General features: G+C 73.6%; 124 protein-coding genes, 2 tRNA genes and 1 riboswitch (1 of these 127 running past the window's edge). Of the genes, 50 read left to right on the top strand and 76 right to left on the bottom strand.

The window, feature by feature from the left end:
* The 11 genes from BJP25_RS36500 to BJP25_RS01290 all read right to left on the bottom strand — a co-directional run.
* Positions 1-287: the 5' portion of a hypothetical protein gene (locus BJP25_RS36500; protein WP_408607079.1), read on the bottom strand. Its footprint begins 109 nt before the window's first position; 287 of the gene's 396 nt are visible here — the first part of the coding sequence; the start codon lies at positions 285-287; its stop codon lies off the left edge, out of view.
* A 39-nt stretch (positions 288-326) separates the two neighbouring features.
* Positions 327-755: a hypothetical protein gene (locus tag BJP25_RS01335; RefSeq protein ID WP_075972885.1), complete on the bottom strand. Its 429-nt coding sequence runs from the start codon at positions 753-755 to the stop codon at positions 327-329.
* A gap of 123 nt (positions 756-878) precedes the next feature.
* Positions 879-1949: an MSMEG_0565 family glycosyltransferase gene (locus tag BJP25_RS01330; protein ID WP_075972884.1), complete on the bottom strand. Its 1071-nt coding sequence runs from the start codon at positions 1947-1949 to the stop codon at positions 879-881.
* On the bottom strand, positions 1946-2779 hold the full coding sequence (locus BJP25_RS01325) for a carbon-nitrogen hydrolase family protein (protein WP_075972883.1): 834 nt from the start codon (positions 2777-2779) through the stop codon (positions 1946-1948). Before BJP25_RS01325 ends, BJP25_RS01330 begins: the two co-directional genes overlap by 4 nt.
* A gap of 8 nt (positions 2780-2787) precedes the next feature.
* Entirely contained in the window at positions 2788-3633 is an 846-nt protein-coding gene (locus BJP25_RS01320) for a carbon-nitrogen hydrolase family protein (RefSeq protein ID WP_075972882.1), read from the bottom strand.
* On the bottom strand, positions 3630-5033 hold the full coding sequence (locus BJP25_RS01315; protein ID WP_233157858.1) for an MSMEG_0567/sll0787 family protein: 1404 nt from the start codon (positions 5031-5033) through the stop codon (positions 3630-3632). Before BJP25_RS01315 ends, BJP25_RS01320 begins: the two co-directional genes overlap by 4 nt.
* Positions 5034-5037: 4 nt before the next feature.
* Positions 5038-6123, bottom strand: a complete 1086-nt coding sequence (locus tag BJP25_RS01310) for an MSMEG_0568 family radical SAM protein (RefSeq protein WP_233157857.1) — start codon at positions 6121-6123, stop codon at positions 5038-5040.
* Positions 6124-6199: 76 nt separating this feature from the next.
* Complete coding sequence (locus BJP25_RS01305; RefSeq protein WP_075972881.1) at positions 6200-6712, bottom strand: MSMEG_0572/Sll0783 family nitrogen starvation response protein; 513 nt, start codon at positions 6710-6712, stop codon at positions 6200-6202.
* 94 nt (positions 6713-6806) lie between these two features.
* Positions 6807-7640, bottom strand: a complete 834-nt coding sequence (locus BJP25_RS01300) for an amidohydrolase family protein (RefSeq protein WP_084793580.1) — start codon at positions 7638-7640, stop codon at positions 6807-6809.
* Between the two features lie 130 nt (positions 7641-7770).
* A complete protein-coding gene (locus BJP25_RS01295; protein ID WP_075972880.1) occupies positions 7771-9132 on the bottom strand; it encodes an MSMEG_0569 family flavin-dependent oxidoreductase in 1362 nt (453 codons plus the stop codon).
* Positions 9129-9419, bottom strand: a complete 291-nt coding sequence (locus tag BJP25_RS01290; protein ID WP_075972879.1) for an MSMEG_0570 family nitrogen starvation response protein — start codon at positions 9417-9419, stop codon at positions 9129-9131. Before BJP25_RS01290 ends, BJP25_RS01295 begins: the two co-directional genes overlap by 4 nt.
* A 459-nt stretch (positions 9420-9878) precedes the next feature.
* On the opposite strand from BJP25_RS01290, the gene BJP25_RS01285 reads away from it, so the two are divergent.
* The 12 genes from BJP25_RS01285 (at position 9879) to BJP25_RS01230 (ending at position 21017) form a co-directional block, all read left to right on the top strand.
* Positions 9879-11027, top strand: a complete 1149-nt coding sequence (locus BJP25_RS01285; protein ID WP_158075580.1) for a CDP-glycerol glycerophosphotransferase family protein — start codon at positions 9879-9881, stop codon at positions 11025-11027.
* A complete protein-coding gene (locus BJP25_RS01280; protein WP_198943300.1) occupies positions 11024-11749 on the top strand; it encodes a phosphocholine cytidylyltransferase family protein in 726 nt (241 codons plus the stop codon). The genes BJP25_RS01285 and BJP25_RS01280 overlap by 4 nt, the downstream gene beginning before the upstream one ends.
* Positions 11750-11786: 37 nt before the next feature.
* The gene (locus BJP25_RS01275) at positions 11787-12563 is read left to right on the top strand and encodes a glycerophosphodiester phosphodiesterase (protein ID WP_075972876.1); all 777 of its coding nucleotides are present in this window, start codon (positions 11787-11789) and stop codon (positions 12561-12563) included.
* Between the two features lie 57 nt (positions 12564-12620).
* Positions 12621-13235, top strand: a complete 615-nt coding sequence (locus BJP25_RS01270; protein ID WP_075972875.1) for a Crp/Fnr family transcriptional regulator — start codon at positions 12621-12623, stop codon at positions 13233-13235.
* Positions 13236-13340: 105 nt separating this feature from the next.
* On the top strand, positions 13341-14021 hold the full coding sequence (locus BJP25_RS01265; protein ID WP_075972874.1) for a hypothetical protein: 681 nt from the start codon (positions 13341-13343) through the stop codon (positions 14019-14021).
* Complete coding sequence (locus tag BJP25_RS01260; RefSeq protein ID WP_075972873.1) at positions 14018-15970, top strand: hypothetical protein; 1953 nt, start codon at positions 14018-14020, stop codon at positions 15968-15970. Before BJP25_RS01265 ends, BJP25_RS01260 begins: the two co-directional genes overlap by 4 nt.
* A gap of 58 nt (positions 15971-16028) precedes the next feature.
* Complete coding sequence (locus BJP25_RS33935; protein ID WP_158075579.1) at positions 16029-16931, top strand: hypothetical protein; 903 nt, start codon at positions 16029-16031, stop codon at positions 16929-16931.
* A gap of 33 nt (positions 16932-16964) precedes the next feature.
* Positions 16965-17531 (top strand): TetR/AcrR family transcriptional regulator, encoded by a 567-nt coding sequence (locus BJP25_RS01250; RefSeq protein WP_075972871.1) that lies wholly within the window; start codon positions 16965-16967, stop codon positions 17529-17531.
* 53 nt (positions 17532-17584) lie between these two features.
* On the top strand, positions 17585-18349 hold the full coding sequence (locus BJP25_RS01245) for an SDR family oxidoreductase (RefSeq protein WP_075972870.1): 765 nt from the start codon (positions 17585-17587) through the stop codon (positions 18347-18349).
* Positions 18350-18389: 40 nt separating this feature from the next.
* Entirely contained in the window at positions 18390-18947 is a 558-nt protein-coding gene (locus BJP25_RS01240; RefSeq protein WP_075972869.1) for a GrpB family protein, read from the top strand.
* Between the two features lie 84 nt (positions 18948-19031).
* Entirely contained in the window at positions 19032-20498 is a 1467-nt protein-coding gene (locus BJP25_RS01235) for a DNA-3-methyladenine glycosylase 2 family protein (protein ID WP_075972868.1), read from the top strand.
* Positions 20499-20507: 9 nt separating this feature from the next.
* Positions 20508-21017 (top strand): methylated-DNA--[protein]-cysteine S-methyltransferase, encoded by a 510-nt coding sequence (locus tag BJP25_RS01230; protein ID WP_075972867.1) that lies wholly within the window; start codon positions 20508-20510, stop codon positions 21015-21017.
* 105 nt (positions 21018-21122) lie between these two features.
* On the opposite strand, the gene BJP25_RS01225 is transcribed toward BJP25_RS01230, so the two are convergent.
* From BJP25_RS01225 to BJP25_RS01215, 3 genes are all read right to left on the bottom strand, one after another.
* Positions 21123-21199: transfer RNA gene (locus BJP25_RS01225), tRNA-Ile, on the bottom strand.
* Positions 21200-21276: 77 nt separating this feature from the next.
* Positions 21277-22281: a glycoside hydrolase family 25 protein gene (locus BJP25_RS01220; RefSeq protein WP_075972866.1), complete on the bottom strand. Its 1005-nt coding sequence runs from the start codon at positions 22279-22281 to the stop codon at positions 21277-21279.
* A gap of 118 nt (positions 22282-22399) precedes the next feature.
* Positions 22400-23962: a TROVE domain-containing protein gene (locus tag BJP25_RS01215; RefSeq protein ID WP_075972865.1), complete on the bottom strand. Its 1563-nt coding sequence runs from the start codon at positions 23960-23962 to the stop codon at positions 22400-22402.
* Positions 23963-24266: 304 nt separating this feature from the next.
* Here BJP25_RS01215 and BJP25_RS01210 point away from each other — a divergent pair, with 304 nt between their 5' ends.
* Positions 24267-24641: a hypothetical protein gene (locus BJP25_RS01210; RefSeq protein ID WP_075972864.1), complete on the top strand. Its 375-nt coding sequence runs from the start codon at positions 24267-24269 to the stop codon at positions 24639-24641.
* Positions 24642-24728: 87 nt separating this feature from the next.
* Here the strand turns inward: BJP25_RS01210 and BJP25_RS01205 are convergent.
* Positions 24729-24804: transfer RNA gene (locus BJP25_RS01205), tRNA-Asn, on the bottom strand.
* A 146-nt stretch (positions 24805-24950) separates the two neighbouring features.
* On the opposite strand from BJP25_RS01205, the gene BJP25_RS01200 reads away from it, so the two are divergent.
* Positions 24951-25136, top strand: coding sequence for a hypothetical protein (locus BJP25_RS01200; RefSeq protein WP_075972863.1), 186 nt, complete (start codon positions 24951-24953; stop codon positions 25134-25136).
* 98 nt (positions 25137-25234) lie between these two features.
* Here BJP25_RS01200 and BJP25_RS01195 read toward each other — a convergent pair whose 3' ends face one another.
* From BJP25_RS01195 to BJP25_RS01165, 7 genes are read right to left on the bottom strand one after another with little or no spacing between them, the layout of a single operon-like run.
* A complete protein-coding gene (locus BJP25_RS01195; protein ID WP_075972862.1) occupies positions 25235-25999 on the bottom strand; it encodes a trans-aconitate 2-methyltransferase in 765 nt (254 codons plus the stop codon).
* Positions 26000-26038: 39 nt separating this feature from the next.
* On the bottom strand, positions 26039-26566 hold the full coding sequence (locus BJP25_RS01190; RefSeq protein WP_143218814.1) for a hypothetical protein: 528 nt from the start codon (positions 26564-26566) through the stop codon (positions 26039-26041).
* Positions 26563-28479, bottom strand: a complete 1917-nt coding sequence (gene dnaG / locus BJP25_RS01185) for a DNA primase (RefSeq protein WP_075972861.1) — start codon at positions 28477-28479, stop codon at positions 26563-26565. Before dnaG ends, BJP25_RS01190 begins: the two co-directional genes overlap by 4 nt.
* 43 nt (positions 28480-28522) lie before the next feature.
* Positions 28523-29632 (bottom strand): serpin family protein, encoded by a 1110-nt coding sequence (locus BJP25_RS01180; protein WP_075972860.1) that lies wholly within the window; start codon positions 29630-29632, stop codon positions 28523-28525.
* A gap of 57 nt (positions 29633-29689) precedes the next feature.
* Complete coding sequence (locus BJP25_RS01175; protein WP_075972859.1) at positions 29690-30763, bottom strand: serpin family protein; 1074 nt, start codon at positions 30761-30763, stop codon at positions 29690-29692.
* Positions 30764-30776: 13 nt separating this feature from the next.
* Entirely contained in the window at positions 30777-32057 is a 1281-nt protein-coding gene (locus tag BJP25_RS01170; protein ID WP_075972858.1) for a deoxyguanosinetriphosphate triphosphohydrolase, read from the bottom strand.
* 34 nt (positions 32058-32091) lie between these two features.
* Positions 32092-32676 (bottom strand): YdcF family protein, encoded by a 585-nt coding sequence (locus tag BJP25_RS01165; protein ID WP_075972946.1) that lies wholly within the window; start codon positions 32674-32676, stop codon positions 32092-32094.
* A gap of 236 nt (positions 32677-32912) precedes the next feature.
* Between BJP25_RS01165 and BJP25_RS01160 the strand changes: the two genes are divergently transcribed.
* Positions 32913-33704, top strand: coding sequence for a hypothetical protein (locus tag BJP25_RS01160; protein ID WP_143218813.1), 792 nt, complete (start codon positions 32913-32915; stop codon positions 33702-33704).
* A 677-nt stretch (positions 33705-34381) separates the two neighbouring features.
* On the opposite strand, the gene BJP25_RS01155 is transcribed toward BJP25_RS01160, so the two are convergent.
* Positions 34382-35767: a glycine--tRNA ligase gene (locus BJP25_RS01155; protein WP_075972856.1), complete on the bottom strand. Its 1386-nt coding sequence runs from the start codon at positions 35765-35767 to the stop codon at positions 34382-34384.
* Positions 35768-35873: 106 nt separating this feature from the next.
* Positions 35874-36146: a DUF6703 family protein gene (locus BJP25_RS01150; RefSeq protein ID WP_084793578.1), complete on the bottom strand. Its 273-nt coding sequence runs from the start codon at positions 36144-36146 to the stop codon at positions 35874-35876.
* A 208-nt stretch (positions 36147-36354) separates the two neighbouring features.
* Between BJP25_RS01150 and BJP25_RS01145 the strand changes: the two genes are divergently transcribed.
* The 3 genes from BJP25_RS01145 to BJP25_RS01135 all read left to right on the top strand — a co-directional run bounded on the left by BJP25_RS01145 (position 36355) and on the right by BJP25_RS01135 (position 37667).
* Entirely contained in the window at positions 36355-36729 is a 375-nt protein-coding gene (locus BJP25_RS01145; RefSeq protein ID WP_075972855.1) for an antibiotic biosynthesis monooxygenase, read from the top strand.
* 222 nt (positions 36730-36951) lie between these two features.
* Complete coding sequence (locus tag BJP25_RS01140; RefSeq protein WP_233157865.1) at positions 36952-37254, top strand: ArsR/SmtB family transcription factor; 303 nt, start codon at positions 36952-36954, stop codon at positions 37252-37254.
* A complete protein-coding gene (locus BJP25_RS01135) occupies positions 37251-37667 on the top strand; it encodes a Fur family transcriptional regulator (RefSeq protein ID WP_075972854.1) in 417 nt (138 codons plus the stop codon). Before BJP25_RS01140 ends, BJP25_RS01135 begins: the two co-directional genes overlap by 4 nt.
* Positions 37668-37705: 38 nt before the next feature.
* Here BJP25_RS01135 and BJP25_RS01130 read toward each other — a convergent pair whose 3' ends face one another.
* The 19 genes from BJP25_RS01130 to BJP25_RS01040 all read right to left on the bottom strand — a co-directional run bounded on the left by BJP25_RS01130 (position 37706) and on the right by BJP25_RS01040 (position 52662).
* On the bottom strand, positions 37706-38458 hold the full coding sequence (locus tag BJP25_RS01130) for a TIGR03943 family putative permease subunit (RefSeq protein WP_075972853.1): 753 nt from the start codon (positions 38456-38458) through the stop codon (positions 37706-37708).
* Positions 38455-39471: a permease gene (locus tag BJP25_RS01125; protein ID WP_075972852.1), complete on the bottom strand. Its 1017-nt coding sequence runs from the start codon at positions 39469-39471 to the stop codon at positions 38455-38457. The genes BJP25_RS01130 and BJP25_RS01125 overlap by 4 nt, the downstream gene beginning before the upstream one ends.
* Before the next feature lie 102 nt (positions 39472-39573).
* Positions 39574-39984, bottom strand: a complete 411-nt coding sequence (locus tag BJP25_RS01120; RefSeq protein WP_075972851.1) for a hypothetical protein — start codon at positions 39982-39984, stop codon at positions 39574-39576.
* Between the two features lie 64 nt (positions 39985-40048).
* Positions 40049-40894, bottom strand: a complete 846-nt coding sequence (locus BJP25_RS01115; RefSeq protein ID WP_075972943.1) for an isoprenyl transferase — start codon at positions 40892-40894, stop codon at positions 40049-40051.
* 134 nt (positions 40895-41028) lie between these two features.
* The gene (recO, locus tag BJP25_RS01110) at positions 41029-41766 is read right to left on the bottom strand and encodes a DNA repair protein RecO (RefSeq protein ID WP_075972850.1); all 738 of its coding nucleotides are present in this window, start codon (positions 41764-41766) and stop codon (positions 41029-41031) included.
* A 67-nt stretch (positions 41767-41833) separates the two neighbouring features.
* Entirely contained in the window at positions 41834-42331 is a 498-nt protein-coding gene (locus BJP25_RS01105; protein ID WP_075972849.1) for a CD225/dispanin family protein, read from the bottom strand.
* A gap of 101 nt (positions 42332-42432) precedes the next feature.
* On the bottom strand, positions 42433-42867 hold the full coding sequence (locus BJP25_RS01100; protein ID WP_075972848.1) for a DUF2752 domain-containing protein: 435 nt from the start codon (positions 42865-42867) through the stop codon (positions 42433-42435).
* The gene (gene era / locus BJP25_RS01095) at positions 42867-43772 is read right to left on the bottom strand and encodes a GTPase Era (protein ID WP_075972847.1); all 906 of its coding nucleotides are present in this window, start codon (positions 43770-43772) and stop codon (positions 42867-42869) included. Before era ends, BJP25_RS01100 begins: the two co-directional genes overlap by 1 nt.
* A 4-nt stretch (positions 43773-43776) precedes the next feature.
* Positions 43777-44121: a (2Fe-2S) ferredoxin domain-containing protein gene (locus BJP25_RS01090; protein WP_233157856.1), complete on the bottom strand. Its 345-nt coding sequence runs from the start codon at positions 44119-44121 to the stop codon at positions 43777-43779.
* A gap of 2 nt (positions 44122-44123) precedes the next feature.
* Positions 44124-44462, bottom strand: a complete 339-nt coding sequence (locus BJP25_RS01085; protein ID WP_233157855.1) for a cytidine deaminase — start codon at positions 44460-44462, stop codon at positions 44124-44126.
* Entirely contained in the window at positions 44455-45816 is a 1362-nt protein-coding gene (locus tag BJP25_RS01080) for a hemolysin family protein (protein WP_075972845.1), read from the bottom strand. The genes BJP25_RS01085 and BJP25_RS01080 overlap by 8 nt, the downstream gene beginning before the upstream one ends.
* 11 nt (positions 45817-45827) lie before the next feature.
* Positions 45828-46379, bottom strand: coding sequence for an rRNA maturation RNase YbeY (gene ybeY / locus BJP25_RS01075; protein WP_075972844.1), 552 nt, complete (start codon positions 46377-46379; stop codon positions 45828-45830).
* A 16-nt stretch (positions 46380-46395) separates the two neighbouring features.
* Positions 46396-47469, bottom strand: coding sequence for a PhoH family protein (locus BJP25_RS01070; protein WP_075972843.1), 1074 nt, complete (start codon positions 47467-47469; stop codon positions 46396-46398).
* Positions 47470-47593: 124 nt separating this feature from the next.
* Positions 47594-47938 (bottom strand): histidine triad nucleotide-binding protein, encoded by a 345-nt coding sequence (locus BJP25_RS01065; protein ID WP_075972842.1) that lies wholly within the window; start codon positions 47936-47938, stop codon positions 47594-47596.
* A gap of 109 nt (positions 47939-48047) precedes the next feature.
* Positions 48048-48782: a 16S rRNA (uracil(1498)-N(3))-methyltransferase gene (locus BJP25_RS01060; RefSeq protein WP_075972841.1), complete on the bottom strand. Its 735-nt coding sequence runs from the start codon at positions 48780-48782 to the stop codon at positions 48048-48050.
* On the bottom strand, positions 48779-49933 hold the full coding sequence (gene dnaJ, locus BJP25_RS01055) for a molecular chaperone DnaJ (RefSeq protein ID WP_075972840.1): 1155 nt from the start codon (positions 49931-49933) through the stop codon (positions 48779-48781). The genes BJP25_RS01060 and dnaJ overlap by 4 nt, the downstream gene beginning before the upstream one ends.
* Positions 49934-49999: 66 nt before the next feature.
* Positions 50000-51022: a heat-inducible transcriptional repressor HrcA gene (gene hrcA, locus BJP25_RS01050; RefSeq protein WP_075972839.1), complete on the bottom strand. Its 1023-nt coding sequence runs from the start codon at positions 51020-51022 to the stop codon at positions 50000-50002.
* Positions 51023-51101: 79 nt separating this feature from the next.
* Positions 51102-51332 (bottom strand): hypothetical protein, encoded by a 231-nt coding sequence (locus BJP25_RS01045; RefSeq protein ID WP_075972838.1) that lies wholly within the window; start codon positions 51330-51332, stop codon positions 51102-51104.
* 124 nt (positions 51333-51456) lie between these two features.
* Positions 51457-52662 (bottom strand): cytochrome P450, encoded by a 1206-nt coding sequence (locus tag BJP25_RS01040; protein WP_233157854.1) that lies wholly within the window; start codon positions 52660-52662, stop codon positions 51457-51459.
* A gap of 127 nt (positions 52663-52789) precedes the next feature.
* On the opposite strand from BJP25_RS01040, the gene BJP25_RS01035 reads away from it, so the two are divergent.
* The 3 genes from BJP25_RS01035 (at position 52790) to BJP25_RS01025 (ending at position 54575) form a co-directional block, all read left to right on the top strand.
* Positions 52790-53188, top strand: a complete 399-nt coding sequence (locus tag BJP25_RS01035) for a DUF3052 domain-containing protein (protein WP_075972837.1) — start codon at positions 52790-52792, stop codon at positions 53186-53188.
* Positions 53189-53290: 102 nt separating this feature from the next.
* Complete coding sequence (locus tag BJP25_RS01030) at positions 53291-53887, top strand: TetR/AcrR family transcriptional regulator (protein ID WP_075972836.1); 597 nt, start codon at positions 53291-53293, stop codon at positions 53885-53887.
* Positions 53888-54029: 142 nt separating this feature from the next.
* Entirely contained in the window at positions 54030-54575 is a 546-nt protein-coding gene (locus tag BJP25_RS01025) for a hypothetical protein (protein ID WP_075972835.1), read from the top strand.
* A 10-nt stretch (positions 54576-54585) separates the two neighbouring features.
* Here the strand turns inward: BJP25_RS01025 and hemW are convergent, their stop codons facing one another.
* Positions 54586-55800, bottom strand: a complete 1215-nt coding sequence (gene hemW, locus BJP25_RS01020) for a radical SAM family heme chaperone HemW (protein ID WP_075972834.1) — start codon at positions 55798-55800, stop codon at positions 54586-54588.
* An 86-nt stretch (positions 55801-55886) separates the two neighbouring features.
* Here hemW and BJP25_RS36415 point away from each other — a divergent pair, with 86 nt between their 5' ends.
* The 11 genes from BJP25_RS36415 to BJP25_RS00965 all read left to right on the top strand — a co-directional run bounded on the left by BJP25_RS36415 (position 55887) and on the right by BJP25_RS00965 (position 65386).
* Positions 55887-56006, top strand: a complete 120-nt coding sequence (locus BJP25_RS36415; protein WP_332888622.1) for a putative leader peptide — start codon at positions 55887-55889, stop codon at positions 56004-56006.
* Between the two features lie 130 nt (positions 56007-56136).
* Positions 56137-57831, top strand: coding sequence for a nitrite/sulfite reductase (locus tag BJP25_RS01010; protein ID WP_075972832.1), 1695 nt, complete (start codon positions 56137-56139; stop codon positions 57829-57831).
* Positions 57828-58001 (top strand): Insertion element protein, encoded by a 174-nt coding sequence (locus BJP25_RS01005; protein ID WP_075972831.1) that lies wholly within the window; start codon positions 57828-57830, stop codon positions 57999-58001. Before BJP25_RS01010 ends, BJP25_RS01005 begins: the two co-directional genes overlap by 4 nt.
* Positions 57998-58696 (top strand): phosphoadenylyl-sulfate reductase, encoded by a 699-nt coding sequence (locus tag BJP25_RS01000; RefSeq protein WP_075972830.1) that lies wholly within the window; start codon positions 57998-58000, stop codon positions 58694-58696. Before BJP25_RS01005 ends, BJP25_RS01000 begins: the two co-directional genes overlap by 4 nt.
* 8 nt (positions 58697-58704) lie before the next feature.
* The gene (gene cysD, locus BJP25_RS00995; protein WP_075972829.1) at positions 58705-59655 is read left to right on the top strand and encodes a sulfate adenylyltransferase subunit CysD; all 951 of its coding nucleotides are present in this window, start codon (positions 58705-58707) and stop codon (positions 59653-59655) included.
* Positions 59655-60971 (top strand): sulfate adenylyltransferase subunit 1, encoded by a 1317-nt coding sequence (locus tag BJP25_RS00990; RefSeq protein WP_075972828.1) that lies wholly within the window; start codon positions 59655-59657, stop codon positions 60969-60971. Before cysD ends, BJP25_RS00990 begins: the two co-directional genes overlap by 1 nt.
* A gap of 34 nt (positions 60972-61005) precedes the next feature.
* Positions 61006-62064, top strand: coding sequence for an ABC transporter substrate-binding protein (locus BJP25_RS00985; protein ID WP_198943299.1), 1059 nt, complete (start codon positions 61006-61008; stop codon positions 62062-62064).
* Positions 62065-62095: 31 nt separating this feature from the next.
* Entirely contained in the window at positions 62096-62878 is a 783-nt protein-coding gene (locus tag BJP25_RS00980) for an ABC transporter ATP-binding protein (RefSeq protein WP_075972827.1), read from the top strand.
* Positions 62868-63767 (top strand): ABC transporter permease, encoded by a 900-nt coding sequence (locus tag BJP25_RS00975; RefSeq protein ID WP_075972826.1) that lies wholly within the window; start codon positions 62868-62870, stop codon positions 63765-63767. Before BJP25_RS00980 ends, BJP25_RS00975 begins: the two co-directional genes overlap by 11 nt.
* Positions 63767-64489, top strand: coding sequence for a sirohydrochlorin chelatase (locus BJP25_RS00970; RefSeq protein ID WP_143218812.1), 723 nt, complete (start codon positions 63767-63769; stop codon positions 64487-64489). Before BJP25_RS00975 ends, BJP25_RS00970 begins: the two co-directional genes overlap by 1 nt.
* A gap of 261 nt (positions 64490-64750) precedes the next feature.
* Positions 64751-65386, top strand: coding sequence for a cyclase (locus BJP25_RS00965; RefSeq protein ID WP_143218811.1), 636 nt, complete (start codon positions 64751-64753; stop codon positions 65384-65386).
* A gap of 54 nt (positions 65387-65440) precedes the next feature.
* Here the strand turns inward: BJP25_RS00965 and BJP25_RS00960 are convergent, their stop codons facing one another.
* On the bottom strand, positions 65441-65923 hold the full coding sequence (locus BJP25_RS00960; RefSeq protein ID WP_075972825.1) for a hypothetical protein: 483 nt from the start codon (positions 65921-65923) through the stop codon (positions 65441-65443).
* 52 nt (positions 65924-65975) lie between these two features.
* Between BJP25_RS00960 and BJP25_RS00955 the strand changes: the two genes are divergently transcribed.
* Together BJP25_RS00955 and BJP25_RS00950 are read left to right on the top strand one after the other, a co-directional pair.
* Positions 65976-66434, top strand: a complete 459-nt coding sequence (locus BJP25_RS00955; RefSeq protein WP_075972824.1) for a DUF4396 domain-containing protein — start codon at positions 65976-65978, stop codon at positions 66432-66434.
* 27 nt (positions 66435-66461) lie between these two features.
* Positions 66462-67229, top strand: a complete 768-nt coding sequence (locus BJP25_RS00950; RefSeq protein ID WP_075972823.1) for an enoyl-CoA hydratase family protein — start codon at positions 66462-66464, stop codon at positions 67227-67229.
* 7 nt (positions 67230-67236) lie between these two features.
* On the opposite strand, the gene BJP25_RS00945 is transcribed toward BJP25_RS00950, so the two are convergent.
* Positions 67237-68292 carry an NAD(P)H-dependent flavin oxidoreductase gene (locus BJP25_RS00945; RefSeq protein ID WP_075972822.1) on the bottom strand — a complete coding sequence of 352 codons (1056 nt, stop codon included), beginning with the start codon at positions 68290-68292 and terminating at the stop codon, positions 67237-67239.
* A 47-nt stretch (positions 68293-68339) separates the two neighbouring features.
* The gene (locus BJP25_RS00940) at positions 68340-69305 is read right to left on the bottom strand and encodes a zinc-binding dehydrogenase (RefSeq protein ID WP_075972821.1); all 966 of its coding nucleotides are present in this window, start codon (positions 69303-69305) and stop codon (positions 68340-68342) included.
* Between the two features lie 67 nt (positions 69306-69372).
* Between BJP25_RS00940 and BJP25_RS00935 the strand changes: the two genes are divergently transcribed.
* Genes BJP25_RS00935 through BJP25_RS00925 form a run of 3 tightly spaced genes read left to right on the top strand, consistent with a single transcriptional unit; the run spans position 69373 to position 70411 of the window.
* Positions 69373-69603 carry a hypothetical protein gene (locus BJP25_RS00935; protein WP_075972820.1) on the top strand — a complete coding sequence of 77 codons (231 nt, stop codon included), beginning with the start codon at positions 69373-69375 and terminating at the stop codon, positions 69601-69603.
* Between the two features lie 23 nt (positions 69604-69626).
* Positions 69627-70109 (top strand): ribonuclease domain-containing protein, encoded by a 483-nt coding sequence (locus BJP25_RS00930; protein ID WP_075972819.1) that lies wholly within the window; start codon positions 69627-69629, stop codon positions 70107-70109.
* Positions 70106-70411, top strand: coding sequence for a barstar family protein (locus tag BJP25_RS00925; protein ID WP_075972818.1), 306 nt, complete (start codon positions 70106-70108; stop codon positions 70409-70411). Before BJP25_RS00930 ends, BJP25_RS00925 begins: the two co-directional genes overlap by 4 nt.
* A 61-nt stretch (positions 70412-70472) precedes the next feature.
* On the opposite strand, the gene BJP25_RS00920 is transcribed toward BJP25_RS00925, so the two are convergent.
* Both BJP25_RS00920 and BJP25_RS33930 read right to left on the bottom strand, forming a co-directional pair.
* Complete coding sequence (locus BJP25_RS00920) at positions 70473-71399, bottom strand: TIGR04222 domain-containing membrane protein (protein WP_075972817.1); 927 nt, start codon at positions 71397-71399, stop codon at positions 70473-70475.
* Positions 71400-71491: 92 nt separating this feature from the next.
* Entirely contained in the window at positions 71492-71641 is a 150-nt protein-coding gene (locus tag BJP25_RS33930; RefSeq protein ID WP_158075578.1) for a hypothetical protein, read from the bottom strand.
* A gap of 47 nt (positions 71642-71688) precedes the next feature.
* On the opposite strand from BJP25_RS33930, the gene BJP25_RS00915 reads away from it, so the two are divergent.
* Positions 71689-72123, top strand: coding sequence for an HD domain-containing protein (locus BJP25_RS00915; RefSeq protein ID WP_075972816.1), 435 nt, complete (start codon positions 71689-71691; stop codon positions 72121-72123).
* A 126-nt stretch (positions 72124-72249) separates the two neighbouring features.
* Positions 72250-72888, top strand: coding sequence for a hypothetical protein (locus BJP25_RS00910; RefSeq protein WP_075972815.1), 639 nt, complete (start codon positions 72250-72252; stop codon positions 72886-72888).
* A gap of 73 nt (positions 72889-72961) precedes the next feature.
* Here the strand turns inward: BJP25_RS00910 and lepA are convergent, their stop codons facing one another.
* The 4 genes from lepA to BJP25_RS00890 form a co-directional block, all read right to left on the bottom strand.
* On the bottom strand, positions 72962-74803 hold the full coding sequence (gene lepA, locus BJP25_RS00905; RefSeq protein ID WP_075972814.1) for a translation elongation factor 4: 1842 nt from the start codon (positions 74801-74803) through the stop codon (positions 72962-72964).
* A gap of 58 nt (positions 74804-74861) precedes the next feature.
* Complete coding sequence (locus BJP25_RS00900) at positions 74862-75773, bottom strand: transglutaminase-like domain-containing protein (RefSeq protein ID WP_233157853.1); 912 nt, start codon at positions 75771-75773, stop codon at positions 74862-74864.
* Positions 75770-76717 (bottom strand): alpha-E domain-containing protein, encoded by a 948-nt coding sequence (locus BJP25_RS00895; RefSeq protein WP_075972813.1) that lies wholly within the window; start codon positions 76715-76717, stop codon positions 75770-75772. The genes BJP25_RS00900 and BJP25_RS00895 overlap by 4 nt, the downstream gene beginning before the upstream one ends.
* Before the next feature lie 79 nt (positions 76718-76796).
* Positions 76797-78419, bottom strand: coding sequence for a circularly permuted type 2 ATP-grasp protein (locus tag BJP25_RS00890; RefSeq protein ID WP_075972812.1), 1623 nt, complete (start codon positions 78417-78419; stop codon positions 76797-76799).
* Between the two features lie 101 nt (positions 78420-78520).
* On the opposite strand from BJP25_RS00890, the gene BJP25_RS00885 reads away from it, so the two are divergent.
* Complete coding sequence (locus BJP25_RS00885) at positions 78521-79012, top strand: SigE family RNA polymerase sigma factor (protein ID WP_084793575.1); 492 nt, start codon at positions 78521-78523, stop codon at positions 79010-79012.
* 29 nt (positions 79013-79041) lie between these two features.
* Complete coding sequence (locus BJP25_RS36050; RefSeq protein ID WP_075972810.1) at positions 79042-79950, top strand: hypothetical protein; 909 nt, start codon at positions 79042-79044, stop codon at positions 79948-79950.
* Between the two features lie 8 nt (positions 79951-79958).
* Here BJP25_RS36050 and BJP25_RS00875 read toward each other — a convergent pair whose 3' ends face one another.
* Positions 79959-80330, bottom strand: coding sequence for a VOC family protein (locus BJP25_RS00875; RefSeq protein ID WP_075972809.1), 372 nt, complete (start codon positions 80328-80330; stop codon positions 79959-79961).
* Positions 80331-80446: 116 nt separating this feature from the next.
* Between BJP25_RS00875 and BJP25_RS00870 the strand changes: the two genes are divergently transcribed.
* On the top strand, positions 80447-80881 hold the full coding sequence (locus tag BJP25_RS00870; RefSeq protein ID WP_075972808.1) for a type II toxin-antitoxin system PemK/MazF family toxin: 435 nt from the start codon (positions 80447-80449) through the stop codon (positions 80879-80881).
* Here the strand turns inward: BJP25_RS00870 and BJP25_RS00865 are convergent.
* Positions 80866-81552: a class I SAM-dependent methyltransferase gene (locus tag BJP25_RS00865; RefSeq protein WP_075972807.1), complete on the bottom strand. Its 687-nt coding sequence runs from the start codon at positions 81550-81552 to the stop codon at positions 80866-80868. The two genes, BJP25_RS00870 and BJP25_RS00865, sit on opposite strands and share 16 nt — an antisense overlap.
* A 41-nt stretch (positions 81553-81593) precedes the next feature.
* Positions 81594-82781 (bottom strand): hypothetical protein, encoded by a 1188-nt coding sequence (locus BJP25_RS00860; RefSeq protein ID WP_143218810.1) that lies wholly within the window; start codon positions 82779-82781, stop codon positions 81594-81596.
* 149 nt (positions 82782-82930) lie between these two features.
* Between BJP25_RS00860 and BJP25_RS00855 the strand changes: the two genes are divergently transcribed.
* From BJP25_RS00855 to BJP25_RS00840, 4 genes are all read left to right on the top strand, one after another.
* Positions 82931-83851: an SPFH domain-containing protein gene (locus BJP25_RS00855; RefSeq protein ID WP_075972805.1), complete on the top strand. Its 921-nt coding sequence runs from the start codon at positions 82931-82933 to the stop codon at positions 83849-83851.
* Positions 83852-83983: 132 nt separating this feature from the next.
* A complete protein-coding gene (locus BJP25_RS00850) occupies positions 83984-84199 on the top strand; it encodes a hypothetical protein (RefSeq protein WP_075972804.1) in 216 nt (71 codons plus the stop codon).
* A 123-nt stretch (positions 84200-84322) separates the two neighbouring features.
* On the top strand, positions 84323-84589 hold the full coding sequence (gene rpsT, locus BJP25_RS00845; protein ID WP_075972803.1) for a 30S ribosomal protein S20: 267 nt from the start codon (positions 84323-84325) through the stop codon (positions 84587-84589).
* Between the two features lie 137 nt (positions 84590-84726).
* Positions 84727-85221 (top strand): acyl-CoA thioesterase, encoded by a 495-nt coding sequence (locus BJP25_RS00840; RefSeq protein WP_075972802.1) that lies wholly within the window; start codon positions 84727-84729, stop codon positions 85219-85221.
* Positions 85222-85261: 40 nt separating this feature from the next.
* Here BJP25_RS00840 and holA read toward each other — a convergent pair whose 3' ends face one another.
* The gene (gene holA / locus BJP25_RS00835; RefSeq protein ID WP_075972801.1) at positions 85262-86242 is read right to left on the bottom strand and encodes a DNA polymerase III subunit delta; all 981 of its coding nucleotides are present in this window, start codon (positions 86240-86242) and stop codon (positions 85262-85264) included.
* 165 nt (positions 86243-86407) lie between these two features.
* A riboswitch (SAM riboswitch) is annotated at positions 86408-86535 on the top strand.
* Between the two features lie 9 nt (positions 86536-86544).
* On the opposite strand from holA, the gene thrC reads away from it, so the two are divergent.
* The gene (thrC, locus tag BJP25_RS00830; RefSeq protein WP_075972800.1) at positions 86545-87813 is read left to right on the top strand and encodes a threonine synthase; all 1269 of its coding nucleotides are present in this window, start codon (positions 86545-86547) and stop codon (positions 87811-87813) included.
* An 84-nt stretch (positions 87814-87897) separates the two neighbouring features.
* Here the strand turns inward: thrC and BJP25_RS00825 are convergent, their stop codons facing one another.
* The 7 genes from BJP25_RS00825 to nadD form a co-directional block, all read right to left on the bottom strand.
* Positions 87898-90231: a ComEC/Rec2 family competence protein gene (locus tag BJP25_RS00825; RefSeq protein ID WP_075972799.1), complete on the bottom strand. Its 2334-nt coding sequence runs from the start codon at positions 90229-90231 to the stop codon at positions 87898-87900.
* Positions 90228-91001, bottom strand: a complete 774-nt coding sequence (locus tag BJP25_RS00820; protein WP_084793574.1) for a ComEA family DNA-binding protein — start codon at positions 90999-91001, stop codon at positions 90228-90230. Before BJP25_RS00820 ends, BJP25_RS00825 begins: the two co-directional genes overlap by 4 nt.
* A gap of 146 nt (positions 91002-91147) precedes the next feature.
* Complete coding sequence (locus BJP25_RS00815; RefSeq protein ID WP_075972798.1) at positions 91148-91996, bottom strand: DegV family protein; 849 nt, start codon at positions 91994-91996, stop codon at positions 91148-91150.
* Positions 91997-92029: 33 nt separating this feature from the next.
* The gene (octT, locus tag BJP25_RS00810) at positions 92030-92764 is read right to left on the bottom strand and encodes a diglucosylglycerate octanoyltransferase (protein WP_075972797.1); all 735 of its coding nucleotides are present in this window, start codon (positions 92762-92764) and stop codon (positions 92030-92032) included.
* A gap of 5 nt (positions 92765-92769) precedes the next feature.
* Positions 92770-93384: a histidine phosphatase family protein gene (locus BJP25_RS00805; protein WP_075972796.1), complete on the bottom strand. Its 615-nt coding sequence runs from the start codon at positions 93382-93384 to the stop codon at positions 92770-92772.
* Positions 93381-93767, bottom strand: a complete 387-nt coding sequence (gene rsfS, locus BJP25_RS00800) for a ribosome silencing factor (protein ID WP_075972795.1) — start codon at positions 93765-93767, stop codon at positions 93381-93383. The genes BJP25_RS00805 and rsfS overlap by 4 nt, the downstream gene beginning before the upstream one ends.
* A 90-nt stretch (positions 93768-93857) precedes the next feature.
* Positions 93858-94448, bottom strand: coding sequence for a nicotinate-nucleotide adenylyltransferase (gene nadD, locus BJP25_RS00795; protein WP_075972794.1), 591 nt, complete (start codon positions 94446-94448; stop codon positions 93858-93860).
* A 128-nt stretch (positions 94449-94576) separates the two neighbouring features.
* On the opposite strand from nadD, the gene BJP25_RS00790 reads away from it, so the two are divergent.
* Positions 94577-96676, top strand: a complete 2100-nt coding sequence (locus BJP25_RS00790; protein ID WP_075972793.1) for a RecQ family ATP-dependent DNA helicase — start codon at positions 94577-94579, stop codon at positions 96674-96676.
* A gap of 93 nt (positions 96677-96769) precedes the next feature.
* Here the strand turns inward: BJP25_RS00790 and proB are convergent, their stop codons facing one another.
* From proB to BJP25_RS00760, 6 genes are all read right to left on the bottom strand, one after another.
* Positions 96770-97885, bottom strand: coding sequence for a glutamate 5-kinase (gene proB / locus BJP25_RS00785; RefSeq protein ID WP_075972935.1), 1116 nt, complete (start codon positions 97883-97885; stop codon positions 96770-96772).
* 110 nt (positions 97886-97995) lie between these two features.
* The gene (gene obgE, locus BJP25_RS00780) at positions 97996-99462 is read right to left on the bottom strand and encodes a GTPase ObgE (protein ID WP_075972792.1); all 1467 of its coding nucleotides are present in this window, start codon (positions 99460-99462) and stop codon (positions 97996-97998) included.
* A gap of 102 nt (positions 99463-99564) precedes the next feature.
* Positions 99565-99822, bottom strand: coding sequence for a 50S ribosomal protein L27 (gene rpmA, locus BJP25_RS00775; protein WP_075972791.1), 258 nt, complete (start codon positions 99820-99822; stop codon positions 99565-99567).
* 12 nt (positions 99823-99834) lie between these two features.
* Positions 99835-100143 (bottom strand): 50S ribosomal protein L21, encoded by a 309-nt coding sequence (rplU, locus tag BJP25_RS00770; protein WP_075972790.1) that lies wholly within the window; start codon positions 100141-100143, stop codon positions 99835-99837.
* A gap of 191 nt (positions 100144-100334) precedes the next feature.
* Positions 100335-103331 carry a translation initiation factor IF-2 N-terminal domain-containing protein gene (locus BJP25_RS00765; RefSeq protein WP_075972789.1) on the bottom strand — a complete coding sequence of 999 codons (2997 nt, stop codon included), beginning with the start codon at positions 103329-103331 and terminating at the stop codon, positions 100335-100337.
* Positions 103332-103506: 175 nt separating this feature from the next.
* Positions 103507-104277 (bottom strand): TIGR03936 family radical SAM-associated protein, encoded by a 771-nt coding sequence (locus BJP25_RS00760; protein WP_075972788.1) that lies wholly within the window; start codon positions 104275-104277, stop codon positions 103507-103509.
* A 221-nt stretch (positions 104278-104498) separates the two neighbouring features.
* Here BJP25_RS00760 and BJP25_RS00755 point away from each other — a divergent pair, with 221 nt between their 5' ends.
* Positions 104499-105917 (top strand): S8 family peptidase, encoded by a 1419-nt coding sequence (locus BJP25_RS00755; protein WP_075972787.1) that lies wholly within the window; start codon positions 104499-104501, stop codon positions 105915-105917.
* Positions 105918-105921: 4 nt separating this feature from the next.
* On the opposite strand, the gene BJP25_RS00750 is transcribed toward BJP25_RS00755, so the two are convergent.
* Together BJP25_RS00750 and BJP25_RS00745 are read right to left on the bottom strand one after the other, a co-directional pair.
* On the bottom strand, positions 105922-106371 hold the full coding sequence (locus BJP25_RS00750; RefSeq protein ID WP_075972786.1) for a GNAT family N-acetyltransferase: 450 nt from the start codon (positions 106369-106371) through the stop codon (positions 105922-105924).
* Positions 106368-108338: a TIGR03960 family B12-binding radical SAM protein gene (locus BJP25_RS00745; RefSeq protein ID WP_075972785.1), complete on the bottom strand. Its 1971-nt coding sequence runs from the start codon at positions 108336-108338 to the stop codon at positions 106368-106370. Before BJP25_RS00745 ends, BJP25_RS00750 begins: the two co-directional genes overlap by 4 nt.
* 107 nt (positions 108339-108445) lie before the next feature.
* Here BJP25_RS00745 and BJP25_RS00740 point away from each other — a divergent pair, with 107 nt between their 5' ends.
* On the top strand, positions 108446-109108 hold the full coding sequence (locus BJP25_RS00740) for a tyrosine-protein phosphatase (protein WP_075972784.1): 663 nt from the start codon (positions 108446-108448) through the stop codon (positions 109106-109108).
* 7 nt (positions 109109-109115) lie between these two features.
* Here BJP25_RS00740 and BJP25_RS00735 read toward each other — a convergent pair whose 3' ends face one another.
* The 4 genes from BJP25_RS00735 to ndk all read right to left on the bottom strand — a co-directional run bounded on the left by BJP25_RS00735 (position 109116) and on the right by ndk (position 112209).
* A complete protein-coding gene (locus tag BJP25_RS00735) occupies positions 109116-109949 on the bottom strand; it encodes an ABC transporter permease (protein WP_075972934.1) in 834 nt (277 codons plus the stop codon).
* Complete coding sequence (locus tag BJP25_RS00730; protein ID WP_075972783.1) at positions 109946-110761, bottom strand: ABC transporter permease; 816 nt, start codon at positions 110759-110761, stop codon at positions 109946-109948. Before BJP25_RS00730 ends, BJP25_RS00735 begins: the two co-directional genes overlap by 4 nt.
* A gap of 1 nt (position 110762) precedes the next feature.
* Positions 110763-111701, bottom strand: coding sequence for an ABC transporter ATP-binding protein (locus tag BJP25_RS00725; RefSeq protein ID WP_198943304.1), 939 nt, complete (start codon positions 111699-111701; stop codon positions 110763-110765).
* Positions 111702-111798: 97 nt separating this feature from the next.
* Positions 111799-112209: a nucleoside-diphosphate kinase gene (gene ndk, locus BJP25_RS00720; RefSeq protein WP_075972781.1), complete on the bottom strand. Its 411-nt coding sequence runs from the start codon at positions 112207-112209 to the stop codon at positions 111799-111801.
* Between the last annotated feature and the right edge of the window lie 25 nt (positions 112210-112234).

The raw sequence follows: 112234 nt of genomic DNA, 5'->3' as shown, positions 1-112234 counted from the left end.
GTGTTGCCGTCCACGAACGCCGCCAAGTCGCCAGGCAGAGGCGTGTCCAAGCGGTACCCGCTGTCGAAGTGCAAGGTGTAGACGTGGCCGATGTCGCCTACGTCGACCAGGTCGCCCACCGTGCCCAGCGCGCCCGGCTCCAGCGTGCACCGGTCCGCGGGGCCGGGGGGTCGTGTCCCGCCGTGAGCGATCTCGTCGACATAAGCCGCGGTCAGGCCCTCCACCCGGTCCCCGCACCAGCGGACGCGGCGGCCCGTGTACTCGGTCGCGTGCGGCAGTTCGTTCACCCGCTCATGGTGACCCACCGCCCGGCCGCGCGCTACGCCTCACCCTCCGGCGCACTCGACCAGGGTGAAAGCCCGCTCGGGGCCGAACTCGTCGAACCCGAACTCGCTCACCCCGTCCGGCCCCAGCCCGGCCGCACGCACCTTCGCCCGGTAGGTGCCCTCCCGACACGGCGCGGCGAGCCGGACATCGAACCCGGCCGCGTCCGGAACCCGGGCCACCACGGTCTCGTTCCCCTGCCCCACCCATTCCCCACCCACCGCGAGCTGGAGACCGGCGTAGAGGGTGTGCGAGGCGGGCTTGGGGTCACAGGCAGGGTGCACGACAACGACCACCTGACCCGACGACACCGATGGTCCCTGATAGCTGACACCGCAAGCCTGACCCACCACCGCCCCGCCAGGGCACTTCGCAGCAAGCAGCAGCGGCAGGATCAGCACGACCACGAGCCGCAACCACTTCGTGGCCATAGCGCGCACATGCGGCGGCGAGACGCAAGGCACGGGGACAACCTCTGACATCCCCCGATCATGTCGAACACCCGGGGTCCAGGACGCGCATCCTGCGGAGACCACCCATGAGGCCGTTCCCGGTCACGCCAGGGACGCGTAGAACTCCAGGTGCTTGGCCGCGGCCGCGTCCCAGGTGTAGCGGGCGGCCAGTGCGCGGCCCACGTCGCGGCGTCGGGGGTTCGGGTTCTCCAGGGCCTCCCGCAAGCCCGTCGCCAAGTCGGACGGGGTGGCGCCGAAGAACGCGGCGCCGGTGAACACCTCCCGCAGCACCGGCAGGTCGCTCACCACCAGCGGCACCGACGCCGCCAGGGCCTCCATCGCGGCGAGCCCGAAGCCCTCCTTCGTGGACGGGAAGGCGAAAGCGCTTGCCCCCGCCACCAGCCCCGGCAGGTCCGCGTCGTCCACCGGCCCCAGGACCTCCGGCACCACGCCCAGTTCCTCCGCCCGCTGCTCCCACCGCGTCCGGTACTCGCGGTAGTCGAACAGCGTCTCACCCCCAGCGATCACCAGCCGCACGTCCGCCAACCCCACCCGCGCGAACGCCTCCAGCAGCTCCAGTGACCCCTTGCGCGGCTCGATCCCCCCGACCGAGAGCACGTACCGCCCCAGCTTCTCCCGCCACGCCGACGCCGAAGCCGATCCGACGGCCGCCGCGAACCGCTCAGCGGCGACGCCGTTCGGGATCACCGCGGGCGATAGCCCCCACCCCGCGCGCAACTCCGCCGCCACGGCCTCGGAGACGCACACGTGCGCGTAGGGCCGCACGATCGCGCGCTCGTGGCACTCGGCCAACTCCGGGGTGGTGAAGTGGTCGATGTGGTGCACGGTGCGCACGCACCGGCCCACGGCGTTGGCGCTGATGCAGTCCTGGGCGTGCACGATGTCGTAGGCGTTCGGGTCGAAGGCCTCGCGCAGCACGGCGATGGACCGCAGGATCCGGGCGCCGACCCCTTCCCCCGGCACGTCCGGGAAGGGCACCACGCGCAGCGACACCGCGGGGTCGACCGGCCGGAAGAAGCCGGAGTCGCCGCCGCGGCCCAGGGTCCAGACGGTCACGTCGGCGCCCGCGGCGGCCAGGGCCTCGGCCAGGCAGAGGGTGTGGACGACCCCGCCGCGGGGTTTGGAGGAGTAGGTCAGCAGGGCGATCCTCACGCGGGCTCCTCCGTCCGGTAGGCCTCGGGCTTGCGCTCGGTGAGGTGGTCGAGGACGCGGCGGGCGGTGGCGATCTCGGCGGCGACGTCGAGTTCGGCGATGGCGATGCCGGCCTTGGACCAGGTGCGGGCGAGCACGTCGCCGCCGGGGCCGACGACCTTGGCCTGGCCGAGGAAGCGCATCCCGCCCAGCGACCCGGTCTGGTTCGACGAGGCCAGCACGACCTGGTTCTCCGCGGCGCGGGCCTGGTCGTAGAGGTCGAACAGGCGGGACTGGCGGTCCTGGGCCATCCGCGGCGCCCGGTTGGTGATGCTGGTGGGCCACGCCGACAGGGCCGCGATGACCTCGGCGCCGTCGAGGGCCAGGGCGCGGGCGGACTCGGGGAAGGTCTTGTCGTAGTCGATGAGCATGCCGACCCGGCCGACCGGGGTGTCGAAGGCGGCGAACCGGTCACCCGCGGCGTAGGCCAGCGACTCCCCGGCCGGTTGGTGGACCTTGCGGTGGCTGCCGAGCACGCCGTCGCCGGTGACGCACAGCGCGGAGTTGTAGCGGCGGTCGCCGTCGGCCTCGCAGAAGCCGAAGCAGACGACCATCTCCGCGGCCAGCGCGCACACCCGGCGCACGTGGTCGTCGTCGGGGGCCAGCGCGGGCGGCAGCGACTCCGGGTCCGGGTCGCGCAGGTCGGCGAGGTAGCCGCCGAGCGCGGCGTCGGGCAGGACCAGCAGGGCGACCCCGTCCCGGCGGGCGTGCTCGATGAGCGTCGCCACCCGCCGCAGGTCGGAGTCCAGGTCGCGGCCGAACGCCGCGGCCACCGCGCCGATCTTGAGCATCCGAGCTCCTACGCCTCCACCAGGTGTCCGCCGAGGGCAGGGTAGGCCTCCGGCCGCCGGTCGCGCAGGTGGCCCATGGCCCGGCGCGCCACGACCAGCGCCTCCCGCACGTCGATCTCGGCGACGGCCATGCCCGGGCCGACGCCGGTGTCGGCGACGACCTCGCCGCCGGGGTCGACGACCTTGGCGCTGGCCACGAAGCGCATGCTGCCGAAGGTGCCGCTCTGGTTGGCCGAGAGCCACACCACCTGGTTCTCCAGGGCGCGGGCGCGGTCGAACAGGTCGAACCGGCGCTTCCACCGGTCCTTGGCCAGGTCGGGGTCGGGGTTGGTGGCCGCCCCCGGCCAGGCCGAGACGCACACGATGACCTCGGCGCCGTCGAGGGCCAGCGCCCTGGCCGACTCGGGGAAGGCTTTGTCGTAGCAGATCATCATGCCGAGCCTGCCCACCGGCGTGTCGAAGGCGGCGAAGCCGGTGCCCGCCCGGTAGTTGGCGTCCTCGTTGAGCGGCTGGTGCACCTTGCGGTGGTTGCCCAGCACGCCGTCGCCGGTGACGCACACGACGCTGTTGTAGGTGACCTCGCCCGCGTCCTCGCAGTACCCGGCGGTGACCACCATGTCGCCCGCGAGCGCGGCGAGCCGCTTGACCTCGGGCCCGTCGACGGCGAGCGCGGGCGGGTTGCCCGCGGTGCCGTCGAGGGAGAGCAGGTAGCCGCCCAGGGTCGCCTCGGGCAGGGCGAGCAGCCGCACCCCCCGCGCCCGCGCCGCGGCGATGTGCGCCGCCACCTTGGCGAAGTCCGCTTCCAGGTCGCGGTCGAAGTTGTCCGCGACGGCCGCCATCCGCAAGCCGCTCATGCCGTCCCCATCCCTGTCGCGGGTCCCATTCCGGTGACCGTCGCGGTGATCGCCTCGGTGGTCTCGCCGTCGGGCCAGCGCAGCCCGACCCCCGCGCCCGCCACGAGCTCGCCGCACACCGCGCCGGTGGCCGGGCCCGCGGGCAGCGGGTCGGCGCCGGGCCGGTCGGCGGTGAGCACGGCGAAGCCGGGGAAGCAGGTCAACCAGTCCCCCGCGGTGGCGCCCGCCGGGCGCGGCGCGGCCGCCACGTCGAGCACCGCGCCGCACCCGCTGGCCTCGGCGAGCATGCCGAGGGTGCCCACGACGCCCGCCATCGAGACGTCCTTGGCCGCCGCGGGCCGGGCCCGGCCGACCGAGGCCAGCATGGTCGCCAGCTCGGCCGGGGTCCGGGAGGTGCTGGAGTCCCACTGCCTGCCCGCGTAGCCGGGGCGCCAGGAGCCGCCCAGGTCCGCGGTGAGGGTGACGTGGTGGCCCGGTCGCCCGCCGCCGCCGGGCACCGGGTGGTCGGTGCGGCCCAGCGCGGTGACCGACAGCGCGGCCGGGACGCCGAACTGGGTGTGCCCGCCGAGCACCGGCACGCCGTAGGCGGCGGCCGCCTTGCGCAGGCCCGTGAGCACGCGCCGCACGCAGGCGGCGTCGCGGGCGCCCACGGCGTCGAGGATGCCGACGGGGGTGGCGCCCATGGCGGCCAGGTCGTTGAGGTTGACCAGGACCGCGCACCAGCCCGCCCACTCCGGGTCGCGCTCGACCATGGCGGGCACCACCGCGTCGCAGGCGGCGACCAGGTCGCTGCCGGGGACGGGGGCGCCGTCGTCGCCGACGAACCCGGGCCCACCGGGCGCCAGCCCGTCCAGCAGCGCGCCGAGCTGGCGCTTGGTGGCCTCGGCCAGCGCGGCGACCCGCCCGATGGGCCAGCGCATGAGCACGTGGTCGGCGCCCGCGACCTGGACCGGGCGCACGGTGCGCCAGCCGATGCGGTGGAAGAGCCGCTCGTTGGCAGGTTGGACGGTGGCGTCGAAGCGCAGCGCGCCCGCGCCCTCGGCGTGCGCGCAGGCGGCGCGCACCAGGGCGCTGCCGGTGCCGACCGGCCCGGCGCCGCGGCGCACCACGAGCCTGCCGCCGACCCACCAGCCCACGTCCGGGCCGGGCCGGGCGGGTCCGAGCCGGACGCCGCCGATGACCTGCCCGGCGGCGTCGCGGGCGACGAGCACGACCGTGCGCGGGTCCTCGTCGCGCCAGTCCAGGTCGTCGTCGAACAGGCCCTGCTGCTCGACGAAGACCTCCCGGCGCAGCGCCCGGTAGGCCGCCACCGCGGCGTCGTCGGCCCGCTCGACCAGCTGGTGCGCCCGCGCCGGTGCGCCGATCAGCACCTCGCCGAGCACGCTGCCCTCTCCCAGCACCGGCTCAGCCCCCCGCCGCCGAGAGCACGCTGCACGCCCCGCAGGCCGCGCACCCGGCGCCCTGGTCGGCGCCGGTCATCGCGGCGGCGCGCAGCAGCGCGGCCACCCGCAGGGTCACCTCGCGCACCAGCTCGGGGCTGGGCGCGGTGGCGCCGTCGCGGCGGGCGAGGGTGCCCAGCATCGGCCGGAACGGCACGACGAACGGGTAGACGCCGCGGTCGATGAGCCGCCCGGCGCCCGCGACCAGCTCGTCCGGGTCGTCGCCGAGGCCGATGAGCAGGTAGGTGGAGACCTTGTTGCGGCCGAACGCGCGCACGGCCTCGTCCCAGGCCGCCTCGTACTCGGCCATCGGGATCAGGCCCTTGGAGGGCATCCACTCGGCGCGGACGCGGTCGTCCAGCGACTCGACGTGGATGCCGATGGAGGTGGCGCCCGCGTCCTTGAGCTCCTGGATGACCGACAGGTCGCGCGGGGGCTCGATCTGCACCTGCACCGGCAGTCCCGGCACGGCGTCGAGCACGGCCTTCACGCAGCGCACCAGCGGCCGGGCGCCGCGGTCGGCCCCGGCGGTGGTGCCGGTGGTCATCACCATCTGCTTGACGCCGTCGAGCCGCACGGCGGCCTCCGCGACCTCGGCCAGCTGCGCGGGGGTCTTGGCGGCGATGGTGTCGCCGTTGCGCAGCGATTCCTCGATGGCGCAGAACTTGCAGCGCAGGTCCTCGGCGTAGCGGATGCAGGTCTGCACGACGGTCGTGGCGAGCACGTCGCGGCCGTGCAGCAGGGCGATCTTGTCGTAGCGGGTGCCGTCGGCGGTGCTCAGGTCGTAGAACTTCGGCCTGCGCACGGGTTCCACGCTGAGCCCGAGGTCGAGGGTGCCGCGGAAGACCCGGCCGCCGCGCACCGAGTAGGGCGAGTCCGGGTTGGTCGGGAGGGTGGCGTTCGCGCCGTCCAGCACGACGTGGCCGTCGTCGCTGGGGCCCGCGCCCTTGCTGCGCGACACCGGCGCGTCGACGCGGGCGCCGAGCAGGGCGAGGTCGACGCGGGTGGCGAACGGGGTGGTGGCGGCGTCCTGGGTGGTCTCGATGCTCACGTGCGGCTCCTTGTTCCCCGGGGGTCGACCCCGGTCCCGGCGGTGGGCGCGGTCGCCCGCGCCCACCGCCACCCGGTCACCACATGTAGGTGGAGTTGATGATCGCGCCCTTGCGGGCGTAGTGGATGAGCGCGTCCTGCACGTCCAGCGGGTGCGTGGGGATGACGCCCTCGATGAGGTCCTCCTCGCGCAGGCCGTGCAGCGACAGGCCGAAGCGGCAGGCGTAGACCTTGCCGCCCTCCTTGATGAAGGTCTTCAGCGAGTCGTTGATGTTGTGCTCGCCCGGGAAGGCGGAGTTGCCGGTGGTGGGGAAGCCGCGGGTGGCCATGGCGTTCATCGCGCCGGGGCCGTAGAAGTAGATGGCGGACTCGAAGCCCTTGCGCAGCGCCCTGGTCGCCTGCAGGATCGCCACGAAGCTCACCGAGGACTCGTGCGCGATGCCGTGCACCAGGGTGAAGTAGGACTGGCCCGGCTCGGCCTGGTAATCGGGGAAGACCTTCGTGCCGCCGTAGATGTTCGAGCCGTCGGGCAGCGAGGGGTGCGGGATCTCGTCGAGGCTCTGCTGCTCGAGCTCGGTCAGGTCAGCCATGGCAGCGTTCTCCTTGCCGTTGCGGTGTGCGTTGCGGTGGTGAGGGTGAGCTGGGTGGTGAGGGGTGTGGCGGGTGGTGCGGGGTGGTGCCGCTTCACGCGTAGAGGCGCGCGAAGGTGTCGCGGAAGACCAGGTCGGCCAGTTCGCCGTCCCCGGTCGCGGCGGCGAGCTTGTGGTACTCCCCGGCGAAGTCGCCCCAGGGCTGGTCGCTGGCGAAGAGCACCCGGTCGTGGCCGATGCCGCGCCGGGAGATCTCCTCGGCCAGCCAGCGCGGGGCGAAGCCGATGGCCCAGGACAGGTCGGTGTACACGCGCTTGCCCGCGGCGATCCAGTCGAAGAAGCGACCGCCGACGAGCTTCATGTGCCCGGACATCCCGCCGCCGAAGTGCACCAGGTGGATGTCGACCTCGTCGCCGTAGGTCTGCACCAGGGTGCCCACCTCGTCGATGTCGGAGGCCGACCCCGGCGAGGTGTGCACGTGCACGACTAAGCCGTGCTCCTTGGCGGTGTGGAAGATCCGGTCGATCTCGGGCTTGCACTCGGGGTCGGTGGGCCGACCACCGAGCAGGAAGCTGGTCTTGAGCGCCCGCACCCCGGTCTCGCCCGCCAGGGCGAGCGCGGCGGTGTTGCGGTCGTGGTCGCCCGGCTTGGGCGAGGTCCACAGCGCGGCGCGGACGCGCTCGTCGCGGCCCGCGGCCTCGACGACCAGCTCGTTGAACCCGAAGGCGACATCCGGGTCCGGCACCCCGTAGTTGGGGATCACCAGCGCCCGCTCGACGCCCTCGGCGTCGAGGTCCGCGATCAGCTCGTCGACCGTGGCCCGCGCCCCGAGGTCGGCGTTGATGGGCGGTCCGCCGTAGAACGGGTAGGCGGGCAGCACCCCGAGGTGGCGGTGCGCGTCGGCTACCCAGCGGCTGGTCATGGCCATGAGTCCACCTCCCGGCGGTGTCCGAACGATTCCCGGCGGAACAACACGACGTGTCTTTTGTTGCCGGTGGATGACATGGGTGGGGCGTGGCGAGAACCGCCAAAAGCATTGCGGCACAACGTGAACAGCTTTACGCGACCGTGCGCGGGGCGATCCACTCGTCCGCGCCGGGGTAGGTGGTCACCGGCGTGCCGGACAGCCACGGCACCTCGAAGTCGTTGCCGCGCAGGCGCTTGCGGGTGATCTGCTCAGCGAGGTGTTCGGCGTCCTGGGCGACCCCGCAGAAGCGCCCGGACCCCCACGTCCACTGCCAGGGCAGGCCCAGGAAGTACAGGCCGGGGAAGCTGGTCTCGCCGCGGTGGTGGGCCGGGTAGCCGCGGCCGTCGAACACCGGCAGGTCGATCCACCGGTTGTCGCGGCCAAAACCGGTGCACCACACCACGGACGTGATTCCCTCCGCCGCCAGGTCCACAGTGGTCGGACCGTCGTGCTCGGGCTCCCACACCGGGACGTAGCGGGCCTCCTCCGGCGCGTCGATGCCGTTCTTCGCGATCCAGGAGTCGCAGCTGTCCTTGATGGACTCCGACACCGCGTCCGCCGCGTCGAGGTTGCGGCGCAGGTCGGCGCCGAACTCGACGACGCCGTCGCGCACCCCGGCCAGCCTGCCGTGCAGCACCATGCCCTGCGCGGCGAACGCGCGCAGGTCGATGTCGCGCCCGCCGTCGCGGCCGGTGACGTAGTGGTTGGCGCGCATCCGCACCGCGTCGGCGTCGTCGAACTCGTCGATCGAGCGCCGGTAGTAGCCCATGTCCTCCAGCCAGTCGACGACGTCGCGGCCGCGGTAGCGGCGGGCCACGCGCGGCGCCGACCCGGTGGCCAGGTGCACCCGCCGCCCGGCCAGGTGGAGGTCTTCGGCGATCTGGCAGCCGGACTGGCCGGTGCCGACCACGAGCACGGCACCCCCGGGCAGCTGGTCGGGGTTCTTGTAGGCCGACGAGTGCACCTGCGCCACGCCGTCGGGGAAGCGCTCCGCGACGCGCGGGGTGAGCGGCACCTGGTAGGGACCGGTCGCCACCACCACCTGATCGGCGGTGAGGGTGCCCGCGGGCGTCCGCACGGTGAACCGGCCCTCGCCGTCCACGCGCAGCCGGGTCACCTCGACGCCCTCCACCAGCGGCGGCCGGAACGACTCGGCGTAGCGGCGCAGGTAGTCGACGATCTCGTCGCGCAGCATGAACCCGCCCGGGTCGACCCCGTCGTAGGGGAAGCCGGGCAGGGCGCACTGCCAGTTCGGGGTCACCAGGCAGAACGAGTCCCAGCGCCGGTCGCGCCACTCGTTCGCCAGCTCCCCCTTCTCCAGCACGAGGTGGTCCACCCCCCGCTGGGTGAGGCAGTGGCTCATCGAGAGCCCCGCCTGCCCGCCGCCCACCACCACGACCGAGCGGTGCAGACCGTCGAGGTCCCCACCCGGCACCGGCACCAGCCTGCTCATCGCTCGAACCCCTCGATCGTCACGTGTCCCGCACGGTGGGTGTCCGCGAGCGCCGCTGCCCGCGCCAGGATGTCCTCGACCTGGGCCAGGGCGTTGGCGCACCCGAACCCGTACTTGGCGCGGACCCGCTCGGAGCCCGCGCGCAGCGCCGCGCAGCTACGCTCGACGAAGTCGGCGACGGGGTAGCTGCTGCCCGGCGCGAGGTAGTCCTCGACCACCAGCGAGGGCGAGTAGCACCGCTGCGCCGAGCCGTCCGGCCACCGCACGGTGAAGAACATCTCCGGCATGGCACCAAGTACAGGCGCCGCCGATGACCAGCGCGTTTCCCCCGGAACAGCGGGCGGTTTCCGAACCCGGGCCCTTGTTGCCGGGTCGTATCGATGCGCTCACCGGGCTTCCCGCGACCGCCCCGGGTCCGGTAGTGCGCGCGAACCGGTCCCCGGAACGGGTGGGGAACGGTAAATAGTTGGTTTCTCTCGCCCGTACCCCACTTGGCCAACAGGTGTGCCGGGGGTGACAATGTCCGGGCACGGCCCCGCGCCTGACAGCCGGACGACCGTTCACCCCACCCTTTCGCGACCAGCCGGTCCCTGCTGCGCTGGCGCGTACCCGCACGACCCCGGAGGAGGGGCTGCCGCATGCGCTTGTTCGGTCGTCGCAGGACAACCAGGACCAGTGCGGACCCGCACCGGCTCCTGGACTCCCCCGGGGGGCCGGTGCCGTCCGGCTACACCCCAGGCGAACCGGTGCCCGGCGAGGTCGCCGTGTACTTCGCCGACGACCCGCGCAAGCTCTACCAGCTCAAACAGTGGCTGCCGGTGTTCGAGCTGCTCGACGCCCACCACCCCACCGTGGTCATCACCCGCAACGAGCGCACCGCCGCGGAGCTGGCCGGGCTCACCGCGCTGCGGGTGGTGCTGGCGCCGTCGTTCCCCGACCTGGTGGAGCTGTACGAGACCAGCGACTTCAAGGTCGCCGTTTACGTCAACAACTCGGTGCACAACTTCCACTCGCTGATGCAGCGGCGGGTGCTGCACGTGCACGTCAACCACGGCGAGTCCGACAAGGTGTGCATGGTCTCCAACCAGGTGAAGGCCTACGACCGGGTGTTCGTCGCCGGTCCCAACGCCGTCGCCCGCCACCGCGCCGCGCTGATCGGCTTCGACGAGGCCAAGCTCGTGCCCGTCGGCCGCCCGCAGCTGGACCTGCGCCCGCAGCCGCTGCTGGCGCCGAGCGGGCGGCGCACGATCCTCTACGCCCCCACCTGGGAGGGCGAGAACGCCTCGAACAACTACACCTCCGTCGACGTGCTCGGCCCCCGCGTCGTGGCCGCGGCGCTGGCGGTGCCGGGCACCCGGGTGGTCTACAAGCCGCACCCGCGCGTGCCGGTGAGCCCGCTGCCCTCGGTGGCCGAGGCGCACCGCGAGGTGGTGCGCCTGGTGGAGGCCGCCGCCCGCCTCGACCCGGACGCGGGCCACCAGGTGCACGCCACCGGCGACATCCTCGCGGTGTTCCCCGGCTGCGACCTCATCGTCACCGACGTGTCCTCGGTCGGCCTGGACTTCCTCTACCTGCGCGTCGACCAGCCGATGTTCATCGCGGACCGGTACGACGACCGCGACCGGCTGCTGCGCGAGGCCCCCGTGGCCGCCGCCGCGGACGTCGTCGACAGCTCCACCATCGCCGACCTGACGGCGACCCTGACCGCCCGGCTGGCCGACGACACCCGTCGCGGCGACCGGCACGCCGCCAGGCGCGGCTACTTCGGCGACCTGGGCCCGGGTGAGTCCACCACCCGGTTCCTGGCCGCCATCACCGAGACAGCGGCCCTGCGCGACGCCTGCCTGGCGGCGCTGGCGGACGGCCGCGCGAGCGCACCGGGGAGGTCGGCGTGAACCACCGACAGCGAGTCGTGATCCTGGCCGCGGGCATGGGCACCCGCCTGGGCATGCCCAAGCCCAAGCCGCTGACCCCCCTGGTCGACGGGCGCTCGATCCTGCAGCAGCAGCTGGACAACCTCACCGCCGCCTTCGGCCCCGACGGGTTCGACCCGACCATCGTCGTCGGCTTCGAGGCCGCGCAGGTGATGGCCGCCGCCCCGGACGCCCGGTTCGCCTACAACGAGCGCTACCAGCACACCAACACCGCGAAGAGCCTGCTCAAGGCCGTCCGCAAGCCCGGCGACGGCGGCGTGCTGTGGCTCAACGGCGACGTCGTGTTCGACCCCGCGCTGCTCGACCCGGTGCGCGCCGCCATCGCCCGCGGCCGCTCGTTCGTCTGCGTCAACACCGCCGCCGTGGGCGAGGAGGAGGTGAAGTACACCGCTTCACCGGACGGGTTCATCGCCGAGCTGTCAAAATCGGTGGTCGGCGGTCTCGGTGAGGCCGTCGGCATCAACTACATCGCTCCCCCGGACCTGGGGGTGCTCGTCGAGCACCTGGAGGCGTGCACCGACACCGACTACTTCGAGCGCGGCATCGAGTCCGCGATCGGGGCTGGTGGGCTGCTGGTGGAGGCGCTGGACATCTCCGCGCACTTCGTGGTGGAGGTGGACTTCGCAGGCGACCTCGAACGTGCGAACGTGGAGGTGGGCAAGACCGTCACGTCCGCCGCGTAGCGCCGCAGCGCGCCGCGCCGGTGGGTGGCGGCGCGCTATGGACGGCAACGGATCGGTGTTCGGGCCCAGGCCGGTTCTCCTGGGGCACCGCGGCTGCGGCCGCGGCGTGGTCGCGGGCCACGAGGAGAACTCCCTGGCCTCCTTCCTCGCCGCCGCGGCCGCGGGCGTCGACTGGGTCGAGGTCGACGTCCGCCGCACGGCCGACGACACCCTGGTGGTCGCCCACAACCCGGCGGCCCCCGACGGCGCCTTCTACGCCGACCTCACCGGCGCCGAGGCCGAGGCCCGCGGCACCCTGCGCCTCGACCACCTCCTGGAGGCCCTCCCCACCGCGGTCGGCGTCGACTTCGACGTCAAGACCTCCATGGAGGACGCCACCCGCACCCGCCCCCTCTCCACCATGGGCCGCCTCGCCGCCACCGCCCGCCGCACCGCCAAGACCCGCCCCACCCTCATCAGCTCCTTCGACGCGGGCGCCCTCGACATCGCCAAGGAGCTGGCCCCCGACGTCCCCCGCGGCCTGCTCACCTGGCTGGAGTTCCCCATCGACCAGGCCGTCGCCGCCGCCGCCCACCTCGACGTGCAGGTCCTGGCCCCCCACTGGGGCTCCCTGCACGCCAAGGAGGAGGACGAGGCAGCCCTCCTGCGCCCCCTCGACTACGTCGTCGACACCGTCCACGCCAGCGGCCGCGAGTTCCTGGCCTGGTGCCCCACCCTCAAGTTCGCCCGAACCCTCCTCGCCGCGGGCGTCGACGCCCTCTGCGTCAACAACGTCCCCAAGGCCGTCGCCACCCTCACCCCCACCCCCGCCTGACCAGTCCAGTTCCGGGGGTGCAGGACGAGGCAGCCCCGGACTGGGCACGATCAACACATGCCCACCGCCGACGCGGGCCGCGCCCGCCTGCGCGCCGCCGGACAGCCGGTCCCCTTCAACCGGGGTGCATACCTGCTGCACACCGGTGACCCCAGCACCCACGTCCTGCTGCTGGCCGTGGGCCTGGCCAAGGTCTTCCTGCTCACCCCCGACGGCGACACCGCCTTCCTCGGCCTTGTCGGCCCCGGTGAGCTGATCGGCGAGGCAGGCGTGCTCAACAACGCCCCCCGCAGCGCCACAATCCAAGTCCTCGACCGGGTCGTGGCCCACCTCGTCCCGGCCCCTGCTTTCCGCCACCTGCGCGCCACCGACCCCGATGTCCACGCCCTCGTCGACGCCACCTGGGGCGCCCAGCGCCGCCGCGCCGACCACGCCCGCCTCACCGCGACCCGCGACGTCACCACCCGCCTGCACAGCTACCTGCGCGAGTGGGCCACCTCCTTCGGCACTCCCTCGGAGCAGGGCCTGCTCGTCCGCGGCATCAGCCAGCGCGACATGTCCACCGCCGTGGCCGCCTCCGAGAAGCACGTCGAAACCGCCCTGGCCCGCCTCCGCGACCGCGGCGTCGTCGAGACCGGCAGGCTCTGGTACCGACTTCGCCCGAACCCCTGATTTCCGGGGGAGGGCCGTCTCGCGCCTGCCGACGATGTCCCCCTCGGATGAGCGGGGAAGGGGAAGCGGATGGGGCTGGTTCCGGATCTACGGGCGGTACTAGGGGTGGACCTGGTCGGCTCGGGCTCGCTGCCCGGTCACCACGTGGCCGCAGCGCGGTCGGTGGCCCTGGCCGCAGTGAGCGGAGCGCTGCGCGACGGCGAGCTTGAGACGGACGTGCTCGATTGGGCCGATACCGGTGACGGGGCGCTGATCACCCTGCCCACCACCAGGGTCGCAGACGTGGTGGACGCGGCGGTCGCCGTGGACAGCGTGCTGGTCGAGCACAACACCTGGCACAAGCCGGACGTGCGGCTGCGGATGGCGGTCGAGATCGGCCCGGTCGGGGAGGGGGCGGGCCTGCACCGCGGGCGGGTCGACACCAATCGGCTGCTCGACGCCCAAGCGGTCAAGGACCTGTTCGCCCGCTGCGTCGAGCAGACCAGCGGGGCCACCGCCAGCGCGCTGGTCATCTCCGACAAGGTCATCAACGCGGTGTTCTCCGGTGACCACACCACCCGGGTCCGGCGCTCGGAGTTCACACCCCTGCGGGTGGTCCACAAGGAGTTCGCCGACAAGGCGTGGGTCAGGGTGCCCGGGGTCGACGCGAGCACGCTGGCGCGCCTGGTCGAACCGCCTCAGGAGGCCGCGAGCGCACCACCGGTGGCGAACACGGTCTACGGCGCGATGCACGGTGTGCAGGCCCACACCATCAACGGTGGCGTCAACCTCGGTGGCAGGCGATGAGCACCGAGACCAAGAGCGAGCTGACGCAGGGCAACAAGACCAACGACAACTCGGGCGTGCAAGCACACGTCGTCAACGGCGACATCAACATCGTGGGCAGCGGTATCGGCCGTGAGGACCTGGTGGTGCGCTATTCGACACCCGCCGAACTCGACCACGTCCGCCACTGCTTCGCCGCGCCGGAGGGGTTCGACGTCGCGGCACGGGCGCTGGTAGCAGGCGCGGTGGTGGTCTGCGGTCGGGGCAGTGGGCGCACGCACGCCGCACGCAGGCTGCTGGTCGATCGCGGCGTCAGGCGGGTCGCAGACCTGAACCCCGAGCGGACCCCGGGCAGCGTGCGCACCGAAGAACTGGACCCCGGCGTCGGCTACGTCTGGGACCTGCGGGATCTGGGCGGCACCCCGCTCACCGACAGCGCCTTCGCCCAGTGCGAGGCGGTCTTCGCCACGGTGAGGTGCCACCTGGTCGTCATCGTCGACCACCCGAGCCAGTCCTGCGGGGCCGCCCACACCGTGCGGCTGAGCGCCCCGGCCCCGCTCGACGTGGCGGTTGCCGCGTTGGAGGCATCGGGCAGTTCCAGCGTCGAGGGAGCGTTGGAGCTGCTGAAGACCACCCTCGCGGCACCCTTGGCCGAGGCGCCTTCGCCGTCACGTGCGGCGCTGGCGGCGATGCTCGCCCTGCAGGTGCAGGCGGGGGTGCTGACCAAGGCTGAGGCGCTGGCCGACCTGCGGGACCTGCCGGACGTGGCAGTGGCGCGCTGGTTCTGCGACCGGACCCCGATCGAGCACGCCGCCGCCCTCGCCGTCGCCGTGCTGGAGAACGAGTCCGTCGACGAGGTGCTGGACCTCGCCCGTCTGTTCGCCCTCTCGGTCAAGGAGGCGGAAGCGCCTCTCGACGGCACCGCGGCCCCGGAGAAGGTCTTCGGCAGGACGACCGAGGAGCTGTTGACCGGCATCCGGGCGGTCACCGTGCTGCGCGACCACCCGCAGCACGAGGGCCTGACCGAGCGCACCATCCGCTTCGAGCGCCAGGACTGGGCACAGGCGGTGCTGCGCCACGTGTGGCGGGAGTACCCCACCGCGCACGAACTGGTTGAGAAGTGGTTGCACCAGAGCGGGATGGACCCGTTCACCGACCCCGTGCGGCGTTGTCTGGCTGTGATGATCGCCCAAGTCCCCGCCCACGACCCGCTCCGACCGCTGCGCAGCCTCACCAGGCGCGGCGGGGTCCGCGCGCTCGACTTGGCGGCGTCCACGCTCGCGCACCTGGCGGACGACCACAAGCTCGGGCCCTTGGTGGACGCGACCGTGCAGGAGTGGTCGGACGGCAACGCACCCGAACGCTCTGCCGCAGCCCTGTTCTGGTCGACCCCGGTCGGGAAGCGTGACCCGGAGACCGCCTTGAACGCGCTGGCGGACCTGGCCGACGAGACGACCAGGATCAGTGTCCACTCGGCGGTGCTGATCAGCGTGCTGCGGCTGCTGCGCGGAGCCGACACCAGGGAGAGGGCTCTCCGCACGATGTTGCGATGGTCGATCACCGGGGGATCACGCAGCGGCACGAGGCGGGTCTCCTACACCGTGGGTCTCTACCTGTCTGGTTTTGCCGAGGCGCGCTGGGCGAAGACGGGAGAGGTCATGGACGAGCACCCTGCGGAGGTGCGCACCCTCCTTCGCCGGGCGCTGCTCGACCGGGACCTCAACCTCGACATCCTGACCGTCTTGTTCGAGATCGCGGGGGAGGTGCGCAAGCACAAGAAGGGCGCGGGCGTGGAACTCGTGGAGGCAGTGAAGCAGCTCACCGACGACCTGCGCTGGCGCAACCGGCGGGCCCTCGCCCTGCGACTGACTCGGCCCAACCCGCACCTGAGGCGACCGCTCCAGGACGTGCTGCGGCTGGCTTACAAGCACCAGCGACGGCTGGACGCCGAAACAGCCACTCGCAGTTGAACGCCACCGGCGGGTGCTCCTGTCAGCGTTCTCAGGGGTGGGGGAGGACCCTGGGCGGGTGGGGACGTTGCGGGCGATGGAGCGGGACCTGGCCTCGGCCTGGTCGGGTGGGCGGCGGGTGGAGCGGGTCGCCTACCTGGTCGGTGCCGTGCTGTTCGCCGCCGGGGTGGTGCACTTCGGGGTCTTCCTGGTGGACGGCGGCCCGTGGGAGGGGCCGGTGTCGTGGCGCAAGCCGGTGACGTTCGGGGTGTCGTTCGGGGTCACGGTGGCGACGGTGGCGTGGGTGGTGTCGCGGGTTCGGATGGGTGAGCGGGTGCGGGTGGTGGCGCTGGGGTTGTTGGTGGTGGCGAGCGTGGTGGAGGTGGGGTTGATCTCCGTGCAGGCGTGGCGGGGGGTGCCGTCGCACTTCAACTTCGAGAGCGGGGTGGACTCGACCATCTCGATGGCGTTGGCGGCGGGTGGGGCGATGATCGTGGTCTCGGCGGTGGTGCTGCTCGTGGCGGCTTTCCGGCGGGGGGCCGTGGAGGCGGCGGGCATGCGGGTGGCGGTGCGGGCGGGGTTGGTGCTGTTCTTCTGCGCGCTGGCCGTGGGGGCGGCGATGATCGCGCGGGGGTCGATCGCCGTGCGGGGTGGTGACCCGCAGTTGGCGTACACGACCGCCGGGGGGTTGAAGCCCGCGCACGCGATGGCGATGCACGCGGTCCTGGTGCTGCCGGTGCTGGCGTGGGTGTTGGGGTTCGCGCGGTGGCCGGAGATCGCCCGGCTGCGGGTCGTGCAGTTGGCGCTGGTCGGGTACGCGGTGCCCACCGTCGTCGTGGGGGTGGAGTCGGCGGTGGGGATCCCGCCGTCGGCCGCCCCGGTGCTCGCGGACGTCGTCGCCGTCCTGGGGTTCGCCCTGCTGGCCCTGGCGGGGGTGCTCGCCGTCTGGGGTGTGGCGCGGTTCCCCCGGCGCGATATTTGACCCGGGGTTCCAGAACGTCGTAGGGTCGCCGTCGTGCCCCGCCAGAAGGAGTTCGACCCGGACGCGGCGGTCGCGGCGGCCATGGACCTGTTCTGGGCCAACGGCTACGCCGCCACCACCCCGCAGCAACTCGTCGACGCCCTGGGGATCGGGCGTGGCAGCCTCTACAACGCCTTCGGCAGCAAGCACGAACTGTTCGAGCGCGCCCTCCAGCACTACTACGACACCCACACCACCACCCTGATCGAGACGCTGGAAGGCACGGGCACCGTCCGCTCACGACTGCGGGCAGCCCTCGAACTCGTCGCAGGTCAGGCCCACGATCGCGGCTGCCTGATCACCAACACCGCCGTCGAGTTCACCGACCCCGGCGACCCCGTGGTCGCCACCATCCGGCGCGTCCTCGACCGCCAGGAGCAGGCCTTCCGGGCCACCGTCGAAGAGGGCCAGCGCTCGGGCGAGATCCCCCGCGAGCACGACGCGGGCGCCCTGGCCGCGTTCTTCCTCGCCACGACCAACGGCATCCAGGTGCTCGCGAAGGCCAACCACGGCCCCGAGCGGCTGTCCGCCCTGGTCGAGACGGCCCTGCGTGCACTCTGACACCCCTCCCCACCCGGCAAGCGCTGCCCTCAAATTGGAATTGGAGTTACAGAATGGATCTCGGCCTCGCGGGCAAGACCGCCGTCGTCACCGGCGCCAGCCAGGGCATCGGCCTGGCCACCACGCACGCCCTCGTCGCGGAGGGCGCCCACGTCCTCGCCGTCGCCCGCACCCCACCCACCGGCGACGGCATCACCCCCGTCGCCGCCGACCTGACCAGCCAGGACGGCACGAAGGCCGTCGCCGAGGCAGCGGGCGAGGTCGACATCCTGGTCAACAACCTCGGCGGCGTCATCCCCGCCAGCATGCGGGCAGCGGGCTTCCTCGACCTCGACGACGACACCTGGCAGCAGACCTACGAGCTGAACCTGTTCGCCACCGTCCGCCTCACCCGCGCGCTGCTCCCCACCCTGCTCGACCGCCGCGGCACCATCATCAACGTCTCCTCCATCGGCGCCCTCGCCGCCTACCCGCCGGTCGACTACGGCACCGCCAAGGCCGCCCTGAACAACCTCACCAAGGCCCTCTCCGAGGAGTTCGCCCCGCGCGGCCTGCGCGCGCTCACCGTCAGCCCCGGTCCGACGCGCACCCAGAACTGGTCGGACCCCTCCGGCTACGCCGCCTACCTGGCGCAGAAGGCGGGCATCCCCCTCGCGGACTTCCTCGCCGACGTCCCCGCGAACATGCGCATCACCACCGGCCGCCTCACCGAGCCCGAGGAGACCGCCGCCCTGATCACCTTCCTCGCCTCCCCCAGGGCGGCCAACCTCACCGGCACCAACCACCTCGCCGACGGCGGGGCGATCAAGACCGTGTGACTGCTAGCGTGCTCGGTCGCCGGACACAGGGGAGCGCACCATGCCGGAGCCGATCTCGGACGAGGACCTGCAGAAGGTCACCGTCACCGAACTCGTGCCGCACAACAGCACCATCCGCCTCGACGAGTACACCGACGAGTGGCCGCGCCTCTACGAGCGCGAGGCCGCCCGCATCACCGGTGTCCTCGGCGGCGTGGTGCGCCGGATCGAGCACGCGGGCTCCACGTCGGTGCCCGGACTGCCCGCCAAGCCGATCATCGACATCGTCCTGGAGGTCCCCGACTCCGCCGACGAGGACGCCTACGTCGCCCCGCTGGAGGCCCACGGCTACACCCTGCGCATCCGCGAGGCGGACTGGTTCGAGCACCGGCTGTTCAAGGGCCCCGACACCAACATCAACCTGCACGTGTTCACCGCGGGCTGCGAGGAGGTCGAGCGGATGCTGCGCTTCCGCGACCACCTGCGCGCCCACCCCGCCGACCGCGACCGCTACGCCGCGGCCAAGCGGGAGCTGAGCGCGCGGGTGTGGCGGCACGTGCAGCACTACGCCGACGCCAAGTCCGAGGTCGTGCGGGAGATCCTGGCGCGGGCCCGGTAGCAGGATTGCGACGCCACGATCACCCACCAGGGTGGCGTCGCGATCCTGCCAGCCGGGACCGCCCGCAGGGGTGAGACTGGAGGCGTGTTCACCGAGACAGAGCGCTGCGTGCGGGCCGTGCAGTCCAAGGACGCCCGGTTCGACGGGTGGTTCTACACCGCCGTCCTCAGCACGGGCATCTACTGCCGGCCCAGCTGTCCGGTGGTGCCGCCGAAGGTCGAGAACATGCGGTTCTACCCCAGCGCCGCCGCCGCGCAGCAGGCCGGTTTCCGGGCGTGCAAGCGGTGCAGGCCCGACGCCAGCCCGGGGTCGCCGCAGTGGAACGAGCGCGCCGACCTGGTGGCCAGGGCCATGCGGCTGATCGCGGACGGCGTGGTCGACACCGAGGGCGTCCCCGGCCTCGCCGCCCGCCTCGGCTACAGCGTCCGCCAGGTCGAGCGGCAACTGCTCGCGGAGCTGGGCGCGGGTCCGCTGGCCATCGCCCGGGCGCAGCGGGCGCAGACGGCGCGGCTGCTCATCGAGACGAGCACCCTGCCGATGACCGACGTGGCGCAGGCGTCGGGGTTCGCCAGCATCCGCTCGTTCAACGACACCGTGCGGTCGGTCTTCGCCCTCACCCCCACCGAGCTGCGCGCGAAGGCCAAGCCCAGCTCCGCCACCCCGACGACCGCGCTGTCGGTGCGGCTGCCCTTCCGCGCCCCGCTGCTGCCGGACAACCTGTTCGGCCACCTCGTCGCCACCGGCATCCCCGGCGTCGAGGAGTGGCGCGACGGCGCCTACCGGCGGACGCTGCGCCTGCCGCACGGGCCCGCGGTGGTGGCGCTGCGCCCGACCCCGGACTACGTCGCCGCGCAGCTCACCCTCACCGACCTGCGCGACCTGTCCACCGCCATCAGCCGCTGCCGCAGGCTGCTCGACCTCGACGCCGACCCCGAGGCCGTCGACGAGGCGCTGGCGGAGGACCCGGTGCTCGCCCCCCTGATCGCCAAGGGCCCGGGCAGGCGAGTGCCGCGCACGGTCGACCCGGAGGAGTTCGCCGTGCGGGCCGTGCTCGGCCAGCAGGTCTCCACCGCCGCCGCCCGCACCCACGCCGCCCGCCTGGTGGCCGCGCACGGCGACCCGGTGTCGGACCCCGCGGGCGGACTGACCCACCTGTTCCCCACACCGGAGTCGCTGACCGGCCTCGACCAGGAGAAGCTGGCCATGCCCGCGACCCGCAAGCGCACCCTGACCACCCTGGTCCGGGCCCTGGCCGACGGCGAGGTCGACCTGGGCCCCGGCGCGGACTGGGCGCGCACCCGCGAGCGGCTGCTGGCCCTGCCCGGCATCGGCCCGTGGACGGTGGAGACCGTGGCGATGCGCGCCCTGGGCGACCCGGACGCGTTCCTGCCCACCGACCTCGGCATCAAGGTCGCCGCCGAGAACCTGGGTCTGCCCACCGCCCCCGCCGCCCTGACCGCCCGCTCCGAACCGTGGCGGCCCTGGCGCTCCTACGTCGTGCAGCACCTGTGGGCCACCGGCGACCACGCCGTCAACACCATGCCATCCTGAGGAAGGACCATGCGCACACACACCTTCATGGACAGTCCGGTGGGAACGATCCTGCTGGTCGCCACCGACGGCACCCTGTCCGGCCTCTACATGACCGAGCACCGCCACCAGCCCCCGCTGTCGACCTTCGGCGAACGCACCCCCCACGGCTTCGACGCGGCCACCGCCCAGCTCACCGAGTACTTCGACGGCGAGCGCACCGAGTTCGACCTCCCGGTCCACCTCGACGGCACCGACTTCCAGCGCGAGGTCTGGCAGGGCCTGACCACCATCCCGTACGGGGTCACCATCAGCTACGGCGAACTCGCCCGCCGCATCGGCCGCACCCCCGCCGCCTCCCGGGCCGTGGGCCTGGCCAACGGCCGCAACCCGGTCAGCATCGTCGTCCCCTGCCACCGCGTCATCGGCGCGGGCGGCGCCCTCACCGGCTACGGCGGCGGCCTGGAGCGCAAGGAGCACCTGCTCGCCCTGGAACGCGCCCGGGTCGGCGCCGCGGGACAGCTCCCCTTCCCCGTGTGACGACGTGCGGGCCCGGCCCGGTCCACAACCATCCACACAGGACTCGATCACCCGCGCACGACAGCGCCGGCGACGCAGGGCTCACCCGCGGGGAGCAGGTGAGGGTGGTGGGGCGGGTCGGGCTCGAACCGACGGCCAACGGATTATGAGTCCGCTGCTCTGACCAACTGAGCTACCGCCCCGGGAGCGCCGATCTTATCCAGTACGGCGCACGAGCCGGGGCGGTAGGTCAGGCTTGGTCGCCTTCCTGCGCGGGCGGCTACGCCGGGGGCTGCGCGGGCGGCTGCACCGGCGGTTGGGCCGGGGGCTGGGCGAGGCGGCCGCGCAGGCCCGCTGCCAGGGCTTCCGGGTCGGTGCTCGCGGGCAGGGCCGGGGCGAGGGCGGCGGCGAGCTGGTCGACGGTGCCCTGGCCGGTGTTGAGCTCGCGCAGCGCGCGCAGGATATCGGCCTCGACGATGCCGAGCAGGCCGACCAGGTAGTTGCCGTCGAGGGTGTCGAGGGCGTGGGCGGGGGTCGCGCCCGCGGTGCCCTCGGGGACCTCCACCAGGGCGCCGTCCGCGGGGCGGGTGACGTACCAGCGCTGGCGCATGAAGCCCATGACGCGGTTGAAGAGGATTCGCTGCTCGTCGGGGGACAGTGCGGACAAGAAGCCCTCCTCGGTCGGGTTGGTCAAGGCGTTGTTGAGGTCGACGGAGCCCGCGATGCCCGGGATCTGGCCGACGGAGGTGTACTGGTGGACGTCGACCCGGCCCGCGTAGCCGCCGAGGCCCTGGTTGGTGCCGTTGTTGGTGCCGTAGCGGGCCGCCCAGACCACCAAGCCGGGAACGCCCCAGCTGTCCGGGCCCCACAGGGCGAGCTGGCTGGTGCTGGAGTAGAGCGCGACCCGCGAGTAGCCGTGGGCGCGCAGCCGCTGCAGGAACCGGGTGCCGAAGTCGCGGGCCTCGGCGGGCGCCCAGCGCAGGCCGGTCGAGGAGTTGTCCTCCAGGTCCAGCGCGGGCGGGATGCCCGCGGCGCCGAGCCGCCGCACCTCGCCGACGAGCACGTCGGCCTGGGCTTCGGGAGTGGGTGACTTCTGCGCGAAGTGGTACAGCCCGACCGCGATCCCCACCGACTTCGCCCCGCCGACGAACGCGTCCGCCCGCACCACCGCGGGCCCGCCGCCGTCCGAGGCCTTGATCCAGGCGAACCGCACACCCGCGCCGCGCACCGCGGACCAGTCCGACACCGACTGGTAGCGACCGTAGATGTCGATCCCGAACATCATCACCTCGCGGGGACGGGGCGGTGACCAGGCGGTCACCCTCGGGCATCACCAGTATTCACCACATCGGGGCGATTCGGTCAACGCCGGCCACCCGAGCAGGTGAAACGGGTGGCCGGCGTCAGAACGGCCAGTCGGCGCGGCGGCCGGCTTCCAGCAGCGGCACCAACCCGAAAGCGGCATCGCTGAGACCACCGAACACGTGCCGGTCGCGCGTCCCGCTGCCGCCGTGCCCGAACCGGTAGCCGACCAGGTTCCAGGTGTAGACGGGGACGCGCGCCGGGACGACCGCGAGCGGGCTCTCGCCCCCGTGGTGCTGCTCGTCGGTGATCAGCACGACCCGCTCGTGGTGGGCCCGCAGGTGCCGCACCAGCGCGCCCCGGGTGTCGGTGCCCCCGAGGTCGTGGAACCGCTCGGTGGCCATCCGCAGCACGGAGTCGCGCCGCCGCACCCGCACGGCGGCGGACGTCCAGCCGAACTCGACCAGGTCAGCCCGCTCCGCCCGCACGGCCAGCGCCGTGCCGAACACCGCGGCGGCGTCGGCGGCGGTGACGGTGGACCGCCGCGCCAACGGGCGGAACATCGATCCGGACCGGTCCACCAGCACCAGCGTGCGCCCGCTCAACGCAGGCACGTTCGCCAGCGAGAGGTCGAGCGCCCGCTCCAGCGCCGCCGCCCACCGCAGCGACCTCGTCGCCCGGTGCGCGGACAGGAACCGCAACGGCAACTGGCGTGAGCGCGCGACTTCCTCGGGATCGGTGAGCCTGCCGATGACCTGGCGGACAACGGCGTCGGACACACCGGCCTCGTCGAAGTTGCGCAGGTTCCGCAGCAGCGCCATGTACCCCAGGCGCGGCACGACGGCCTCCCACACGGCGGCGTCCATGCGCCCCGGGAGCACCCCGGACAACGCCTCCCAGGTGAGCCCAGCACTGCGGATGACCGCCGAAGCGCGCTCGCGATCGGTGTCGATGAGCTGCCGCAACCGCCCCGCGTCGACCTCGGCCCGCGCCCTGAGCACCGGCAGAGCACGGCTGTGCCCGCCGACCCGGTTCCCGTGCCGGTCGTCGAGGATGCGCGCGAACAGCGCACCCTGCCGTTCATCGACAGCCTTCGGGTGCGTCAACTCCAGCACGTCCGCGAACCGCACAGCCCGCAGCGCGCTGTCCCACTTGAGGTAGGACCGCTCGGAGTAGAGCCTGCGCACGGCGTCCGCGATGCCCCGCTTGATCGGCTTGGGCACAGCCCGCCCCGCCGCGAGGCAGTACGCCAACATCTCCCCCGGCTCATCCGCCCGCTGGAGCACCGACCCGACGACCTGCCGCGACATCCCCGGCAACCCGGCCCGCACCCGAGCCCGCGCGAACTCGACCGCACCGACCAGGCTGGCCGTGCGGATGTTGGCGGTGCCGCGCAACCACCCGAGCAACCGCGCGGTCCACTCGGCGTCGCTGACAGCCGCCTCACGCACCAACGCCCCGAACCGCTCATCCCGCTGCGCCGCGCTCTCGTAGAAGGACGACTCCCCCACGAAGTTGCTGACAGCGAACAGGAACAGCTCCGAGCGCAGGTCCCGGGCGAACCCGGCCCCACCCTCGTGGTTGCGCCCCGAAGCCCGCAACTCCCCCACGACGGGCGATCGCCGCCGCACAGCGCCCTTCACCCAGCTGTTGAACTTGCTCACGCCCGCCTCCCCTCCACAACGCCGACCGAGGCGGTGACGACGGAGCTGCGAGCCCGAGATCAGGAGTGGGCGGAGGTACAGGTGCTCTGCCAACTGAGCTACCGCAGCCGAAGCCGCGGACGGGACTCGAACCCGCGACCGCCTCATTAACAGTGAAGTAACCCCCACCCGCGCACCGGGCCCACAGCCCCGACGTCACCGCCCCGGCTCCCCGAACCAGGACACCACCAGGGTAAGCAACACGATCAACTGAATTGCCGCCCCGACCAGTAACACAACCCGAGGCCCACGCGACTCGTGGATCATGCGATTCGGGACCCACTACATCGACCTGCGCAGCGTCCTGATCTGGGCCGGAGCCGCCATCCTCATCATCGGCCTCTGGCTCGGCCTCCGAGGCACCTCCGTCCCCGGCGCCATGTGCGGCTCAGCCTGGATCCCCCACATCACCATCACCGACCTGTGGACGACCTCCCAGCAAGAGGCCCGCGAAGCCTGCACCACCGAACACGGCTCCAACGCCCTCCTGGCCGCCATCACCGCAGCCCTGGGCGCCTTCGCCCTCATCGGCCTAGCCCTCATCGCCGTCGCCCAGTCCCACCACAACGAGCTGGACAACGATCCCGACGCCGATGACCGCGCCACCGACCTAGGACGCGAAGAGGCCCCGGGCGCTTAACTTCACGCCAGTGCCGACTCACGAAAGTGCACCATTCCCGCACCCCGGCGGGACACGAAGAAGCCCCAGGCCGTTGACCTGGGGCTTTGGCTCCTCCAGCTGGACTCGAACCAGCAACCCTTCGATTAACAGTCGAATGCTCTGCCAATTGAGCTATGGAGGATCGCTCTGCCGGACCGCGGCCCGACGAGAGACAACTCTAGCGCATGCCTGCGAGTGGGTTCTCCGGGGTACCCCCTCCCCGAGTCGCGTCGGGGGCGCGGGGCTCGCGAGGATGGGATCAGTCGAGGACGGGAGGCTAGTGCCGTGATGGGTTTCCTGGTGGGCGCCGGGGTGGGGTACGTGCTCGGGGCGAAGGCGGGGCGGCAGCGGTACGACCAGATCATGCGGGTCTACCGGAAGGTGGCCGACCACCCGGCGGTACAGGGGGCGGCGGGGGTCGCCCGGGCGAAGGTCGGGGAGGCGCTGGGCAGCAAGGCCGACACCAAGGGGTGAGCCGGGGTCGGGCCGTCCGCCGGTGGTGGGCGGCCCGACCGCGGGTTGCTCCGGCGCGGGTGCGGCCCCGTGGCCAGCGGTGTGGCGGGACCGCGTGATCAGGGGGTTCGGGCGACGAAGAAGAGGCGACGGAACGGGTACCAGGTCGTGCCGTCCGGGCGCCGGGGGTAGGCCTGGGTGAGGCGGGGGGCGAGGTCGGCGCGGAAGGCGTTCCAGTCGGTGTCGTCGAGGGCGGCTCGGATGGGGCGCAGGGCGGTGCCGGTGATCCACTCCAGGACGGGGTCCTGGCCGGTCAGGCGTTGGGTGTAGGTGGTTTCCCAGGCGTCGACCTCGCAGCCTTCGGCGGCCAGGAGGGTGGCGTAGGACTCGGGGTCGAGGACGGCGTCCTCCTCGCGGAGGCGGACGGGGTCGAGGCGGGTGCGCCAGCGGGGGTCGGCGGCGACCTCGCGGGTGAGGGCGTGGGAGGCGGCGGCGAAGTTGCCGGGGACCTGGACGGCGATCCAGGCCTTCGGCGGCAGCTCGCGGGCCCAGCGGACCAGCAGGTCGGGGTGGCCGGGGACCCATTGCAGGACGGCGTTGGAGACCACGACGTCGGTCTCCGGGGTGGGGGTCCAGTCCTGGACGGCGCCGACGTGGACGTCGATGCCGCGGGCGCGGGCCTCGGCCACCATCTCCGGGGAGGAGTCGAGGGCGGTGAGGGTGGCTCCGGGCCAGCGCTGCGCCAGGGTCTCGGTGAGGTTGCCCGGGCCGCAGCCCAGGTCGACGACGGACCGGGGGGACTCGGCGGGGACGCGGGCGAGGAGTTCGTGGAAGGGCCTGCCGCGGTGGTCACCGAAGGTCAGGTACTTCGCCGGGTCCCACACGGTGCCCTCCCGAGTAACAGTACGTCCGTACTGTTGACTCTACTGGGCTTGTCCCCCGGCCGCCATGCGCTCGGCGACGTGGGCGGCGATGTCGCGGACCAGCGCCAGGTCGGTGCCGGGGTCGGGGCGGACCTGGAGCACCGTGCCGTCGCGGCCGGGCAGCTTGCGCTGGACGAACCAGGCGCCGCCGCCGGGCAATTCCTCGCGGTGGCGGGAGCGGATGGACGTGGTGACGCGGCGGTGCACGGCCTGGGGGAGCTTGCGGGGCTCGTCGACGTCGAAGCGGACCGGGGCGCGGTCGACGAGCACGACCGCCTCGCCCGCGGTGTCGACCTCGTCGGCCTCGACGACCTGGAGGTGGTCGCCCGCCCAGGTCGCCTTGGACACCAGGTGCCAGCCGATGCGCCGGGCCTGGCCCTCGTGCGGGACCCACAGGCCCAGCGAGGTCGCGACCAGGTGCCCGCCGCCGCGCACGGGCGCCCACGCGGCCACGTTCTCCGCGCGCTCCAACTGCCCGGCGAACCCCTTCGGGACCCCGCCGAACAGCCTGTCCAGGAAGCCGCTCACAGCATCCCCCCGGCCGCCTGCTCACCCAGGCTCTTGTACCACTCCTCCATCGCCACCAGGTCGCCCCACATCCCGCGCACCTCGTCGGCGTGCTCGATCGGGGACAGCCGCTGCAACCGGGACTTCAGGTCCGCGATCTCCCTGGCCACGCCCTCGCGGCGGAGCGCGGCGATGATCGCCCGGGCGTACCGGTCGGCGGCGGCCTCCCGGCTCGGCAGCGGCATCGGCTCCACGCTGAGCTCGGTGACGAGCCTGCGCACGACGTCGCCGCGGCACTGCTGCACCACCGCGTCGACGAACTCCACCCCGCCGAGGCCGCTGGAGGCCCCGCCCGCCTCCTGCACCGCCTGGTGCAGGGCGGCGTAGGCGGGGTGGGTGAACTGCTCGACCGCCAGCGAGTCGTAGTCCGGCCCGGCCAGGGCGGGTTCCTGGAGGGCCAGCTTCAGCACCTCGCGCTGGGTGTGCAGCTTCGGGTGGCGCGGGTCGGGCCTGCTCGGACCGGAGGTGTCGACCGCGAGCGCGCCCTGGTTGGCGTCGGGCTGCGGCGCGCCGGGGCGCTGCTGCTTGCGGCCCTGGCCCTGGCTGCCCGCGCTCTCGCGGACCCGGCGCACGACCATGGCCGTGTCGTCCCAGCCGACCCACCCGGCCAGCTGCCGGGCGTACTCGTCGCGCAGCGAGTGGTCCTTGATCTGCGCGGCCATCGGCACCGTGCGGTTGAGCGCGTCCACCCGGCCCTCGGCGGTGTCCAGGTCGACCTTGGCCAGCTCGGAGCGGATGGCGAAGGCGAACAGCGGCGTGCGCCTGGCCACCAGGTCGCGCACCGCCACCCCGCCCTTGGCCTGGCGCAGCTCGCACGGGTCCATGCCGTCGGGGGCCACGGCGATGAACGTCTGGGCGGCGAACTCCTGCTCGTCGTCGAAGGCCTTGCGGGCGGCCTTCTGCCCCGCCTCGTCGCCGTCGAAGGTGAAGATCACCTCGCCGCGGAAGGCGTCGTCGTCCATCAGCAGCCTGCGCAGCACCTTGATGTGGTCGCTGCCGAAGGCGGTGCCGCAGGAGGCGACCGCGGTGGGCACCTCCGACTCGTGCATGGCCATCACGTCGGTGTAGCCCTCGACCACGACGACCTGGTGGCGGCGGGCGATCTCCCGCTTGGCCAGGTCCAGGCCGAACAGCACCTGCGACTTCTTGTAGATCGGGCTCTCGCGGGTGTTGAGGTACTTGGCCGCGATGCCGTCGTCGTCGAAGATCCGCCGCGCGCCGAAGCCCACCACGTCGCCGCCGATGTCCCGGATCGGCCACAGCAGCCTGCGGTGGAAGGAGTCGATCGGGCCCTGCCTGCCCTCCTTGGCCAGCCCGCCCTTGATCAGCTCCTCGACCTCGAAGCCGCGGCCGAGCAGGTGCTTGGTGAGCCGGTCCCACCCCGCGGGGGCGAAGCCGCAGCCGAACCGGTTCGCCGCGGCCTCGTCGAAGCCGCGCTCGGCCAGGAACTCCCTGGCCTTGACCGCCTCCGGCGAGCGCAGCTGCTCGGCGTAGAACTCCTGGGCGGCGCGGTGGGCGTCCACCAGCCGCGTCCGGGTGCCCCGGTCGCGCTGCACGCTGGTGCCGCCGCCCTCGAAGGTCAGCTGCAGGCCCACCCGCTCGGCCAGCCGCTCGACGGCCTCGACGAACGACAGGTGGTCGATCTTCATCACGAACGCGATGACGTCGCCGCCCTCGCCGCAGCCGAAGCAGTGGAAGGTGCCGTGGGTGACCCGGACGTTGAACGAGGGGGTCTTCTCGTCGTGGAACGGGCACAGGCCCTTGAGCGCCCCGCCGCCCGCGCGCCGCAGCTGGACGTACTCACCGACGATCTCGTCGATCCGGCTCCGCTCGCGGACAACGGCGATGTCGCTTTCCCGGATGCGTCCTGCCACAACCGACGAGTTTAGGCGCGCCCGCCGGCACCCGGCGTTCAGGTCACCCGCTCACCCCCCGCCCGTCGTCGGACTCGCCCAGGGACGGGTCGGTCACCCTCGCCAGGAAGTACACCGCGCCCGTCTCCCGGTGCCGGACGAGGAACAGGAACGGCCGGTCGACCACGACCCGCACCTTCTTCGCGTCGAGGATGCTGGTGAGCCGCATCAGCACCGCGGTGGCGGCGGCGCCCTCGAAGCCGTCCTCGTCGACCCGGAGCACGGCCTCGTGCAGGATGTCCTCCACCGCGAGCGGGTCCGGGCTGATCCCCGACAGGTCCGCCTCGTCGCCGAACACCGTCTCCACCCCCAGCGAGTGCACCGCCGTGGACAGCTCGGCCTGCGTCCGCAGGGACAGCTTGGGCAGGGACAGGTCGACCTGGGCCTGCCTGGGCTCGGTGAGCAACTGGTCGAGCAGGTCCGGGGTGAGGCGGGCCTCGGCGTCGGCCAGGTCGTCGTCCGGCAGCAGCACCACCGCCTCGACACCGCCCTCGGCGGGGAGGTGCACCACCCGCCAGCCGCGGAGCGCCTTGTACTCCAGGTGCTCCGAGAGGTGCATCGTCGGGACGGTGACGTCACCGCCGGGGGCGTGGAAGGGCTGGTCGTCGGTGCCCCCGGTGAACGAGTGCTCCCAGGCGCACTTGAGGTAGAGGGCGTTGACCAGCGCCGACATGGTCTTGGCCGTGATGGCCCCCGGTGCGAGCAGCTCCGGGATGAGGCCGCGGGTGGTCTCCGCGACGTCGGCGTTGATGTCCTGCCTGGCCTTGTCCGGCTCGGCCTTGAACGGGGCACCGCGGACCCCGCCGCTGAGCCGGGCGGCGAAGTCCTCGTGGACCCCCACCGCAGCGTCGACCCAGAGCGTGTTGGCCACGGCGATGACCGGTGGGTCGTCGCCGGAGCCGCGCTCGGTCAGGTCGGACGCGGAGTCCAGGTCGGCCAGCAGCTGCTCGGGGTCGCCGAGGAGCCTGACCAGCTCGTCCCTGGTCGGGCCCGCGGCACCGGCGGTGACCAGGCCGAGGGCGCTGGCCACCGAGAACGGCGACCAGCAGACCTGCTCGGCCGGGTCGGGTGCCAGGGCCGCGTGCAGTGCGAGGGTGTAGTCGAGGTGTCCCACGTCACCGAGTGTGCCGGCTGGGCGGGACCCCGTCGGAAGTTGTCCACAACCCCCAGGTCAGGCCGGGTTGACGACCCGCGCCAGGAAGTAGGTGAGGCCTGCGGCGCGGTGGCGCACCAGGAACAGGAAAGGGCGGTCGACCACGACCTGCACGGGCTCCTCGACCCTGGGGGGACCGCCGCGCGTCATGATGGCGGCCGTCGCGGCGGCACCCTCCAAACCCTGCTCGTCGATCGTCAGCACGGCCTTGTGGAGGATGGTGTCGACCCGCAGCCGTTCCGCGCTGATCCCGCTCAGATCAGCCCCGATCTCATCGAACACCGACCGGATGCCCAACAGCTGCAACGCTTTCTCCGCCTCGTAGGAGGCATCCAGCGAGAACTTGGGCAGCCAGAGCGCGACCTGCCTGGCAGGCGCGGGGGACAGCAGGGTCCGCAGGAGGTCGCCGGTCAACTGCGGCTCCGCCTCGGCGAGCGGCGCGTCCGGCAGGAGCACCGTGGCCTCGACGAGGCCCTGCGCGGGGATGCTGACCGCTTGCCAGCCGTCCTGGGCGCGGTAGGACACCTTGTGCGACACCCGCATCGTCGGCACGTCGACAGCGCCGTGCGGGGTGTGGAACGGCATGTCCTGGGTGCCGGAGCGCTGGAACTCCTTGCGCCACCCGGTTTTCAGGTAGAGCGCGTTCACTAGGGCCGCGATCGTGTCCGAGGAGATGAGGCCCGGCGGGATGAGTTCGGGAATCAGGTCGCGCGTCGTTCCCGCGACGTCGGCGTTGATGGCGTCCCGGGCCTTCTCCGGCTCAGCGCGGAAAGGCGCATTGCGCACACCGCCGCTCAGCGCGGCCGCGAAACCCTGCTCCACGGGCGTTTGCGCGTCCACCCAAAGGGTGTTCGCGACGGCATAAGCCACCTTGTCGTCATCGTCTTGGGCGGGGCTTTCCGCGAGGGTCGCGGCGAGCGCTTCGACGTCTTCACCCAAGAGGTCGACGAGTTCATCCCGGGTTCGTCCGCGGGCCCCGAGCGTGAGCAGGTTCAGCGCGGCGGCCATCGAGTACGGCGACCAACAGGCCTGCTCGGACACGTCGGGCGCGAGCGCGCGGTGAACCGACAACGCGAAATCGAGGTGCCCCATGCCGCGCAGTCTGTCACCTCGTCCCGATTTGTCCACCCTGATCGGACACGAGCACCCGGTGCCACGTCACGGCTTGCGCGTCGGTCAACGACGCCACCTGGTCGATCACCACCCGCAGGCGCCCGGCGTCGTCCTCCGCCTCCAACCACGCGGGGCGGAAAGCGGATTCCAACCCGTTCGGCGCGCTGTCGACCAGAGCGGCCACCAACGACGTGAGCAACTGCCGCTGCCCGGCCTGCATCGCCAGCCGGTCGGGGTCGCTCATGACGTAGCGAACGGCCATCGCCTTCAGCAGCGCGACCTCCGCGGCCGCCTGCGCGGGGATGACCAGGTCCGCGCCGTGCCGGGTCAACGGCCCTTCGCCGTGCAACCGCCGGGTGTCACCGACGACCGCCGAGGCGAACCGGCCGACGAGTTCGCTGGTGAGCCGCTTGAGCGCGACCTGCGCCTCCACCGATCCGTCGTAGTCCCGCCGCACCAGCGCGGCGACCGGCGGCAGCGACTTCAGGACCTCGGCGGCCGCCTCCAGGTTCGACACCGGCTCACCGGAGAAGTGCTTGGCCGCGAGCCCGGCGATCACCGCGCGCTCGGTCGGGTCGGCGAGCGCGGCGAGGCTGATCCGGCCCGAGCGCACCCCGTCCTCCACGTCGTGCACCGAGTAGGCGACGTCGTCCGACCAGTCCATGAGCTGCGCCTCGACGCACCGCCGGTCCCCCGGCGCGCCCTCGCGCAGCCACTCGAACACGGCCATGTCGTCGTCGTACACGCCGAACTTGACCACGCCCGCGCGCCGCGCCCACGGGTACTTCGTCGCCGCGTCCAACGACGCCCGGGTCAGGTTGAGGCCGTGCCCGTCGACCTTGGGCTCCAACCGGGTGAGGATGCGCAGCGTCTGCGCGTTGCCCTCGAACCCGCCGCAGGCCTGGGCGGCGGCGTTGAGCGCCTGCTCGCCGTTGTGGCCGAAGGGCGGGTGGCCGATGTCGTGGGCGAGCCCGGCGGTGTCGACGACGTCCGGGTCGCACCCCAGCTCCTCCGCGATGCCCCGGCCGATCTGGGCGACCTCCAGCGAGTGCGTGAGCCGGGTGCGCGGGATGCCGTGCGCGTCCACGCCCTCGTGCGGGCCGACGACCTGGGTCTTGCCCGCGAGCCTGCGCAGCGCCGCCGAGTGCAGCACCCGCGCGCGGTCGCGGCTGAACGGCGACCGCCGGGGCTCCCCGGTGCCGGGCAGCCCGGACCCCTTGGCGGGCTCGCTGACGAGGCGTTCGGCGTCGTGGGCGCGGTAACCGGGTGTCACCCGGCGAGGGTACGTCGCCCCGCGGGCACCGGGCTCAGCCGACTTCCTGGTCGATGGCGATGCGGTCGGCGGAGGCCTTGGTGGCGCGGTAGTAGAGCAGGGCGGCCGTCTCGCGCAGGATGTAGCGGGCCTGGGTCTCGCGGGTCTGCACGATCGGCCCGGAGTGCGTCGGGGAGGTCCAGGCGTCCAGACCGGCGTCCTTGGCCATGGTGCGGGCGCGCAGCGAGTGCCACGGGTCGCTGACGATCACCGCGGTCTCCCAGCCGCGCTGGAGCACCACGCCCGCCACCGCGCGCAGCGTGCCGAGGGTGTCGTTGCCCTCGCTGACCTGGATGACCCGGTCCTCGGGCACCCCGTGGTCGACCAGCCAGCGCTTGCCCGCCTCGGCCTCGCTGAACCGGTCGCCCTCGCGCCTGCCGCCGCCGGTGACGACGTGGTCGGACACGCCCTCGTCGAACAGCTCCTTGGCCTGCCGCAGCCGCGCCTCCAGCACCTTCGACGGCTTGCCCGCGTACTGCGCGGCGCCGAGCACGACCACCACGTCGGCCCGGTCCCGGTCGTCGATCCTGGCGACCTGCCACACCCGGAACGCGGTGCCGCCCACGACCAGCATGCCCATCAACACGAAGCCGACGAGCAGCCTGCGCAGGAACCGGCGCACGGGGCGGGGGTGGGGCACGGGGGTCCTTCCACGCTGCCTGGGGAGGTGTGGTGGCGCGAACACGCTACGCGCAGGATAGGACGCGACCACCGACCGGGGGGTTGCCCGGGTCCGGGTTGTCCACAGCCCCGCGAGTTGTCCACAGCCTCGGGCGACTTCTGGTGGCTGCCGCACGGCTCCGGTTCTCTGGAGCCATGACGAACCGAACTGCATTCGACCTCGCGGAGGCCCCGGATGGCTCCCGCGCCCACCGCCTCCGGGCCGCCCTGCGCTGGGCGGGACCGCACGCGGTGGTGACCGGCCGCGAAGCCCTGTGGCTGCACGGCGTGGACCTGGCGCCGCAGGGCGCGATCCACCTGCTCGTGCCGCCCTCCGGCCGTGGACGCACCGACGGGTCCGTGTCGGTGGAGCGGACAGACCGGCTGCCGGACGCCCTGTGGTGCAACGGGTTCCCGACCGCGCCCGTGCCCCGTGCGGTGGTGGACGCCTGCCGCCGAACCCTGGTCGAGCGGGAGGTCCGGGAGGTGGTGTCGTCGGCGCCGGTGCAGGAGGTGCGGGCCGAGCTGGCGTTCGTGGGCGGCCGGGGCACGTCGGTGCTGCGGCGGGTGCTGTCCGAGGTGGACCGCGGGGTGCGGTCGCTCAGCGAGCGGGTGGTGACGGGGGTGGTGGAGGACGCGGGGCTGCCCCCGCCGAGGTGGTCGGTGCGGCTGTCGACGGTCGCGGACGTGCACCTCGGGGTGGTGGACGCGTGGTGGGACGAGGTGGGGTTGGCGTGGGACGTGGACCTGCGGCAGCCGTGGTCCCCGCGCGGGGAGGCGGCGATGGCGGCCCGGGGAGCGCGGCTGCGGGCGGTGGGGGTGGTGCCGGTGTGCACGTCGGCGCAGCGGTTGGCGGGCGATCGCGCGGGAGTGGTGGCGGAGCTGCGGGAGGGGTACCGGGTGGCGGCTTCGCTGCCACGGCCTGAGGTGGTGGTGCACCTGGGGTGATCGGCGGCGACGCGACTGAGAGCGGGACGCGGTGGGGGGCGACGGACCGGCTCGGCCCCTGAGGCGCTACGCGCCGCCTTGGTCGGCTTGGCCTGGGACGGCGGCGCGCCCGCCTGCGGGTGGTTGGTCCACGTGGGCGGCGCGCTTGCCTACGGGAAACAGGTAGCCCAGCCGAGCGGGGCACCTGTCGATGGGCGGCACCTGGCGCGGCTCAGGTCATCCGCGCCTGCCTTGGCAGCGGGCAGCAAGCGGCTCGGTGTGGGACCGCGACTCGCCTGCCTGCGGGCAGCAGATGGCCCGGACCGGTGAGCGGCGTGTGTGCGGGCGAGCAGTGGCTAGCGCGTCAGGGCGTTCACCTCGGGTGCCGGGGCTGGGGTGTCCGTGCCGGGGTGCCGGACGCCCGGGGGCGGACCGTGGGCGTTGCGCTGTGTGGTGGGTGGCGGCGGTGAGTGGTGGGGCGTGGCCAGATGGGTGGCAGGGGTGGGCTGATCGGGGGTTGGGAGGTTCGTTCAGGTGGTGGGGTGGCACGTCCCGGACGGGATCGGGGTTGTCCTGGGAACAGGAAGGCCTCCCCGCTCGGGGGCGGGGAGGCCTTCCGCTTGCCTCGGGCCTGCTCGGTGGGCCTGTCGGCTACCGGGCGCCTGTCGGCTTTCGCGTGCTCGGGTTGGCGGCGCTGGTCAGCAGCCGATGAGGCGGGCGGCGAGGTAGGACTCCAGCTGGTCCATGGCGATGCGCTCCTGGGCCATGGAGTCGCGCTCCCGGACGGTCACGGCGTGGTCGTTGAGGCTGTCGAAGTCGATGGTGACGCAGAAGGGGGTGCCGATCTCGTCCTGGCGGCGGTAGCGGCGGCCGATGTTGCTCGCGTCGTCGAAGTCGACGTTCCAGTGCTGGCGGAGGGTGGCGGCGATGTCGCGGGCCTTGGGCGACAGGTCGGCGTTGCGGGACAGGGGGAGGACGGCGACCTTGACGGGGGCCAGCCTGCGGTCGAGGCGCAGGACGGTGCGGGGCTCGGTGCCGCCCTTGGCATTGGGCACCTGCTCCTCGTCGTAGGCGTCGAGGAGGAAGGCCATCATGGGGCGGCCGACGCCCGCGGCCGGTTCGATGACGAACGGGCGGTAGCGGGCCTTGGTGGTCTGGTCGAAGTACGACAGGTCCACGCCGGAGTTGTTCGAGTGCGTGGTCAGGTCGAAGTCGGTGCGGTTGGCGATGCCCTCCAGCTCGCCCCACTCCTGGCCGCCGAAGCGGAAGCGGTACTCGATGTCGACCGTGCGCTTGGAGTAGTGCGACAGCTTCTCCTGCGGGTGCTCGTAGACCCGCAGGTTCTCCTTGGTGATGCCCAGGTCGGTGTACCAGCGCAGGCGCTCGTCGATCCAGTACTGGTGCCACTCGTCGTCGGTGCCGGGCTCGACGAAGAACTCCATCTCCATCTGCTCGAACTCGCGGGTCCGGAAGATGAAGTTGCCCGGGGTGATCTCGTTGCGGAACGACTTGCCGATCTGGCCGATGCCGAACGGCGGCTTGCGTCGCGCGGTCGTCTGCACGTTGAGGAAGTTGACGAAGATGCCCTGCGCGGTCTCCGGGCGCAGGTACTGCATGCCCTCCTCGGACTCCACCGGGCCCAGGTGGGTCTTGAGCATCATGTTGAACTCGCGCGGCTCGGTGTACTGGCCGCGGGTGCCGCAGTTGGGGCACGGCACGTCGGAGACGTCGCCCTCGGCGACCTCCTTGCCGGTCCGCGCCGCGTACTCCTCCGACAGCTGGTCCGCGCGGAAGCGCTTGTGGCACGAGGTGCACTCGACCAGCGGGTCGTGGAAGGCGTTCACGTGGCCGGAGGCCACCCACACCTGCTTGGGCAGGATGACCGAGGAGTCCAGGCCGACGACGTCGTCGCGGCCCTGCACCATCGTCTTCCACCAGGCGCGCTTGATGTTGTCCTTGAGCTCGACGCCGAGGGGGCCGTAGTCCCACGCCGAGCGCGTACCGCCGTAGATCTCCCCCGACGGGTAGACGAAGCCGCGGCGCTTGCAGAGGCTGACGACGGTGTCGATCCGGTCGGCTGGCACTGACCCTCCATGCGGGGGAAACAACGTACTCCTGTGAGGCACCCAGGGTAGTCGGCGCAGGCAGCGGCGGGTCAGCGGGTCAGCCGCGCGGCGGGGCCCCGGGAGCTCACAGGACGGAGACGGCCACCACCACGAGCAGCGCCAGGACCAGCACCCGGCCCGCGCGGTGGGCGGGCGGCAGCGCCCGCCACGTGCCGACCAGCAGCAGCGCCACACCCGCCGCGAGCACCAGCAGCAGCCCCGCGCCCACCGGTCCGCGGACCAGCACACCCGCGGCGAACACCGCGGCCACCACCAGGAACGCCAGCGCCGGGTGGACCCGCGACAGCGGGCCGCTGCCGGGCAGCAGGGGCGCGGACGTCGAGCGCCTGGGTCGCACGAGGCCTCCCGTTGCGTCGCTGGTCGAGGGCGGAACCCAGCCTAGGGCTTGTTCGACCAGCGGTGTCGGACCATCACGCCCCGCTCCCCCACCGGCGTGGGCGTGCTCAGGGCTCGACCACCCGCGGTGACCAGGACCCGGCTCGCGGGCGGGCGGCGGGGCGGCCTACGGTCACACCTCCGGACCGACGACCCCGTGGAAGGCCGCCGTGCTGCTCATCGCCCGGTTCACCACCTCCGACCCCGAGCCGTTCACCGCGCGCGCCGCGCGGGCGCTGGAGCTGCTGCTCGCCCAGCCCGGCTGCACCCGGGGACTGCTGGTGCGCTCCACCGAGGTGTCCGACTCGTGGGTGCTGACCGTCGAGTTCGACTCGGTGTCGGCCTACCGGCGGGCCATGTCGCCGTTCGACGTGCGCACCGAGGTGATCCCGCTGCTGGCCGAGGCCGACACCACCGAGCCCGCCGCCTACGAGGTGGTGGTGGAGGCCTCCGCCGAGGGGGTCCGCACGCACACCAGCCTGCTGGCCGCCGACGCCGCCACGGTGCGGCTCGGCGAGGCGTCCGGGCCCGCGACGGCCCGCTGAGGGTGCTGTGACCTGGCGCAACCCCGGGTTGTCCGCGCAACGGCCTAGGATGTTGACAACGGTAACCATCACACCGTTCAGCTGGCCGGAGAGGACGCACCCATCGTGAGCCCGGAAGCAGTGCCGCAGGAGCTGCCCGCTGCCGCCGAGCGGCACGGCGACCCCACGGCCCACGACTCCACCACCCATGACCACTCCCCCGACCGGCCCGCCCCGCGGCAGCTGCCGCGCAGGCCGGTGGACACCCTCAACGCGGCGGGCGACCTGCTGCGCGCGCTGGCCGCGCCCGTGCGCATCGCGATCGTGCTGGAGCTGCGCGCGGCCGACCTGTGCGTGCACGAGCTGGTGGACGCCCTGGGGGTGGCGCAGCCGCTGATCAGCCAGCACCTGCGGGTGCTCAAGGCCGCAGGCGTGGTGCGCGGCGAGCGGCACGGCCGCGAGGTCGTCTACCGGCTGGTGGACGAGCACCTGTCGCACATCGTGGTGGACGCGGTGGCGCACGTGGAGGAGGGGGAGCGCCGGTGACGACCGACGAGCGCACCTCGGCGTCGGTGCCGGGGCGCAGGTCGACCAGGCAGCGCACGGCGGTGGCCGCGCTGCTCGACCAGGTCGACGACTTCCGCTCGGCGCAGGAGCTGCACGAGGAGCTGCGCAAGCGCGGGGAGGGCATCGGGCTCACCACCGTGTACCGGACGTTGCAGTCGCTGGCCGAGGCGGGCGAGATCGACGTGCTGCGCACCGACACCGGCGAGGCCATCTACCGCCGCTGCTCCAGCCATCACCACCACCACCTCGTGTGCCGCAGCTGCGGCCACACCGTGGAGGTGGAGGGCCCTGCGGTGGAGCGCTGGGCGGAGAAGGTGGCGGCGGAGAACGGGTTCGCCCAGGTCAGCCACACCGTCGAGATCTTCGGCACCTGCTCGCGCTGCGGCGGCTGACCCGCTCCCCCGACACCTGACGCGGTCGGGCGGCGGGGTTACTCGTACGGGTTCTCCGGCTGGGGCACGGGCGTGGTGGTGCGGACCCGCAGGGTGGGGATGTAGTCGTTCTCCTTGGTGGCCGTGCCGGGGACGAGGGTGCCGGTGACGCGCAGCCAGGTGTCGTTGGCGATGCCGGTGACCCCGTCGAGCAGGACCCGGACGGGGAACGCGTCCGCGGCGCAGCAGGCGATGGACAGGCGGGCGAGGTAGGTGCCGCCCGCGTCGTCGACGGTGAAGCCGGTCAGCTCGACCGTGCGGGACTCCAGGGCCCGGGAGCGGTCGAAGGCGGCCCGGGAGGCGAAGTCGGCCATGGTGATCGGGAGGACGTCGCCGGGGGGCAGGTCGGGGTAGATGGCCGAGGCGCCGGACTCGGTGCCGGAGGTGCGGGTGACGGCGGCGCCGTTGTCGGCCCGCTTGACCGAGTCCGAGCCGAGGGCGGGCGGGGCGATGAGGAAGATCGCCAGGACCGGCAGGACCAGCAGCCACGCGCTGCGGGCGGGGTGCTGGTGGTCCCCGTGCTCGTGCTCGTCGCCGTGCTCGGCGGTGACGGCAGCGGCGTGGGGGTGGCGGGCGGCGAGGATGTCGCGGGTGATGGAAACGGCTGCCAGCAGCAGGATCACCGCGCCGCCGGCGATCAGCCAGGGGCGGTGGGAGGGCTTGACGTAGAGCAGGTAGGTGCTGGTCAGGGAGATCTTGAGCAGCGCGCCGCCGACCAGGACCAGCAGGACGTTCTGGGTTTCGCGCCTCACGGGGTGCCTCCGAGCAGCAGCAGGCCGGACACGACGGCGCAGGTGGTCGCGACGACGAAGGTGGCCGGGGCGAAGCGCAGGGCGAAGGCGCGGCCGAAGGTGCCCGCTTGCAGGGCGAAGAGCTTGACGTCGATGGCCGGGCCGACGACGAGGAACACCAGCTTGGCCAGCAGCGGCATGCCCGAGATGGAGGCGGCGACGAAGGCGTCCGCCTCGCTGCACAGGGCGAGCACGACGGCGAGGACCGCCATCACCAGCACGCCGACCACGACCTGCGCGCCCAGCGCGTCGACCCACGAGCGCGGGATCACCACGTTGAGCACGGCCGCGGCCAGGCCGCCGACCACCAGGAACCCGGCGGCGTCGACCAGGTCGGCGCGGGCGGTCTCGGCGAAGGTGCGCCAGCGGGCGCGGCCGGTGGGCTCGGGGGCGCGGGCCAGGGCGCGCTCGACGATCCAGCCCGCCTTGCCGAAGCGCGCCCAGAGCCAGCCCATGACCAGCGCCGTGGCCAGCGAGCCGACCAGGCGGGCCACCACCATGGCCGGGTTGCCGGGGAAGGCGACGCTCGTGGCGATGAGCACCACCGGGTTCACCGCGGGCGCGGCGAGCAGGAACGCCAGCGCCACCGAGGCGGGCACGCCCTGGCGCATCAGCCGCCGGGCCACCGGCACCGCGGCGCACTCGCAGGTCGGCAACGCCACCCCGGCCAAGCCCGCCACCGGGACGGCGACGGCCTCCCGCTTGGGCAGCAGCCGGTCGAGCACCCCGGCGGGGACGAAGGCGGCGATGGCGCCGCTGATCAGCACCCCCAGCACCAGGAACGGCAGGGCCTGAACGCAGACCGCCACGAAGATCGTCGCCCCGGTGCGCAGCGCGGGGGCGTCCAACCAGGACGCGATCCACGACTGGCCCACCATGGCCACCACGAGCACCGCGCACAGGACCTCCATGGAGGTCACCCGCCTGCGCCGCGCGGGGGGCGGGGTCGCGGTCTCGGGGGCTGCGGTGCTCATGGGCGGCCTTCCGGGAGGGGCGGGCGGGGTCATCGCACGAGCCGGTTCCATCACACGAGCACAGAGCGGCCGGGGCGCCCGGTGGGGACCAGGATCACCCGATCAGGTGTCCAGCAGGTCCGTGCGCAGCTGGCCCGCGGTGGACACCACCAGCATGAGCAGGGTGCCGAGGGCGGGCACCTCCAGCCCGTCGGCGGGGAAGGCGTAGCGCAGGGTGACGTCCATGCCGCGCGGGGAGTGCACCACGCCCAGCGTGCCGAACAGGCCCTGGCCCGCGCGCTCGGCGGCCGAGGACGCCAGGTGCGGGTCCTCGGGCAGGTCCCAGGCCACCACGCAGGTCAGGCTCAGCACGGTGAGGCCGTCGGCGAGCTGCATGGCCTGCACGGCGCAGGGCACCTCGCCGTGGCGGAAGGTCAGCGCGCCGTCGTCGTCGACGTGGACCTCGTGGAAGGCCTCCAGGGCCTCGCGGGCCTTGGTCAGCAGGGTGGCCGTGGTGGCGGCCTCGGTGGTCACGGTGACTCCCGGGTGGTGGTCGGCGGGGCGGTGGTCGACGAGTTGACGGTCAACGAGGTGGTGGTCAACGGGTGCCGTCGGCCAGCAGCTTGCGGGCGACGTCCTCGCTGTCGGCGGCCCCGCCGAAGCGGCGGTCGCGGCGGGCGTAGGTCTCCACGGCCCGCCACAGGTGGGTGCGGTCGAAGTCGGGCCAGAGCACGTCCTGGAACACCAGCTCGGCGTAGGCGGACTGCCAGAGCATGAAGTTGGACGTGCGCTGCTCGCCGGACGGGCGGATGAACAGGTCCACGTCGGGCATCTCGGGCTGGTAGAGGTACTTGGCGACGGTGCGCTCGTCGACCTTGTCCGGGTTGATCTTCCCGGCGGCGGCCAGCTTCGCGATCTCGCGGGCCGCGTCGCCCACCTCGGCCCGGCCGCCGTAGTTGATGCACATGGCCAGGTTGAGCACGTCGTTGTGCCGGGTGCGCTCCTCGGCCACCTCCAGCTCGGAGATGACGCTGCGCCACAGCCGCGGGCGGCGCCCGGCCCAGCGCACCCGCACGCCCATGTCGTCGAGCTCGTCGGTGCGGTTGCGGATGACGTCGCGGGAGAAGCCCATGATGAAGCGGACCTCCTCCGGGCTGCGCCGCCAGTTCTCGGTGGAGAAGGCGTAGAGCGACAGCCACCGCACGCCCACCTCGATGCAGCCCCGGGCGGCCTCGACCACCTGGGCCTCGCCGCGCTTGTGGCCCTCGATGCGGGTCATGCCGCGCTGGTTGGCCCACCGGCCGTTGCCGTCCATCACGATCGCGACGTGCTGGGGCACGAACTCCAGCGGGATCGCCGGGGCCGTGGCGCCCGAGGGGTGGGGGGCCGGGGGCTGCACCGGGCGCCCCTCGTCGTGCCTGCTGACCCGCCGCCGTCGCAGCACCGCCACAACCCTCCAAGCTCTCGCGCCATAGGAACGCCCTATTGGGGCGTGCCCACAGTACGAGCCTGCGGAGCGTGGTCGGCAGGCGGTTCCGGGTTCCCGGCGGGGTGCGGACGTGCGCACCCGGGCATGGGTCAGAGCTTGCGGCGCTCGACCAGCGGCAGCGAGCGCAGTTGGCGCTCCAGGTGCCACTGGAGCAGGGCGGCGACCAGCCCGCTGGCCTCGCGGCGGGCGGGCTCGTCGGTGCGCTCGGCCACCTCCCAGCTGCCGTCGGCGAGCGCGGCCATCAGCCGCAGCACCTCCAGCGGCGGGCTGGCCGACCCGGGCGGCTTGCACCCCGGGCACACCGACCCGCCCGCCTGCACGCTGAACGCCCGGTGCGGCCCGGGGGTGCCGCAGCGGGCGCACTCGGCCAGCGCGGGCGACCACCCGGCGAAGGCCAGGGCGCGCAGCAGGAACGCGTCGAGCACCAGCGACGGGTCGCGGGTGCCGTCGGCCAGCGCCCGCAGCGCGCCGGTGACCAGCAGGTAGAGCCGCAGGACGGGTTCGCCCTCCTCGGCCGACATCCGGTCCGCGGTCTCCAGCACCGCGCACGCGGCGGTGTAGCGCTGGTAGTCGCCGACGATGCCCGCGCCGAAGGCGTCCAGGGTCTGCACCTGGGTGATCACGTCGAGCGTGCGGCCGGTGTAGAACTGCACGTCGACGTGGGCGAACGGCTCGACGCGCGCGCCGAGCCGGGAGGTGGTGCGGCGCACGCCCTTGGCCACCGCGCGGACCTTGCCGTGCTGGCGGGTGACGAGGGTGATGATCCGGTCGGCCTCACCGAGCTTCTGCACGCGCAGCACCACGCCGGTGTCGCGGTAGAGGCTCACCCGACCAGTGTCCCACCGCGCGGGGGCGGGGTCGGCACCGGAGCGCGGACCCCGCCGGGCGCCGGGGTCAGTAGACCGAGACGGCGGCCGTGGCGGTGGCGAGCACGATGATGTAGATGATGGCGACCACGCAGCCGATGCCGCCCAGGATGTTGCCGATGATGCACAGGGTGCGCGTGGTGTTCGACGCGGCCTCGGCCATCTGGTAGTTGCCCTGGGCCTTGTAGTTGACGACCTCGTTGGACTTGATCAGCGCGATGATGCCGAAGATGCCGCCGAAGAAGATCGACAGGATCGCCCAGCCCTTGTGGTCGGGGATCTGGTTGATGTCCGCGCCGCCGTAGCCGTAGGGCTGCTGGCCGTAGGGCTGCTGCTGCCCGTACGGGTTGGGCTGGCCGTAGGGGGCGGGCTGACCGTACCCGGGCTGCGCGCCGTAGGGCTGCTGCTGGCCGTAGGGCTGCGGCGGCTGGCCGTACTGCTGCTGCGGCTGCTGCTGGCCGTAGGGCGCGGGCTGCTGCTGGCCGTACGGGTTCGGCTGCTGCGGCTGGCCGTAGGGATTGGTCAACGGAGGTTCCCCCCTGGGTGCGGTGTGGCGCCGGTGAGGGTATCCCCCACCACCGACGGTCCGGTGGACATCCCCCGGCATTCACCCAGGGTGACGACCCGTCAGACGTAGAGGCCCAGGGCGGGGATGTTGCGCACGACGGCCCAGGTCACCAGGACCGCGCCCGCCACCCACGGCGTCGGTCCCCAGTGGATCCAACTGCGCACGTGCCGCCCCCGCACCCGGCTGAGCGCCCACGCCGCGGTGCTCCAGGCGAACAGCACCAGGAAGACCAGCGACACCGCGTTGTAGTGCAGCGCGTCGCCGAAGCGGCCGTGCAGCAGGCTGTGCACCATCCGCACGCCGCCGCACCCCGGGCAGCACACCCCGGTCAGCGCCTTCGTCGGGCACGGCGGCAGCCAGCTGTCGCCGCTGAACGGGTCCGACAGCGCCACCGCGGCGCACCCCGCGGCGCCCGCGACCACCAGCGCGAGCGGCGCGGCCAGCGCGCGCCCGAGCGGCCGCTGCGGGACGTGCACCGCGGGGCGCAGGGACATCAGAAGCCCAGGCGGCGCAGCTGCTTGGGGTCGCGCTGCCAGTCCTTGGCGATCTTGACGTGCAGGTCCAGGTACACCCGGCTGCCCAGCAGGCGCTCGATCTGCTTGCGCGCCTCGGTGCCCACCCGCTTCAACCGCTCGCCCCGGTGGCCGAGCACGATGCCCTTCTGGCTGGAGCGCTCCACGTACAGCAGGGCGTGCACGTCGACCATGTCGTCGCGGCCCTCGCGGGGGGCCATCTCCTCGATGGTGACGGCGATGGAGTGCGGCAGCTCGTCGCGCACGCCCTCCAGCGCGGCCTCCCGGATCAGCTCCGCGACCAGGGTGGCCTCCGGCTCGTCGGTCAGCTCCCCGCCCGGGTAGAGCTGCGGGCCCTCGGGCAGCCGGGCGACCAGCAGGTCGGCCAGCGTGCTCACCTGGAACCCGTCGACCGCCGACACCGGCACCAGCTCGGCGAAGTCCATGACCTCCTGCAGCGCGAGCAGCTGGGCGGCCACCTGCTCCTGCGGCACCAGGTCGGTCTTGGTGACCACGCCCAGCACCGGGGTGCGCTGGGCGACCTTGGCCAGCTCGGCGGCGATGAACCGGTCGCCGGGGCCGACCTTCTGGTCGGCGGGCACGCACAGGCCGATGACGTCGACCTCCGACCAGGTCTCGCGGACCACGTCGTTGAGCCGCTGCCCGAGCAGGGTGCGCGGGCGGTGCAGGCCGGGGGTGTCGACGATGACCAGCTGCGCGTCGTCGCGGTGGACGATGCCGCGGATGGCGTGGCGGGTGGTCTGCGGCTTGTTCGAGGTGATGGCGACCTTGGTGCCCACCAGGGCGTTGGTCAGGGTGGACTTGCCCGCGTTCGGCCTGCCCACGAAGCAGGCGAACCCGGACCGGTGTGCGGTGGAGCTGGTCATCGCCTCATTCTGCCCCGTCGGTGGCGGCGCGCAGGCCGGGTGGGGTGATGCGGTGCAGCTCCAGGGTGTCGGGCACCGGCGACCCGGGCCCGCCCGCGGCCAGCCAGCGCTCCAGGTCCGCGATGGCGTCGTCGTGCAGCACCCACCCGAACCACACCGGCTTGTGCCCGCTGGCCTGCACGACCACGACGTTGGAGGTCTCGCAGGTGTCCAGGCACTGCGAGATGCGGACGGTGCCGCCCGCCTTGGCCGCCGCTTCCCGCAGCCTGCGCAGGTGGCTGAAGTGGTTGGTGGTGGGGTGCTTCTTGACGGTGCCGCAGCAGCAGTCCTGGCACACCGTGATCCGCACGCTCACAGGGTCTCGACGACCGCGCCGGAGGGGTCCGCGCGCAGCACCGGCACGCCCGCGGTGAGGTCGCGGGCGGCGGTGGCGTCCACGGTGCCCGCCTCGGTGACCACCGCGGCGGCCTCCAGGCCGTCGGCGCCGCTGGACACCGCGGCGGCCACGGCGGCCTGCAGGGCGGTGAGCTTGAGCGAGGGCAGCTCGACGGAGGTGGCGACGTAGGTGCGGCCGGTGGTGTCGCGCACCGCCGCGCCCTCGGCGGCCCCGGTGCGCGCCCGGCTCGACCGGGCCAGCGTGACGATCTTGGCGTCCTCGGGGTCCAGGGCCCCGCCGTCCGGCTCAGCCACGCTCGCCGCTCCTCTCCCACTCCTGGTCGTCGGCGCCCGCGCGGTCGTCGTCGCGGGTCCCGGCGGGTTCGGTCGGGCGCACCACCACCGAGGTGATGCGCACCCGGCCGCGGCCGTCCTTGCCGCCCTCGGCCCGGAACCGTAGCCCGGCGATCTCCGCCTCGGCCCCGGGGAGTGGCACACGTCCCAACCGCTGGGCGAGCAGGCCGCCCACGGTCTCCACGTCCGGGTCGGTCAGCTCCAGGCCGAACACCGCGCCCAGGTCCTCCACCGGCAGCCGGGAGCTGACCCGCACGGCGCCGTCGTCGAGGTGCTCGACCGGGGGGCGCTCGTCGGCGTCGGACTCGTCGGTGATCTCCCCGACGATCTCCTCCAGGATGTCCTCGATGGTCAGCAGCCCCGCGGTGCCGCCGTACTCGTCGACGGCGATGGCGATGTGGTACTTCGACACCTGCATCTCGCGCAGCAGGTCGTCCAGGCGCTTGGTGTCCGGGACGAACACCGCCGCGGTCATCACCTCCGACACCTGCCGGGTGCGGGTGTCGGCCGCCGCGCCGCCCGCCGAGGCGTCCAGCGCGGTGCGCACCAGGTCCTTGAGGTTGACCAGGCCCACGATGTCGTCGACGGACTCGCCGATGACCGGGATGCGGGTGTAGCCGGTGCGCAGCGACAGCGCCAGCGCCTGCCGGACGGACTTGCCGTGCTCGATCCACACCATCTCGGTGCGCGGCACCATGACCTCGCGGGCGATGGTGTCGCTCAGCTCGAACACCGAGTGGATCATCTCGCGCTCGCCCGCGTCGACCACCCCGCGCTCCTGGGCCAGGTCGACCAGCTCGCGCAGCTCCACCTCCGAGGAGAACGGGCCCTCGCGGAAGCCCTTGCCCGGGGTGATGGCGTTGCCGACCAGGATCAGCAGCCGCGACAGCGGGCCCAGCACGGTGCCCAGCACCCGCACCGGCCCGGCGGCGATGAGCCCGATGCCGTAGGGGTGCTGGCGGCCGATGGTGCGCGGGCCCACGCCGACGAGCACGTAGGACACCACGATCATCGCCACGCCCGCGACGAGCCCGGCCAACCAGCCCTGGTCGAGGGAGCGGAAGCACACCGCGGCCACCAGCACGGTCGCGATCAGCTCGCAGCCCAGCCGCAGCAGCAGGAGCAGGTTGATGTGCCGGGGCCGCTCGGAGACCACCGCGAGCAGCTGCCGGGCGCCGGAGCGGCCCGCGCGGACCAGCCCCTCCACCCGCGCCCGCGACACCGCGGACAGCGAGGCGTCGGCCGCGGCGAAGCACCCGGCGGCCAGCACCAGCAGGACGGCGACGACCAGCAGGCCGACGGAGTTCGTGGGCACCGGGCCCCCGCTCAGGTGCCCGCGGGCGGCTCGGCCTCACCGAGGCCCACCGCCCCGAGCAGCTTGTCGTCCTCGACCCGTTGCGCGGCCCGGCGCCGGGCGTCGGCGGCCGCGGAGCGGAAGTCGGCGAGGATGCGCTTCTGCAGGGTGAACATCTCCCGCTCCTCGGCGGGCTCGGCGTGGTCGTAGCCGAGCAGGTGCAGCACCCCGTGCACGGTGAGCAGGTGCAGCTCGTCGAGCAGCGAGTGCCCGGCGGTGCGCGCCTGGTCCTTGGCGAAGGCCGGGCAGAGCACGATGTCGCCGAGCAGCGCCGGGCCCAGGTCGGAGGCGTCCGGGCGGCGGGCGCTCTCCAGCTCGTCCATCGGGAACGCCATCACGTCGGTGGGCCCCGGCAGGTCCATCCACCGCTCGTGCAGGTCGGACATCACGTCCAGCTCCACCAGCAGCACCGACAGCTCGGCCAGGGCGCTGACGTTCATCCGGTCCAGGGCGAACCGGGCGGCCGCGACGATCGACGCCTCGTCGACCGCCACCCCCGACTCGTTGGCGATCTCAATGCTCACCGGGCCATTGTCCCCGCTACTGCGCGCTGTCCCGACCCCGGGGCGCCCGGCCGCCCGCGCGGACCGGTCCGCGCCGCGCCGGGGCCTCCTCGGTGCCGGTCCAGCGGTCGTAGGCGTCGACGATGTCGCCGACGAGGCTGTGGCGCACCACGTCGCTGCTGCTGAGCTGGGCGAAGTGCACGTCGTCGACGTCGGCGAGGATGTCGCGCACCACCCGCAGCCCCGAGCGCTGACCGCCGGGCAGGTCGACCTGGGTGATGTCGCCGGTCACCACGATCTTGGAGCCGAAGCCCAACCGGGTGAGGAACATCTTCATCTGCTCGGGCGTGGTGTTCTGCGCCTCGTCGAGGATGATGAACGCGTCGTTGAGCGTGCGGCCGCGCATGTAGGCCAGCGGGGCGACCTCGATCGTGCCCGCCTGCATCAGCCTCGGGATCGACTCCGGGTCGACCATGTCGTGCAGCGCGTCGTAGAGCGGGCGCAGGTACGGGTCGATCTTGTCGAACAGGGTGCCGGGCAGGAAGCCCAGCCGCTCCCCCGCCTCGACCGCGGGCCGGGTCAGGATGATGCGGCTGATCTGCTTGGCCTGGAGCGCCTGCACGGCCTTGGCCACGGCCAGGTAGGTCTTGCCGGTGCCCGCCGGGCCGATGCCGAAGACGATCGTGTTCTCGTCGATGGCGTCGACGTAGTGCTTCTGGTTGAGCGTCTTGGGCCGGATCGTGCGCCCCCGCCGGGACAGGATGTCGAAGCTGAGCACCTCGGCCGGGCTCTCCGCGGTGCCCGCCGAGAGCATGGCCACGGTCCGCTTCACCGTGTCCGGGCCCACCTGCTGCCCGCGCGCGGCGAGCGTGCCCAGCTCGGAGAAGACCCGCTCGGCGAACGCCACGTCGGCGGGCTCACCGCTGAGGGTCACCTCGTTGCCGCGCACGTGGACGTCGGCGTCGAGCAGGTCCTCCAGCAGCCGCAGGTTCTCGTCGCGCCGCCCCAGCAGCGCCAGCATCGCGCTGTCGGGGACGGGGAACCGGGACTGGGCGTCGGCCCCGGCGCCGTGCGCCGCGGCCGTGGGGCGCTGCTCGGGAGTTCCCGTCACGTGGTCTTCTTCCTGCTCTGGGGTGCGCCCGGCCGGGTCGCCCCGTCCCGCGGCTCTTCGCCACCGATGTTAATCCTGACCACCGACACTCCGCACCGGAGTAAGGCGCACCGGGACGAGGCGATCACCGCCCGAACCCGGCCAGCTGTTCGCCGCCGAGCACGTGCAGGTGGGCGTGGAACACCGTGCGGCACGCGTCGTCGCCGGTGTTGAAGACGAACCGGAAGCCCGACTCGTGGATGCCCTCGACCCGCGCCACCTGCGCCCCGGCCTTGAACACCGCCGCCAGCAGCTCGGGGTGGTCGGCGAGCGCCTCGGCGTCCTCGTGGTGCTCGCGCGGCACCACCAGGACGTGCGCCTTCGCCTGCGGGCCGATGTCGCGGAAGGCGTACACGGTCTCGTCCGAGTACACCTCGGTGGACGGCACGTCCCCGGCGATGATCTTGCAGAACAGGCAGTCGGCGCTCATGCGCAGGAGACTATCGGTCACGCCACCGGCGCGGCCCGCGCGGCGAGGCCGATGTCGGTCGCGGTTCGGCAGGAGTTCACCGCGCCGGTCGACCACCACCTGGGGCGGCTCAGCCCCAGCGGGACGTGCGCACGCCGAGGGCGCCCAGGGTCACCGCGGCGGCGGTGGAGGTGCGCAGCACGGACGGGCCCAGGCGCACCAGCACCCCGCCCGCGTCGGTCAGCGCGGCGATCTCCTCCGGGGTGATGCCCCCCTCCGGACCCACCACGAGCAGCACGTCCCCGGACGCGGGCAGCTCGACGTCGGCCAACCGGGTCGACAGGCCCGCCTCCAGCACCAGCGCCAGCGCGCTCGCCTCGGCCAACCGCACCAGGCCGCGCAGCGACACCGGGTCGGACACCTGCGGCACCCAGGGGCGGCGGGACTGCTTGGCCGCCTCGCGCGCCGTCCTGCGCCAGCGGTCGAGGGCCTTGGCGCCGCGCGGCCCGTCCTCCCACTTGGTGACGCAGCGGGCGGCCCGCCAGGGCACCACCGCGTCCACGCCCGCCTCGGTCGCCAGCTCCACCGCCAGCTCGCCCCGGTCACCCTTGGGCAGGGCCTGGGCCAGCACGACCCGCGGCGCGGGCGGGGGCTCGGACCAGCGCTCCTCGACGGCCAGCTCCAGCGAGTCCTTACCCGCCGCGGTCACCGCGCAGCGGGCCACCGACCCGGCCCCGTCGGAGACGAGCAGGGACTCCCCCACCCGCAGCCTGCGCACCGCGGCGGCGTGCCTGCCCTCGGGGCCGTCGAGGGTGAAGGCGGCCGCCGCGGGCAGGGCGTCGACCAGGAACAGCGCCAGGGTCACCGGCGGCCGCGGAACTTGCTGAACAGCCCGCCGCCGCGGCCGTTGGCCGAGGCCAGCGTGTGCTCCTCCTCGCCGCGCAGCTGGGCCAGCTCGCGCAGCAGCTCGGTCTGCCGGGGGTCGAGCCGGGTGGGCACCTCCACCTCGATGTGCACGTGCAGGTCGCCGCGGCCGTCGACGCGGCCGGTGGAGCGCAGCCTGGGCAGGCCGCGACCGGGCATGACCAGTTCGGTGTCGGACTGGGTGCCCGGGTCCAGCTCCAGGTCGACCGGGCCGTCGAGGGTCTCCAGCGGCAGCACCGCGCCCAGCGCCGCGGTGGTCATCGGGATGCGCACGGTGCAGTGCAGGTGCGCGCCGTCGCGCTCGAAGGTGCCGTGCGGCACCTCCTCGACCTCGACGTAGAGGTCGCCGGCCGGGCCGCCGCCGGGGCCGACCTCGCCCTGGCCGGACAGCCGCACGCGCATGCCGTCGGCCACCCCCGCCGGGATCTTGACGGTGATGCCGCGCCGCGCCCGCACCCGGCCCTCGCCCGCGCACTGGGTGCACGGCTCGGGGATGGTCTCGCCCAGCCCCCGGCAGGTGGGGCAGGGGCGGGCGGTGACGACCTGGCCCAGGAACGAGCGCTGCACCGACTGCACCTCGCCGCGGCCGCCGCAGGTGTCGCAGGTGACCGGCGAGGTCCCCGCCACGCAGCCCGAGCCCCGGCACAGGTCGCAGAGCACGGCGGTGTCGACGGTGATCTCCCGGCTGATGCCGGTGAAGCACTCCTCCAGGGTCATCTGGATGCGCAGCAGCGCGTCCGAGCCCGGCTGCACCCGGCTGCGCGGGCCGCGCCCGCCGCCACCGCCGCCCGCCGCCCCGAAGAAGGCGTCCATGATGTCGCCGAGGCCGAAGCCCTGCCCGCCGAACGGGTCGCGCCCGGCACCGGCGGTCGGCCCGCCCATGGGGTCGCCGCCCAGGTCGACGACCTTGCGCTTCTGCGGGTCGGAGAGGACCTCGTAGGCCGTGGTCACCTCGCGGAAGCGCGCCTGGGCCGCCTCGTCCGGGTTGACGTCCGGGTGCAGCTCGCGCGCGAGCTTGCGGTAGGCGCGCTTGATCTCCGCGGCGTCCGCGTCCTGCCGGACGCCCAGCGTGCCGTAGTAGTCCCTCGCCACCGTGTCCAGTCCTCCTGCCCCGGCCTGCCGGGGGTTCGCGTTCTCCGAGCGGGTCGCTCCCCGGGCCTACTGCCCGAGGATCTCCCCGACGTAGTTGGCCACCGCGCGCACCGCGGCGATGTTCGTGGGGTAGTCCATCCTCGTCGGCCCGACCACGCCCATGCCCCCGAGCAGGGTCGCCCTGGTGCCGTAGCCGATCGACACCACCGAGGTCGTGCGCATCTCCTCGGCCTCGTTCTCCTCGCCGATGCGCACGGTGACGCTGCCCGGGTGGGCGGTCGCGGCCAGCAGCTTGAGCACGACCACCTGCTCCTCCAGCGCTTCGAGCACCTGGCGCAGCGAGTGCGGGAAGTCCGCGGCGTTGCGGGTGAGGTTGGCGGTGCCGCCGAGCACCAACCGCTCCTCGGGGTGCTCGACCAGCGACTCGACCAGCGTGGTGGCCACCCGCACCACCGCGTCGCGCAGGTCGGCGGGGGCCTGCTCGGGCAGCTCGGCCACCTTCACCGCGGCGTCGGTGAGCTTGCGGCCCGCCAGCGCGCCGTTGACCATCGCGCGCAGCCGGGCCACCACCTCGTCGGTGATGACGTCGCCCAGGTCGACGATCCGCTGGTCGACCCGGCCGGAGTCGGTGATGAGCACCAGCATCAACCGGGCCGGGGTGATCTGGACCAGCTCGACGTGGCGCACCGTGGAGGTGGTCAGCGTCGGGTACTGGATCACCGCGACCTGCCGGGTGAGCTGGGCCAGCAGCCGCACGCTGCGCCGCATCACGTCGTCGAGGTCGAGCGCGCCCTCCAGGAAGCTCTGGATGGCCTTGCGCTCGGCCTGCGACAGCGGCTTGACGTCGCTGAGCCGGTCGACGAAGAGCCGGTAACCCTTGTCGGTGGGGATGCGGCCCGCGCTGGTGTGCGGCTGGGTGATGTAGCCGTCCTCCTCCAGCGAGGCCATGTCGTTGCGCACGGTGGCGCTGGAGACGCCCAGGTTGTGCCGGTCGACGATCGCCTTGGAGGCCACCGGCTCCTGGTGCTGGACGTAGTCGGCGACGATGGCGCGGAGCACCTCGAACCGCCGCTCCTCGGCGTTGACCACTCCCCACACCTCCTCCGGCGCACGCGGGCGGGCGCCCGCCGGGGGCGGGGCCCGCACCAAGTCTACGGAGGCGCGGGGGTCAGCGGGACCGCATGGTCCGCAGCGCCGCGCTGGCGGCGATGCGGACGATCGGGTCGGGGTGCCCGGCGGCCGCGTCGAGCAGCGCCTTGGCCGCCGGGCCGCCGATGACGCCCGCGAGGTAGAGGGCCTTGGCGGCCAGCACCGTGTCCGCCCCGGCGACCAGGGTGGACAGGTGCGGGACGGCCTGCGGCCCGAGGGCGGCCGCGTCGTCGTAGTCCACCTTCGCCACGGCTAATCGGCGGTGGACGTCCTCCAGGCTCACGGGCATGGCGACAGGATTGCCGCCCGGCCCCGGTTCACACACGCCCGCGCGGGCGGGATGGCGCGGAACGGCCAGTCCCGCGGTGCGCCCGTCACACCGCGACGGGGACGGCCGAGGCGCCGCGCAGGTTGATCCGCCCGTTCCAGGTGATGTCCCCGGCTAGCGACAGCCGGGGGAAGCGGGCGAGCAGCCCGGCGAAGGCCACCCGGCCCTCCAGCCTGGCCAGCGCGGCCCCGAGGCAGTGGTGCGGGCCCGCGCCGAAGGACACGTGCTGGCGGGCGCCGGGCCGGTCGACGACGAAGTCGTCGGCGGTCTCGCCCCAGAACCGCTCGTCGTGGTTGGCCGAGCCCAGCGAGCAGCTGACGAAGGCGCCCGGCGGGATCTCCCGGCCGCCCACCCGCACCGGCTGGAGGGTGATCCGCCGGGTGGACTGCACGGGGCTGTCGTAGCGCAGCATCTCCTCGACGGCCCCGCCCACCAGCTCGGGCCGGGCCACCAGCCGGTCGCGCTGCTCGGGGTGGCGCAGCAGGGCCACGGCGCCGTTGGAGATCAGGTTGACGGTGGTCTCGTGGCCCGCGACGTAGAGCAGCACGACCTGGGCGACCAGCTCGTCCGCGCCCAGCACGGCGCCGTCGTCCTCGGCCTGGATGAGGGCGGTGAGCAGGTCGTCGCCGGGGTGGTCGCGCTTCCAGGCGATGACCTGGCCGACCAGCTCGCCCAGCTCCCGGTCGGCGGCGCCGATGGCCGCGGCCAGCTCCACGTCCGCGACCGGCTCCAGGCCCCGCACCAGGGTGCCGGTCAGCTCGCGGACGCGGGCGGCGTCGGTCTCGGGCATGCCCAGCATCTCGGTGATCACGGCGAAGGGCAGCGGGAACGCCAGCGCGGGCACCAGGTCGCCCCCGCCGTCGGCGGCCAGCCCGTCGAGCGCGCTGTCGACGAGCGCGGCGACCTTGGGCTCCAGCGCGGCGATGGCCCGGCCGGTGAACACCTTCTGCACCAGCCCGCGCAGCCGGGTGTGGTCGGGCGGGTCGCGGTCGAGCATGGACAGCCCGCCGCCCGCGGCCAGCGTGCCGCCCGCGGCCGCCTCCACCGCGTCGCGCAGCGGGTGCGGGGCGACGTTGCGCGCCTCCACCGACAGGTCCGCCCGCAGCAGGGTGGTGACGTCCTCGCGCCGGGTGACGACCCAGAAGCCCATGGGGTGCTCCTGCACGGGGTCCTCGTCGCGCAGTTGCCGGTAGTGGGCGTAGGGGCTCTCGGCGAAGCCGGGGGTGAACGGGTTGTACAGGGTCGCGGTCACGCCGTCCTCACCTGCTCGTCTCGGGGTCCGGGTGCGCCCAGCGTAGGGGTCGGGCGCGGGGTGCCGGTGCGGCCGAACGGCGGGAAACGGGCGAGCGCGGCGACACCCGGTCGCTACCCTCGGCCGCATGAGTGACACCGAGCTTGCCGCCCGCCTCGACCTCTCGGCGGGGCAGGTCGTCCTGGAGATCGGCTGGGACGAGGACGCCGACGACGACCTGCGCGCCTCGATCGAGGCCGTGATCGAGGGCGACCTGGTCGACGAGGACTACGACGACGTCGCCGACGTCGTCCTGCTCTGGGCCCGCGACGAGGACGGCGACCTGACCGACGCGCTGATGGATGCCTCCTCCCCGCTCGACGACGGCGGCGTGATCTGGCTCCTCACCCCCAAGACCGCCCGCCCCGGCCACATCGAGCCCAGCGACGTCTCCGAGGCCGCCAAGACCGCGGGCCTGACCCTCAACAAGCCGGTCGCGATCAGCTCCGACTGGACGGCGATGAAGCTGGTCCCGCCGAAGCGGTGACCCGCGGGTGGGGGCGGCGGTCGCGCCGCCCCCGGCCCCGCCGCGACGGCGGGACCGAACGTTCTTTCGCCAGGCCGGACGACCTGTCACTAGGATGGTGCGATGACGCGCGCCGACACCGGGAAGCGTCCCTCCGCGGCGAGGGACCGGCTGTTGGGCACCGCGAGCGGGATCTTCTACGCGGAGGGCATCCACTCGGTCGGGGTCGACCGCATCCTGGCCGACGCGCAGGTGACGCGGGCGACGTTCTACCGGCACTTCCCCAGCAAGGAAGACCTCGTCCTGGCCTACCTCGACGGGGTCGACCGGGCCATCCGCGGCCAGGTCGAGGCGGCCGTGGCCGGGCAGCCGCCGCCGGTGGAGGCGCTGCGGGCGATCAGCTCCTCGATCGCCGAGGGCATCCGCTCCCCGGGCTTCCGCGGCTGCGCGTTCCTCAACGCCGTGGCCGAGTACCCCGACCCCGAGCACCCGGCGCACCGGGCCGTGCTCGACCACCGGCAGTGGTTCCTGGACACGATCACGGGGCTGTTCGCCCAGGTGCGGGCGGAGGCGGCCGAGCCTGCCGCCCGCCACTTCGTGATGCTGCGCGACGGCGCGATGGCGGCGGGGTGCCTGTTCGACCCCGACCTGGTCTGCGAGACCTTCCTGCGCGGGGTCGAGGGCCTGCTGCGCTCGCAGTCCGCGCCCCAGCCCCTCTGATCACCCCGACCTCCTGCCTCTCTCTCGCACGCCCACCCAAAGAGGTAGAACGTTCTGTCTTGACAGCGGTGGCGCCCTGCCAGCAGACTGCGTGAGACAGAACGATCGGTCTTGCCAGTCCGGCCCCGCGAGAGGAACGACCATGACCACCCTGGATTCGCCCGTGACCAGCAGTCCCGCACCGGCGCTGCGCCGGTTGTACTTCGCCCGGTTCGCCTTCGCCGTGGTGTGGGCGGGCCTGCTGCTGCTCGCGGGGCCCGGGCTCGGGCCGCTCGGCGTCGCGCTGGTCGTGCTCTACCCGCTGGTCGACGTCGGCGCCGCGGTCGTGGACGCCCGGTCGTCCCGCGCGGGTGGCCCGACCACGGGCCTCTACGCCAACATCGCGGTCAGCCTCATCGCCGCGGTCGGGTTGGCGATCGCCGCCTCGTCCGGGGTGCCCGCCGTGCTGCGCGTGTGGGGCGCGTGGGCGATCGCGGCGGGGCTGGCGCAACTCGCCGTGGGCCTGGTCCGCCGCGCGCTGGGCGGCCAGTGGCCGATGATCCTCAGCGGCGGCATCTCGGTGCTGGCGGGCACGTCCTTCCTCGTCATGGCAGGCGGCGCGGACCCGGCCCTCACCAGCGTGGCGGGCTACGCCACCCTCGGCGGCGTCTTCTTCCTCATCTCCGCCCTGCGCCTGGGCAGGCGCTGAGCGCGCGGCCTCAGGTCAGCCTGCGCACGACCGCGTCGGCCAGCAGCCGCCCCCGGTCGGTCAGCACGCAGCGCCCGGCGGCCAGCGCCGTCGCCTCCAGCAGCCCGTCGCGCGCGGCGGCCTCGGCCTCCGCCCGCGCCCCGGCCGCCAGCGCCTCGACGGGCAGGCCCTCCACCAGCCGCAGTTCCAGCAGCACCCGCTCCAGCTGCCGGTCCTCGGCGGTCAGCACCTCCCGCCCCTGCGCCGGGGACAACCCCTCGGCCAGCAGGCCCGCGTACTTCGCCGGGTGCTTGACGTTCCACCAGCGCACACCGCCGACGTGGCTGTGCGCGCCGGGGCCCGCGCCCCACCAGTCCGCACCCGTCCAGTACAGGACGTTGTGCCTGCACCGCGACGCCTCCGACGCGGCCCAGTTCGACACCTCGTACCAGTGCAGCCCGGCCGCCGACAGGGCCGCGTCCAACTGCTCGTAGCGGTCGGCCAGCACGTCGTCGTCGGGCATCGGCAGCTCCCCGCGCCGGATGCGGCGGGACAGGGCCGTGCCCTCCTCGACGATCAGGGCGTAGGCGGACACGTGGTCGACCCCGGCGGCGAGCACCGCATCCAGCGAGGCGGCGAGGTCCTCGGGGCGCTCGCCCGGGGTGCCGTAGATCAGGTCCAGGTTCACGTGGTCGAAGCCCGCCGCCCGGGCCTCCCGGGCGGCGGCCACGGCGCGACCGGGGGTGTGGGTGCGGTCGAGCACGGTGAGCACGTGGCGGGCCGCGGACTGCATGCCGAGGGACACCCGGGTGTACCCGGCCGCGCGCAGGCCCGCGAAGAACGCCGGGGAGGTCGACTCCGGGTTGGACTCGGTGGTGACCTCCGCCTCACCCGCCAGGCCGAACGTGGCGCGGACGGCGTCCAAGACCTGGGACAGCCCGTCGGCCCCCAGCAGCGAGGGCGTGCCGCCGCCGACGAACACCGTCTCCGCGACCGGCGGCGTGCCCAAGATCGACGCCGCCAGCTCCAACTCGATCTTCAACGCCTCCAGCCACGTCCCGGGCGAAGCGGAACTCCCCAGCTCACCGGGGGTGTAGGTGTTGAAGTCGCAGTACCCGCAGCGGGTCGCGCAGAACGGGACGTGGACGTAGACGCCGAACGGCCGCGAGCCGACCCCGGCCAGCGCGGCCGGGGGCAGCGCGCCGTCCGGGGGCACGGGGTCGCCGTCGGGTGGGGCAGGGGGCACGACACCCAGTGTTCCAGGCGGTCACAGGCGGTTTCCGCCCGGTGGGCGGCGCGCCTGGCGTGCTCCGTCCCAGAATGCGGATGGCGGTGGACCACACCGTGGACGCGTGGCACGCTGAGGTCATGTCAGCGACCGAGGTCTTCCTGGTGGTGCGCCGCCACGTCGACTTCCGTCGCGTCTCCAGCGCGATGTGCCGCGCCACCTGAGAAGCCCGTCGCCACAGTTTCGCGTTCAGCTGGCGCCGGCGCGCAGGCTGCGTGGAACCAGGGTGTGACAGCACATCTCCCCCGGGGTCTGCCAGCGGGCGCGCGCGCCCCGACCCCGGAGGACGAACCGGTGTCTCCCACCACACCACCGGCCAGTGCGGGCAAGCGCGCGCACGCGCGTCGAGGCGAGGGCCAGTGGGCCCTCGGCTACCGCGAGCCGCTGAACCCGAACGAGCGGTCCAAGAAGGACGACCACCCGCTCAACGTCCGCGACCGCATCGAGAACATCTACGCCCACACCGGCTTCGACGGCATCGACCCGGGTGACCTGCGCGGCCGCTTCCGCTGGTACGGCCTCTACACCCAGCGCAAGCCCGGCATCGACGGCGGCCGCACGGCCACGCTGGAGCCCGAGGAGCTCGACGACGAGTACTTCATGCTGCGGGTGCGCATCGACGGCGGCGCCGTCACCACCGAGCAGCTGCGCGCGGTCGCCGAGGTCTCCCGCGACTACGCCCGCGACACCGCTGACATCACCGACCGGCAGAACATCCAGTACCACTGGATCCGGGTGGAGGACATGCCCGCGATCTGGCGCAAGCTGGAGGGCGCGGGCCTGTCGACGATGACCGCCTGCGGCGACAGCCCGCGCGTCATCCTCGGCTCGCCGGTGGCGGGCATCGCCCGCGAGGAGGTCATCGACGGTACCCCCGCCATCGACGAGATCAAGCGGCGCTACCTGGGCAAGAAGGAGTACGCCAACCTCCCGCGCAAGTTCAAGACCGCCGTGTCGGGCCTGCCGGACGTGGCGCACGAGATCCACGACGTCGCCTTCGTCGGCGTGGTGCACCCCGAGCACGGCCCCGGCTTCGACGTGTGGGTCGGCGGCGGCCTGTCGACCAACCCGATGATCGGGCAGCGGCTGGGCGCCTGGGTGCCCCTCGACGAGGTGCCCAACGTGTGGGAGGCGATCATCAGCGTCTTCCGCGACTACGGCTACCGCCGCCTGCGCCACCGCGCGCGCATCAAGTTCCTGGTCAAGGACTGGGGTGCCGAGGAGTTCCGCCGCGTCGTGGAGGAGACCTACCTCAAGCGCCCGATGCTCGACGGGCCCGCGCCCGAGGTGCCCGCGGTGCCGTACGACCACGTCGGCGTGCACGAGCAGGTCGACGGGCTGTTCTACGTCGGCGCCGCCCCCGTGGCGGGCCGGGTGTCGGGCACCACGCTGCTGGAGCTGGCCGACGCCGCCGAGCGCGCCGGGTCGAGCAGGGTGCGGTTCACCCCGCAGCAGAAGGTCGTCGTGCTCGACGTGCCCGAGGACCGGGTGGCCGGGTTGCAGGCGGAGCTGCGCGACCTCGGCCTGCACAGCGACCCGTCGCCGTGGCGGCGCGGGATCATGGCCTGCACCGGCATCGAGTACTGCAAGCTGGCCATCGTCGAGACCAAGGCCAGGGCGCTGGACCTGGTGACGAAGCTGGAGACCCGGCTCAAGGACATCACCGACACCCACGACCTCGCCCCGGTCACCGTGCACATCAACGGCTGCCCCAACTCCTGCGCGCGCATCCAGACCGCCGACATCGGGCTCAAGGGCCAGATCGTCACCGACGACGCGGGCAACCAGGTCGAGGGCTTCCAGGTGCACCTCGGCGGCGGGCTCGGCCTCGACGCCGGGTTCGGCCGCAAGCTGCGCGGGCACAAGGTCACCGGCGACGAGCTGCCGGACTACGTCGAGCGCGTGGTGCGGGCTTACGTGGCCGGGCGCGAGCCCGACGAGCGGTTCGCCCAGTGGGTCGCGCGCGCCGACGAGGGCGCGCTGCGGTGAGCGAGCGCGCCACCCCGTTCCACTGCCCGTACTGCGGCGACGAGGACCTGCGGCCCCAGGAGGAGCCCGCCTCGGCGTGGTTGTGCGGGGCGTGCAGGCGGGTGTTCACCGTGAAGTTCGTCGGCCTCAACCTCAGCACCCACGACACCAGGAGAGGGGCGCAGCCGTGACCGTCACCGCAGCCGAGGACCTCAAGGCGCTGGCCGAGCGGGCCGGGCGCGAGCTCGCCGGGGCCAGCGCGCAGGAGGCGCTGGACTGGACCGCGCGCACCTTCGGCGACCGGTTCATCGTGGCCTCCAACATGCAGGACGCGGTGCTCGTGCACCTGGCCCACCAGGCCAAGCCGGACATCGACGTGCTGTTCCTGGAGACCGGCTACCACTTCGCCGAGACCATCGGCACCCGCGACGCGGTGGCCACCGTCTACCCCGAGGTGCGCATCGTCAACGCCCAGGCCGAGCAGTCGGTGGCCGACCAGGAGGCGCAGTTCGGCCTGCTGAACCAGACCGACCCCAACCAGTGCTGCTTCCTGCGCAAGGTCGTGCCGCTGCGCGACACCCTGGCCCGCTACGACGCCTGGGTGACCGGGGTGCGCAGGGTCGACGCGCCCACCCGCGCGAACACCCCCGTGGTGCAGTGGGACGACCGCAACGGGCTGGTGAAGGTCAACCCCATCGCCGCGTGGACCGACGACGAGTTCAACGGCTTCATCGCCGAGCACGGGATCCTGGAGAACCCCCTGGTGGGCGAGGGCTACCTGTCCATCGGCTGCGCCCCGTGCACCGCCAAGCCGCTGCCGGGCCAGGACGCCCGCAGCGGCCGGTGGGCGGGCCAGGGCAAGACCGAGTGCGGGCTGCACGGGTGAGGGCGGGCATGACCACGACCAAGAGCACCGAGAACACCGAGAGCACCAACAGCACCGGGAGCACCGCGGGCCTCGACGCCCTCGACCGGCTGGAGTCCGAGGCCGTCCACATCTTCCGCGAGGTGGCGGGGGAGTTCGACCGGCCGGTGATCCTGTTCTCCGGCGGCAAGGACTCCACGGTGCTGCTGCACCTGGCGGTCAAGGCGTTCTGGCCCGCGCCGGTGCCCTTCCCGCTGCTGCACGTCGACACCGGGCACAACCTGGCCGAGGTGATCGAGTTCCGGGACCGCACCGTCGAGCGGTACGGCCTGCGCCTGGTGGTCGCCAGCGTGCAGGACTACATCGACGACGGGCGGTTGGAGGAGCGCGCCGACGGCACCCGCAACCCGCTGCAGACCACCCCGCTGCTCGACGCCATCACCGACAACCGGTTCGACGCGGTGTTCGGCGGCGGGCGGCGCGACGAGGAGCGGGCCCGCGCGAAGGAAAGAATCTTCAGCCTACGCAATTCCTTCGGCCAGTGGGATCCGCGCCGCCAGCGTCCCGAACTCTGGAACCTCTATAACGGCAGGCACCGCGCCGGCGAACATGTCCGCGTGTTCCCGCTGTCGAACTGGACCGAGCTCGACGTCTGGCGCTACATCAAGCGCGAGGCGATCGAGCTGCCGTCCATCTACTACGCGCACGAGCGCGCGGTGTTCCAGCGGGGCGGCATGTGGCTCACCGCGGGCCCGTGGTTCGGCCCCCGCCCCGACGAGGAGGTGCGCACCCTGACCGTGCGCTACCGCACCGTCGGCGACGGGTCGTGCACCGGTGCCGTGCTCTCCGAGGCGGCCGACATCGACACCGTCATCGCCGAGGTCTCGGCCAGCAGGCTCACCGAGCGCGGGGCCACCCGCGCCGACGACCGGCTGTCCGAGGCCGCCATGGAGGACCGCAAGCGGGAGGGCTACTTCTGATGACCGATCTGCTGCGGCTGGCCACCGCCGGCTCCGTGGACGACGGCAAGTCGACCCTGGTCGGCAGGCTGCTCTACGACACCAAGTCGGTGCTCGCCGACACCCTCGACGCGGTGCACCGCGCCAGCGCCGACAAGGGCATGAGCACCCCGGACCTCTCGCTGCTGGTCGACGGCCTGCGCTCGGAGCGCGAGCAGGGCATCACCATCGACGTGGCGTACCGGTACTTCGCCACCCCGCGCCGGTCGTTCGTGCTGGCCGACACCCCCGGGCACGTGCAGTACACCCGCAACACCGTCACCGGCGCGTCCACCGCGCAGCTGGCGGTGCTGCTGGTCGACGCGCGCAAGGGGGTGCTGGAGCAGACCCGCCGCCACGCCGCGGTGCTGGCCCTGCTCGGGGTGCCCCGGCTGGTGCTGGCGGTGAACAAGGTGGACCTGGTGGGCTACGACGAGGCCACCTTCTCCGCCATCGCCGCCGAGTTCGCCGACCACGCCGCCGCGCTGGGCTACCCGCTCGGCTCGGTGCTGTCCATCCCGGTCTCGGCGCTGGTCGGCGACAACGTGGTGGACCGCTCGGCCAACACCCCCTGGTACACCGGGCCGACGCTGCTGGAGCACCTGGAGGCGGTGCCGGTCGAGCCGGACCCGCACGACGCGCCGTTCCGGTTCCCCGTCCAGTACGTCATCCGCACCAACACCGCCGAGCACCCCGACTACCGCGGCTACGCGGGCCTGGTGGCCGCGGGCACGGTGCGGGTGGGCGACGAGGTCGTCGCGCTGCCCGCGGGGGTGCGCACCTCGGTGGCGCGCATCGACACCCCGGACGGCGAGCTGGCCGAGGCGGCGGCGGGCCGGTCGGTGACCCTGGTGCTGGCCGACGAGATCGACATCAGCCGCGGCGACCTCATCGCCCCCGCGGCCGAGGCGCCGGTGGCCACCGACGAGTTCGGCGCGACCCTGGCGTGGCTGTCGGACAAGCCGCTGCGCCCCGGGGCGCGCGTGCTGGTCAAGCACGGCACCCGCACCGTCCCGGCGATCGTCGGGGACCTCTCGGCCCGCTTCGACGAGCAGCGGCTGCTCAGCGTCCCCGACCCCGGCTCGCTCGGGCTCAACGAGATCGGCCTGGTCACCGTGCGCACCGCGGAGCCGCTGCCGGTCGACGACTACAGCACCAACCGGCGCACCGGGTCCTTCCTGGTGATCGACAACGCCGACGGCTCGACCCTCGCGGCCGGGCTCGTCGGGGCCGGGCTGCCCGCCCTGGGCACCCCCCGAGCAGCGGACGAGGGAGACCTGGTCTCCCCCGGTCCCTGACCCACCACCCCACTCCCACGGAAGGCCCACCCCAGTGCCAAGAACCCGTCGCTTCCTCGCCGCAGGCATCGCCGCCCTGTCCCTGGTGTCGCTGGCCGCGTGCTCGCGCGCGGAGAACACCGACGCCGCCGCGGCGAACACCGCCACGGACAAGGGGCCCGCCGAGGAGCTTCGCCTGGGCTACTTTCCGAACGTCACCCACGCCGGTGCGCTGATCGGGCTGGAGCAGGGCTTCTTCGCCAAGGAGCTGGGCGGCACGAAGCTGACGCCGACGAAGTTCAACGACGGCCCCACCGAGGTCTCGGCGTTCCTCGGCGGGTCGCTGGACGCGGGCTTCATCGGCTCCGGCCCGGCCATCAACGCCTTCGCCAAGTCCAACGGCGAAGCGGTGCGCCTGGTCTCGGGCGCCACCTCCGGCGGTGCGCAGCTGGTCGTGGCCGAGGGCATCAACACCCCGCAGGACCTCAAGGGCAAGACCGTGGTGACCCCGCAGCTGGGCAACACCCAGGACGTCGCGCTCAAGAAGTGGCTGTCCGACAACGGCCTCAAGGACCAGGTGACGGTCACCAACCGGGAGAACGCCCAGACCCTCGACGCGTTCAAGAAGGGCGAGCTGCAGGCGGCGTGGCTGCCCGAGCCGTGGTCGTCGCGGCTGGTGCTGGAGGGCGGGGCGAAGGTCCTGCTGGACGAGAAGACCCTGTGGCCCGACGGCAAGTTCCCGACGACCACGCTGATCGTGCGCACCCAGTACCTCAAGGAGCACCCGGCCACGATCGAGGCGCTGCTGCGCGGCCTGGGCCAGGCCAACGCCTTCGCCCAGAGCAACACCGCCGAGGCGAAGAAGGCCGTCAACACCCAGCTGGAGAAGCTGACCGGCAAGCCGCTGGCCGCCGCCACGATCGACCGCGCGTTCACGTCCATCTCGCTGGACACCGACCCGCTGGCCGCGACCTACCCGCAGCTGGCCGAGGACCAGGTCACCGCGGGCATCGCGCAGTCGGCGGTCAAGCTGGACGGCTTCTTCGACCTGACCGCGCTCAACAAGGTGAACAAGGCGGCGGGCAAGCCCGAGTTCTCCGCCGACGGCAAGTAGCCGAGGGAACCGAGGAAGGCAGGCGAACACGATGACCGCCACGCTCCCCACGCTGGGCACCGGCACCGCGGTGCGGCTGACCGGCGTGCACAAGTCCTTCGGCCACGGCCCGGCCGCCGTGACCGCCCTGGAGGGGATCGACCTGACCGTGGCCCCGGGCGAGTTCGTCTGCCTCCTCGGTGCCTCCGGTTGCGGCAAGACCACGCTGCTCAACCTGGTCGCCGGGCTGGACGCGCCCACCGCGGGCACGATCGAGCTGGCCACCGGCAGGCCCGCGGTGATGTTCCAGGAGGCCGCGCTGATGCCGTGGCTGACCGCCGCGCGCAACGTGGAGCTGCCGCTGCGGCTGGCCGGGGTCAAGCGCGCCGAGCGGGTGGCGCGCGCCGGTGAGCTGCTGGAGCTGGTGCGGCTGACCGGGGCGGGCGACAAGCGCCCGCACGAGCTGTCCGGCGGCATGCGCCAGCGCGTCGCCCTGGCCAGGGCGCTGGCCTCGGCCGCGCACGGCGAGGGCGGCACCGCGGCGTCGCTGCTGCTGATGGACGAGCCGTTCTCCGCCCTCGACGCGATCACCCGCGACTTCCTGCAGGGCGAGCTGCTGCGGGTGTGGGAGACCACCGGCACCGCGGTCGTGTTCGTCACCCACGACGTGCGCGAGGCGGTGCGGCTGGGGCAGCGGGTGGTGCTGCTGTCGTCCAAGCCGGGCCGGGTCGTGCAGGAGTGGGCCGTCGACGGCCTGGGCGGGCCGGAGGAGGTCGTGGTCGTCGAGGAGATCAACGCACGCCTGCGCGAGGTGATCAGCAGCCATGCCGCCTGAGGTCGAGGAGGCCACCGACGCGGCGGCGGGCAAGCCGCACTACGACGACGACGCCGTCCAGGGCCTCGACGCGCTCGACGCCCCGCCCAGCACACCGCGCGGGCGCACCGGGCTGCTGCGCGCGCTGCTGGCCCCGGTGGTGGCGCTGGTGGTGCTCGTGGCGATCTGGCAGGCGCTGTGGGCGGCGGCGTTCTGGCCGGAGTACCAGCTGCCCGCGCCGATCGCGGTGTGGGACCAGTTCGCCAAGCTCGTCGACACCGGCCAGGTGTGGGAGCTGCTGTGGGTGTCGGTGCACCGGGCGGTGATCGGCTTCGCCATCTCGCTGGTGGTGGCCACCCCGCTCGGGCTGCTGATGGCCAAGGTCTCGCTGGTGCGCGCGGCGATCGGCCCGATCGTCTCCGGGTTGCAGAGCCTGCCGTCGGTGGCCTGGGTGCCCGCCGCGGTGCTGTGGTTCGGGCTCACCGACGCCGCCATCTACACCGTGGTGCTGCTGGGCGCGGTGCCCTCCATCGCCAACGGGCTGGTGGCGGGCATCGACCAGATCCCGCCGATCCTGCCCCGGGTGGGCCAGGTGCTCGGCGCGGGCAGGCTCGCCTCGGCCCGCTACATCCTGCTGCCCGCGGCACTGCCGGGATACCTGGCCGGGCTCAAGCAGGGGTGGGCGTTCTCCTGGCGGTCGCTGATGGCCGCCGAGCTGATCGCCACCTCCCCGCAGCTGGGCTTCGGCCTGGGGCAGTACCTGGACAACGGGCGGGCGCTGTCGGACATGTCGATGGTGATGTCCGGCATCCTGCTGATCTTCCTGGTGGGCGTGGGCATCGAGCTGGCGGTGTTCCGCCCGCTGGAGCGGGCGGTGCTGCGCGCCAGGGGCCTGACCGGGGCGCTGTAGTGGCCGTCCCGCTCATCGCGGTCGCGCACGGCAGCCGCGACCCGCGCTCGGCCGCCGCGGTGGCCGAGCTGCTGGCGGCCGTGCGCGCCCGCAGGCCCGACCTGGACGTGCGGGGGGCGTTCCTGGACCTGTCCCGGCCGCTGCTGGCCGACGTGCTCGACGCCGCCCGCGGCCCGGTCGTGGTGGTGCCGCTGCTGCTCGGCCGCGCCTTCCACGCCCGGGTCGACCTGCCCGGCCTGGTCGAGGCGGCGCAGCGGCGCAACCGCGGGCTGTCGGTGCGGGTGGCCGGGGTGCTCGGGCCCGACGCCCGGTTGGAGGCCGCCGCGCTGCGCAGGCTCAGCGAGGCGGGCGTGGTCCCCGGCGACCCGGAGGTCGGGGTGGTGCTGGCCGCCACCGGCTCCTCGCACCCGCCCGCCAACGCCAGGGTGCACGAGATCGCCCGGCGCTGGGCGGGGTCGTTCGGGTGGGCCGGGGTGCGGCCCGCGTTCGCCTCCGCCACCACCCCGGACGTGCCGTCCGCGGTGGCCGCGCTGCGGGCGCGGGGGGCCGCGCGGATCGCGGTGGCGTCGTGGTTCCTCGCCCCCGGCCTGCTGCCGGACCGGGTGGCCGCCCAGGCCGCGGGCGCGGTGGTGGCGGCGCCGCTCGGCGCCGCGGAAACGGTTGCGGACGTGGTGGTCGACCGCTACGCCGAGGCCCTGGGGTCGGGCGCGCTGACGGCCTGACGGGCGGTACCGGATTTCACCCTGTCGGCCCAGGTCCGGCGCTCTGCGGTGGGGATACGGCGGCTTTTCGGGTGGACATGGCCTGCGGCGCGCCGCCTCCCCGCCGTCCCCGAGCCGGGTGTTCCCGGGACTCCGTCGCGGTCCGTCATCCCCCCGGGCTCAACGAAGTGCACCACCAGTACGTGAACGGTTGACGATCACCGGTGGCGGCGGTCACGATCCGAGGCGTCCCGTTCCCCGCCCCGCCCGAGGTGACCGACAGTGCTGTCAGCCATCAAGCCCACCCTCCGCCGCGCCACCACCCTCGCCGCGCTCGCCGCCGTCCCGGCCATCGCGTTCGCGCCGCTGGCCGCCGCCGTGCCCGCCGACATCGCCTTCGCCTGCCAGGGCAGCACCCCCCTCGGCCCGCAGACCTTCTCGCTGAGCGTCAGCACCGAGGTCACCGCGCCCGCCACCGTCGCACCCGGCGGCGCCCTGTCCGTCGTCATCGACCCGGGCCCCACCACCGTCCCCGGCGACGTCAACGGCTTCTCGGTGAAGAACGTCAAGGACCTCAAGCTGGTGCTGCCGATCCCGGCGAACTCCACCTACGCCTCGGCCACGCTCTCCGGCGGCTCGGGCGCGGGTAGCACCGCGGTGTCGGTGCAGGGCTCCAACCTGGTCATCACCGCCTCCGGCCCGGTCACCGGCGGCGCGTCGTTCGAGCTGCCCACCGTGACCGCGAACCTCACCGCGGGCGCCTCGGGCACCATCGAGACCAAGGTGGGCGGCACCTCCTACAGCGACCCCGGCCTCACCCTCACCGCCACGGTCGGGTCGATCATCGGCAACATCACCGTCCCCACCGCCTGCTACCCCAACCCGAACCCGGTCATCACCACGACCACCATCGGCTGACGGGCAGCGCCGCCCGGGGCCCGGGGCGCGGACGACGCGGTCCGCGCCCCGGGCTCAGCCGCGCGCGGACCGGGCACCCGCCCGCCGGTCCTCCTCGCGCACCTGCACCGAGCCGCCGACCGCGGCGGCCAACCGACCGGCCACCTCGCCGTCGTACGGGCCGTCGACCTCCGCGAACGGGCGCCCGTCGTGGGCGCAGGCGATGGTCGTCCACCGCGGTTCGCCGGACACCTTGCCCCGGTGCACCACGGAGAGAACGACCCGCTCCCCCAACTCGACGCGCCACTGACGACGCGCAGCGGAGAACACCGCCCACCCGTCCGCAACGTCGAGCACGCGCGGGACCCGCCTGTCCTGCCACACGCCCCACGCGCAGAAGCCGACCACCGAGCCGACAGCGACCGCGGCGCCAAATCCCCAGGGCAGCAGCGCCACCGCGGGCACCCCGGGTACCAGCCCCAGCTTCCACAGCCGGTAGCCGGCCCGCCCGAGGCGCCGGGTCCCGCTCGCGGGCCAGCTGAACCCCTGCTCCGTCACGGCACCATCCTCGCACGGGAACAAATACCCCCAGGGGGTAGTTGCACCGGGCATGGAGCACGCACACGCGATGCCCGCCACCTGGCGGAGCGCGATCTCGGCGACGCTGCACTGCCTCACCGGCTGCGCGGTGGGCGAGGTCCTGGGCATGGTGCTGGGCACGGCCTTCGGCTGGTCGACCGCGGGCACCGTGGTCGCCTCGATCGCCTTGGCCTTCGCCTTCGGCTACGCGCTGACCGCCCGCTCGGTCGTGCGCGCCGGGGTGGCCCTGTCCACCGCGCTCGGCGTCGCGCTGGCGGCCGACACGGTGTCGATCGCGACCATGGAGGTCGTCGACAACGCGGTGATGGTGGTCGTCCCCGGGGCCATGACCGCCACCCTCGCCAGCCCGCTCTTCTGGTTGTCCTTGGCGGGTTCGCTCGCGATCGCGTTCGCGCTGACTGTGCCGGTGAACAAGTGGATGATCGGCCGCGGCAAGGGGCATGCGGTGGTCCACGGCTACCACCACTGAGGCCCGCTCGTGTCCTAGGGTGAGCCCATGGCCGACGAGCTGGTGCACTACGACGTGACCGGCGGGGTAGCCCGCATCACCCTGGACTCCCCGCACAACCGCAACGCGCTCTCCGCCCAGCTGCGGGCCGAGCTGCGCGACGGGCTGTCCCGGGCCGCCGAGGACGAGGCGGTGCGGGTGGTCGTGCTCGACCACACCGGCCCGGTGTTCTGCTCCGGCATGGACCTCAAGGAGGCGGGCGGGGCCGCGGCGGGCGCCCAGGGCGTCAACGAGTTCCCGGCGATCCTGGAGCAGATCTGGACCTCCCCCACCCCCGTCGTGGCGCGCCTGGCGGGCCCGGCGCGCGCGGGCGGGGTGGGCATCGTGGCCGCCGCGGACATCGCCGTGGCCGCCGAGTCGGCCACCTTCGCCTTCACCGAGGTGCGCATCGGCGTGGTCCCGGCGGTCATCTCCGTCACCGTCCTGCCCCGCCTGCTCCCCCGCGCCGCGCACGAGCTCTTCCTCACCGGCGAGACCTTCGACGCCCGGCGCGCGGTCGCCATCGGCCTGATCAACTCCGCGGTCCCCGCCGACGACCTCGACGCCGAGGTCGACCGCTACACCGACATGCTCGCCCTGGGCGGGCCCAAGGCGCTGGCCGCGACCAAGCAGATGCTGCGCCGGGCCCCGGCGGAGTCGATGTCGGCGGACTTCAGCGAGATGCTGCGGCTGTCCGCGGGCTTCTTCGCCAGCGCGGAGGGCCAGGAGGGCATCACCGCCTTCGCCCAGAAGCGCAAGGCGAACTGGGTCCCCTGAGCGCCGCTCAGCCGATCACCCTGGCCGACAGGCGGGCCACCGCGCGCCTGGCCTGCTCGGCCAGGTCGGCCACCACCTCGGCGGCGGGCCGCTCGCCCGCCACCGGGTACGCCTGGCCCGCCCACAGCGACATCGCCTCCGGGTCCGACGCCGCCGCCGAGGCCGCGCGCAGCGGCTTGGTGAGGTTGTTGACGTCCGGGTACGCGGCCGGGGCGCTCGCGCCGTGGTCGGCCATGAACCGGTTCACCAGGCCGCGGGCGGGGCGGCCGGAGAAGGCACGCGTCACCGCCGTCTCCCGGTCGCCCTCGGCCAGCGCGGCGCGGTGGGCCGCGGGCGTCCCGGCCTCCGGGCAGCGCAGGAACGCCGTGCCCAGCTGCGCGGCCACCGCCCCGGAAGCCAGCACCGCGGCCACGTCGGCCCCGTGCGCGATGCCGCCCGCGGCCACCAGCGGCAGGTCGGTCTGCGTCGCCACCAGGCGCAGCAGGGGGAGCAGGTCGTAGGACGGCGCGCCCGCCGGGTGGACGGGGTCGTCGATGAACACGCCCCGGTGGCCGCCCGCCGCGGAACCCTGCACGCACAGCACGTCCGCGCCCGCCACGGCGGCCGCGCGCGCCTCGGCGGGCGTGGTGACGGTCATGACGACCGTCGCGCCCGCCGCCTTGAACCTGTCCACATCAGACGGTCGGGGCAGGCCGAAGGTGAACGACACCACCGGGACCCCGGTCTCCACGAGCACGTCCACCTTGGCCGGGTAGGCATCGTCGTCCCACACCGGCTCGCCCAGGGCGACGCCGCGGCGCTCGGCCTCGGCGAGCACGCGCCGCCGGTAGCCCTCGACGTCGGCGGAGGACTCCCGGCTGGGCACGAACAGGTTGGCGCCGAAGGGCAGCGCGGTCAGCTCCCGGGTGCGCTCGACCTGCGCGCGCAGCCGGTCCGGGGTGAGCATGCCGCCCGCGAGGAACCCGAACGCCCCCGCCCCGGCCACCGCCGCGACCAGCTCCGGGGTGGACGGACCACCCGCCATCGGGGCCACCACGATCGGGACGCGCGTCTCGGCGATCACGACCCCGACGGTAGCCCACCCGCCGCGGCCGCGGCGGGGCGGCGCGGTCAGCGGGTCAGGACGATCTTGCCCGCGGTCTCGCCCGCCTGCATCGCCTCCAGCGCGGCCCTGGCCTCGGTCATCGGCAGCTGCGAGCCGATCGTGGGCTTGATGCCCGCGATGTCGCAGAAGCGCAGCAGGTCGCCCAGCTCCTCGCGGGTGCCCATGGTGGAGCCGATCACGTTCAGCTGCAGGAAGAACAGCCGCTGCAGGTCGGCGCTCGGGTCCGGGCCGGAGGTGGAGCCCGACACCACGATGGCGCCGCCGGGCTTGAGCGCGCGCATCGAGTGCGACCAGGTCGCCTTGCCCACGGTCTCGAACACCGCGTCGACCTTCTCCGGCAGCCGCTCCCCGGACTCGAACACCTCGTGCGCGCCCAGCGACGAGGCCAGCGCGCGCTTGTCCGCGGAGCGCCCGGTGACCCACACCCGCAGGCCCGCCGCCTTGCCCAGCACGATCAGCGCGGTGGACACCCCGCCGGAGGCGCCCTGCACCAGCATCGTCTGCCCGGGGCGCAGCCCGGACTTGACGAAGATCATCCGGTAGGCGGTCAGCCAGGCGGTGCCCATGCACGCGGCCTCCGCGAAGCTCAGCCCGGCGGGCTTGGGCAGCGCGTTGCGCCGGGGCACCACCACGTAGTCGGCGAAGGCGCCCTGGTGCTTCTCGGTGAGCAGCGTGCGGGTCGGGTCCAGCGTCTCGTCGCCGCTCCAGGTCGGGTCGCCGATCACCGAGTGCAGCACGACCTCGGTGCCGTCGTCGAGCACCCCCGCCCCGTCGCAGCCCAGGGTCATCGGGAACCGCTCGGCCTTGATGCCGACCCCGCGCAGCGTCCACAGGTCGTGCATGTTCAGGCTCGCCGCCTTCACCGCCACCCGCACCCAGCCCTCGGGGACCTCGGGCTCGGGGCGCTCACCGATCGTCAGCGAGGCCAGCGGGTCGTCCGGGTTCGGCTCGGAGGCGTAGACAGCGAACATGGGTGCAACATAGCCGTGACAACGGTCGCACGCCCCGCGGAAGTGGCCCAGGTCTACTCTGGGCCGGGTGCAGGGCATCTCGGACTGGTGGAACGACGTGGAGCTGTGGCTGAGCAGCGCCCCGTTCGTCCTGCAGTTCGCGCTGGTCATGGCCGTGCTGCTGCCGCTGTGCGTGGTCGCGGCGTGGCTGATCGACTGGGTGTTCGACCGCACCTCGCCGCGCTCCGGCGGCGCCGGGGACGAGGCCGCGGCCGCGCCCGCCCCGGTCCCCCCGGTGGGCCCCGGCGCCGATTCCTGACCGCCGGTTCGTAGGCTGGGCCGGTGGGTTCGCGCAAACGCATCACCGGCGCACTCGTCGGCCTGGTCCTGCTGGTGCTGCTGGGGTGGCTGACCAAGGTCTCCACCGACGACGACGCCCCCGCGGGCGCCGCGGCGCCGACGAGCACCGCGCGGTCCAGCGGGTCCCCGTCTTCCCCGTCCCCGTCGAGCCGGGCAGCGGGGGTCACGGCACCGGCGGGGATGGCGGTCGAGCCGCTGTCGTCGCTGCCCCGCCAAGCCCGCGACACCTGGGCGCTGATCGAGGGCGGCGGCCCCTTCCCGTACCCGCGCAACGACGGGGTGACCTTCCAGAACCGGGAGGGCAGGCTGCCGAAGGAGTCGTCCGGCTACTACAAGGAGTACACCGTGCCCACCCCAGGCAGTCCCGACCGCGGCGCCCGGCGCCTGATCACCGGCGCCGAGCGGGAGGTCTACTACACCGAGGACCACTACGGGTCGTTCGTCGCCGTGGACGTGGCCCGGTGACCGCACGCGCCGAGCACCAGGTGGACGGGACCCTGGTGCGCTCCAAGCGGGCGATGCTGACCGCGGTCGCGGAGGCCATGGCCTTCCCCGACTGGTTCGGGCACAACCTGGACGCGCTGTTCGACTCGCTGACGGACCTGTCGTGGCTGCCCGCGGGCGAGCACGTGCTGGTGTGGTCGCACCCGGAGGTGCTGGCGGGCGCGGACCCGGTGGGCTACCGGGGCATCCGCTCGGTCCTCGACGACGCCGTGGAAGCCACCCAGGACAGCGACCGCAAGGTCACCGTCCGCCTGGAGGGCTGAGCACACTCCGCCCGCCCCCGGGCGCCGGAGCCCGGTGCCAGGGGCGCTCCGGGCGGCGGGGTCAGCCGCCGCAGCCGCCACCGCCACCGCAGCCGCCGCCCCCGCCGCAGGAGCTGCCGCTGGAACAGCTGGAGCTGCTGGAGCAGCTGCTCGACGAGCAGGAACTGCCGCTGCTGCCGCCGTCACCGCCGGTGGTGCGCTGGGCGTTGAGGGCGAAGATCTCGCTCATCTCGTCGTCGGGGTACTCGGTGAGGCCGTAGAGGGCGACCGGGGCCAGCACGGCCAGGCCCACCCCCGCACCGGCCGCGACCGCGCCGTGCGGGACGCCGCCGCGGGGGCTGGCGGCGCGGGCCCGGTTCAGCTCGGCGCGGCCCTTGGCGGTCGGCTTGGGCCTGCGGCTGCTGGCCACCGCCCGCAGCACAAGCCACAGGATCGCGGTGACGATCAGCGCGAAGATCAGGTTGCCCACCGGCCGGTCCAACCGCACGCCGTTGACCAGGCGCGCCACGCCCACGACCAGCAGCACCGCGAAGGCCACCGACACCAGGCGCGGCCCGTTCGAGGCCCCCGGCCGGGTCATGTAGCCGCGGTTGACCAGGTCGGCGGCGAGGTCCTTGCCGATGCGGGTCTCCTCCAGCCGGAGCTTGTCCAGCCGGGAGACCTTGGCCTTCTGGCCCACCGCGCGCAGCACCTGGGCCTGCACCGGGTCCGCCGCACCCCCGCTCACCCCGGTCGGCTTGAGGTCACCGCCGCGGTTGACCCGCAGCGCGCCGCGCGCGAGCAGGCCCGCCACGGCCGTCTGCGTCACGCGCAGCGGCCCGCCGGACAGCCATGCGAGCTGGTACTCGTCCAGGCTCCCCCGGTCCGGGGCGCTCGCCCCACCCGACCTCGCCCGGACCACCAGCACCAGGCCCGCGACGAACACCACGGCCAGCGCCACCCAGTACAGGCCGAGGAATGCAGGCCCCGACAACCCCCACGGCTCCATCGCCCCTCCTACCGCCTCGTGCCACCTCAGTCTGCCCACCAACGGGTGAACCCCGCGCTGTTCCGACGCACGGCGGGGGCGTTCGGTTGCGGTCAGGCCTGGCGGATCGGGCGCAGGACCCGGTGCAGCACGTCCACCATCCCGAGCGCCACCAGCGCACCCGCCCAGAACAGCACCAGGAACGGCAGTCCCGCGATGTCCCAGGGCGCGTCCTCCCCGGTGGGGGTGAGGAAGCTGCTCACGACGCGGAACGGTACCGGCGGGCGGCCCCGCGAATTACCGTGTCGGCATGTTCACCCTGGAGGACGCGGTCCGCATCGCGCGGGAGGCGCACGCGGGGCAGGTCGACAAGTCCGGCCGCCCCTACATCGGCCACCCGCTGCGGGTGATGGCCGCGGTCGACGGCGAGCACCGCAAGATGGCCGCCGTGCTGCACGACGTCGTCGAGGACACCCCGGTGACCCCCGCCGACCTGCTCGCCGCGGGCTGCCCGCCGCCGGTGGTGGCGGCCGTGGAGGCGGTGAGCAAGCGGCCCGGCGAGGCGCAGGCGGACTACCTGGCCCGGGTGCGCGCCGACCCGATCGCGCTCGCGGTGAAGCGGGCCGACATCGCCGACAACAGCTCCCCCGCCCGGTTGGCGCTGCTCGACGCGCCGACCCGCGAGCGGTTGCGGGCCAAGTACGCCGCCGCCCTGGCCGTCCTGGGTGGACCGGCCCCCGCCTGAGGCGGGCGCGGGCAGACCCCCACGCGATCGCGACCCTCTCGATCGGGAAACTTTCGCGCCGGGAGCAGTCACAACCGGGCCCCCGCTGGCGATACGCCCGGTGTTCAGCGTGGAGGAGGGGTCGGGGTGGCATTCGAGGACCTGTACGGGCGGTCCGAGACGATCGTGGACGAGGTGGCGCTGCGCCGCCGGGCCAAGGCGGACTTCCAGGTCGACCGCCTGCCGCGCGCGGCCGAGGTCGTCGACGCGCTGGTGGCCTCCGCCGCCGCGGCGTTCCGCGACGCCGGTGCCGCGCCCACCCCGGTGGTGCGGTCGCTGGGCCGGGGGCGCGGCCCCCTGGGCCACGCGCGCTACCGCTACGAGCGGGTGCTGGAGGGCTGGCCGGTGGCCGAGTGGCTGGTGGGCACCGACGAGCGCCTCTACCGGCGCCCGGACGGCCCGTTCCGGGTGACCCGGCCCAAGGACGTCTCCGTCGGGCACCGGCTGGAGGTCGAGCACGCCAGGGGCCTGCTCAAGCTGGGCCTGCGCCCGGGCACGCGGGTGCTGCTGGTCAACCACCTCGACCCGGCGGGCGCGCTCACCGAGGTGGACCTGGCCGTGGACCTCACGGCGGTGCGGCGGGCCGAGGAGATCCCCGCCCCGCTCACCGACTTCCTGCTCACCCCGGGCGACGAGGTGCTGGTGCTGCGCTCGCGCGGGACCAAGCGCGAGTACCGCCCGTTCGAGGACCTGCTCGACGAGGCGCTGGACACCCGAGGCCGCTAGGGCCGCGGCGGCGCCACCTGCCGACCGACCCGGGTGGTGACCGGGGGCGGGGGCGCCCGCCCCCGGTCAGCCGCTACTTCTTGGCCTTGCCGGTGGGCTCGTCGGTGGACAGCGCGGCGACGAAGGCCTCCTGGGGCACCTCGACCCGGCCGACCATCTTCATCCGCTTCTTGCCCTCCTTCTGCTTCTCCAGCAGCTTGCGCTTGCGGCTGATGTCACCGCCGTAGCACTTGGCCAGCACGTCCTTGCGCATCGCCCGGATGGTCTCGCGGGCGATCACCCGGGAGCCGATGGCGGCCTGGATCGGCACCTCGAACTGCTGGCGCGGGATCAGCTCGCGCAGCTTGGTCGCCATCCGGGTGCCGTAGCCGTAGGCGGAGTCCTTGTGCACGATCGCGCTGAAGGCGTCGACCGCCTCGCCCTGCAGCAGGATGTCGACCTTGACCAGGTCGGCCTGCTGCTCGCCGGACTCCTCGTAGTCCAGCGAGGCGTAGCCGCGGGTGCGCGACTTCAGCGAGTCGAAGAAGTCGAAGATGATCTCACCGAGCGGGATGGTGTAGCGCAGCTCCACCCGCTCCTCGGACAGGTAGTCCATCCCGCCGAGCTGCCCGCGCTTGGACTGGCACAGCTCCATGATCGTGCCGATGTAGTCGCTCGGGGCGATGATCGTGCACTTGGTGACCGGCTCGTGCACCTCCGCGATCTTGCCCACCGGCCAGTCCGAGGGGTTGGTGACCTGGAGCTCGGTGCCGTCGTCCTGCACCACCCGGTAGACGACGTTGGGCGCGGTGGAGATCAGGTCCAGGCCGAACTCGCGCTCCAGCCGGTCGCGGGTGATCTCCAGGTGCAGCAGGCCCAGGAACCCGCAGCGGAAGCCGAAGCCCAGCGCCGCGGAGGTCTCCGGCTCGTAGGTCAGCGCGGCGTCGTTGAGCTGGAGCTTGTCCAGCGCCTCGCGCAGCTCCGGGTAGTCCGAGCCGTCCACCGGGTACAGGCCGGAGTAGACCATCGGCTGCGGCTCGCGGAAGCCCGCCAGCGCCTCGGTGGCGCCCTTGCGCTCGGCGGTGACGGTGTCGCCGACCTTGGACTGGCGGACGTCCTTCACCCCGGTGATGAGGTAGCCCACCTCGCCGACGCCCAGGCCGGTGCTCGGCTTGGGCTCGGGGGAGATGATGCCCACCTCCAGCAGCTCGTGGGTGGCGCCGGTGGACATCATCTTGATCCGCTCGCGCGGGTTGATCGACCCGTCCACCACCCGGATGTAGGTCACCACGCCGCGGTAGGTGTCGTAGACCGAGTCGAAGATCATCGCGCGGGCGGGCGCGTCGGCCCGGCCGACCGGGGCGGGCACCTGCCCGACGACCTGGTCGAGCAGCTCGCGCACCCCGACCCCGGTCTTGGCCGAGACCCGCAGCACGTCGGCGGGCTCGCAGCCGATGATGTGGGAGATCTCCGCGGCGTACTTGTCCGGGTCGGCCGCGGGCAGGTCGATCTTGTTGAGCACCGGGATGATGTGCAGGTCGCGGTCGAGGGCCATGTACAGGTTGGCCAGCGTCTGCGCCTCGATCCCCTGCGCGGCGTCGACCAGCAGGATCGCGCCCTCGCACGCGTCGAGCGCCCGGGAGACCTCGTAGGTGAAGTCCACGTGCCCGGGGGTGTCGATCATGTGCAGGACGTGGTCGACCCCGTCGACGGCCCACGGCAGGCGCACGTTCTGCGCCTTGATGGTGATGCCCCGCTCGCGCTCGATGTCCATCCGGTCGAGGTACTGCGCGCGCATCGCCCGCTCCTCGACGACCCCGGTGATCTGCAGCATCCGGTCGGCCAGGGTCGACTTGCCGTGGTCGATGTGGGCGATGATGCAGAAGTTCCGGATCCGCTCCGGGTCGGTGAAGGTCGTGTCGGCGAATGTGGCCACGTGAGGTCCTCGCATGCTTCGGGGTCCCCCCATGGTCCCATGCCGGGTCCCGGGCCCCTCACGCCAGCCGGGTCACCTCCACCGAGACCTCGATCGCGGCCGCCTTGCCGCCGCTGTAGGTGCCCTTGAGCGGGGACACGTCGGCGTAGTCGCGGCCGGTCGCGACCCAGATGTGGCGGGGGCTGATCTCGATGTCGTTGGTCGGGTCGAAGCCCCACCAGCCGCCGGTCCAGGCCTCCACCCAGGCGTGCGACTCCCCGCGCACGGTCTCCCCCACCTTGCCGTCGGCCTTGGTGTGCAGGTAGCCCGACACGTACCGCGACGGGATGCCCACCGCGCGCAGCATCGCCAGGGTCAGGTGCGCGTAGTCCTGGCACACGCCCTCGCGGGCCTGCCAGGCGTCGGCGGCGGAGCTGTGCACGCCGGTGGTGCCGCGCTTGTAGGTGAGCCGGTCGTGCACCAGCTTCGAGACCGCCAGCACCGCCTCGTGCGGCTTGAGCCCCTTGCGGGTGTCGCGGGCCAACTGGCCCAGCTCCTTGTGCCGGGGGACGTAGCGGGTCCACTCCAGGTACTCGCCGTAGCGGTCGAGCACCGCCTCCGAGCGCAGGTCGGCCCAGCTCGCGCCGTCGACCGGCTTGACCGTCTCGCCGGTCTCGACCACCGAGGACGCCACGATCTTCAGCTCGGTGTGCGGGGCGTGCAGGTCGAACGAGGTGACCTCGGTGCCCCAGTAGTCGGTGTAGCGGAACGACCGGGTGGGCGGGGTGGTCTCGATGCGGGTGACCACCAGGTTCTGCCACCGGTCGCTGCGCGGGGTGAGCCGCGCCTCGTTGTAGGACTGCACCACCGGTGCCTGGTAGCGGTAGCCGGTCGTGTGCACCACCCGCAGCCGCCACGTGCCGGTGCCGTTCGAGCCCGTGGGCTCCACCGGGGCGGGCTGCGCCTGCTGCGACTGCTGCGCCTGCGTCACAGGCTCACCTCCGCGTTCGTCCAGGCGACCCAGGGTACGGAGTGGAAGTACTGCTGCGACACCGCCTCGCCCACCTCCCGCACGCACTCCTGCAACCCCACCAGCCGCTCGGTCAGGTTCTCCAGCAGCTCGTCCGGGCGCAGGAACTCCAGGTCGGAGCGGGCCTTGCCGAGCAGCCGGATGGCCTCGGCCTTGGCCCCGAACCGGGTCGTGGGCTGGTGGTCGAGGTGCTCCAGGCAGCGCTCGGCCTGGCTCAGGGCGTGGAACACCGACCGCGGGAACAGCCGGTCGAGCAGCAGGAACTGCACCACCCGCCGGGCGTCGAGGGCACCCCGGTAGGTGCGCAGGTAGGTGTCGTGCGCGCCCGCCGAGCGCAGCACCGTGACCCACCCCGGCGACGAGGGCTTGTCGCCCACCCGCGACATCAGCAGCCGCACGATCATGTCGACCCGCTCCACCGACCGGCCCAGCACCAGGAACCGCCAGCCGTCGTCGCGGGACATGGTGGAGTCGGCCAGGCCCGCGAACATCGCCGCCCGCTCCTCGACGAAGGCGAAGAACGAGTGCGGGCCGGTGCGCCGGGACGCCTTCTGCCGCTCGGGCATCGCGTTCCACATCGCGTTGATGCACTCCCACAGCTCCGTCGAGACCACCTCGCGGGCCACCCGGGTGTTCTCCCGGGCGCTGGAGATGGACGAGACGATCGAGCCGGAGTGCTCCCGGGAGAACGCCACCAGGTCGGTCAGCCCCTGCATGCCCAGCGCGGTGCCCTCCGGCGGGGTCATGCCCAGCACGGCCAGCAGCTGGCGGCTGGTGGCGTCGGCGTCGACCGTGGCGTCCTCGAGCAGGTGGTGCACGGACACGTCGAGGATGCGCGCGGTGTCGTCGGCGCGTTCGACGTAGCGGCCGATCCAGTACAGGGACTCAGCGTTCCGTGCGAGCATCCACGCCCTCCTGCCACGTACCGGGTGAAGCGGTCCAGACCCCTGTTTAGCCGCTGGTCATTGCGCCCACGTTAAGTGATCACTGCTGTTGCTGCTGGGCGGAGGTCAGCTCCGGGCCCCGCTCGGGGGCGAACTCGTCGAGCAGGGTGGTCCCGGCCAGGCCGGACCCGCTCAGCTCCGCGTCCGCTGTGGACGAGCGGGCGGCCAGCACCCAGGTGTCCTTCGACCCGCCGCCCTGCGAGGAGTTGACCACCAGCGACCCCTCCGGGATCGCCACCCTGGTCAGCCCCCCGGGCAGCACGAACACCGACTTGCCGTCGTTGACCGCGAACGGCCGCAGGTCGACGTGGCGGGGCTTGAGCCGCTGCCCGACCTTGGTCGGGACGGTGGACAGCTGCACGACCGGCTGGGCGATCCAGCCGCGCGGGTGCGCCTTGACCCGCTTGGCCAGGGCGTTGAGCTCCTTGGCGGTGGAGTTGGGGCCGAAGACGATGCCGTAGCCGCCCGAGCCCTCCACCGGCTTGACCACCAGCTCGTGGATGCGGTCCATGATCTGCTCCTGCTCGGCGGGCAGCCACGCGCGCAGCGTGTCCACATTGGCCAGCAGCGGGGCCTCGCCGAGGTAGTACTCCAGGATCTCGGGCAGGTAGGTGTAGACGAGCTTGTCGTCCCCGACGCCGTTGCCCACCGCGTTGGCGATGACGACGTTGCCCGCCCGGGCGGCGTTGAGGATGCCCGCCACCCCCAGCACCGAGTCGGGGCGGAACTGCACCGGGTCGAGGAAGTCGTCGTCGATGCGCCGGTAGATCACGTCGACCTGCTGCTCACCCTCGGTGGTGCGCATGAAGATGGCGTTGTCGCGGCAGAACAGGTCGCGCCCCTCCACCAGCTCCACGCCCATCTGGCGGGCCAGCAGCGAGTGCTCGAAGTAGGCCGAGTTGTGCACCCCGGGGGTCAGCACCACGACGTTGGGGTCGGCGACGTTGGCCGCCGCCGCGGCCCGCAGCGCCCGCAGCAGGTGCACGGCGTAGTCGCCCACCGCGCGCACCCGGTGCTTGGCGAACAGGTCCGGGAACACCCGGGCCATGGTGCGCCGGTTCTCCATCACGTAGGACACCCCGGAGGGGTTGCGCAGGTTGTCCTCCAGCACCCGGAAGGTGCCCTCCTCGTCGCGCACCACGTCGATGCCGGAGACGTGGATGCGCACCCCGTTGGGCGGAAGGATGCCCGCGGCGGACCGGTGGAAGTGCTCGCAGGAGGTGATCAGCCTGCGCGGCAGCACCCCGTCGCGGACGATCTGCTGGTCGCCGTAGATGTCGGCGAGGAACGCCTCCAGCGCCCTGACCCGCTGGACGATGCCCTTCTCCAGCTTCGCCCACTCGGCCGCGGTGATCACCCGGGGCACCAGGTCGAGCGGGAACGGCCGCTCCTGCCCGGACAGCGAGAAGGTGATGCCCTGGTCCACCAGGGCCCGGTCCAGCGCCTCCGAGCGCGCGGTCAGGTCGCCGGGGGCGGAGGCGGCCAGCTGCTCGTGCAGCCTGCGGTAGGCCTGGCGCACCGAGGCGTCCTGGGCGAACATCTCGTCGTAGGCCCCGGCGTGCGGCCTGCGGGGGTCGAGGTAGCCCTCGAACAACCCCCCGAGGTCCGGGCCGGTGTCCCTGGCCGCGCGCTTGGGCTTGGCGACTGCGGTCGATCGCTCCATGCGGGCATCTTCACCCACCCGGGCGCCCCCGCGCAGCACCGGCGCAGCGGATCGGGGTCCCGGATGCATGTGATGTGCACGGACCGGATGGGGGTTGCGCGGTGACGATCGAGGAGTTCGTGGACACCGGGGGCCGCGCGCTGCCGCGCTTCGCCACCGCCCTGACCTGCGACCCGCACCTGGCGGAGGACGTCGTGCAGGAGGTGCTGCTGCGCGCGGCGCCCCGCTGGGGGCGCATCACCGCGGGCGGGCCGCCGGAGCCCTACCTGCGCAGGATGGTGGTCAACGAGTACCTGGGCCTGCGCAGGCGCCGCGCCTTCCACGACGTCCCCGCCAGCCCCGCGGACCTGACCGGCCTGGCCCGCCCCACCGAGGACCCGGACTACGGCGAGCGCGAGGAGATGCTCGCCCGCATCCGGGCCCTGCCGCCCAAGCAGCGGGCGGTGCTGGCCCTGCGCTACTACGCCGGCCTGGCCGACGGCGACATCGCCGACGTCCTCGGCTGCCGCGCGAGCACCGTCCGCGCCCACGCCTCCCGCGCCATCGCCGCCCTGCGCGCGGACGAGTTCGCCAAGACCGGCGGGAACCCGTGACACCCCCGCACGCCGACAGGAGGGACGTCGTGGTCGACGACCTGATCAAGGCCGCGTTCGAGCACGAGGCCGACCGGGCCCCCGGCACCGAGCGCATCCGAGCGGCCCTCGCGGCCCCCCGCCGCCGCTCCCCCGCCCGGTGGCTGCTCCCGGTGGCAGCCGCGGCGGTGACCGCGGCGCTGGTGGTCGGCACGCAGTTCACCCAGTCCGACCCGACGCCCCCGGTCGCGGCCACCACCACGCCCGTCGACCTGGGCCGCCCCGCCCCGCAGCGGGTCTCCGTGCCCCTGCCCGCGCGACCCGCCGCCCTCCCGGATGGCTTCGTCGAGGTCCGCCGCACGGTCGTCACGCAGTTCGGCGACACCGCTTGGATCAGGTACTTCGAGCGCGGCGACCAGGGGATCACCGTCCAGGGCGGCTCCCTGCCCAGGACGGCCGTGCTGCGAACGCCCCTCTCCGGCGACGTCTACCCAGGTGACGACCAAGGCAGCGTCGTCTACGAGGACCCGGCGTCCCCGGAGAAGCCCCGGGTGTCGGTCAGCGGCAACGTCCCCGACAACGTCCCCCTCGCCCAACACCTGGGCGACAGCCTCGCCCCAGACCTCACAGCGGCCTTGACCGTGCCCGTGGAGTTCGGCTACCTGCCCCTGTGGTTCCAGGACCGCGGGTACGCCACCCTCACCGTGGAGGGCTCCGACTGCTCGGCTTCCCTGGCAGCCACCGCACAGGCACCGGGCTCCACCCAACCCACCACCGTCACCGCCGACCTGGCCACCACCCCACCCACGACCCCCGACACCACACCCGCGGTCGTCATCCCGTTGTCCGACGGCCGCACCCTGCGGATCCGCACCAGCGCCCCCCTCGACGACCTCCAGGAGATCGCGGACGCCGTCCGCGTGGCCCCCCGCCCCTCCTGCGACTGGTACGGCCGCTGACAGCCAGGTCAGCGGGGGTCGCGGCGCATGGGGTGGTCGGCGGGGACCTCGACGAGGTGGATGCGGAGGCCGTCGGGGTCGGCGGTCCAGGCCTCCATGAGGCCCCAGGGTTCCAGGCGGGGCTCGCGGTCGACGGGGGCGCCGCGGCCGCGCAGCTCCTCCACGGTGGCGACGAGGTCGCGGACCTGCAACCACAGGGCGGTGCCGGAGTTCTCGCCGGAGCCCTCACCCGAGACCTCCAGGAACCCGCCGCCGAGGAAGAAGACGGTGCCGCCGGGGAACTCGCGGTGCACGGCCAGCCCGAGGACGTCGCGGTAGAAGGCCAGGGAGCGGGCGGGGTCGGTGGGGCGGACCAGGATGCGGCTGCTGAGGTATTCCACCCCGCCGTCATACCCGGGTGGGGCGGCCCGCGCGACCGGGGCTCGTGGCGCGGGACCGTCCGCGCCGGTCGGGGATGGCGCTGGGTGGGGTGGACCATGTCCTAGGGTGCCCAGGCATGACCTCGACCGATGACCCCCGTCCCGCTCGCGGGGCCGTGTGGCAGGTGGCCACCAGCGACCGCCCGGACTCGCTGACCTACTCCCCCGACCCCGACGGCAACGCCGACCCCGGTGAGATCGTCTGGGCCTGGGTGCCCTACGAGGACGACCCCGAGCGCGGCAAGGACCGGCCGCTGCTGGTGGTCGGGCGCGGCGGCGGGACGCTGCGGGCGCTGATGCTGTCCAGCAAGTCCCCGCACCGCAACGAGGTGGAGGACTGGCTGGCGCTGGGCAGCGGCCGGTGGGACCGGGAGGGCCGGGACTCCTGGCTGCGCCTGGACCGGCTGTTCGAGCTGGCCGAGGACGACATCCGGCGCGAGGGCTCGGTGCTCGACGAGGACAAGTTCGACGACGTGGCCGCCGCGCTGCGGGAGCGCTACGGCTGGCGCTGAACGGCGAACAGCGCGTACCCGCAGGAGATCTCGGCCCGGCCGGGGTGCCCGGCGACCCACGCGTCGACCAGCTCGCCGGGGAACTCCAGCCGCAGCACGGCCGCCAGCTCGGCCGGGTCGGCGCACCGCCACGCCGAGAGCACGGCGGTGCGCCGGGCCCCGCGCTCGGCCCACCAGGCGTCGGTGGTGGCGCCGGAGCCCTGCGGCGCCGCCCACGCCGAGACCCGCAGCAGGTCCGCGAACTCGCCGCGGTGCCAGTCGTTGTCGATGACGACGAGGGTGCCGCCCGGGCGCAGCACCCGCAGCACCTCGGCCAAGCCCGCGTCGCACCCCGGCGGGAAGAAGTAGGCGAACCGCGCGTGCACGACGTCCACCGAGGCGTCGGGCAGCGGGATGTGCTCGGCCGACCCGGCCCGCGCGTCGCCGCGGCGGGCGGCGCGCACCAGCAGGTCCGGGTCGGGTTCGACGCCGATGACCTGGGCGGCGTCGGCGTAGCGGGGCAGCCAGGAGCCGGTGCCGCAGCCCAGGTCGAGCAGCACCCGCCCCGCCCAGTCCGCCTCCGCGCGCAGCGCCCGCCACAGCGCGCCGGACGGGTCGATGGCCGCGTTCTCCCGCTCGTAGAGGTCGGGGTCGCCCGCGATGTTGGGCGCGCGCGAGAAGTCCGGGAACACCCCGGCACCGTAGGCCGGTGCCGGGGTGCCGCGCCTGCGGATTACCGCGCGTCCCAGTAGGTCGCCTGCCCGACGAGCGCGGGCCACGGCCCGATGTCGATCTTCACCGAGCTGAGCCCGCCGATGCGGCCGGTGTTGCTCAGCCCGGTCACGCCCGCCCGGTTGCGCAGCGGCAGCAACGCGAACTGCGACAGCGCCCCGCCGCGCCAGAACAGCACCTTGTCCGAGGCGGCGACATCGCCCAGCGAGGTGTACCCGGCGACGTCACCGCTGTCGTTGATCGCCGTGACGCGCAGCGACGGGTTGCCCGAGGGCTTCGCCAGCGGCACCGGTGCCCCACCCGCGGCGGGCCACACCACCGGCGAGTCGAACACCCGCGTGCCCGGCCCGGAGTAGCCCAGCACGTCCCCGCGCGCGTTCAGCGCCCCGCGCCCCTCCACCGGGGATGCGTAGGACGCCCCGGCGGCGGTGGGCAGGAGCCGAGCCGCGGTGCCGTCCCAGACGACGCCGCGCCGCGCCGGGTCGGACGGGTTGTCGCCCAGCGACCCGAGCACCCGGCCCGTGTCGTTGATCGCGTGCACCGCCAGGAACTCGCCGCCCGCGGGGGTGGACAGCACCTGGCACACGCCTGCCGCCGAGCAGCGCACCGGGTGGTCGCGGCCGGTGCCGAACTCGTGCGCCACGGCCGCCACCTCGTGCCGGTTGTTCATGTCGCTGACGGTCAGCACGGCGTCGCCCAGCTCAGGCACGGTCAGGTCCACGGCGGGCGAACCCGGTGTCCACAGGGCGAACCGGGCCCCGGGGCCGCGCGAGATGAGCGCGGTGCCGTCGTTGGCGAGGAAGCGGACTGTGCTGTCGGGCTCGGGGAAGGTGGCCGCCACGCCGCCGTCGCGGCGCCAGGTCTGCGCACGGGACTGGGCGGTGGCGGGGTCCCAGGCGTAGCCGTAGGGCGCCCCCTGGTCGCTGAGCCCGAGCGCGTCGCCGTTCTTCGACGGGCTCGCGATCGCCTTCTCCCGCCCGTCGACCCACAGCGCGGTGCCGCCGTTGGTGGCGAACAGCAGGCTGCCGTCCGCGGCGACGTCGATCACCCGGCTGACGGGCGCGAACACCGCCGATCCCGGCACGGTGGGGCTCGCGGTGGCCGCGTCGGCGGTCACCGGGAGCAGGAGTGCGACCAGTGGCAGCGCGGTGAGCACGGCCGCGCCGACGGCCCGCCTGGATCTCAACATGACCGGATAATGTCATTATCCCGGGTGCGGCCACATCCCCCGAACAGACCTGCGCGCGCTGCGACCTCGCCCGCCGGGCCGCGCTTGCGGACGCCTCCGGAAAAGTGATATCACTTTGCTAGAAGAACGCTTCACCTGAAGGGGGAGACATGACCGGGGAACTGGAAGCTCCGACGATGCCCGCACCGCACGTCCGCGAGCGCGTCGCGTTCGGGGTGGCCGGGATGCCGATGGTCGGCGTCAGCTTCGTGGGGGTGGTGGCGGGCGCGGCGCTGGTCATCGCGGGCCTGTCCGGGGCGGTGCGCGGCGCGGGGCAGGCCGCCGCGATCGTCGCCGGGCTCCTGGTGGTGCTCGCCGCGCTGTTCAGCGCCGCCGGGCTCACGATGGTCAACCCTGGCGAGGCCCGCGTCCTGCAGTTCCTGGGCCGCTACACCGGCACCGTGCGCCTCGACGGCCTGCGCTGGGTCAACCCGCTGACCACCCGGCGGCGCATCTCCACCAGGATCCGCAACCACGAGACCGCCGTCATGAAGGTCAACGACGCCGACGGCAACCCCATCGAGATCGCCGCCGTGGTCGTCTGGCAGGTGCAGGACACCGCGCGGGCGGTGTTCGAGGTGGACGACTTCATGGACTTCGTCGCCGCGCAGACCGAGACCGCGGTGCGCCACATCGCCACCACCTACCCCTACGACTCCCACTCCGACGGCTTCTCCCTGCGCGACAACGCCGAGGAGATCACCCACAAGCTCTCCGCGGAGGTCACCGCCCGCGTGGAGGCGGCGGGCGTGGGCGTCATCGAGTCCCGCATCACCCACCTCGCCTACGCCCCGGAGATCGCGGGCGCCATGCTGCGCAGGCAGCAGGCGGGCGCGGTGGTCGCGGCCAGGGCGCGGATCGTCGAGGGCGCGGTGGGCATGGTCGAATCGGCCCTCGACCGGCTCGCCGCCCGCGAGGTGGTCGAGCTGGACGAGGAGCGCAAGGCGGCCATGGTCTCCAACCTGCTCGTCGTCCTGTGCTCCGACCGCGACGCCAGCCCGGTCGTCAACACCGGTTCGCTGTACCACTGACCTGGTGACACCACTGACCCGGTGACACCACTGACCCGGTGACCCCGCCCGGCCACCGGGCCGCACCGACCCGTCCGCCGCAGGGCAGCCGCGCCTGCCCGCCCGCAGCAGGAGGGACGACCCCGACCCCCCATGGCAGAACGCAAGAAGGTCCTGCTCCGCCTCGACCCCGCCGTGCACGACGCGGTGGCCCGGTGGGCGAACGACGAGCTGCGCAGCACCAACGCGCAGATCGAGTTCCTGCTCCGCCGGGCGCTGGCCGAGGCGGGCAGGCTGCCCTCGGGCACCGGTGAGCTGCCCCGCCGCGGCCGCCCGCCCCGGGACCCGCCGGTGCCGGAGGGCGGCTGAGCGGCTGCTAGGCTGGCCCCTCGACGCGCCAGTGCGGCACTCCGCCCTGGAGGAGAACCCGCTTCGAGCGGGGCCACACCAGCACGGCGCGCCACCCCGGATCGCACACTGAGGAGAGCCGCCATGGCCAACATCAAGTCCCAGCAGAAGCGCATCAAGACCAACGAGAAGGCGCGCCTGCGCAACAAGTCGGTCAAGTCCTCGGTGAAGACCGCCATCCGCAAGTTCCGCGAGGCCGCCGAGGCGGGCGACGCCGCCAAGGCCCAGGAGCTGCTCAAGGCCGCCAGCCGCGCCCTGGACAAGGCCGCGGGCAAGGGCGTCATCCACGCCAACCAGGCCGCCAACAAGAAGTCGGCCATGGCCCAGCGCGCCAACAAGATCGACGGCTGATCCCCAGCCCCGCCGAGGCCCCGTCCACCCCAGGGTGGCCGGGGCCTCGGCCGTTCCCGGGCTGTTCGCCTGCTCGGTGAGGCCTGGTCCGCGTGTCCGTTGGGCGGCCGGGCCCGGCCTCGCGCAGACTCGGCGGCATGGACCCCAAGCCGCCGTCGGCCGCGCGCACGTCGCTGTCGCACATCATGACCTCGCTCGACACGAACCTGCTGGGCACCGTGCACGGCGGCGTGGTGATGAAGCTGGTCGACGACGTGGCGGGGGCGGTCGCCCAGCGGCACTCGGGCGGGCCCGCGGTGACGGCGGCCATGGACGGGATGACCTTCCTGCACCCGGTCCGGGTCGGGGACCTCGTGCACGCCCACGCCCAGGTCAACTGGGCGGGCCGCTCCTCGATGGAGGTCGGCGTCCGGGTCGTGGCCGAGCCCTGGGACCAGGCGGGCGTCGAACCCCTCCGGGTCGCCACCGCCTACCTGGTCTTCGTCGCCGTCGACGCCGAGGGCACGCCGCGCGAGGTCCCGCCGCTGCTCCTGGAGACCCCCGAGGACGAACGCCGCCACCGCGAAGCGGGCATCCGCCGCCACCACCGGCTCACCCGCCGCGACGAGATCCTGGCCAGCCGCACCAGCTGACCCCCGCGCCGCTCGGGTTCCGCCCTGCCGGGGACGTGGGTCAGCGGTCGGAGCGGTGCGCGGCGGTGATGCGCAGGACGGCGCGCTCCAGGGCGTAGCCGGGGTCGGCCGCGACGCCCTTGACGTCGGCGTTGACCTCGGCGACCACCCGCATGGCCTGGCCGAGCGCGTTCGGCTTCCAGCCGCGGGCCTGCGTGAGCGCCTTCTTGACCTTCCACGCGGGCATGCCCAGCTCGCCCGCCAGGCGGAACGGGTCGGCGCGGCCCGCACCGGCGACGCGCGCCACCGTGCGCACCGCGTCGGCCAGGGCGTCGGCCACCAGCACGTGCGGCACACCCGTCTGCATGGCCCAGCGCAGGGCCTCCAGCGCCCCGGCGGTGTCGCCGGTGACCGCCTTCTCCGCCACGGCGAACCCGGTCACGTCCGCGCGCCCCCGGTGGTAGCGGCGGACGGCGTCCTCGGTGACCGCGCCCGCGGTGTCGGCCACCAACTGCGCCGCCGCGGCGGCCAGCTCGCGCAGGTCCGAGCCGACCGAGTCGATCAGGGCGGCCACCGCCGCCGGGTCGGTCTTGCCGCCCGCCTGCCGGATCTCGTTGCGCACGAACGACTCGCGCTCGCTGGCCTTGGTTAGCCTCGGGCACTCGGTGACGGTGGCGCCCGCCTTCTTCATGGCGGCGACCACGTCCTTGCCCGCCTTGCGCCCGCCGCCGTTGTGCACCACCACGAGCACGATGCCCTCGGCGGGCTGCTTGGTGTAGGAGATCACCAGCGCCGCGACGTCCTGGGTGGCCTCGTGCGCGTTGTCGAGCACGATCACCCGGCCCTCGGCGAACAGCGACGGGCTCACCAGCTCGGCCAGCTCGGGGGCTGTGAGTTCGGACACCCGCGTCCTGGTCAGGTCGGCCGACGGGTCGGCCAGCCGGGCCTGCTCCAGCGCGCCCCGCACCGCGCGCTCGACCAGCAACTCCTCTTCGCCGAGCACGAGTTGCAGCGGCGCCGGGGTGACCGAGGGTGAGCTCACCCCGGCAATCCTGCCACGCCCGGACGCGCGGGAGCGCCGCACGACCACCCGCCCCACCTCTCGGCATCTGGAAGCCGGGTTGGCACATTGCCCGTTCGTTGCCGTAGCGTTGCTGTCGCGCCGGGGGCCTCCCCGCCGCACCAGAATGACCCCACAACCGAATACCGCTCATCCAGAGGGGCAGAGGGAACGGCCCGTTGAAGCCCCGGCAACCGGCACCCGACCAGCACCGCGACGCGCGGCTGGGAGGGACACGGTGCCAATTCCGACCCGCTGCGCGGGAGAGATGAGGAGACACCTCGATGACATCGACCGTCGACGCCCAGACCGCGACCACCGCAGGCCTCGACCTCGGCCCCGCCCGTGCCCTGTCCTGCCGGGAGTGCGGCCACCAGACCCCCCTCGCCGCCGAGTTCGCCTGTCCGGAGTGCTTCGGCCCGCTGGAGGTCGCCTACGACTTCGGCGCGGTGACCCGCGAGTCGATCGAGGCGGGCCCCAGGTCCATCTGGCGCTACCGCGGCCTGCTGCCGGTGCCCTCGGACGTGCAGGACCACCCCAACACCGACCCGGGCCTGACCCGCCTGGTGAAGGCCGACCGGCTCGCCGCCGCGCTGGGCGTCAAGTCGCTGTGGGTCAAGGACGACACCGGCAACCCCACGCACTCGTTCAAGGACCGCGTGGTGGCCGTGGCGCTCGCCGCCGCCCGCCAGCTCGGCTTCACCGTGCTGGCCTGCCCGTCCACGGGCAACCTCGCCAACGCCGTCGCCGCCGCGGCGGCGCGCGCGGGCTGGGAATCGGTCGTGCTGATCCCCTCCTCCCTGGAGAAGGCCAAGATCCTGACCTCCGCCGTCTACGACGGGGCGCTCATCGCCGTCGACGGCAACTACGACGACGTCAACCGCCTGGCGACCGAGCTGGCCGCCGAGCACGAGGACTGGGCGTTCGTCAACGTCAACGTCCGCCCGTACTACGCCGAGGGCTCGAAGACCCTGGGCTACGAGGTCGCCGAGCAGCTCGGCTGGCGCCTGCCCGACCAGGTGGTCGTGCCGATCGCCTCCGGCTCGCAGCTGACCAAGGTGGACAAGGCCTTCCGCGAGCTGGGCGAGCTGGGCCTGGTCGAGGCCACGCCCTACCGGGTCTTCGGCGCGCAGGCCACCGGCTGCTCCCCGGTGTCAGCGGCGTACAAGTCCGGTCACGACGTGGTGCAGCCGGTCAAGCCGGACACCATCGCCCGCTCGCTGGCGATCGGCGCCCCCGCCGACGGCCCGTACGTGCTCGACGCGGTCCGCCGCACCGGCGGTGCCATCGAGGACGTCACCGACGCCGAGGTCGTCGAGGGCATCCGCCTGCTGGCCCGCACCGAAGGCATCTTCGCCGAGACCGCCGGTGGCGTCACCGTGGCCACGGCCAAGAAGCTCATCGAGGCCGGGAAGATCGACCCCGACGCCGAGACCGTCCTGCTGATCACCGGCGACGGCCTCAAGACCCTCGACGCCGTGCAGGACCACATCGGCCCCCGCGCGACGATCAAGCCCTCGGCCGCCGCCGTCAACGAGGTCCTCGGCTTCTGACCCCGCCCCCGGCCGGTGCCTGGTGTTCCACGGCGGACACCAGGCACCGGCCGACGCGCGTCCGGGGCCCGCACCGCGCCCGGCTCACCCCGGCGGTGACCGCTCACCTCCCCGTCTGACCACGGCGGGCTGCCCACCATCGGGGACCACCGCGCTGTCGCCGTCCCGGTCGGTGCGCACCACCAGCGCCCGCATCCGCGCCAGCACGTCCAGCGTCCGCGGGCTCGGGTGCCCGTACCGGTTGTCCGCCCCGACGCTGACCAGGGCCACCCGCGCCCCGACCGCGGCCAGGAACTCCGGCGAGGTGTAGCCGGACCCGTGGTGCGGCACCTTGATGATGTCCGCCGCCAGGTCCGTGCCCGAGGTCAGCAGGTCGGCCTGGGCGTCGAGCTCCACGTCCCCGGTGAGCAGCACCCGCCCCGCCGCGGTCTCGGCGCGCAGCACCACAGACCGGTTGTTGATCTCCGTTCCCTCCGGTTCCGGTCCGCTCTCCCCCTGTTCCGGTGCCAGCACCTCGATCGCGAGCCCAGGCCAGGTCAGCCGCTGCCCCGGGCTCAACCGCAGCAGGGGCACCCCGGCGCGCCCCGCCTCCTCCTGCACCTGCTCCCACGCCCACGCGGGCGCGCGGCCCGCCCCGACGCCGATCCCGCCGACGGACCGCCCGGCCAGCACACCGGCCAGCCCGCCGACGTGGTCGGCGTGCAGGTGCGACAGCACCAGCAGCGGGACGCGGTCGACCCCGAGCCGGTCGAGGCAGGCGTCCACGGGCGCGGACTCCGGCCCGGTGTCGACCAGCACCGCCCGCCCGGGCACCCCGGTGGCCAGGACGATCGCGTCGCCCTGCCCCACCCCGCACGCCACGACCGCCCACCCGTCCGGCGGCCAGCCCGGGGCGAGCACCCGCACCGGCACCAGGACGAGCAGCACCGCCACGAGCCCGATCGCGACGACCTGCCCCCACCCGCGCAGGGCCACCGCCAGCACGACGAGCACGCCGACGGCCAACGCCCCGCCCGACCACCCGGTCGGCCACGCGATCGACGCCCAGGGCACGTCCGCGGCCCACCGGGCGACCCGGATCAGCCAGTCGACCTCCGGCCCGGCCAGCCGCACGCACGCCTCGGCCGCCCACCCCCACACCGGCGCGAGCACCGCGGCCAGCACGCCGAGCACGGTCACCGGGGCGACCACCGGCGCGGCGACCAGGTTGGCCACGACGGCGACCAGGCTGATCTGCCCGTTCATCCCGGCCACCACCGGCGCGGTCGCCAGGTGCGCGGCCGCGGGGACGGCGAGCGCCTCGGCCACCAACCGGGGGACGCGGGCCCGGGTCATCCGCTCCACCCACCGCGGCACCAGCAGCACGAGCGCCGCGGTGGCCAGGACGGACAACGCGAACCCCGGCGCCACGGCCAGCCCGGGATCGACCACGACCAGCAGCAGCACCGTCGCGGCCAACGCGGGCACCGCCGACCGCTCCCGGCCCAGGGCCAGGGCGAGCAGGCCCACCGCGCCCATCACCCCGGCCCGCAGCACGCTGGGCTCGGGGCCGACCAGCACGACGAACCCGACCAGGGCCACCCCGGCACCGACCGCCGAGCCGCGCGGCCCGCACTGGGCCAGCCGCAGCAGGGACAGCACGGCGACGCACACGATGGCGAGGTTGGCCCCGCTGACGGCCAGCAGGTGCGACATGCCCGCCACCCGGAACTGGTCCTCGACGACCTCCGAGAGCGCGTCGGTGTCGCCGTCGACCAGCGCGGGCAGCAACCCGGCGGCGTCCGGGTCGAGCACCCCCGCGACCTCCCGCAGCCCGTTCCGCAGGTCCCTGGCCACCACTTGGTGCCCAGGCGGGTCCCCCACCGAGACGGGCGGCCCCCGCACGCGCAGCACGGCCACGGTCAGGGTGCCCGGCTCGGCGGGCGCCAGCGTCCCGCGCGCCCGAACCGGTTGCCCGGGCAGCACTTCCGACCACCCCGCCACCGGCGCCAGGACGAGCACCCGGGAGTCCCCCACGGTGTCCGCGGGGATGACCACCGAGCGCACCCCGGTGGGAGTGGCGCCGAACCCCGCCGAGCGCACCGGCCGAGGCCGTTCAGCGACGACCAGGTCGAACTCCCGGGTGCCTTGCTTGCCCGCCTCAGCGCGCAACGGGTCCGCGGCAGCGGAGTGGATCGCCGTCGTCACGGGCCACACGGCCAGCACCCCCGCGACGACCAACGGCCACACCCGCAGGCCCCGGCGCAGCAGGAACATCCCCAGCAGCACCGCGACCGAGCCGATCAGCAGTCCCAGCGCCCAGTGCAGGAGCAACCCCGCCAGGGCCGCCGCCCAGACGACCAAGGCCCCGGGGACCAACCGCCAGTCGTGCGCCACCGGCTCCAGGTCGTCGTCCTGCGCGGCCAGCACCGTCCTCACGGGACGACCACCAGTTCGCGCAGCGACTCGAACCGCGCTGGCCCGATGCCATCCACCTCCTGCAACTGGGCGACGGAGGAGAAACGGCCGTGCCGCTCGCGCCAGTCGAGGATGCGCTGGGCCGTCACCGCCCCCACCCCGGGCAGCTCGTCGAGCTGGGCCACCGTCGCGGAGTTCAGGTCGACCGGCCCCGCGGTCCCCGCCGCGGCGGGCCCCGGGACGGCGAGCTGCGGCAGCCCCACCCGCACCTGTTCGCCGTCGACCAGCGGCCGGGCCAGGTTGAGCGTCGACAGGTCCGCGTCCGACGTGGCACCACCGGCCGCGGTCAGGGCGTCGCGCACCCGCGATCCCGAGGGCAGCGAGCGGACCCCGGGCGCCTGCACCTTGCCCACCACGTCGACCACGACCTCCGCGGGACGCGCGCTGGTCGGCGCCCGGCTCGTCTCCACGGTGGCGGCGGCCAGGTCGGGCGCGGCCTCCGGCGCGGGTGGGCCGGACAGCAGCAGGTAGGCGACGATGGCGAGCACCGCCACGACGCCGACCACCAGGGCGATCGGGACGCGCCGGGGCCCGGCGCGGCGCAGGAGGTCGGCGGCGGGGTGGTCCCGCCACCAGCGGGGGCGGCGTTCGCGGTCCGGTGGCGTCGTCGGGTCGGTCTCGTAGGGCTCGCCGTCGTCCGCGGGCTTGCTGTCCCAGGGCCGTTCGACGAGCTTGCCCAACCGGGCGAGGGCTCGGTCGACGTGGGCTGTGCGGGTGCTGGTTCCGTCCATGGCACCGAAGGTAGGACGGGCACAAGGGCGGATCGAGGGCGTCGCGTCCGCTGTGGATGGATTCGGACCCTGTGGACAACTTCGGTCGAATCAGCCAGCGGGCACGGGAAAGTGTCAGTGGGCCGTGCGATCCTGCCCGGTTCGGGCTACAGCTTGCCCGGGCAGACGACCACGCCGACAACACCTGGTCCGGTGTGCGCGCCGATCACCGCGCCCAGCTCGGAGACGACGCACCCGGACGCCTGCGGCACGAGCTCGTCGAGCCGGGTCGCCAGCTCCGCCGCGCGGTCGGCGGCGGCGAGGTGGTGCACCGCCAGCTCCACCGGCCGGTCCCCCGCGGCCGCCACGGCCAGCTCGACCAGCCTGGTCATCGCCCTGCTCGTGGTGCGCACCTTCTCCAGCGGCACGATCCGGCCGTCGTGCACGTGCAGCACCGGCTTGACCGCCAGCGCCGTCCCCAGCAGCGCCTGCGCCGCGCCGATGCGCCCACCCCGGCGCAGGTGCTCCAGGGTCTCCACCACGAAGAAGCTGCGGGTGTTCTCCGCCGCGTCCACCGCCGCGGCCTCGACCTCGGCCCCCTCGGCGCCCGTCGCCGCCACCGCCGCGGCCCGCAGCACGCCGAACCCCAGCCCCATCGCCGTCGTCCGCGAGTCCACCACCCGCACCCGCGAGGGGTCGACCTCCTCGGCGGCGAGCCGCGCCGACTCCCACGTCCCCGACAGCTCGCGCGACAGGTGCACCGACAGCACGCCGTCCACGCCCGCGTCGAGCAGCGAGCGGTACTCGGCGATGAACTCCTCGGGGTTCGGGCGGGAGGTGCTGACGTCCTTGCGGGCGGTCAGCGCCGCGGCGAGTTCGGCCGGACCCAGGTCCACGCCGTCGCGGTGCTCCCGGTCCCCGACCCGCACCGTCAACGGCACCACCCGCACCGAGTGCCGGTCGGCGAAGCCCTCCGGCAGGTACGCGGTCGAGTCGGTGACTACGGCGAACACCACGCCCGCGAGCCTAGTTGGCGCCCAGCCGGGAACCTACGACGTGCGGTTCGTGCGCGGGTCGAGCAGCGGGCCCACCACTTCCGCGAGTGCTTTCCCCGCGAGCGCGTGCCCGTCCCACCCCCAGTGCAGGCCGTCGACGTTGCCGTGACCGCCCAGCACGTGCTCCCCGACGACCTCCGCGATGTCGAGCACCGCGACGCCCGTGTCCGCCGCCCAGTGCGAGATGGCCGCCACCGCCGCAGGACGAGCGGTGTGCACGTACCCGTACGCCTCGGCCCTGTGCACGCCCGGTAGTACCACCACCGCGGGTAGTTCCGGGCGCAGTGCGCGTACCGCCTCCACTGTCTGATCCAGGTAGTGCACGCTCGCCGCTACCGGCAACGCGGTGGGCCAACCACGCGTAAGCCGCGCTAGGTGCGGCTGCGCCGCGAGGTAGGTAGCACGCACCCTCCGGCGCAGACTGTCCCGGCGGATGTAGCGGATGCCCTGCCGCAGATAGGTGGGCAACGGTGAGGGCAGGGTGTCCATCCCCCCTACCGCGAGCACCAGGACGTCCGCGACGGGCAACTGCGCCCACACGCGCGGGTCACCGGTCAACGACCAGTAGGCGTCCCGCGCGGTCCAGCCGAACCCCGCGAACAGCTCCGCGTGGCCACCCACCGCCGCGGCGGCCACGTTCGGCCACAGCCGGGGGTCGTCCGCGGGCCGCGGCCCCTCCGGTCCGTGGAAGCACAGCGAGTCGCCGAACATCACGAAGGTCGGGGCCATGGTGCTCAGCTGGTCGTGCCCGCGTTGTAGGCGACCAGCCGCCAGGTCGGACCGCTGGTCTCGCGGCGGGCGAGCACCGTCCAGTGGCAGTTGCCGATGCCGCCGAGCTGCCACCAGTTCTCCACCGGCAACCCCAGCATCCGGCCGGTCAGGGCGGTGATCAGCCCGCCGTGCGCGCACAGCAGCGCGGTCTCGTCGTCGCCGTCGTCGAGGTCGGCGACAACCTCGATGGCCCGGGCGGCGACCTCGACCCGCGACTCCCCGCCGGGCGGGGCCCAGGTCGCGTCGGTCTGCCAGCGGGCCCGGTCACCGGGGTAGTCGAGGTCGATCTCCTGGCCGGTGTGGCCCTGCCAGCGGCCCAGGTTGGTCTCGCGCAAGCGCTTGTCCAACCGCAGCGGGACGCCGATGGCCTCGGAGAACACCGTCGCGGTGTCGGTGGCGCGGCGCAGGTCGGAGGCCACGATGACGTCCGGGGAGAACCGGGCCAGGCCCGGCACGGCGAACCGCGCCTGGTTCCAGCCGGTCTCGGTCAAGTGGGAGTCGATGTGACCCTGCATCCGGCCGGAGGCGTTGTAGTCGGTCTCCCCGTGCCGCCAGAGCACCACCTTGCGCAGCGTCACTCCTCGCCGTCCCCCTCAGCCGGGGGCAGCGGGTCGAACTCCACCCGCGGGCAGTCCTTCCACAGCCGCTCCAGGCTGTAGAAGGTGCGCTCCTCGGCGTGCTGGACGTGCACGACCACGTCGACGAAGTCGAGCAGCACCCAGCGCCCCTCGCGGGTGCCCTCGCGGCGGACCGGCTTGCTCCCGGCCTCGCGCATCTTCTCCTCGACGCTGTCGACGATCGCGCCGACCTGGCGCTCGTTGCCCGCGGAGGCGATCACGAAGCAGTCGGTGATGACCAGCTGGTCGGACACGTCCAGCACGACCACGTCGGTGGCCTTCTTGTCCGCTGCCGCGGTGGCTGCGACGAGGGCCAGCTCGCGGGACTCGGCTGTGGCGGTCACTGTTCTCCTAGCGCTGGGCGGGTGCACTCGACCTGGTGAGGGTACCCGGGGCCGCCGGGGGCCCGCCGCGATGCACCGGTCAGCGCGCGCTCAGTCACCATCGGCGTACAGGCCGCGCTTGGAGATGTACTGCACGACGCCGTCCGGGACGAGGTACCAGATGGGCTCGCCCTTGGCGACGCGGGCGCGGCAGGCGGTGGAGGAGATGGCCATCGCGGGCACCTCCACCAGCGAGACCGAGCCGGACGGCACGTGCTGGTCACCCAGGGTGTACCCCGGTCGGGTGACCCCGACGAAGTGGGCGAGGGTGAACAGCTCTTCCACCCGGTGCCAGGACAGGATCTGGGCCAGCGCGTCGGCGCCGGTGATGAAGAACAGCTCGGCGTCGGGGTGGCGCTCGCGCAGGTCGCGCAGGGTGTCGACGGTGTAGGTCGCGCCGCCGCGGTCGACGTCGACCCGGCTGACCGAGAAGCGCGGGTTGGACGCGGTGGCCACGACCGTCATCAGGTAGCGGTCCTCGGCGGCGGTCACCGCGTGGGTGGACTTCTGCCAGGGCTGCCCGGTCGGCACGAACACGACCTCGTCCAGCTCGAAGCGGGCCTGCACCTCGCTGGCGGCCACCAGGTGACCGTGGTGGACGGGGTCGAAGGTGCCGCCCATGATGCCCACGCGACGACGCATGCGCGTGAGCCTACGTCCGCTACCACAGATCGTCGCGGCGTGTGGGCGAGGTCTCGCCCGCCTGTGGACAACCCGCACCTGTGGACAACCGGTTGGGTCGTGTGGGCGGGCTGCGGTACCAAGGACCCATGACGAGCACCACAGCAGCCACCGACGCCCTCCGCGAGTCCGCCGAGGAGCGCCTGCGCGCCCTGGCCGGGCCGGGCGCGCGGCTGCGCGACGACCAGTGGACCGCCATCGAGGCGCTGGTGGTCCGCCGCGCGCGGGCGCTGGTCGTGCAGCGCACCGGGTGGGGCAAGTCCGCTGTGTACTTCGTGGCCACCGCCCTGCTGCGCGAGCGCGGCGCGGGCCCGACGGTGATCGTCTCGCCGCTGCTGGCGCTGATGCGCAACCAGGTGGAGGCCGCGGCGCGGGCGGGGGTGCACGCGCGCACGATCAACTCCGCCAACACCGAGGAGTGGACGGCGGTGCAGGACGCCGTCACCGCGGGCGAGGTGGACGTGCTGCTGGTGAGCCCGGAGCGGCTGAACAACCCGGACTTCCGCGACGCCGTGCTGCCCGCGCTCACCGCCTCGGCCGGGATGCTCGTCGTCGACGAGGCGCACTGCGTCTCCGACTGGGGCCACGACTTCCGCCCGGACTACCGGCGGCTGCGGACCCTGCTGACCGAGCTGCCCGAGGGCGTGCCGGTGCTGGCCACCACCGCGACCGCCAACGACCGGGTGGTCCGCGACGTCACCGCGCAGCTGCGGCTCGCGGAGAGCGACGCCCTGGTGCTGCGCGGGCCGCTGGACCGGGAGAGCCTGCGGCTGGCGGTGCTGCGGCTGCCGACGGCGCGGGCGCGGCTGGCCTGGCTCGCTGAGCACCTGGACGGGTTCACCGGGTCGGGGATCATCTACACCCTCACCGTGGCCGCGGCCGAGGAGCTGGCCGCGTTCCTGCGCGAGCGCGGGTACGAGGTGGCCGCCTACACCGGGCGCACCGACACCGCCGCGCGCCAGCAGGCCGAGGAGGACCTGCTGGCCAACCGGGTCAAGGCGCTGGTGGCCACCTCAGCGCTGGGGATGGGCTTCGACAAGCCCGACCTGGGGTTCGTGGTGCACGTCGGCGCCCCGCAGTCGCCCATCTCCTACTACCAGCAGATCGGCCGCGCAGGCCGCGGGGTGGAGTCCGCCGACGTGCTGCTGATGCCGGGCCCCGAGGACAAGGACATCTGGGCCTACTTCGCCTCGCTGGCCTTCCCGCCGGAGCAGGTGGTGCGCGAGGTGCTGGGGGCGCTGGGGTCCGCGGGCCGGGTGCTGTCCACGCAGGCCATCGAGCCGCTGGTCGACCTGGCGCGCGGGCGGCTGGAGATGGTGCTCAAGGTGCTCGACGTCGACGGGGCCGTCCGGCGGGTGCGCGGCGGCTGGGAGGCGACCGGGGCCGCCTGGGAGTACGACGGGGACCGCTACGGGCGCATCGCGGAGGCCAGGGTCGCCGAGCAGCGGGCGATCCTGGAGTACGAGGAGACCAGCGCGTGCCGGATGGAGTTCCTGCTGCGCCAGCTCGACGACCCGCACGCGGCACCGTGCGGGCGGTGCGACAACTGCACGGGCACGCGCTGGGACCCGGCCGTCTCCGACGCCGGGGTGGCGGCGGCGGAGGAGCGGCTGCGGCGCCCCGGCGTGGACATCACGCCGAAGAAGCTCTGGCCCACCGGCATGGCGGCGCTCGACGTGCCGCTGAGCGGGAAGATCAAGCCCGAGCGGGCGGCGGCGACGGGCCGGGCGCTGGGGCGGCTGACCGACATCGGCTGGGGCAACCGGCTGCGGGCCCTCTTCGCGGAGGGGGCGACCTCGGTCCCCGACGACGTGGTGCAGGGCTGCGTGCAGGTGCTCGCGTCCTGGGGCTGGGAGCGGCGGCCGATCGGGGTCGTCACCATCGGCTCGTCGGCGCTGGCGCTCGACCTCGGCGCGAAGATCGCCGCGATCGGCAGGCTGCCCGCCCTCGGCACCGTCGAGCTGGGCGCCCCCGTGGCACCGGGCAACAGCGCGCACCGGGTGTCCCGGCTGTGGGAGTCGCTGTGGGTGCCCGACGAGCTCACCGAACGGCTCGACGGCCTCGGCGGCCCGGTGCTGCTGGTCGACGAGCGGGTCGACAGCGGGTGGACCGTCACCGTGGCGACCTACCTGCTGACCGGTGCGGGTGCGGAGGAGGTGTTGCCGTTCGCCCTTGCCACAACTACATAGCGAGTCAGCCGGACCGGGTGTCCACAGCAGACACGACAGGCTCTCCGCCGGGGCGTCGGGACGCGACGACGACTCAGCGGGGCGGCCCCCGGGCTAGAGCAGCGGCACCAGGTCGTCGGCGTGGACGACCTCGCGGCGGCGGTCCGCGGGGAGGTCCTGGGTCGAGTGCCCGAGCAGCGCGGGCAGCTCGGCGGCGTCGAAGCCGGTGATGCCCCGGGCCACCACGGCCCCGGTGAGGTCGCGCAGCTCCACGACGTCACCGGCGACGAACTCCCCGGTGGTCGCGGTGATGCCCGCGGCGAGCAGCGAGCGGCGGCGGCGCACCACGGCCTGCACCGCGCCGTCGTCGAGGACGAGCGTGCCCTTGGCGTCGGCGGCGTAGCCCAGCCAGAAGCGGCGGGAGGTCAGCCGCCGGGTGCCCGCGGCGAAGGCCGTGCCGACGTCGGCGGCGCCGAGCGCGGACTTGGCCTGGGCGGCGGAGGTCAGCAGCACCGGGACCCCGGCGGCCGAGGCCAGCCGGGCGGCGGCCAGCTTGGACGCCATGCCCCCGGTCCCGAGGCCGGAGGCGCCGGTGCTGCCCGCGCGGACACCGTCCACGTCGGACTCCCCCGCCACCTCGGCGATCTTGCGGGCGCCACCGAGCCGCGGGTCGCCGTCGTAGAGGGCGTCGACGTCGGAGAGCAGCACCAGGGCGTCGGCACCGACCAGGTGGGCCACCAGGGCGGCCAGCCGGTCGTTGTCGCCGAAGCGGATCTCCTCGGTGGCCACGGTGTCGTTCTCGTTGACCACCGGCACCGCGCCCAGGGCCAGCAGCCGGGACAGGGTCCGCTGCGCGTTGCGGTAGTGCGAGCGGCGGACCACGTCGTCAGCGGTCAGCAGCACCTGGCCGACTTGCAGCGAGTAGCGGGCGAAGGAGGCGACGTAGGCGTGCGCCAGGAGGATCTGCCCGACGCTGGCCGCGGCCTGCTGGGTGGCCAGGTCCCGGGGGCGGCGGGCGATCGACAGCGGGGCCAACCCGGCGGCGATGGCGCCCGAGGACACCAGGATCACCTGGCTGCCCGCGGCCAGCCGGGCGGCCAGCGCGTCGACCAGGGTGTCCAGCCGGGCGGGGTCCAGCCCGCCCCCGGCCGTCGTCAGCGAGGACGAGCCGACCTTGACCACGACCAACCGGGCCGCGGCGATGGCCTCCCGGGTCGCGGACGACGCCACCCCGGACCCACCTGCCGAACCCGGCTCCCCCGCGGCTGCTTGGGCGGGCTCCTCGGCCGCGGCGGCCGCGTCGGGGGCCTGGCCTGCCGGGGGGTCGGCGGGCTGCGGGGTCACAGGTCGTCGTCCTCGTCGGCGTGGGAGTAGTCGGTGTAGTCCTGGTGGGTGCGGCGGGCCTGCTTGGCCGCCTTGCGCTCTGCGGCGCCGATGCGCTCGTGGGTGTCCAGGCGGGGGTCGCTGCCGCGGCCGTGCATGACGGTGGCGATGCCCGCCGGGGTGGAGGGCTCCCAGTCGAAGGTGACGTCGCCGACGGTGACCGGGCAGCCGGGGACGGCACCGGCCTTGGCCAGGGCGTCCTCGACGCCCAGGCGGGCGAGGCGGTCACCGAGGTAGCCGACGGCCTCGGTGTTGTTGAAGTCGGTCTGGCGGATCCAGCGCTCGGGGCGCTCGCCGCGGACGATGAAGCCGCCCTCGTCCTCGGGGTCGGCCTCGACGGTGAAGCCCGCGTCGTCCACGGCCGTGGGGCGCAGCACGACTCGGCTGGGCTCGACCGGGGGCTTGGCGGCGCGGTCGGCCTCGATGACCTCGGCCAGGGCGAAGCTCAGCTCGCGCAGGCCCTCGCGGGTGGCCGTGGAGATCTCGAACACGGGCAGGCCGCGGGCCTCGATGTCCGGGCGCACCAGCTCAGCGAGCTCGCGGGCCTCCGGGACATCGATCTTGTTGAGCACCACCACGCGCGGGCGGTCGGCCAGGTCGCCGCCCAGGGCCGGGGTGTAGCGGGCGAGCTCGGCCTCCAGGGCGTCGATGTCGGACACCGGGTCGCGGTCGGGCTCGTAGGTGGCGCAGTCGACGACGTGCACCAGCACCGAGCAGCGCTCGATGTGGCGCAGGAAGTCCAGGCCGAGGCCCTTGCCGTCGCTGGCGCCGGGGATCAGGCCGGGCACGTCGGCGATGGTGTAGACCGCGTCGCCCGCGGTGACCACGCCCAGGTTCGGCACCAGGGTCGTGAACGGGTAGTCGGCGATCTTGGGTCGGGCCTGGGACAGCACCGAGATCAGCGACGACTTGCCCGCCGAGGGGAAGCCCAGCAGGCCCGCGTCGGCCACCGAGCGCAGCTCCAGCACCAGGTCGCGGGCGTCGCCGGGCTCACCGAGCAGGGCGAAGCCGGGGGCGCGGCGGGCCTTGGAGGCCAGCGCGGCGTTGCCCAGGCCGCCGCGGCCGCCCTGGGCGGCGACGAAGCGGGTGCCGGGGCCCACCAGGTCGGCCAGGACCTCGCCGCGCTGGTCGAGCACGACGGTGCCGTCCGGCACGCGCAGCACCAGGTCCTCACCGAGGGCGCCGTCGCGGTTGCCGCCCTGGCCCTGCTTGCCGTTGCCCGCGGTGGCGTGCGGGCGGAAGTGGAAGTCCAGCAGCGTGTGCACGTTGCCGTCGACGACCAGCACGACGTCGCCGCCGCTGCCGCCGTTGCCGCCGTCGGGGCCGCCGAGGGGCTTGAACTTCTCGCGGTGCACCGAGGCGCAGCCGTTGCCGCCGCTACCGGCCGCGACGTGGATGACCACGCGGTCGACGAATCGGGACACCTTCGGTACTTCCTCTCACGACTTGCCACACACGCAAAACGAGGGGCGGGCCGGAAGTCGCTCCCAGCCCGCCCCTCGTGGGGTCCTCGCGCTCGGTCTGGCTCAGGCCTCGACCGGGACGATGTTGACGGTCTTGCGACCGCGCTTGGCGCCGAACTGCACCGCACCGGCGGCCAGGGCGAACAGCGTGTCGTCCTTGCCGCGGCCGACGTTGACGCCCGGGTGGAACTTGGTGCCGCGCTGGCGGATCAGGATCTCGCCGGACTTGACGACCTGGCCACCGAACCGCTTCACACCGAGGTACTGGGGGTTCGAGTCACGCCCGTTGCGGGAGCTGGACGCACCCTTCTTGTGTGCCATGAGTCAGTCCCTCTACTTGGAGATGCCGGTGACCTCGACGCGGGTCAGCTTCTGGCGGTGACCCTGCCGCTTGTGGTAGCCGGTCTTGTTCTTGAACTTGTGGATGCGGATCTTGGGGCCCTTGGTCTGCTCGACCACCTTGCCGGTCACCGACACCTTCGCGAGGGCGTCGGCGTCGGAGGTGACGTCAGTGCCGTCGACCACGAGCACGGCCGCGAGGTTGAGCTCGGTGCCCGGGGTGCCCTCGAGCTTCTCGACCTCGACGACGTCGCCAACAGCCACCTTGTACTGCTTGCCGCCGGTCTTGACGATCGCGTACATCGGGACGGAAGTCTCCTGCTACTCGACGATGGGGTCCTGCGCACCCTCGACCACGACAGGATTCGCGGTGCGGGTTTCGCATGACGCAGCCCCCCGATGGGAAGGCCGCGAACCAGGTTACGTTGCGGCCGGAACCGGGGTCAAACCGGGGGGTGGTTTCGCGCCCCTCCCCCGGTTCGACCCCGGTCCGGTCAGCTGTCGCCCACCGGCGGACCGGCGGGTCGCGACGCCGCCCGGCGGGTGCGCCTGCGCGGGGCGGCGGGCACCGAGACGGGCTCCTCCTCGGCCACCACGGCGGCCGTGCGGGGGTCCAGCTCGGCCCGGTCCTCGCGCGCACCGGCCTCGGCGGGGCCGTGGCCGTTGGTGGCCGCGACGACCGGCTCGGAGCCGGTGCGCTGGACGGGCGGGGCGGCGGCGGGCTCGGGCGGGCCCGCGGGGCGCGCCGCGGCCCGGTGGATCTCGCGGACGGCGGCCTTGGTGGCCTCGTCGCCCGCGGTGGGCTCGGCGCGGTCCTGCTCGGGCTTGTGGCCGTTGGAGCCGCCCGCCCGGCCGTTGCGGCCACCCCGACCGCCACCGTCGCGGCCGTGGTCCTTGGCGCCGTGGTCCTTGGCCTGCTCGTCGCCGTCGCGGGCGCCGGTGTCCTTGGTCGCGGTGTCCTTGTTCCCGGTGTCCTTGGTCCCGGAGTCCTTGGCGCCGTGGTCGGTGCCGCCGTCCTTCGGACCGTGGTCCTTGTCCTCGCCGCGCTTGCGGTTGCGCCTGCTGCCGCCGGAGCCGGAACCGTGGCCGTTGCCGCCGCTGTCCTGGGCGGGCTGCTGCTGGCCGGACTGGCCGCCGCCCCCGCCGCCACCACCGGACTTGGTCGCGGGCTCGGTGGAGACCAGCACGCCGCGGCCCTTGCAGTGCTCGCAGGTGTGGCTGAAGGCCTCCAGCAGGCCGGTGCCGACCCGCTTGCGGGTCATCTGCACCAGGCCCAGCGAGGTGACCTCCGCGACCTGGTGGCGGGTGCGGTCGCGGCCCAGGCACTCGGTGAGCCTGCGCAGCACCAGGTCCCGGTTGGACTCCAGCACCATGTCGATGAAGTCGATCACGATGATGCCGCCGATGTCGCGCAGCCGCAGCTGGCGGACGATCTCCTCGGCCGACTCCAGGTTGTTGCGGGTGACGGTCTCCTCGAGGTTGCCGCCGGACCCGGTGTACTTGCCGGTGTTGACGTCGATGACCGTCATCGCCTCGGTGCGGTCGATCACCAGGTAGCCGCCCGAGGGCAGCCAGACCTTGCGGTCGAGCGCCTTGAGCAGCTGCTCGTCGATGCGGTGCTCGGCGAAGGCGTCCTTGGGGCCGGTGTGCTTGCGCACCCGCTCCAGCAGCTCGGGGGCCACGTGCCGGACGTAGGAGTCGATGGTCTCCCAGGCCCGGTCGCCCTGCACCACCAGCGAGGTGAAGTCCTCGGTGAACAGGTCGCGCACGACCTTGACCAGCAGGTCGGGCTCCTCGTAGAGCAGCGCGGGGGCCGAGGCGCGCTTGGTGCCGTTGAGGCCCTCGGACTTCTCCTTGATGACCTGCCACTGCGCCTGCAGGCGGCGCACGTCGCGACCGAGCTCCTCCTCGCTGATGCCCTCCGAGGCGGTGCGGATGATCACACCCGCGTCCTCGGGGACGATCCGCTTGAGGACGTCCTTGAGCCTGCGCCGCTCGTTCTCCGGCAGCTTGCGGGAGATGCCGGTGGCGCCGCCGCCGGGCACGTAGACCAGGAAGCGGCCGGGCAGCGAGATCTGCGTGGTCAGCCGGGCGCCCTTGTGCCCGACCGGGTCCTTGGTGACCTGCACCAGCACCGAGTCGCCGGTGGACAGCGCCTGCTCGATCTTGCGGGCCTTGCCGTCGAGGCCCGCGGCGTCCCAGTCGACCTCACCGGCGTAGAGCACGGCGTTGCGGCCGCGGCCGATGTCGACGAAGGCGGCCTCCATGCTGGGCAGCACGTTCTGCACGCGGCCGAGGAAGACGTTGCCGACCAGCGAGCCGGACCCGGCCGAGGTGACGAAGTGCTCGACGAGCACGCCGTCCTCGAGCACGCCGATCTGGGTGCGGTCGGGGTGCTCGCGCACGACCATCGCCCGGTCCACGGCCTCGCGGCGGGCCAGGAACTCCGCCTCGGACAGGATCGGGGCGCGGCGGCGGCCCGCCTCGCGGCCGTCGCGGCGGCGCTGGCGCTTGGCCTCCAGCCGGGTGGAGCCGCGCACGCCGCGCACCTCCTCGCGGGCGCTGGCGGCCTCGGCCTTCTCGTCGCGGACCTCGCGGACGTGGACGACGGTGTTGGGCGGGTCGTCGGTGGAGGCGTCCTCGTCGTCGCCGCCCTTGCGGCGGCGACGGCGGCGCCTGCGGCGGCTGCCGCCCGCGTCCCCGTCGTCCCCGGCGTCGGGGGACGACGCGTCCTCGGCGTCCGCGTCGGCGGTGTCCTCGGCGTCGGCCTGCTCGTCCTTGGCGGGTTCGGCCTTCTCGGCCTTGGCGGCCCGGTCGGCCTTGCTGCCCCGGCCGCGGCTCCTGGTGGGGGCGGGGGCGGGCTCCTCGGCCTCGGCCTCGTCGGCCGCCTCGTCGCCCTGCTCGCCGTCGCCCTGCTCGGCGTCGTCGGCGGCGCCCTTGCCCCGGCCCCGGCCGCGGCGGCCGCGCCTGCGGCGGCGACCGCCCGCGCCCTCGTCGTCGTCCTCGGCGCGGTCGTCGACCTGCTCGGCGGCCTCGGCCTCGGGCTCGGGCTCGTCCTCGACCACCTCGGGGCGCGCCGGGCGGGCGGCCACCGGGTCGGGCTGCAGGAACAGCGGCGACGCCGAGGCGAACACCGGGGTCGGCGGGATGCGGCGCACCGGCTCGGCGGGCAGCGCCTCCTCGACCACCGCGGCGTCGAGGACCTCGGGCTCGACGTGGTTCTCGTCCGCGCCGCCCTCGGCGTCCCAGGGCGCGTCCCCGGTCAGCGCCTTGGCGACCTGCAGCGCGGTCTCCTTGGGCACGCTGGACTGCGCCCCGCGCACGGTCTCGCCGAGGTCGGCGAGCGCGGCGATGACGTCCTTGCTGCTGACCGACAGCAGCTTGGCCAGCGCGTGCACCCTGACCTTGGCGGGCAGCTCGGCCAGCGCGGCGTCAACGGGTGTGGTTGTGCCCCCGCCGGTGTTCCCGGCAGGGCTCGACTTCTCCGACATGCAGCTCCTCCGCCCCCGGGCGCGTCGGGTGTGACGCCGCCGCTCAGGGGCCCTAGTTGTCATTTCCGCCGCGCGAAGCGGCGGGAATCCTCGCCTCACCACCCGACCGGCAGGCCCACGTGGGCCTGCGCGGCCTGCGGGTGGCAGGTCTTGCGACGACGCGGCTTCGGGCGCTCTAGCTCTCCCCGCCCGCCCCTCCCACCGCCACCCGGTCGGGGGCCAGCGGGTCGGACAGACCGCCTGCGCCGTCAAGCCGCCCCTGGGCCATCCGGGTCGCCTTCGCGGGTACCGGCGGTTCCAGGGCGGCGACGGCGCGGAGCGCGCTCAGCACGTCGTCGGGTCGCACGGCCGGTGTTGTCTGCCGGACGACCACCAGCAGTATCCCACACGAGTCGCCCGGACCAGGCATGTCGATGCCCACAGCGTCCGGCGAGTCCGCGGGCAGCGCCGCGGAGTCGATCACCTCGGCGGACATCACCGCAGGTCGGGCGTCGATGAGCCGCCTGCCGTCCTTGGTCAACCGCTCCACCTCGACCGACTCGGCGGCCAGCAGCGCGGTCACCGCCGCGGCCAGCTCGCCCGCGGCGACGCCGGGCAGCGCGATCCGCCAGCGGCTCGCCTCGACCCGCTCGGCCAGCGCGCCCGGCCCGGCCTCGACGACCTCCAGCACGTCCAGGCCGGGGGCCAGGGCGCTGTCGAGGGCGCGGCCCAGCGCCGCCGGGTCGACCCGCTCGACCACCTGGACCTCGACGTACTCGGCCTCGCTGGCCACCCCGGTCGGCGCCGCGCCGATCCAGGAGATCTTCGGGTGCGGGTTGAAGCCCTGGGAGTAGGCCATGGGCACCCCCGCCCGGCGCAGCGCGCGCTCGAACGCCCTGGCCACGTCGCGGTGCGAGGTGAAGCGGAGCCGACCGCGCTTGGCGTAGCGCAGGCGCAGCTTCTGCACCGGCGGCGCCGACGGGTTGGGCTGGTCCTTGCGGCTCAGGACTACTCCTTATGGTGGTGCGGGCACTGCTCCGGTGGTGAGCGCACCGGCGTGGTGGCACCGTACCGGGAGCCGCACTTCGGCCCGCGAGCTTGTTTCCACCCCGGGCTCGTGATTACCGTCCGCAGGCGAGTCGACAGCCGGCACCGAGGAGATCCGGCGGACCAGCACTGGAGGTCGCCGTGCCCCTGCACCGCCGCGCCACAGCGGTCGCGGCCGGCGCCGCCCTGCTCGCGGTCGTCGGGTTCGCCCAGGTCACGGCCACCGCGGCACCGCTGCCCGACGACGGCGCGCCGTGCGCCCAGGACACCGCCGCCACCCGCTACCTGGTGCTGTTCGACCGGGGCACGCCCGCCCCGGACGCCGCCACCGCGGTGACCCTGGCCTGCGGGTCGACGCTGGTCTTCCACGCCCCGATCGCCGTGGCGGTCGTCACGAGCGCCGACTCCCGCTTCGCCGACCGGATCGGCCGCGACCGGGCGTTCAGCGCCGACGCCGCGCTGGGTCGGGTGCCCGCGCTCGAGCCGCTGCCCACCCCCGCCGAGCCCGTGCCCACCGCCGACCGCACCGGCGAGCAGTGGGACATGGACCTCATCGGCGCACCCCAGGCGCACGAGGAGAGCACCGGGAGCAGGGACGTGCTGGTCGGGGTGCTCGACTCGGGCATCGACGCCACGCACCCCGACCTCGCGGGCGCGGTGGACCCGGCGGTGTCGGCGGGGTGCCTGTCCGGCGTGGCCGACCCCTCCCCCGCCGCGTGGGCGCCCACGACCTCGACCCACGGCACGCACGTGGCCGGGATCATCGCCGCCGCGGACGACGGCAGGGGCGTCACCGGCGTGGCCCCCGGGGTCCGGCTGGCCGCCATCAAGGTCGTCGACGACCGGGGCATGGTGCTGCCCGAGGCGGTGGTCTGCGGGGTCATGTGGGCCGTCGAGCACGGCGTGCGGGTGGCCAACGACAGCTTCTCGGTCGACCCCTGGCAGCTGACCTGCGACCGCGGCGAGGAGCGCGTGGTCTTCGAGGCGGTGCGCCGCGCCGTGGACTACGCCACCGACCAGGGCGTGCTGACCGTGGCCGCGGCCACCAACGGCGGGCTCGACCTGGCCGACCCCGGCGGCGAGGCCGCCGACCTCGACGGCGGCAGGCGCGCCCTGGACCCCGGCTGCGAGGTCCTGCCGGGCGGCCTGCGCGGGGTGCTGACCGTGTCCGCGGTGGGGCCGGACGGGCTCAAGGCGGGCTACAGCTCCTACGGCCTCGGCGCGATCGACGTCACCGCCCCCGGCGGCGAGCAGCGCGACGGGGTGGACCGGTGCGTGCTGTCCACCGTCCCGGGCGGCTACGCCGACGCCTGCGGCACCTCCATGGCCACCCCCCACGCGACCGGCGTGGCGGCACTGCTGGCCTCCGCGCACCCCACCGCGTCCCCGCAGCAGCTCACCCGCATGATCACCGAGGACGCCGGGTCGGTGCCCTGCCCCGCCGACTACGACCTCGACGGCTCCGGCGTGCAGGACGCCTACTGCTCGGGCTACGCGCCGTTCAACAGCTTCTACGGCCACGGCCTCGTCGACGCCCTGGCCGCCACCTCCAGCAGCTGACGCCTCAGCCGGGCAGCCGCAGCAGCAGCGAGTCGGCCACGCCGAAGCCCTGGCGGGCGTAGAACGGCACCGACCGCTCGGTCGGCGCCAGCACCACGCGCACGTACCCGCGCTCGTCGGCGTGGGCGAGGGCGGCGGCGAGCATCCGCGACCCGATCCCGCCGTTGCGGTGCTGCGGTGCGATGTAGACGTTGGCGATGTAGCCCCAGCGCCCCGGGGGTTGGCCCGGCCGGGGCATGCGGGTGAACTCCAGCACGTTCATCGACCCGACGGCGGTGTCACCGTCGAAGGCGAGCCAGAACGCGCGCTGGTGCTCCTCGGCGGCGAACCACTCGGCGAAGGCGTCCTCGAAGCCGGGGTCGGCGGGCGCCGCGCCGTGGTCCTCCTCGGTCCAGGCGCGGCGCAGCGCGGCGAGCACCGGGACGTCGGCCCCGGTGGCCCGCCGGACGGTCACGACCCCGACAGCGACGGGTTGCGCACCGGGGAGCCGACGCCGACCGGGCTGATCGGCAGCAGCTTGCGACCGGTGGGGCCGATCTCGATGTCGGTGCCCATGGCCGGGCAGACGCCGCAGTCGAAGCACGGCGTCCACCGGCAGTCGTCCTGCTCGCGCTCGTCGACGGCGTCCTGCCAGTCGTCCCAGAGCCACTCCTTGTCGAGGCCGGAGTCGAGGTGGTCCCAGGGCAGGACCTCCTCCTCCGTGCGCTCGCGGGTGGTGAACCAGGCCAGCGACACGCCCAGCGGCTCCAGCTGGTCGGCCGCGGCGGTGGTCCAGCGCTCGTAGGAGAAGTGCTCGCTCCAGCCGTCGAAGCGGCCGCCGTCGCGCCACACCGCCTCGATGACCCGCCCGACCCGCCGGTCGCCGCGCGAGAGCAGGCCCTCGACCAGCGACGGCTTGCCGTCGTGGTAGCGCATGCCGATGTTGCGGCCCAGGCTGCGGTCGGCGTCGGAGTTGACCGCCTCGCGCAGCTTGCGCAGCCGGGCGTCGACGGTGTCCGGGTCGCACTGGGCGGCCCACTGGAACGGGGTGTGCGGCTTGGGCACGAACCCGCCGATGGAGATGGTGGCCCGGATGTCCTTGCGGCCGCTGGCCGCCCGGCCCGCGCGGATGACGTTCTTGGCCATCTCCGCGATCTGGAGCACGTCGTCGTCGGTCTCGGTGGGCAGCCCGCACATGAAGTACAGCTTCACCTGCCGCCAGCCGTTGGCGTAGGCGGCCGAGACGGTGCGCACCAGGTCCTCTTCGGACACCATCTTGTTGATGACCTTGCGGATGCGCTCGCTGCCGCCCTCGGGGGCGAAGGTCAGCCCGGACCGGCGGCCGTTGCGGGACAGCTCGTTGGCCAGGTCGATGTTGAACGCGTCGACCCGGGTGCTGGGCAGCGACAGGCCGGTGTTGGTGCCCTCGTAGCGGTCGGCGAGCTGCTTGGTCAGCTCCCCGATCTCGGAGTGGTCGGCGCTGGAGAGCGAGAGCAGGCCGACCTCCTCGAAGCCGGAGTTCTCCAGGCCGGTCTGGATCATCGCGCCGATGCCGTCGATGGAGCGCTCGCGCACCGGGCGGGTGATCATGCCCGCCTGGCAGAACCGGCAGCCGCGGGTGCAGCCGCGGAAGATCTCCACGCTCATCCGCTCGTGCACGCTCTCGGCCAGCGGGACCAGCGGCTGCTTGGGGTAGGGCCAAGCGTCGAGGTCCATGGTGGTGCGCTTGGCGACGGTGGCGGGCACCCGGTCGCGGTTGGGCGCATACCGCTCGATGTGGCCGTCGGCGCGGTAGGTGACGTCGTAGAACCGGGGGATGTAGACCCCGCCGGTCTCGGCCAGCCTGGTCAGCACCTCGTCGCGGCCGCCGGGGCGGCCCTCGGCCTTCCACCGGCGGATGATGTCGGTGATCTCGCCGACGGCCTCCTCGCCGTCGCCGAGCACCGCGGCGTCGAGGAAGTCCGCGATCGGCTCGGGGTTGAACGCCGCGTGCCCGCCCGCCAGCACGATCGGGTGGTCCTCGGTGCGGTCGGCGGCGTGCAGCGGGATGCCCGCGAGGTCCAGGGCGTTGAGCAGGTTGGTGTACCCCAGCTCGGTGGAGAAGCTGACGCCCAGCACGTCGAACGCGCCGACCGGGCGGTGCCCGTCGACGGTGAACTGCGGGACGCCGTGCTCGCGCATCAACGCCTCCAGGTCCGGCCACACCGCGTAGGTGCGCTCGGCCAGGACGTCGGGCATCTCGTTGAGCACCTCGTAGAGGATCATGACGCCCTGGTTGGGCAGCCCGACCTCGTAGGCGTCGGGGTACATCAGCGCCCACCGCACGGCGGCACCGTCCCAGTCCTTGGTGGTGGCGTTCAGCTCACCGCCGACGTACTGGACCGGCTTGGACACCCGGGGCAGCAGGGGCTCAAGCTGGGGGAAAACGGACTCGGCGCTCACCGCACCCAGGGTAGACGGTGCGGTTCGCCGCTCCGGCGGCCACGGGTCCCCCGACGGCGCTACGGTCGGCGCTGACGGGTGCGGGAGCCGGGGTGGGGAGGCGCGTCGTGGAGTGGGTGAACGCCCGCGACCTGGGCGGGTTGCCGCTGGTCGGCGGGGGTGTGACGGCCTCGGGGGTGTACTTCCGGTCGGCCGACCCGATCGGGGTGGCGCTGCCGGGGGCGGGCGTGCGGACGGTGGTGGACCTGCGGGCCGACCACGAGCGCGGCGAGCCGCCCGAGGGCGTGGAACTGGTCTGCGTCGACTTCGACGACTGGCCGGACGAGGCCTTCTGGGCGGAGCTGCGCGCGTCGGGCCTGTTCGGCACGCCGCTGTACTACCGGCCGTTCCTGGACGCCAAGGGCGCCCAGGTCGCGGCGGTATTCCGGGCACTGGCCGCGGCCGAGCCGGGGGTGCTGTTCCACTGCGCCATCGGCCGCGACCGCACCGGCCTCGTCGCGATCCTGCTGCTGTCCCTCGCGGGCGTGGAGCCGCAGGCCATCGCGGACGACTACGCCCGGTCGACCGAGGAGCTGCGCCCCCACTTCGCCGCCCAGGGCCGCGACGACCACGGCCCCTACATCGCGGACCTGCTGGCCGGGCGCGGCACCACGACCCGGCAGGTCGTCCTGGACCTGCTCGACGGCTTCGACGCGCGCGCCTACCTGCTGGCGGCGGGCGTGCCCGAGACCGACCTCGACACCCTCGTCAACCGCCTGACCAGCGCCTGAACGTGCCCTAGGACAGCAGCAGCTTGTCCAGGCGGCGGGAGGAGATGACGGTGCCGACCGCGGCCATGACGACGAAGTAGGACAGGTGGCCCAGCAGCGACCAGTGCACGTCGCCGATGGTGAGCGCGCGCATCACCTCGATGGCGTGGTAGAGCGGGAAGCACTGGACCGCCACCTGCAACGGCACCGGGTAGACGGTGAGCGGGAAGAAGGTGGTGGAGAACAGGAACATCGGCATCAGGGCCAGCAGCACCAGGTCGAAGTCCTGCCAGGAGCGCATGAAGGTCGCGCAGGCCATGCCGACCGCGGCGAAGGCGAAGGCGACCAGGACGGCCGCGGGCAGGGCGAGCAGGGCCCACGGCGAGGTGAGCAGGCCCATGCCCAGCATCACGGCCAGGAACCCCGTCGAGTACAGCGCGCCGCGGATCAGCGCCCAGGAGATCTCCCCGATCGCCACGTCCATCGGGCCCATCGGGGTGGTGAGCACGGCGTCGTAGAGCTTGGCGTACTTGAACTTGAAGAAGATGTTGAACGTGGCGTCGTAGACGGCGCCGTTCATGGCGGAGGCGGCGAGCAGGGCGGGGGCGACGAAGGCGACGTAGGTGACCGGTTGCCCGCTGGGCCCGGCCACCTCACCGACCAGCCTGCCGAACCCGAAGCCCAGGCCGAACAGGTAGAACAGCGGCTCGAAGAACCCGGACAGCATGGCCAGGTAGGCCCGCCGGTTCACCAGCAGCGAGCGCTCCACGAGCACCCGCGCGCGGCCCGCGTACAGGCCGGTGGGCAGCACCCGCAGCAGCAGGCCCGACGACGCCGGTGGCGCGGTGGTCGTCACGGTCAGACCTCCAGCCTGCGGACGAAGTTGCGGCGGGCCCACACGGCGCCCACGACGAGCAGCACGAGCAGGAACGCGGTGTGCCCGAGGGCGGGCAGCGGGTCCAGCCCGCCCAGCGCCACGCCCCGGCACAGCTCCGTGCCGTGCCACACCGGGGACACCCACACCAGCGGTTGCACCCACCCCGGCAGCTGCTCGACCGGGAAGAAGGTGCCGGAGAACAGCATCATCGGCATCACCACGAACCGGAACACCACGTTGAACTGCTGCCCCTCGGACTCGATCGTGGCCGCGTAGGCGATCACCGGCGCCGCGCACGCCATGCCCGTGAGCAGCGCGAACGGCACCGCGACCAGGATCGCGGGGCCCGCGACCGCGCCCAGCGCGGCGGCCACCGCGGTGAAGGCCAGCGCGGTGAACAGCAGCCGGGCGGCCAGCCACGCGAGCTGCCCGTAGAGCACCTGCGCGGCGCCGATCGGGGTCGAGATGATCGCCCAGTACACCCGCTGCCACTTGAACCCGGACAGCACCGGGTAGGTCGACTCCCCCACCGCGGTCTGCATCAGGGTGGCGGCCAGCAGCGCGGGCGCGAGGTACTCCACGTAGGGCAGGCCCAGGGTGGCCTCGCCGGGCTGGACCTGGGAGCCGAAGCCGATGCCCAGCGCGACCAGGAACAGCACCGGTTGCAGCAGGGTGGAGATGATCGTGCTGCGCCAGTTGCGCCGGTACCAGGTCCAGTTGCCCTCGACGACCAGCAGCGCCGAGCGCAGCGGACCGGGGAGGGGGCGGGCGGTGGTGCCCGCGGTCGTCGCGGTCATGTCAGTCCACCAGGCTGCGGCCGGTGAGGCGGAGGAAGACGTCCTCCAGCGTGGAGCGGCGCACCAGGCTCGACACCGGGGCGACGCCGCGGTCGTGCGCGGCCTTGAGCGCGGACTCGCCGTCGTCGGTGTAGAGCAGCAGCCGGTCGGGCAGCACCTCGACCCGGTCGGCCAGGTCGGCCACGCGCGGCTCGGCCTCGCCCTGGGTGCCGGGGGTGAACCGCAGCTCCAGCACCTCGCGGGTGGAGTACCGGGAGATCAGCTCGCCGGGGCTGCCCTCGGCGGCGATCCGGCCGCCGTCCATGACGACCAGCCGGTCGCACAGCTGCTCGGCCTCGTCCATGTAGTGCGTGGTGACGATGAGGGTGGTGCCCTGCTGCTTGAGCCGGAACAGCCGGTCCCACAGCAGGTGCCTGGCCTGCGGGTCCAGGCCGGTGGTCGGCTCGTCGAGCAGCAGCAGCTCCGGGTCGTTGACCAGCGACCGGGCGATGGTCAGCCGCCGCTTCATCCCGCCGGAGAGCGGCTCGACCTCGGCGTCGGCGCGCTCGGTGAGCTGGGCGAACTCCAGCAGCTCGGTCGCCTTCTGCCGCACGTGCGCCTTGGACATCCCGAAGTAGCGCCCGTACACCTGCAGGTTCTGCCGCACGGTCAGCTCGCTGTCGAGGTTGTCCTGCTGGGGCACCACGCCCAGCCGCGCCCGGATCGCGGGCCCGTCGCGGCCGGGGTCCATGCCCAGCACGCTCAGCTCCCCGCCGGTGCGCGGCGAGACGCAGGAGATCATGCGCATGGTGGAGGACTTGCCCGCACCGTTGGGCCCCAGGAAGCCGAACGCCTCCCCCGGCCGCACCTCGAGATCGATCCCCTTCACCGCCTCGAAGTCCCCGAACCGCTTGCTCAACCCACGCGCTCGCACGAGCGCCCCGTCGCCCTCCACGCCCAGCACACTAGAGGGCGGGACCGACAAATCCGGAATGGATTAGCCCCGACGCGCACCGGCCCGGGACCCCACGGGGTCCCGGGCCGGTGTCAGCGCGCCGTCAGAGAGACGGGAACCAGATCTTGACCTCGCGCTCGGCCGACTCGGGTGAGTCCGACCCGTGCACCAGGTTGTACTGCACCTCCAGGCCGAAGTCGCCGCGGATGGTGCCGGGGGTGGCCTTCTCGACCGGGTGGGTGCCCCCGGCCAGCTGGCGGAACGCGGCGATGGCGTTCTCGCCCTCAACAACCAGGGCCACGACCGGGCCGGAGGTGATGAACTCCAGCAGCGACTCGAAGAACGGCTTGCCGTCGTGCTCGGCGTAGTGCTGCTCGGCGGTCGCGCGCTCGACGTCCTTGAGCTCCAGCGCGACGAGCTTGAGGCCCTTGCGCTCGATGCGGGAGATGACCTCGCCGACCAGGCCCCGGCTGACACCGTCGGGCTTGACCAGGACCAGGGTGCGCTCACTCACGGCTTTCGGTGCTCCTCTGTAGGGA

Origin of the sequence: Actinokineospora bangkokensis, assembly GCF_001940455.1 — a bacterium.
Lineage (GTDB): Bacteria > Actinomycetota > Actinomycetes > Mycobacteriales > Pseudonocardiaceae > Actinokineospora > Actinokineospora bangkokensis.
Note: the sequence above shows the minus strand (reverse complement) of the source record. Positions and strands in the feature narration are given on the sequence as shown.

Excerpts from the sequence above, each read along its gene's own strand:
- BJP25_RS01335 (WP_075972885.1), bottom strand. The coding sequence starts at position 755 with ATGGCCACGAAGTGGTTGCGGCTCGTGGTCGTGCTGATCCTGCCGCTG.
- BJP25_RS01325 (WP_075972883.1), bottom strand. The coding sequence starts at position 2,779 with ATGCTCAAGATCGGCGCGGTGGCCGCGGCGTTCGGCCGCGACCTGGAC.
- BJP25_RS01320 (WP_075972882.1), bottom strand. The coding sequence starts at position 3,633 with ATGAGCGGCTTGCGGATGGCGGCCGTCGCGGACAACTTCGACCGCGAC.
- BJP25_RS01305 (WP_075972881.1), bottom strand. The coding sequence starts at position 6,712 with ATGGCTGACCTGACCGAGCTCGAGCAGCAGAGCCTCGACGAGATCCCG.
- BJP25_RS01300 (WP_084793580.1), bottom strand. The coding sequence starts at position 7,640 with ATGGCCATGACCAGCCGCTGGGTAGCCGACGCGCACCGCCACCTCGGG.
- BJP25_RS01295 (WP_075972880.1), bottom strand. The coding sequence starts at position 9,132 with ATGAGCAGGCTGGTGCCGGTGCCGGGTGGGGACCTCGACGGTCTGCAC.
- BJP25_RS01290 (WP_075972879.1), bottom strand. The coding sequence starts at position 9,419 with ATGCCGGAGATGTTCTTCACCGTGCGGTGGCCGGACGGCTCGGCGCAG.
- BJP25_RS01275 (WP_075972876.1), top strand. The coding sequence starts at position 11,787 with ATGGACGGCAACGGATCGGTGTTCGGGCCCAGGCCGGTTCTCCTGGGG.
- BJP25_RS01270 (WP_075972875.1), top strand. The coding sequence starts at position 12,621 with ATGCCCACCGCCGACGCGGGCCGCGCCCGCCTGCGCGCCGCCGGACAG.
- BJP25_RS01260 (WP_075972873.1), top strand. The coding sequence starts at position 14,018 with ATGAGCACCGAGACCAAGAGCGAGCTGACGCAGGGCAACAAGACCAAC.
- BJP25_RS01245 (WP_075972870.1), top strand. The coding sequence starts at position 17,585 with ATGGATCTCGGCCTCGCGGGCAAGACCGCCGTCGTCACCGGCGCCAGC.
- BJP25_RS01240 (WP_075972869.1), top strand. The coding sequence starts at position 18,390 with ATGCCGGAGCCGATCTCGGACGAGGACCTGCAGAAGGTCACCGTCACC.
- BJP25_RS01230 (WP_075972867.1), top strand. The coding sequence starts at position 20,508 with ATGCGCACACACACCTTCATGGACAGTCCGGTGGGAACGATCCTGCTG.
- BJP25_RS01220 (WP_075972866.1), bottom strand. The coding sequence starts at position 22,281 with ATGATGTTCGGGATCGACATCTACGGTCGCTACCAGTCGGTGTCGGAC.
- BJP25_RS01210 (WP_075972864.1), top strand. The coding sequence starts at position 24,267 with ATGCGATTCGGGACCCACTACATCGACCTGCGCAGCGTCCTGATCTGG.
- BJP25_RS01200 (WP_075972863.1), top strand. The coding sequence starts at position 24,951 with ATGGGTTTCCTGGTGGGCGCCGGGGTGGGGTACGTGCTCGGGGCGAAG.
- BJP25_RS01175 (WP_075972859.1), bottom strand. The coding sequence starts at position 30,763 with ATGGGGCACCTCGATTTCGCGTTGTCGGTTCACCGCGCGCTCGCGCCC.
- BJP25_RS01165 (WP_075972946.1), bottom strand. The coding sequence starts at position 32,676 with ATGGGCATGCTGGTCGTGGGCGGCACCGCGTTCCGGGTGTGGCAGGTC.
- BJP25_RS01160 (WP_143218813.1), top strand. The coding sequence starts at position 32,913 with ATGACGAACCGAACTGCATTCGACCTCGCGGAGGCCCCGGATGGCTCC.
- BJP25_RS01125 (WP_075972852.1), bottom strand. The coding sequence starts at position 39,471 with ATGAGCACCGCAGCCCCCGAGACCGCGACCCCGCCCCCCGCGCGGCGC.
- BJP25_RS01100 (WP_075972848.1), bottom strand. The coding sequence starts at position 42,867 with ATGTCCCTGCGCCCCGCGGTGCACGTCCCGCAGCGGCCGCTCGGGCGC.
- era (WP_075972847.1), bottom strand. The coding sequence starts at position 43,772 with ATGACCAGCTCCACCGCACACCGGTCCGGGTTCGCCTGCTTCGTGGGC.
- BJP25_RS01065 (WP_075972842.1), bottom strand. The coding sequence starts at position 47,938 with ATGAGCGCCGACTGCCTGTTCTGCAAGATCATCGCCGGGGACGTGCCG.
- BJP25_RS01035 (WP_075972837.1), top strand. The coding sequence starts at position 52,790 with ATGAGTGACACCGAGCTTGCCGCCCGCCTCGACCTCTCGGCGGGGCAG.
- BJP25_RS01030 (WP_075972836.1), top strand. The coding sequence starts at position 53,291 with ATGACGCGCGCCGACACCGGGAAGCGTCCCTCCGCGGCGAGGGACCGG.
- BJP25_RS01025 (WP_075972835.1), top strand. The coding sequence starts at position 54,030 with ATGACCACCCTGGATTCGCCCGTGACCAGCAGTCCCGCACCGGCGCTG.
- cysD (WP_075972829.1), top strand. The coding sequence starts at position 58,705 with ATGACCACGACCAAGAGCACCGAGAACACCGAGAGCACCAACAGCACC.
- BJP25_RS00990 (WP_075972828.1), top strand. The coding sequence starts at position 59,655 with ATGACCGATCTGCTGCGGCTGGCCACCGCCGGCTCCGTGGACGACGGC.
- BJP25_RS00980 (WP_075972827.1), top strand. The coding sequence starts at position 62,096 with ATGACCGCCACGCTCCCCACGCTGGGCACCGGCACCGCGGTGCGGCTG.
- BJP25_RS00975 (WP_075972826.1), top strand. The coding sequence starts at position 62,868 with ATGCCGCCTGAGGTCGAGGAGGCCACCGACGCGGCGGCGGGCAAGCCG.
- BJP25_RS00955 (WP_075972824.1), top strand. The coding sequence starts at position 65,976 with ATGGAGCACGCACACGCGATGCCCGCCACCTGGCGGAGCGCGATCTCG.
- BJP25_RS00950 (WP_075972823.1), top strand. The coding sequence starts at position 66,462 with ATGGCCGACGAGCTGGTGCACTACGACGTGACCGGCGGGGTAGCCCGC.
- BJP25_RS00940 (WP_075972821.1), bottom strand. The coding sequence starts at position 69,305 with ATGTTCGCTGTCTACGCCTCCGAGCCGAACCCGGACGACCCGCTGGCC.
- BJP25_RS00920 (WP_075972817.1), bottom strand. The coding sequence starts at position 71,399 with ATGGAGCCGTGGGGGTTGTCGGGGCCTGCATTCCTCGGCCTGTACTGG.
- BJP25_RS00915 (WP_075972816.1), top strand. The coding sequence starts at position 71,689 with ATGTTCACCCTGGAGGACGCGGTCCGCATCGCGCGGGAGGCGCACGCG.
- BJP25_RS00895 (WP_075972813.1), bottom strand. The coding sequence starts at position 76,717 with ATGCTCGCACGGAACGCTGAGTCCCTGTACTGGATCGGCCGCTACGTC.
- BJP25_RS00890 (WP_075972812.1), bottom strand. The coding sequence starts at position 78,419 with ATGGAGCGATCGACCGCAGTCGCCAAGCCCAAGCGCGCGGCCAGGGAC.
- BJP25_RS00870 (WP_075972808.1), top strand. The coding sequence starts at position 80,447 with ATGACCTCGACCGATGACCCCCGTCCCGCTCGCGGGGCCGTGTGGCAG.
- BJP25_RS00860 (WP_143218810.1), bottom strand. The coding sequence starts at position 82,781 with ATGTTGAGATCCAGGCGGGCCGTCGGCGCGGCCGTGCTCACCGCGCTG.
- BJP25_RS00855 (WP_075972805.1), top strand. The coding sequence starts at position 82,931 with ATGACCGGGGAACTGGAAGCTCCGACGATGCCCGCACCGCACGTCCGC.
- BJP25_RS00850 (WP_075972804.1), top strand. The coding sequence starts at position 83,984 with ATGGCAGAACGCAAGAAGGTCCTGCTCCGCCTCGACCCCGCCGTGCAC.
- rpsT (WP_075972803.1), top strand. The coding sequence starts at position 84,323 with ATGGCCAACATCAAGTCCCAGCAGAAGCGCATCAAGACCAACGAGAAG.
- BJP25_RS00840 (WP_075972802.1), top strand. The coding sequence starts at position 84,727 with ATGGACCCCAAGCCGCCGTCGGCCGCGCGCACGTCGCTGTCGCACATC.
- thrC (WP_075972800.1), top strand. The coding sequence starts at position 86,545 with ATGACATCGACCGTCGACGCCCAGACCGCGACCACCGCAGGCCTCGAC.
- BJP25_RS00820 (WP_084793574.1), bottom strand. The coding sequence starts at position 91,001 with ATGGACGGAACCAGCACCCGCACAGCCCACGTCGACCGAGCCCTCGCC.
- octT (WP_075972797.1), bottom strand. The coding sequence starts at position 92,764 with ATGGCCCCGACCTTCGTGATGTTCGGCGACTCGCTGTGCTTCCACGGA.
- nadD (WP_075972794.1), bottom strand. The coding sequence starts at position 94,448 with ATGCGTCGTCGCGTGGGCATCATGGGCGGCACCTTCGACCCCGTCCAC.
- BJP25_RS00790 (WP_075972793.1), top strand. The coding sequence starts at position 94,577 with ATGACGAGCACCACAGCAGCCACCGACGCCCTCCGCGAGTCCGCCGAG.
- rpmA (WP_075972791.1), bottom strand. The coding sequence starts at position 99,822 with ATGGCACACAAGAAGGGTGCGTCCAGCTCCCGCAACGGGCGTGACTCG.
- rplU (WP_075972790.1), bottom strand. The coding sequence starts at position 100,143 with ATGTACGCGATCGTCAAGACCGGCGGCAAGCAGTACAAGGTGGCTGTT.
- BJP25_RS00765 (WP_075972789.1), bottom strand. The coding sequence starts at position 103,331 with ATGTCGGAGAAGTCGAGCCCTGCCGGGAACACCGGCGGGGGCACAACC.
- BJP25_RS00730 (WP_075972783.1), bottom strand. The coding sequence starts at position 110,761 with ATGACCGCGACGACCGCGGGCACCACCGCCCGCCCCCTCCCCGGTCCG.